This is a genomic window from Nonomuraea glycinis (assembly GCF_014646515.1).
Taxonomy (GTDB): domain Bacteria; phylum Actinomycetota; class Actinomycetes; order Streptosporangiales; family Streptosporangiaceae; genus Nonomuraea; species Nonomuraea glycinis.
Genome location: NZ_BMNK01000012.1, coordinates 167,552 through 270,872 on the forward strand (window position 1 = coordinate 167,552; position 103,321 = coordinate 270,872).

The 103,321-nt window shown below is 69.9% G+C and carries 105 protein-coding genes, 1 tRNA gene and 1 pseudogene (1 of these 107 only partly in view); 73 read left to right on the plus strand and 34 right to left on the minus strand.

The genetic code is table 11. The annotated features are described in order from the left end of the window. Both IEY87_RS30010 and IEY87_RS46795 read left to right on the plus strand, forming a co-directional pair. Positions 1-1,417, plus strand: partial view of a cation-translocating P-type ATPase gene (locus tag IEY87_RS30010; protein ID WP_189142173.1) — the final stretch only. 2,909 nt of this gene lie to the left of the window's left edge; 1,417 of the gene's 4,326 nt are visible here — the last part of the coding sequence; its start codon lies beyond the left edge, outside the window; it ends in the stop codon at positions 1,415-1,417. A 77-nt stretch (positions 1,418-1,494) separates the two neighbouring features. Beyond that, entirely contained in the window at positions 1,495-1,620 is a 126-nt protein-coding gene (locus tag IEY87_RS46795) for a hypothetical protein (RefSeq protein WP_263652251.1), read from the plus strand. A gap of 44 nt (positions 1,621-1,664) precedes the next feature. Here IEY87_RS46795 and IEY87_RS30015 read toward each other — a convergent pair whose 3' ends face one another. Then, complete coding sequence (locus tag IEY87_RS30015; RefSeq protein ID WP_189142174.1) at positions 1,665-2,801, minus strand: 2,5-dihydroxypyridine 5,6-dioxygenase NicX family protein; 1,137 nt, start codon at positions 2,799-2,801, stop codon at positions 1,665-1,667. An 87-nt stretch (positions 2,802-2,888) separates the two neighbouring features. Here IEY87_RS30015 and IEY87_RS30020 point away from each other — a divergent pair, with 87 nt between their 5' ends. The 3 genes from IEY87_RS30020 (at position 2,889) to IEY87_RS30030 (ending at position 5,875) form a co-directional block, all read left to right on the plus strand. Next, positions 2,889-4,073 (plus strand): MFS transporter, encoded by a 1,185-nt coding sequence (locus IEY87_RS30020; RefSeq protein ID WP_189142175.1) that lies wholly within the window; start codon positions 2,889-2,891, stop codon positions 4,071-4,073. A 75-nt stretch (positions 4,074-4,148) separates the two neighbouring features. Next, positions 4,149-5,279, plus strand: coding sequence for a hypothetical protein (locus tag IEY87_RS30025; protein WP_189142176.1), 1,131 nt, complete (start codon positions 4,149-4,151; stop codon positions 5,277-5,279). Positions 5,280-5,443: 164 nt separating this feature from the next. Continuing rightward, complete coding sequence (locus tag IEY87_RS30030; RefSeq protein WP_189142177.1) at positions 5,444-5,875, plus strand: hypothetical protein; 432 nt, start codon at positions 5,444-5,446, stop codon at positions 5,873-5,875. 110 nt (positions 5,876-5,985) lie between these two features. On the opposite strand, the gene IEY87_RS30035 is transcribed toward IEY87_RS30030, so the two are convergent. Then, positions 5,986-6,729, minus strand: coding sequence for an SAM-dependent methyltransferase (locus IEY87_RS30035; RefSeq protein ID WP_189142178.1), 744 nt, complete (start codon positions 6,727-6,729; stop codon positions 5,986-5,988). A 225-nt stretch (positions 6,730-6,954) separates the two neighbouring features. After that, positions 6,955-7,692, minus strand: coding sequence for a MerR family transcriptional regulator (locus IEY87_RS30040; protein WP_189142179.1), 738 nt, complete (start codon positions 7,690-7,692; stop codon positions 6,955-6,957). Between the two features lie 53 nt (positions 7,693-7,745). Between IEY87_RS30040 and IEY87_RS30045 the strand changes: the two genes are divergently transcribed. From IEY87_RS30045 to IEY87_RS30060, 4 genes are all read left to right on the plus strand, one after another. Further along, positions 7,746-8,390, plus strand: coding sequence for a hypothetical protein (locus IEY87_RS30045; RefSeq protein ID WP_189142180.1), 645 nt, complete (start codon positions 7,746-7,748; stop codon positions 8,388-8,390). Continuing rightward, positions 8,387-8,965: a TetR/AcrR family transcriptional regulator gene (locus tag IEY87_RS30050; protein WP_225277388.1), complete on the plus strand. Its 579-nt coding sequence runs from the start codon at positions 8,387-8,389 to the stop codon at positions 8,963-8,965. The genes IEY87_RS30045 and IEY87_RS30050 overlap by 4 nt, the downstream gene beginning before the upstream one ends. 162 nt (positions 8,966-9,127) lie before the next feature. Beyond that, complete coding sequence (locus tag IEY87_RS46800; RefSeq protein WP_189142181.1) at positions 9,128-10,021, plus strand: SDR family NAD(P)-dependent oxidoreductase; 894 nt, start codon at positions 9,128-9,130, stop codon at positions 10,019-10,021. Between the two features lie 144 nt (positions 10,022-10,165). Next, positions 10,166-10,438 carry a hypothetical protein gene (locus IEY87_RS30060; protein WP_189142182.1) on the plus strand — a complete coding sequence of 91 codons (273 nt, stop codon included), beginning with the start codon at positions 10,166-10,168 and terminating at the stop codon, positions 10,436-10,438. On the opposite strand, the gene tnpB is transcribed toward IEY87_RS30060, so the two are convergent. Continuing rightward, positions 10,412-11,797, minus strand: coding sequence for an IS607 family element RNA-guided endonuclease TnpB (tnpB, locus tag IEY87_RS30065; protein WP_189142183.1), 1,386 nt, complete (start codon positions 11,795-11,797; stop codon positions 10,412-10,414). The two genes, IEY87_RS30060 and tnpB, sit on opposite strands and share 27 nt — an antisense overlap. A 207-nt stretch (positions 11,798-12,004) precedes the next feature. Here tnpB and IEY87_RS30070 point away from each other — a divergent pair, with 207 nt between their 5' ends. Then, positions 12,005-12,163 (plus strand): hypothetical protein, encoded by a 159-nt coding sequence (locus tag IEY87_RS30070; RefSeq protein ID WP_189142184.1) that lies wholly within the window; start codon positions 12,005-12,007, stop codon positions 12,161-12,163. Positions 12,164-12,229: 66 nt separating this feature from the next. On the opposite strand, the gene IEY87_RS30075 is transcribed toward IEY87_RS30070, so the two are convergent. Beyond that, positions 12,230-13,219 carry an NAD(P)-dependent alcohol dehydrogenase gene (locus tag IEY87_RS30075; protein WP_189142185.1) on the minus strand — a complete coding sequence of 330 codons (990 nt, stop codon included), beginning with the start codon at positions 13,217-13,219 and terminating at the stop codon, positions 12,230-12,232. A gap of 162 nt (positions 13,220-13,381) precedes the next feature. Between IEY87_RS30075 and IEY87_RS30080 the strand changes: the two genes are divergently transcribed. Continuing rightward, complete coding sequence (locus IEY87_RS30080) at positions 13,382-14,017, plus strand: DUF2306 domain-containing protein (RefSeq protein ID WP_189142186.1); 636 nt, start codon at positions 13,382-13,384, stop codon at positions 14,015-14,017. Here the strand turns inward: IEY87_RS30080 and IEY87_RS30085 are convergent. From IEY87_RS30085 to IEY87_RS30095, 3 genes are all read right to left on the minus strand, one after another. After that, a complete protein-coding gene (locus tag IEY87_RS30085) occupies positions 13,998-14,663 on the minus strand; it encodes a response regulator (protein WP_189142187.1) in 666 nt (221 codons plus the stop codon). The genes IEY87_RS30080 and IEY87_RS30085 overlap by 20 nt on opposite strands. Further along, a complete protein-coding gene (locus tag IEY87_RS30090; RefSeq protein WP_189142188.1) occupies positions 14,660-15,793 on the minus strand; it encodes a sensor histidine kinase in 1,134 nt (377 codons plus the stop codon). The genes IEY87_RS30085 and IEY87_RS30090 overlap by 4 nt, the downstream gene beginning before the upstream one ends. A 140-nt stretch (positions 15,794-15,933) precedes the next feature. Beyond that, complete coding sequence (locus IEY87_RS30095; RefSeq protein WP_225277387.1) at positions 15,934-16,521, minus strand: TetR/AcrR family transcriptional regulator; 588 nt, start codon at positions 16,519-16,521, stop codon at positions 15,934-15,936. A 134-nt stretch (positions 16,522-16,655) separates the two neighbouring features. Between IEY87_RS30095 and IEY87_RS30100 the strand changes: the two genes are divergently transcribed. The 4 genes from IEY87_RS30100 (at position 16,656) to IEY87_RS30115 (ending at position 21,065) form a co-directional block, all read left to right on the plus strand. After that, positions 16,656-17,873, plus strand: coding sequence for a sensor histidine kinase (locus tag IEY87_RS30100; RefSeq protein WP_225277386.1), 1,218 nt, complete (start codon positions 16,656-16,658; stop codon positions 17,871-17,873). Positions 17,874-17,888: 15 nt separating this feature from the next. Continuing rightward, positions 17,889-18,515 (plus strand): response regulator, encoded by a 627-nt coding sequence (locus IEY87_RS30105; protein ID WP_225277385.1) that lies wholly within the window; start codon positions 17,889-17,891, stop codon positions 18,513-18,515. Between the two features lie 113 nt (positions 18,516-18,628). After that, a complete protein-coding gene (locus IEY87_RS30110; RefSeq protein ID WP_189142191.1) occupies positions 18,629-19,789 on the plus strand; it encodes a serine hydrolase domain-containing protein in 1,161 nt (386 codons plus the stop codon). Positions 19,790-19,907: 118 nt separating this feature from the next. Next, a complete protein-coding gene (locus tag IEY87_RS30115; protein ID WP_189142192.1) occupies positions 19,908-21,065 on the plus strand; it encodes a Fic family protein in 1,158 nt (385 codons plus the stop codon). Here IEY87_RS30115 and IEY87_RS30120 read toward each other — a convergent pair. Both IEY87_RS30120 and IEY87_RS30125 read right to left on the minus strand, forming a co-directional pair. After that, positions 21,052-21,903 carry a DUF72 domain-containing protein gene (locus tag IEY87_RS30120; RefSeq protein ID WP_189142193.1) on the minus strand — a complete coding sequence of 284 codons (852 nt, stop codon included), beginning with the start codon at positions 21,901-21,903 and terminating at the stop codon, positions 21,052-21,054. The genes IEY87_RS30115 and IEY87_RS30120 overlap by 14 nt on opposite strands. Before the next feature lie 88 nt (positions 21,904-21,991). Then, positions 21,992-22,423: a hypothetical protein gene (locus tag IEY87_RS30125; protein ID WP_189142194.1), complete on the minus strand. Its 432-nt coding sequence runs from the start codon at positions 22,421-22,423 to the stop codon at positions 21,992-21,994. A 51-nt stretch (positions 22,424-22,474) separates the two neighbouring features. Here IEY87_RS30125 and IEY87_RS30130 point away from each other — a divergent pair, with 51 nt between their 5' ends. The 10 genes from IEY87_RS30130 to rfbD all read left to right on the plus strand — a co-directional run bounded on the left by IEY87_RS30130 (position 22,475) and on the right by rfbD (position 30,472). Then, positions 22,475-22,834 (plus strand): MmcQ/YjbR family DNA-binding protein, encoded by a 360-nt coding sequence (locus tag IEY87_RS30130; protein WP_189142195.1) that lies wholly within the window; start codon positions 22,475-22,477, stop codon positions 22,832-22,834. After that, complete coding sequence (locus IEY87_RS30135) at positions 22,834-23,319, plus strand: GNAT family N-acetyltransferase (protein WP_189142196.1); 486 nt, start codon at positions 22,834-22,836, stop codon at positions 23,317-23,319. Before IEY87_RS30130 ends, IEY87_RS30135 begins: the two co-directional genes overlap by 1 nt. 158 nt (positions 23,320-23,477) lie before the next feature. Then, positions 23,478-23,855: a hypothetical protein gene (locus tag IEY87_RS30140; protein ID WP_189142197.1), complete on the plus strand. Its 378-nt coding sequence runs from the start codon at positions 23,478-23,480 to the stop codon at positions 23,853-23,855. 18 nt (positions 23,856-23,873) lie between these two features. Then, complete coding sequence (locus IEY87_RS30145) at positions 23,874-24,854, plus strand: DMT family transporter (protein ID WP_189142198.1); 981 nt, start codon at positions 23,874-23,876, stop codon at positions 24,852-24,854. Positions 24,855-24,864: 10 nt separating this feature from the next. Beyond that, complete coding sequence (locus IEY87_RS30150; RefSeq protein ID WP_189142199.1) at positions 24,865-25,497, plus strand: GntR family transcriptional regulator; 633 nt, start codon at positions 24,865-24,867, stop codon at positions 25,495-25,497. A 60-nt stretch (positions 25,498-25,557) separates the two neighbouring features. Continuing rightward, positions 25,558-25,908, plus strand: a complete 351-nt coding sequence (locus IEY87_RS30155) for a hypothetical protein (RefSeq protein ID WP_189142200.1) — start codon at positions 25,558-25,560, stop codon at positions 25,906-25,908. A 262-nt stretch (positions 25,909-26,170) separates the two neighbouring features. Next, entirely contained in the window at positions 26,171-27,616 is a 1,446-nt protein-coding gene (locus IEY87_RS30160) for a sugar transferase (RefSeq protein ID WP_189142201.1), read from the plus strand. A 2-nt stretch (positions 27,617-27,618) separates the two neighbouring features. Beyond that, positions 27,619-28,686 carry a glucose-1-phosphate thymidylyltransferase gene (locus IEY87_RS30165; protein ID WP_189142202.1) on the plus strand — a complete coding sequence of 356 codons (1,068 nt, stop codon included), beginning with the start codon at positions 27,619-27,621 and terminating at the stop codon, positions 28,684-28,686. Beyond that, positions 28,683-29,612: a dTDP-glucose 4,6-dehydratase gene (rfbB, locus tag IEY87_RS30170; protein WP_189142203.1), complete on the plus strand. Its 930-nt coding sequence runs from the start codon at positions 28,683-28,685 to the stop codon at positions 29,610-29,612. The genes IEY87_RS30165 and rfbB overlap by 4 nt, the downstream gene beginning before the upstream one ends. Continuing rightward, entirely contained in the window at positions 29,609-30,472 is an 864-nt protein-coding gene (rfbD, locus tag IEY87_RS30175; protein ID WP_189142204.1) for a dTDP-4-dehydrorhamnose reductase, read from the plus strand. The genes rfbB and rfbD overlap by 4 nt, the downstream gene beginning before the upstream one ends. On the opposite strand, the gene IEY87_RS30180 is transcribed toward rfbD, so the two are convergent. After that, on the minus strand, positions 30,454-31,032 hold the full coding sequence (locus tag IEY87_RS30180; RefSeq protein WP_189142205.1) for a dTDP-4-dehydrorhamnose 3,5-epimerase family protein: 579 nt from the start codon (positions 31,030-31,032) through the stop codon (positions 30,454-30,456). The two genes, rfbD and IEY87_RS30180, sit on opposite strands and share 19 nt — an antisense overlap. 61 nt (positions 31,033-31,093) lie before the next feature. On the opposite strand from IEY87_RS30180, the gene IEY87_RS30185 reads away from it, so the two are divergent. The 9 genes from IEY87_RS30185 to IEY87_RS30225 all read left to right on the plus strand — a co-directional run bounded on the left by IEY87_RS30185 (position 31,094) and on the right by IEY87_RS30225 (position 40,290). Beyond that, positions 31,094-32,296 (plus strand): class I SAM-dependent methyltransferase, encoded by a 1,203-nt coding sequence (locus tag IEY87_RS30185; protein ID WP_189142206.1) that lies wholly within the window; start codon positions 31,094-31,096, stop codon positions 32,294-32,296. Continuing rightward, positions 32,293-33,072, plus strand: coding sequence for a glycosyltransferase family protein (locus tag IEY87_RS30190; protein WP_189142207.1), 780 nt, complete (start codon positions 32,293-32,295; stop codon positions 33,070-33,072). Before IEY87_RS30185 ends, IEY87_RS30190 begins: the two co-directional genes overlap by 4 nt. Beyond that, positions 33,069-33,722, plus strand: coding sequence for a PIG-L deacetylase family protein (locus IEY87_RS30195; protein WP_225277384.1), 654 nt, complete (start codon positions 33,069-33,071; stop codon positions 33,720-33,722). The genes IEY87_RS30190 and IEY87_RS30195 overlap by 4 nt, the downstream gene beginning before the upstream one ends. 5 nt (positions 33,723-33,727) lie before the next feature. After that, positions 33,728-34,747, plus strand: a complete 1,020-nt coding sequence (locus tag IEY87_RS30200; protein ID WP_189142208.1) for an NAD-dependent epimerase/dehydratase family protein — start codon at positions 33,728-33,730, stop codon at positions 34,745-34,747. Further along, positions 34,744-36,030 carry a DUF4910 domain-containing protein gene (locus IEY87_RS30205; RefSeq protein ID WP_225277383.1) on the plus strand — a complete coding sequence of 429 codons (1,287 nt, stop codon included), beginning with the start codon at positions 34,744-34,746 and terminating at the stop codon, positions 36,028-36,030. The genes IEY87_RS30200 and IEY87_RS30205 overlap by 4 nt, the downstream gene beginning before the upstream one ends. Next, positions 36,011-37,006, plus strand: a complete 996-nt coding sequence (locus IEY87_RS30210) for a hypothetical protein (RefSeq protein ID WP_189142209.1) — start codon at positions 36,011-36,013, stop codon at positions 37,004-37,006. The genes IEY87_RS30205 and IEY87_RS30210 overlap by 20 nt, the downstream gene beginning before the upstream one ends. Next, positions 37,003-38,451: an oligosaccharide flippase family protein gene (locus IEY87_RS30215; protein ID WP_225277382.1), complete on the plus strand. Its 1,449-nt coding sequence runs from the start codon at positions 37,003-37,005 to the stop codon at positions 38,449-38,451. The genes IEY87_RS30210 and IEY87_RS30215 overlap by 4 nt, the downstream gene beginning before the upstream one ends. Beyond that, positions 38,438-39,313, plus strand: a complete 876-nt coding sequence (locus IEY87_RS30220) for a glycosyltransferase family 2 protein (RefSeq protein ID WP_189142210.1) — start codon at positions 38,438-38,440, stop codon at positions 39,311-39,313. Before IEY87_RS30215 ends, IEY87_RS30220 begins: the two co-directional genes overlap by 14 nt. A 71-nt stretch (positions 39,314-39,384) precedes the next feature. Further along, on the plus strand, positions 39,385-40,290 hold the full coding sequence (locus IEY87_RS30225; protein ID WP_189142211.1) for a hypothetical protein: 906 nt from the start codon (positions 39,385-39,387) through the stop codon (positions 40,288-40,290). On the opposite strand, the gene IEY87_RS30230 is transcribed toward IEY87_RS30225, so the two are convergent. Beyond that, positions 40,269-41,141, minus strand: coding sequence for a DUF6492 family protein (locus IEY87_RS30230; protein WP_189142212.1), 873 nt, complete (start codon positions 41,139-41,141; stop codon positions 40,269-40,271). The two genes, IEY87_RS30225 and IEY87_RS30230, sit on opposite strands and share 22 nt — an antisense overlap. 132 nt (positions 41,142-41,273) lie before the next feature. Here IEY87_RS30230 and IEY87_RS30235 point away from each other — a divergent pair, with 132 nt between their 5' ends. Both IEY87_RS30235 and IEY87_RS30240 read left to right on the plus strand, forming a co-directional pair. Continuing rightward, positions 41,274-41,990, plus strand: coding sequence for a hypothetical protein (locus IEY87_RS30235; protein WP_189142213.1), 717 nt, complete (start codon positions 41,274-41,276; stop codon positions 41,988-41,990). Between the two features lie 9 nt (positions 41,991-41,999). Continuing rightward, the gene (locus IEY87_RS30240) at positions 42,000-43,364 is read left to right on the plus strand and encodes an O-antigen ligase family protein (protein WP_189142214.1); all 1,365 of its coding nucleotides are present in this window, start codon (positions 42,000-42,002) and stop codon (positions 43,362-43,364) included. Here IEY87_RS30240 and IEY87_RS30245 read toward each other — a convergent pair. Further along, positions 43,313-44,209 (minus strand): hypothetical protein, encoded by an 897-nt coding sequence (locus IEY87_RS30245; RefSeq protein ID WP_189142215.1) that lies wholly within the window; start codon positions 44,207-44,209, stop codon positions 43,313-43,315. The genes IEY87_RS30240 and IEY87_RS30245 overlap by 52 nt on opposite strands. Before the next feature lie 48 nt (positions 44,210-44,257). Next, positions 44,258-44,806, minus strand: coding sequence for a dTDP-4-dehydrorhamnose 3,5-epimerase family protein (locus IEY87_RS30250; RefSeq protein WP_189142216.1), 549 nt, complete (start codon positions 44,804-44,806; stop codon positions 44,258-44,260). A 26-nt stretch (positions 44,807-44,832) separates the two neighbouring features. Between IEY87_RS30250 and IEY87_RS30255 the strand changes: the two genes are divergently transcribed. After that, positions 44,833-45,678 (plus strand): glycosyltransferase family 2 protein, encoded by an 846-nt coding sequence (locus IEY87_RS30255; RefSeq protein ID WP_225277443.1) that lies wholly within the window; start codon positions 44,833-44,835, stop codon positions 45,676-45,678. A gap of 44 nt (positions 45,679-45,722) precedes the next feature. Here the strand turns inward: IEY87_RS30255 and IEY87_RS30260 are convergent, their stop codons facing one another. The 5 genes from IEY87_RS30260 to IEY87_RS30280 form a co-directional block, all read right to left on the minus strand. After that, positions 45,723-46,919, minus strand: a complete 1,197-nt coding sequence (locus tag IEY87_RS30260; RefSeq protein WP_189142218.1) for a glycosyltransferase family 4 protein — start codon at positions 46,917-46,919, stop codon at positions 45,723-45,725. Then, positions 46,909-48,306 carry a nucleotide sugar dehydrogenase gene (locus IEY87_RS30265; protein WP_189142219.1) on the minus strand — a complete coding sequence of 466 codons (1,398 nt, stop codon included), beginning with the start codon at positions 48,304-48,306 and terminating at the stop codon, positions 46,909-46,911. The genes IEY87_RS30260 and IEY87_RS30265 overlap by 11 nt, the downstream gene beginning before the upstream one ends. A gap of 113 nt (positions 48,307-48,419) precedes the next feature. Continuing rightward, positions 48,420-49,451, minus strand: a complete 1,032-nt coding sequence (locus IEY87_RS46805; RefSeq protein WP_268241366.1) for a GNAT family N-acetyltransferase — start codon at positions 49,449-49,451, stop codon at positions 48,420-48,422. After that, on the minus strand, positions 49,448-50,359 hold the full coding sequence (locus IEY87_RS30275) for a glycosyltransferase family 2 protein (RefSeq protein WP_189142220.1): 912 nt from the start codon (positions 50,357-50,359) through the stop codon (positions 49,448-49,450). Before IEY87_RS30275 ends, IEY87_RS46805 begins: the two co-directional genes overlap by 4 nt. Further along, positions 50,359-51,021, minus strand: coding sequence for a polysaccharide deacetylase family protein (locus tag IEY87_RS30280; protein WP_189142221.1), 663 nt, complete (start codon positions 51,019-51,021; stop codon positions 50,359-50,361). The genes IEY87_RS30275 and IEY87_RS30280 overlap by 1 nt, the downstream gene beginning before the upstream one ends. A 1,317-nt stretch (positions 51,022-52,338) precedes the next feature. Between IEY87_RS30280 and IEY87_RS30285 the strand changes: the two genes are divergently transcribed. From IEY87_RS30285 to IEY87_RS30295, 3 genes are read left to right on the plus strand one after another with little or no spacing between them, the layout of a single operon-like run. Next, complete coding sequence (locus IEY87_RS30285) at positions 52,339-53,145, plus strand: helix-turn-helix domain-containing protein (protein ID WP_189142222.1); 807 nt, start codon at positions 52,339-52,341, stop codon at positions 53,143-53,145. Continuing rightward, positions 53,145-53,354, plus strand: coding sequence for a DUF397 domain-containing protein (locus IEY87_RS30290; RefSeq protein ID WP_189142223.1), 210 nt, complete (start codon positions 53,145-53,147; stop codon positions 53,352-53,354). Before IEY87_RS30285 ends, IEY87_RS30290 begins: the two co-directional genes overlap by 1 nt. A gap of 31 nt (positions 53,355-53,385) precedes the next feature. Then, a complete protein-coding gene (locus IEY87_RS30295) occupies positions 53,386-53,862 on the plus strand; it encodes a DUF397 domain-containing protein (RefSeq protein WP_225277381.1) in 477 nt (158 codons plus the stop codon). A gap of 330 nt (positions 53,863-54,192) precedes the next feature. On the opposite strand, the gene IEY87_RS30300 is transcribed toward IEY87_RS30295, so the two are convergent. The 3 genes from IEY87_RS30300 to IEY87_RS30310 form a co-directional block, all read right to left on the minus strand. Then, positions 54,193-55,107, minus strand: coding sequence for an NAD-dependent epimerase/dehydratase family protein (locus tag IEY87_RS30300; protein WP_189142224.1), 915 nt, complete (start codon positions 55,105-55,107; stop codon positions 54,193-54,195). Between the two features lie 11 nt (positions 55,108-55,118). Then, the gene (locus IEY87_RS30305; protein WP_189142225.1) at positions 55,119-56,087 is read right to left on the minus strand and encodes a hypothetical protein; all 969 of its coding nucleotides are present in this window, start codon (positions 56,085-56,087) and stop codon (positions 55,119-55,121) included. 98 nt (positions 56,088-56,185) lie between these two features. Next, positions 56,186-56,971 carry an AfsR/SARP family transcriptional regulator gene (locus IEY87_RS30310; protein WP_225277380.1) on the minus strand — a complete coding sequence of 262 codons (786 nt, stop codon included), beginning with the start codon at positions 56,969-56,971 and terminating at the stop codon, positions 56,186-56,188. 328 nt (positions 56,972-57,299) lie between these two features. Here IEY87_RS30310 and IEY87_RS30315 point away from each other — a divergent pair, with 328 nt between their 5' ends. Genes IEY87_RS30315 through IEY87_RS30355 form a run of 9 tightly spaced genes read left to right on the plus strand, consistent with a single transcriptional unit; the run spans position 57,300 to position 67,877 of the window. Continuing rightward, complete coding sequence (locus IEY87_RS30315) at positions 57,300-59,375, plus strand: Agd3-related carbohydrate deacetylase (protein ID WP_189142226.1); 2,076 nt, start codon at positions 57,300-57,302, stop codon at positions 59,373-59,375. Beyond that, the gene (gene pelF / locus IEY87_RS30320; protein ID WP_189142227.1) at positions 59,372-60,772 is read left to right on the plus strand and encodes a GT4 family glycosyltransferase PelF; all 1,401 of its coding nucleotides are present in this window, start codon (positions 59,372-59,374) and stop codon (positions 60,770-60,772) included. Before IEY87_RS30315 ends, pelF begins: the two co-directional genes overlap by 4 nt. Continuing rightward, a complete protein-coding gene (locus tag IEY87_RS30325; RefSeq protein WP_189142228.1) occupies positions 60,769-62,196 on the plus strand; it encodes a hypothetical protein in 1,428 nt (475 codons plus the stop codon). The genes pelF and IEY87_RS30325 overlap by 4 nt, the downstream gene beginning before the upstream one ends. 25 nt (positions 62,197-62,221) lie before the next feature. Beyond that, positions 62,222-62,947: a sugar phosphate nucleotidyltransferase gene (locus tag IEY87_RS30330; RefSeq protein WP_189142229.1), complete on the plus strand. Its 726-nt coding sequence runs from the start codon at positions 62,222-62,224 to the stop codon at positions 62,945-62,947. After that, a complete protein-coding gene (locus IEY87_RS30335; RefSeq protein ID WP_189142230.1) occupies positions 62,944-63,822 on the plus strand; it encodes an NAD-dependent epimerase/dehydratase family protein in 879 nt (292 codons plus the stop codon). The genes IEY87_RS30330 and IEY87_RS30335 overlap by 4 nt, the downstream gene beginning before the upstream one ends. Beyond that, a complete protein-coding gene (locus IEY87_RS30340; RefSeq protein ID WP_189142231.1) occupies positions 63,819-64,820 on the plus strand; it encodes a glycoside hydrolase family 191 protein in 1,002 nt (333 codons plus the stop codon). The genes IEY87_RS30335 and IEY87_RS30340 overlap by 4 nt, the downstream gene beginning before the upstream one ends. A 23-nt stretch (positions 64,821-64,843) precedes the next feature. Continuing rightward, entirely contained in the window at positions 64,844-66,151 is a 1,308-nt protein-coding gene (locus tag IEY87_RS30345; protein ID WP_225277379.1) for a nucleotide sugar dehydrogenase, read from the plus strand. Further along, on the plus strand, positions 66,148-67,104 hold the full coding sequence (locus IEY87_RS30350) for an NAD-dependent epimerase/dehydratase family protein (protein ID WP_189142233.1): 957 nt from the start codon (positions 66,148-66,150) through the stop codon (positions 67,102-67,104). The genes IEY87_RS30345 and IEY87_RS30350 overlap by 4 nt, the downstream gene beginning before the upstream one ends. A gap of 29 nt (positions 67,105-67,133) precedes the next feature. Then, positions 67,134-67,877: a putative glycoside hydrolase gene (locus tag IEY87_RS30355; protein ID WP_225277378.1), complete on the plus strand. Its 744-nt coding sequence runs from the start codon at positions 67,134-67,136 to the stop codon at positions 67,875-67,877. Positions 67,878-67,962: 85 nt separating this feature from the next. Here the strand turns inward: IEY87_RS30355 and IEY87_RS30360 are convergent, their stop codons facing one another. The 4 genes from IEY87_RS30360 to IEY87_RS30370 all read right to left on the minus strand — a co-directional run bounded on the left by IEY87_RS30360 (position 67,963) and on the right by IEY87_RS30370 (position 72,556). After that, positions 67,963-69,009 (minus strand): 2-oxoacid:ferredoxin oxidoreductase subunit beta, encoded by a 1,047-nt coding sequence (locus IEY87_RS30360; protein ID WP_189142234.1) that lies wholly within the window; start codon positions 69,007-69,009, stop codon positions 67,963-67,965. Then, positions 69,002-70,846 (minus strand): 2-oxoacid:acceptor oxidoreductase subunit alpha, encoded by a 1,845-nt coding sequence (locus tag IEY87_RS30365; protein WP_189142235.1) that lies wholly within the window; start codon positions 70,844-70,846, stop codon positions 69,002-69,004. The genes IEY87_RS30360 and IEY87_RS30365 overlap by 8 nt, the downstream gene beginning before the upstream one ends. Positions 70,847-70,969: 123 nt before the next feature. Beyond that, positions 70,970-71,059, minus strand: a complete 90-nt coding sequence (locus tag IEY87_RS47240; RefSeq protein ID WP_311132193.1) for a putative leader peptide — start codon at positions 71,057-71,059, stop codon at positions 70,970-70,972. 33 nt (positions 71,060-71,092) lie between these two features. Beyond that, entirely contained in the window at positions 71,093-72,556 is a 1,464-nt protein-coding gene (locus IEY87_RS30370; RefSeq protein WP_189142236.1) for a polysaccharide deacetylase family protein, read from the minus strand. Between the two features lie 87 nt (positions 72,557-72,643). On the opposite strand from IEY87_RS30370, the gene IEY87_RS30375 reads away from it, so the two are divergent. From IEY87_RS30375 to IEY87_RS30395, 5 genes are read left to right on the plus strand one after another with little or no spacing between them, the layout of a single operon-like run. Next, the gene (locus IEY87_RS30375; protein ID WP_189142237.1) at positions 72,644-73,015 is read left to right on the plus strand and encodes an NADH-quinone oxidoreductase subunit A; all 372 of its coding nucleotides are present in this window, start codon (positions 72,644-72,646) and stop codon (positions 73,013-73,015) included. A gap of 32 nt (positions 73,016-73,047) precedes the next feature. Beyond that, positions 73,048-73,560, plus strand: a complete 513-nt coding sequence (locus tag IEY87_RS30380; RefSeq protein WP_189142238.1) for an NADH-quinone oxidoreductase subunit B — start codon at positions 73,048-73,050, stop codon at positions 73,558-73,560. Further along, a complete protein-coding gene (locus IEY87_RS30385; protein ID WP_225277377.1) occupies positions 73,557-74,120 on the plus strand; it encodes an NADH-quinone oxidoreductase subunit C in 564 nt (187 codons plus the stop codon). The genes IEY87_RS30380 and IEY87_RS30385 overlap by 4 nt, the downstream gene beginning before the upstream one ends. Further along, positions 74,113-75,054, plus strand: a complete 942-nt coding sequence (nuoH, locus tag IEY87_RS30390; protein ID WP_189142239.1) for an NADH-quinone oxidoreductase subunit NuoH — start codon at positions 74,113-74,115, stop codon at positions 75,052-75,054. Before IEY87_RS30385 ends, nuoH begins: the two co-directional genes overlap by 8 nt. 59 nt (positions 75,055-75,113) lie before the next feature. Next, complete coding sequence (locus tag IEY87_RS30395) at positions 75,114-76,130, plus strand: hypothetical protein (RefSeq protein WP_189142240.1); 1,017 nt, start codon at positions 75,114-75,116, stop codon at positions 76,128-76,130. Here the strand turns inward: IEY87_RS30395 and IEY87_RS30400 are convergent. After that, a complete protein-coding gene (locus IEY87_RS30400) occupies positions 76,075-77,133 on the minus strand; it encodes an ABC-2 transporter permease (protein ID WP_225277376.1) in 1,059 nt (352 codons plus the stop codon). The two genes, IEY87_RS30395 and IEY87_RS30400, sit on opposite strands and share 56 nt — an antisense overlap. A 271-nt stretch (positions 77,134-77,404) precedes the next feature. Between IEY87_RS30400 and IEY87_RS30405 the strand changes: the two genes are divergently transcribed. The 5 genes from IEY87_RS30405 (at position 77,405) to IEY87_RS30425 (ending at position 82,887) form a co-directional block, all read left to right on the plus strand. Continuing rightward, a complete protein-coding gene (locus IEY87_RS30405; RefSeq protein ID WP_189142241.1) occupies positions 77,405-78,172 on the plus strand; it encodes an ABC transporter ATP-binding protein in 768 nt (255 codons plus the stop codon). Next, positions 78,157-79,974 (plus strand): hypothetical protein, encoded by a 1,818-nt coding sequence (locus IEY87_RS30410; protein WP_189142242.1) that lies wholly within the window; start codon positions 78,157-78,159, stop codon positions 79,972-79,974. The genes IEY87_RS30405 and IEY87_RS30410 overlap by 16 nt, the downstream gene beginning before the upstream one ends. A gap of 36 nt (positions 79,975-80,010) precedes the next feature. Then, positions 80,011-81,219, plus strand: a complete 1,209-nt coding sequence (locus tag IEY87_RS30415; RefSeq protein WP_189142243.1) for a sensor histidine kinase — start codon at positions 80,011-80,013, stop codon at positions 81,217-81,219. Then, positions 81,216-81,836 carry a response regulator gene (locus IEY87_RS30420; protein WP_189142244.1) on the plus strand — a complete coding sequence of 207 codons (621 nt, stop codon included), beginning with the start codon at positions 81,216-81,218 and terminating at the stop codon, positions 81,834-81,836. The genes IEY87_RS30415 and IEY87_RS30420 overlap by 4 nt, the downstream gene beginning before the upstream one ends. Positions 81,837-82,077: 241 nt before the next feature. After that, positions 82,078-82,887 carry a GNAT family N-acetyltransferase gene (locus IEY87_RS30425; protein ID WP_189142245.1) on the plus strand — a complete coding sequence of 270 codons (810 nt, stop codon included), beginning with the start codon at positions 82,078-82,080 and terminating at the stop codon, positions 82,885-82,887. 32 nt (positions 82,888-82,919) lie between these two features. Here IEY87_RS30425 and IEY87_RS30430 read toward each other — a convergent pair whose 3' ends face one another. Continuing rightward, complete coding sequence (locus tag IEY87_RS30430) at positions 82,920-83,630, minus strand: trimeric intracellular cation channel family protein (RefSeq protein ID WP_225277375.1); 711 nt, start codon at positions 83,628-83,630, stop codon at positions 82,920-82,922. A 142-nt stretch (positions 83,631-83,772) separates the two neighbouring features. Here IEY87_RS30430 and IEY87_RS30435 point away from each other — a divergent pair, with 142 nt between their 5' ends. After that, positions 83,773-85,035 (plus strand): amidohydrolase, encoded by a 1,263-nt coding sequence (locus tag IEY87_RS30435; RefSeq protein WP_189142246.1) that lies wholly within the window; start codon positions 83,773-83,775, stop codon positions 85,033-85,035. 88 nt (positions 85,036-85,123) lie between these two features. Here IEY87_RS30435 and IEY87_RS30440 read toward each other — a convergent pair whose 3' ends face one another. Further along, a complete protein-coding gene (locus IEY87_RS30440) occupies positions 85,124-86,326 on the minus strand; it encodes a serine/threonine-protein kinase (RefSeq protein ID WP_189142247.1) in 1,203 nt (400 codons plus the stop codon). 207 nt (positions 86,327-86,533) lie between these two features. Here IEY87_RS30440 and IEY87_RS30445 point away from each other — a divergent pair, with 207 nt between their 5' ends. The 8 genes from IEY87_RS30445 (at position 86,534) to IEY87_RS30480 (ending at position 96,211) form a co-directional block, all read left to right on the plus strand. After that, entirely contained in the window at positions 86,534-87,460 is a 927-nt protein-coding gene (locus tag IEY87_RS30445; protein WP_225277374.1) for a 4Fe-4S binding protein, read from the plus strand. Next, positions 87,457-88,086 carry an NADH-quinone oxidoreductase subunit J family protein gene (locus tag IEY87_RS30450; RefSeq protein WP_225277373.1) on the plus strand — a complete coding sequence of 210 codons (630 nt, stop codon included), beginning with the start codon at positions 87,457-87,459 and terminating at the stop codon, positions 88,084-88,086. Before IEY87_RS30445 ends, IEY87_RS30450 begins: the two co-directional genes overlap by 4 nt. After that, positions 88,086-88,523, plus strand: coding sequence for an NADH-quinone oxidoreductase subunit NuoK (nuoK, locus tag IEY87_RS30455; protein ID WP_308112957.1), 438 nt, complete (start codon positions 88,086-88,088; stop codon positions 88,521-88,523). The genes IEY87_RS30450 and nuoK overlap by 1 nt, the downstream gene beginning before the upstream one ends. Beyond that, a complete protein-coding gene (locus tag IEY87_RS30460; RefSeq protein WP_189142249.1) occupies positions 88,520-90,457 on the plus strand; it encodes an NADH-quinone oxidoreductase subunit 5 family protein in 1,938 nt (645 codons plus the stop codon). Before nuoK ends, IEY87_RS30460 begins: the two co-directional genes overlap by 4 nt. Further along, a complete protein-coding gene (locus IEY87_RS30465; RefSeq protein WP_189142250.1) occupies positions 90,454-92,109 on the plus strand; it encodes a complex I subunit 4 family protein in 1,656 nt (551 codons plus the stop codon). Before IEY87_RS30460 ends, IEY87_RS30465 begins: the two co-directional genes overlap by 4 nt. Further along, positions 92,106-93,674, plus strand: coding sequence for an NADH-quinone oxidoreductase subunit N (locus IEY87_RS30470; RefSeq protein ID WP_189142251.1), 1,569 nt, complete (start codon positions 92,106-92,108; stop codon positions 93,672-93,674). Before IEY87_RS30465 ends, IEY87_RS30470 begins: the two co-directional genes overlap by 4 nt. A 173-nt stretch (positions 93,675-93,847) precedes the next feature. Further along, positions 93,848-94,699: a zinc metalloprotease HtpX gene (gene htpX / locus IEY87_RS30475; RefSeq protein ID WP_189142252.1), complete on the plus strand. Its 852-nt coding sequence runs from the start codon at positions 93,848-93,850 to the stop codon at positions 94,697-94,699. Between the two features lie 21 nt (positions 94,700-94,720). Beyond that, entirely contained in the window at positions 94,721-96,211 is a 1,491-nt protein-coding gene (locus tag IEY87_RS30480; protein WP_189142253.1) for a hypothetical protein, read from the plus strand. Here the strand turns inward: IEY87_RS30480 and IEY87_RS30485 are convergent. The 3 genes and pseudogenes from IEY87_RS30485 to IEY87_RS30495 form a co-directional block, all read right to left on the minus strand. Continuing rightward, positions 96,186-96,650, minus strand: a complete 465-nt coding sequence (locus IEY87_RS30485) for an NUDIX hydrolase (RefSeq protein WP_225277440.1) — start codon at positions 96,648-96,650, stop codon at positions 96,186-96,188. The two genes, IEY87_RS30480 and IEY87_RS30485, sit on opposite strands and share 26 nt — an antisense overlap. A 394-nt stretch (positions 96,651-97,044) precedes the next feature. Next, positions 97,045-97,377 (minus strand): annotated as a pseudogene (locus IEY87_RS47245) (2-phosphosulfolactate phosphatase); the annotation flags it as partial. A 218-nt stretch (positions 97,378-97,595) separates the two neighbouring features. After that, positions 97,596-98,087 (minus strand): YajQ family cyclic di-GMP-binding protein, encoded by a 492-nt coding sequence (locus IEY87_RS30495; RefSeq protein ID WP_189142255.1) that lies wholly within the window; start codon positions 98,085-98,087, stop codon positions 97,596-97,598. 428 nt (positions 98,088-98,515) lie between these two features. On the opposite strand from IEY87_RS30495, the gene IEY87_RS30500 reads away from it, so the two are divergent. Then, positions 98,516-98,597, plus strand: a tRNA-Tyr gene (locus IEY87_RS30500). Between the two features lie 386 nt (positions 98,598-98,983). Further along, entirely contained in the window at positions 98,984-99,367 is a 384-nt protein-coding gene (locus IEY87_RS30505; protein ID WP_189142256.1) for a hypothetical protein, read from the plus strand. A 3-nt stretch (positions 99,368-99,370) separates the two neighbouring features. On the opposite strand, the gene IEY87_RS30510 is transcribed toward IEY87_RS30505, so the two are convergent. Then, entirely contained in the window at positions 99,371-99,778 is a 408-nt protein-coding gene (locus IEY87_RS30510) for an NUDIX domain-containing protein (protein ID WP_189142287.1), read from the minus strand. 53 nt (positions 99,779-99,831) lie between these two features. On the opposite strand from IEY87_RS30510, the gene IEY87_RS30515 reads away from it, so the two are divergent. Further along, a complete protein-coding gene (locus IEY87_RS30515; RefSeq protein WP_189142257.1) occupies positions 99,832-100,077 on the plus strand; it encodes a hypothetical protein in 246 nt (81 codons plus the stop codon). Positions 100,078-101,164: 1,087 nt separating this feature from the next. Beyond that, positions 101,165-102,568, plus strand: coding sequence for a hypothetical protein (locus IEY87_RS30520; RefSeq protein ID WP_189142258.1), 1,404 nt, complete (start codon positions 101,165-101,167; stop codon positions 102,566-102,568). Between the two features lie 57 nt (positions 102,569-102,625). Here IEY87_RS30520 and IEY87_RS30525 read toward each other — a convergent pair whose 3' ends face one another. After that, the gene (locus IEY87_RS30525) at positions 102,626-102,832 is read right to left on the minus strand and encodes a hypothetical protein (protein WP_189142259.1); all 207 of its coding nucleotides are present in this window, start codon (positions 102,830-102,832) and stop codon (positions 102,626-102,628) included. 110 nt (positions 102,833-102,942) lie between these two features. On the opposite strand from IEY87_RS30525, the gene IEY87_RS47250 reads away from it, so the two are divergent. Beyond that, positions 102,943-103,239 carry a DUF4240 domain-containing protein gene (locus tag IEY87_RS47250; protein WP_189142288.1) on the plus strand — a complete coding sequence of 99 codons (297 nt, stop codon included), beginning with the start codon at positions 102,943-102,945 and terminating at the stop codon, positions 103,237-103,239. The last annotated feature ends 82 nt before the right edge of the window (positions 103,240-103,321 follow it).

Sequence of the window (103,321 nt, forward strand, 5' to 3'; positions counted from 1 at the left end):
CGTGGCCGGCGCCGAGCGGCTCGGCATCACCCCGGAGGACGGGCTGCGCACGTGGCAGCGCGTGGACGAGCTGCCCTTCGAGCCGGCGCGCGGCTACCACGCCGTACTCGGCCGGTGGGAGTCGGGACAGCTGCTGAGCGTGAAGGGCGCTCCCGAGATCGTGCTCTCCCGGTCCACCGGCATGGTCGTGGACGGACGGCACGTCCCGCTGGACGAACGGGTCAGACGGGAGCTGGAGCAGGGGATGGAACGGCTGGCCCGGCAGGGCTACCGCGTGCTCGCCGTCGCCGAGCGGCCCGCCTCCAGCCGCGCCGACCTCGACGAGTCGCGCATCGAGAACCTGCGCTTTCTCGGGTTCCTCGGCATGGCCGACCCGGTGCGCCCGACGGCCAAGCGCAGCGTGGAGCAGCTCGTACGGGCCGGCGTACGGGTCGTCATGCTCACCGGCGACCATCCCAGCACGGCGGCGGCCATCGCCGCGGAGATCGGCGCGCTGGACGGGCTGCGGGTGATGACCGGCCCCGAGCTGGAGGCGCTAGACGACGACGCCCTGACGGAGGCGCTGGCCGAGGTGGCGGTGTTCGCCCGGGTCACGCCCGAGCACAAGGCGCGGATCGTCACCAGCTTCCGCACGGCGGGCAAGGTCGTGGCCGTCACCGGCGACGGCGCCAATGACGTGCCCGCGATCCGGCTCGCCGACGTGGGCATCGCCCTCGGCACGAACGCCGCCCCCGCCGCCAGGGCCGCCGCCGACATCGTCCTGGCGGACGACCGGATCGAGACGATCATCGACGCGATCGTCGAGGGCCGGGGCATGTGGGCCTCCGTACGCGACGCGCTGGGCATCCTGCTCGGCGGCAACATCGGCGAGATCGCCTTCACGCTCGGCTCCAGCCTCCTGACCGGCCGCAGCGCGCTGAACACCCGCCAGCTCCTGCTGGTCAACCTGCTCACCGACATGCTGCCCGCCATGGCGGTGGCCATCCGGCCGCCCAGCGCGTCCAGTCCCGAGCGCCTGCTGGCCGAGGGGCCGGAAGTCTCGCTGGGGGCCGCCCTGACGCGGGACATCTACCTGCGCGCCGTCGTCACGGCGGGCGCCGCCACCGCGGCGTGGTCGCTGGCCCGGCTGAGCGGCACGCGGGGGCGGGCGGACACGGTGGGTCTCATCGGCCTGGTGTCGGCGCAGTTGCTGCAGACGCTGGCGCTGGGCGGGCGGGACCGGGTGGTGGTGCTCGCCGCGGTGTCGTCGCTGGCCGCGCTGGTCGTGATCGTCTCGGTGCCGGGGCTCAGCCGGCTCTTCGGCTGCCGTCCGACCGGCCTCGTCGGCTGGGGCATCGGCCTGGGCTGCGCCGTGGCCGCGACCGTGGTGAGCGTGCTGGTCGAACGGCGATCCGTCACCGCCCGTTCACCGAACTGACACCCCTACCGATACCACTCCGTCACCTTTATAGCGAAATATGCTCGTAAATGCCCTTATGACCGTTAGGTAGAGAGTTGTCTGAGTTCTTCGCCTCCCTGCTCGCCAAGGCCGCCGTCATGCTGCTCGAAGCGCTGATCATGCGGTTCATCCAGAGTCTCGCCGCCTCGCTCTTCCGTCCCGCGGGCGTGCGGCTGGCCTAGCGTCCTCCAGGCGCCCGGCCGGGCTCGCCGGCCGGGCGCCACGGTCAGCGGGTCGCCGGTCCCCCGGTGTAGCGGCGGGGGAGGATCATGAGCGGGTTGTCGTCGAGGATCACGTCGGGCGGCCCGAACCGGGCGGCGACCTCGCGGATCTCCGGGTCGTCGAGCAGCAGCAGGCGGCCGTCCTCGACGAACGACTCGCCGTCCACCTGGATGGAGGGCCGGTCGATCTGGCAGTCGCAGTGCGCGAAGCCGGGGCTGGTGGTGACCGGGACGCCGTCGCGCAGGGCGTCGAGGCCGCAGTAGAAGGCTCCGGCGTGCTTCTCGCGCTCGAACTGGGTGCCGCCGGCGAGCCGGGTCTTGGGGTTGAGCCCGATCAGGGCGTGCCGGAGGTAGTAGCCGTCGGGTGAGGCGCGGCGCAGCTGCTCGGCGGCGATCCCGCCCTCGATCTTCCGCACCTGGTTCTCCTCCAGCGTGATGCGCAGGAGTTGCTCCGGCACCCCGGTGAAGGTCGAGTCCTCGATGACCAGGACGCCTTCGGTGACGGTCGGATGGAAGTTCGCGCCGCCGTACGGGAAGGGTTGCCAGTCGCCGGGCTTCAGCGGGCCCTCGTCCAGGGTGAAGGCGAAGCGCGACAGGGTCAGGTCGGTGCCCAGCGCGGAGGTCACGCGGATGCTCTGGGCCGCGTTCAGCCTGGTCAGGGCCCGATGCTTGATGGCGTAGTAGACGTCGTTGGGGAACCTGGCGCCGGTGAGCATGGCGCCGGCCGTGGCGGCCATGTGCAGCGAGGCGAAGCGCACGGGCAGCGCTCTGATCTGGTCGAAGAAGAGGGGCGCGGTGTGCACCTCGCCCCACCAGGTGGCGCTGATCACGACGTCGGCCTCGCGCACCGCGGCCGTCTCGACCTGGTGGGTCACGTCCTTGTCCCACCCCCCGGGGCTGAACGGGGCCACGGACAGCACGTGCACGTCGGCGTCGCGGTAGGCCGCCGCCGCGGCGATGGCCTGCACGACGACGGGGTCGGCCGTGTGCTCGACCAGCAGGAGCACCCGCTCGCCGGACGCGACCTGGGCGTGGTGCATCAGATTGCGCGCGCCGGGCATCAACTCGACGATCGAGTACGGGGTGGCGCCCGGCATGGAGGCGTAGGAGAAGGGCGCCGCGGCGTAAGGATTCACGATCATCGCACTCTCATCCGGTATGTGCTGGTCTGCGACTTCTACCCGTTACTTTAAGTGTTAATGCGGCTACTTTCAGCTACTGTGGTGCCTATGAGGACGCGGACGAACCTGACCCTGGCGACGCTGTTCTTCGGGGTGTTCGTGATGGGCTGCGCCGAACTGCTCGTGGTCGGCGTGCTGGACCTGATCGCCGCCGACCTGCGGGTCTCCATCGCCGCGGCCGGCACGCTGGTGACCGCCTACGCGCTGGGGATGGCGATCGGCGGGCCGATCCTGACCGCGCTGACGATCAGGATGGACAAGCGGGCCGTTCTGGTCGGCACGCTCGTCGTGTTCGCCGTGGCCAACCTGGTCCCGTTGCTGGTGCCCGACCATGGGGTGTTCGTCGCGGCGCGCGTCCTGGCGGGCGCGGTGCAGGGGCTGTTCATCGCCGTCGGGTTCGTGACGGGCATGGCGCTGGTCCCGCCGGAGCGCGCGGGCCGGGCGATCTCGGTGATCATCTCCGGCATCGCGGTGTCGGCCGCGCTGGGTGTGCCGCTGGGCACGCTGGTCGGGCAGACGGTGGGCTGGCGGGGCTCGTTCCTCGGGATCATCCTGCTCAGCGTGGTCGCGCTGGTCGCCACGGTGGCGTCGGTGCCGTCCGTGCCGCGCACCGGCGGCGGCGTCGCGGGCCAGGCCAGGTACGCCTTCGCCCCGCGGGTGCTCGCCGTGCTGCTGGTGAACGTCCTGGTGTTCGCGGCGGTGTACTCGGCGCTGACCTATATCGTGCCGTTCCTGAACGGTGTCACGGGCATCTCCGGCGCGCTGATCAGCGTGTTCCTGCTCGCCTACGGCCTGGCCAACGCGGTGGGCGCGTTCTGCGGCGGCCGGTTCGCCGACAGGAGCGCCGCGCGCACCCTCGTCGTGGCGACCGCCGGCGCCGCGGCCTGCCTGCTGGCGCTCTACCTCGCCGGCGCGGTCGCGCCGCTCGTGGCGCTGGTGATGGCGGCCTGGGGGCTGTTCGTCGGCGGCATGGTGCCCTCGCTGCAGTTCCGCGTGGTGAGCCTGGCCGGTCCGGGCGGCGCGCTGGCGTCCTCGCTGCCCGGCTCCGCGATCAACGTGGGCATCGCGGCCGGCTCGCTCGCCGGTGGCGTGGCGATCGGCGGCTCCGGCGTCTCGGCCCCGGTGGTCACCGGCCTGATCATCGCCGTGATCGCCGTGCCCACCGCCTGGGCCACCGGCTTTCTCAAGCCGCCGACGGCCCGGGCGGCGGAGCTCACTCCTTACGTCGCCTAACATCCGGAAAATGCTGGTTTGCGCACTTGTTAGAGATCTTCGTAGGGTGTGGCATCGCCTAAGATCGGAGTCCCCATGCGTGAGCCGGAGCCGACACCCGCCGATCAGTGGTCCGGGTGGGAAACAGAGCCGAAGCCCCCCGCATACTGGCCGGGACTCGGGAACGAGCAGCGGCAAGGCGGGCTGGAGATCGACCGCAAGGTCACGAAGGCCGTCGCCGGCAAGCTCGTCGGGCTGGCCACCGACGCCGACATGGACGGCACGTTCGAGAGATACGGGAACCTCGACTCCATCCCGAACCTCCACTGGCGCCTGCCGGGTGATCTCGGCCGGCTTCTCCAGGGCGCGGGCGCACTGACGCGCCTGGTCTGGAGTGACCTGCACGCCGAGGTCGGCATGGCGGGACTCCTGATCGAACGAGCCTCCGCCCGATATGACCTCGTGGAGTCCCCCCGGCTCGGCGACATCCCCCTGTCCGAGCTCGCGGCGCGCATGCCCGGGGAAGGCCCCCTGGGCCGGGTCGGCCAGCCGAGCCACCTCTACCCCAAGGGCAGCGATCCGCTCGAACTCGCCAAGGGGACCGATTACGGCGTCGGCGACATGACCGCGGCGAAAGCGGTGCACGACTTCTCCTTCAGCACCTTCTGGCTGTACGGGAATGTGCCGGCGTACTTCGATGCGATGGCCGCCTCACTGGTCGAACTGGCGAACACGCTGCCGCTCCGGGCGCAGGACCTGCGCGACGCCCCTTGGCACGGCGAGGCCGCCGACATGGCGCAGGGCGCGCTGCGGCAGATCCACGGGAACGTGACCTCTCTGGCCGCCACCGCCGGCACCCTGAGCGCGGCGGCCGAGAGGTACAAGGAGATCGTCTACTGGTGCTCCGCCAACTTCGAGAAGGCGGTGGACCCGCATCGGGGCGGCTGGGACGAGTTCTGGGATCTCGGCGGCACGGCGGACAGCCGGACCCGGAGCTTCCTCGGGGAGGCGAACAACGCGTTCACCGACATCTATCAGATGATGCCCAAGCGCATCTCGGAGGATTTGCCGGGGCTGCTCGTGAACGACGACATGACCGCCGGCCTGCGCTCGAACATCGACCGCCTGGTCGATTTCCCCGAGCTCTCCGCGGCCAACCGGGAGTGGCTGGCCGATAACAAGCCGCTGCTGCGTGCGTACGAGAAGGCGGAGCAGACGTACGGCTGACGGCCCGGTAGTCCTGCTGAAACGCGCTCGCCCGGCACGGTCGCGCCGGCGACCGTGCCGGCGGAAGTGAGCAGGCGTGGACAGTTGGTGACCTGTCAGGTGGACGGCTGACGGCCGCAGGCTTGGCGCCGGACATTCGGCAAGCCACCAAGGAGACACCTTTCATGTCGAAGTCGCTCATCACCGCCGCCGTGACCGGGGCGATGGCCTTAGGTCTCATCGCCGCGCCCGCCCAGGCGACCACCGCCGCCGCACCACTCGCGGCGTCCTCGACCGCCAACGGGTACGGGCCCGACAACACGTTCCAGTACTACGGCCCCGGCCGCGAGGGCTACTTCCTCGGCTACTGGTACAAGGAGGGCGGCGGCGGCAACAGCTACAACTTCGGCGGCCGGCTCGTCGACCACCATGCCGACCAGTACTCGGCCACCTACGTCTACTTCAGGTATTACGACAAGGGGGGCAACCGCCGCACCAAGCTCTTCAAGACCACCAAGAAGCGCACCGTCCGCGACATCGGGTTCAAGAAGGACCTGGACGTCCGGGTCTGCACCGCTTGGCACCACCGGTGCGGCGGCTGGCACGACGTGTTCTAGACCGTTCTAGACCGGCTCCGCCGAGCCGAACGTACGACCACGAGGGCGTCCAGGCTGGTCCTGGGCGCCCTCGTCCCGATCGCCCGGGCGACCAGCCCTCTCGGCGTGGGTCAGCCGGTTCGCTGGAGCAGGAGGGTGACGAAGCCCAGGATCCTCCGATAGCCGTTCAGCCACATGTCACGATGCTCCAAGGCGGCCGCGCGGGCCGCGTCGGCGTCCGGGCCGGGGTTCTCGTTGGCCCAGCGCAGGAGCGTCCCTGTCCAGGACCACTCGTAGTCATCCCATTCGGACAGGTCGCTGGTGTAGCCGTAGATCGTGTCGAAACCGGCGAATTCGGCGGCGGCGACCGTCCCCGGCAGGTCGAGGAAGTCCGACGGCTCGGCGCCCAGCCTGGTCAGCGCCTCCGGCGTCGGCTCGCGCTCCCAGAATCCGTCGCCGATCAGTGCCAGCCCGTTCGGCCTCAGGTAGCGCCGTACGTGCTCGGCAGTGGGGACCAGGCCGCCGAACGCGTGCGTCGCGCCGACGCAGACCACCAGGTCGTACTGCTCGGCCACGGGGAAGTCGGCGGCCGGCCTGTGGTGGAGCCGGATGCGCTCCCAGACCCCCTGGGCCTCCGCGTGCCCCTCGGCGGCCTTGAGCGCCTGGGCGGAGATGTCGACGCCATCGGCGGTCGCGTCCTCGTGGAGGGCCAGCGCGCGCAACGTCCAAGCCGCCTCGCCGCAGCCGAGATCGAGGATCCGCGCCCCCTCGGGCAGCCGGGCCCGGCGCAGCAGCCGGGTCACGTGCGCGCCGGAGACCGGCGCGGCGATGGGATGGTCCCGATGGGCGAGATGACTGATGACCTGGCGTTCCATTGCCCCACTCTGTCGCATCTCCCACCGGCGGGACCAGCCGTTTGATCGCCCACGACGGTGACCGCCGGCCATCCGGGCTTCGCCGGCGCCGCCGGTACGAAGGACAGCCGGACCCGGGAAATGCCGGCGCAACGGCACCGCGACAGAAGGAGGGAGTGGCGGCAGCACTATCCGCCGATCCTGGATGCCTACGAGGAGGCGGAGAAAAGTACGAGTAAGAGCGGCTCAGCGCCGCGTCATGTACGTACGAGGCGGGGCGTCGTCAGCGACGGGCACCTCCAGGGTTGTGGCGTGGGCGCCGTCGGCGTCGATGAGATGGTCTTCCACGGTGGGACCGGCAACGGCCAGGCGGTGGCGGCGCAGCCAGCCGAACAGGTCCTGGCCGGCGCGGACGACTCCCACCGAGGGCGGGACGATGGCCCGTACGACGCTGCGGGTCTGCAGCGTGAGCCGGCCGTCGGCGCGATCGGTGGTCACCGCGGCGGTGAACCGGCCCGTCGGCGGGCCGTCGAGCCAGGTCAGCAGCGTGGCCGGCGGTGTCGCGCAGAGGCCGGCCAGCGCGGCGGGGTGCGCCACGCGCAGCCGGCGGACGCGCAGGTGGCGCGGGCCGACGGTGGCCTGCTGCGGCAGGATCGACATCGGCGTGGTGAGGTGGTCCTGGGCGTGCGCGGCGGTCGCGGCCAGGGCGGCGATGTCCCGCTGGATGCCGGTCACGATCTCGGCCAGCGCCTGCCGTACCTGCGGCTCGGGGGCGTCGAGCAGATCGGCGATCTGACGCAGCGGCAGGCCGAGGCGCTGCAGGCCGCGGATGCGTTCGAGCCGGGACAGCTCGGCCACGCCGTACCAGCGGTAGCCGGTGAGGCCGTCGACCGAGGCCGGGACGAGCAGCCCGATCTTGTCGTAGTGGCGCAGGGTACGTTCGGATACGCCGACCATGCGCGCCAGTTGCCCGATCCGCCACATGGCGTCCCCTCGTGTTAACCTTGCCCCCGCGTCAGGGTTTTACCGTCACCGCCATGACCGATCCTCGTAGCCGGCTCATCGGCGTGTTGTTGCTGACCTCGCTGGTAGCCATGATGACCGCCGCGGTCATCGTGGTGCCATCGGGATTGACCCTGAATCCGGCCGACCCTGCCGCCACGCTCACCGCCGTTGCCGAGCGGACCGGCCTGCACTTGATCGAACTGGCCTTCGACGTCCTGGGCTGGCTGACCCTGACCGCCGCCGGCCTGGCCATGACCGCGCGCCCGGGTGGGCCGATGGCCGGTGGGCTGCTGGCTGCTGCCGGGCTTGCGGGTCTGCTTCATGACGCCGGGAACCTGGCACTCACCCAGTTGGCCGCCACTACCACCGCCGCCTCGGCCGCCCTGGCGGTCATGCTCACCGCCAAGTGGATGGTCAACCTGGCCGGCCTGCTGTGGGTCGCCGCCACCGTCGCGGCGGCGACCGGCAGCCCGATGTCCACCCGCCTCCGTGTCGCCGGCCTGGTCGCGGCCATCTCCGGGCTCGCCGCCGTGGTGCTCCCCTGGACGACCGGAACGGCCGGCCCGACGGCGGCGCTGGAACAGCTCGGGTACGTCCTCCACCTGCCGATCATGCTGTGGTACGGCGTTCTGGGCTGGCGGTCACTGCGAAGCGGGCGACTTAGACTGGGTCGGTGACACCCAGAGCGGAGCAGGGGCAGGCGTTGCGCGCGGACGCCGCGCGTAACCGGGCCCGGGTGTTGCAGATCGCCCGCGAGCAGTTGGCCACGGGGGACGACTCGCTGATGTTCAACAGCATCGCGCGGCTGGCGGGAGTGGGCGTCGGGACCGTCTACCGGCACTTTCCCAACCGGCAGGCGCTGCTCGAAGCCCTGATGGCGGAGCGTTTTCAGCGGCTGGTCAGCGAGGCGCAGGCCGCGGCGGCCGACGAGGACGCCCTGGCGGGCCTGCACCGCCTGCTGCGTTATGCCCTCGGGCACGTGCTGGACGGCCCCGGGCTCACGGGGGTGCTCGAAGCCGCCAGCGACGCCGACGCCCGGACGTCGGCGATGAAGACCGATTTCGATCGGGCCATCACGGAGCTGCTCGACCGTGCCCGCCAGGCGGAGGCCATCCGGCCTGATCTCGAAGCCGACGATGTCCGCCGGCTGCTCTGCGGCATCGAGCACGCGGTCCGCGTCGGCGAAGACCGGGCCAGGCACACCGAGCTCTATCTCGGCGTTCTGCTCGAAGGCCTGCGCCCGCCGCGTTGACGGCGGTCCCGTAAACCCGGAAAGTCGCCGCCGCGCGCCTCGAAACCGATCCAGGCCGTGCCGATAACCCATGCCCCGGTCAACTAAGCGGATACTCATCCGCTTATGCTACGGTCTGATTCAGAAACCGGATACCCATCCGGTACGAGGAAGGACAGAGCCATGAGCGGACGAGCTGTGGTGACGGCGGGGACCGGGGGAATCGGTCTGGAGACCGCGATGGGGCTGGCGGCGAGCGGTTACGCGGTGACCGTGGTGGGCCGTAACGCCGAGCGTGGCGCCCGCGCGGTCGAGCGGATCGACGCGGTGGGGACCGGTCCGGGGGCGCGATTCGTCCAGGCCGACCTCGCCTCGCTCAGTGCCGTACGAGCCCTCGCCGCCCAGCTCGCCGAGGAGGGGCCGCTGCAGATCCTGGTGAACAACGTCGGGGCGATGTTCACCGACCGGCAACGCACGGTGGACGACATCGAGGCGACCTTCGCCGTCAACCACCTCTCCCCGTACCTGCTGACCGAGCTGCTGCTGGACCAGCTCCGGGCGGGAGCGCCGAGCCGGATCGTCAACGTCACCTCAGGCGCGATCCGGGCCGCCAAGCGCATCTTCCAGGCCGTCGAGCCGCCGGGCGGCTACTACGGCTTCCACTGGTACGGCCGGGCCAAGCTCGCCAACCTGGCCTACACCCTGGACCTGGCCGAGCGGCTGCGGGACAGCGGCGTCTCGGTCTTCGCGGCCGACCCCGGCGGCGCTGACACCGACATGACCGACGGCAGCATGCGATCACCCGCCATCGTGTCACCCCCACTGCGGCTGCTCTGGCCCCTGGTCTGGCGGATCTTCGAACGCGCCACCTCCGGCTCCGCCGCCGTGGCCGCCCGTCCATCCCTCCGCGCCGCGACCGACGCCTCGCTCAACGGCCGAACCGGCCTGGTCATCGGCGCCAGAACCCACCCCGTAACCCCCTTCCGCTCCGCCACCGACCCCCGGACCGCCGAAGCCGTCCTCAACCTCAGCCGCAAACTGGCCCCCCTCACCCCACCCGACAAGGTGACCGTATGACCGATCGGCTCTTCGCTATTGTCGAATATGCATGATCGGACCGTATCTTCGGCGGAATATCGGCCTGTTTTCCCGGGGCGTGAATATCTTCAGTTAAGGCGATCAAAGGCCGCGTGGTCAGAGAAATCTGGCTACGGTGAAACCATGTTCTTCGAGCCCCCGTCAGAGCAGGAAGAACTCACTCGCTCACCCAGGCCCGGACTGCCTGCCTGGTACGCTCCGCCGTCGGACGAGATGGGCGGGGTGGTGGTCAGCGGTCTGGCGCTGGCCCGTACTCCGAATATCGCCGTCACCTTGCCGACGATCCAGGCGTTCGAAATCGGCTGCCTGATGAACGTGGACATCGTCATGAGGCCGCACACACTGTCCGCCGATGACTTCCAAGGCCGTTCACTGAGTTTCAAGGATTCTCAGTGATTCGCCCGGTGTGGGCGAAGGTCCTCGTCTGATCCGGACAGTGGGTGCCCGGTGCGGGGTTGACGTTTCACGGCCACCTGCCCCGCCAGGCGGGGTCTTACGGTCGGCTCCACGTCCGTTTCGGGTCTCCGGGCCACTCCCGGCGACCGTACGCTCCACCAGCGAGGCGAGATTGAGCGCTGCGTTCTCGTCGCGGTCCATCGACAGGCCGCACCCCTCACAGACATAGGTGCGCACCCGCAGCGGCAGTTTGGCTTTCACCGCACCGCAGGATGAACACGTATTGGAGGAGGGGAACCAGCGGCTCGCCACCAGCAGCCGGCCGCCGTGCCAGGCGGTCTTGTAGGCGAGCTGGCGGCGGATCTCCCCGAACCCGGCATCGGAGACGGCGCGGGCCAGCCGCCGGTTGCGGATCATCCCGGCCACGTGCAGGTCCTCGACCACGATGGTGCCGTACGTCCGGGCCAGGCTCGTAGTCAGTTTGTGGATGCCGTCGCGGCGCAGCGCCGCCACCCGATGCTCCGCCCGGTTGCGGGCCGCGTTCGCCCGCTGCCACCGCTGCGACGGCCGCTGGCCGGTGCGCCGGTCCGGGCCGTGTTTGCGAGAGACCGCTCGCGACAGACGGCGCAGCTTACGCATAGCGTTATTGAGATGCCTGGGGTTGGGGACCGGCGGGCGTCCGTCGGAGAAGACCGCCAGGGTCTTGATGCCGAGGTCCACCCCGAGCACCGCGTCCGGCCGCGTAGGTGCGGCCGGAGGTCGTTCAGTGTGCACGGTGAAGCTGACGTGCCAGCGGCCCTCCTGCCAGCGCACCGTCGCCGACGCGATCCGCGCCCCGCCTTCGGTGAGCAGGCCGGCGAGTTTGGTGATCGGCTCGTGCGTTTTGATCCGGCCCAGCATCGGCAGGATCACGTGGGTGTGGCCGTCCAGCCGGATCGTGCCGGTGGTGAAGTGCACGGACCGGGCCGCACGGCGTTTGGTCTTGAACCGGGGGAAGCCCATCTTCGGACCCTTGCGCTTACCGCTGTTGGAGTCGCGCCAGTTGGACAGGGCGTCGGCCAGGCGGGTCAGCCCGCAGGCGTAGGCTTCTTTGGAGTTGCCCGCCCACCACGGCGCCACCTCGTCCTTGACCTGGTTCCAGCGCTTGCGCAGGCTGTACATCGACCACGACAGGGCCGGGGTGAGCCGATCCTCGGGGATGCCGTAGGAGCGCTCGGCCTCCCGCTGCGCCAGATTCGCCCTCACCTGCGCCAGGCCCCAGTTGAACGCCACCCGCACCGCCCCGCAATGCGACGCCAGCACAGCACCCTGACGCGCGGTCGGGTCCAGCGCGAAACGGTAGGCCTGCACGACACGCACGACGATCCCCCTCCCCCCGTATTCGAGAGTGTGTGCGAACGACTCTACCAGCATGACCGTACACTGGGTAAGGCTTTGCACGCGCATCGTGACGATTGCGGGATGGAGCAGGCAGCGCGGGGCAGGCGCGGCGCCAAGCCGCAGGCCCCTCCAGCGCTTCGTCATGCCGTCCACCAGCGCACAGACCACCGAGCCGACCCCGGGTCTGTGGATCTGGCCCTTGCCGCCCCGGAGCCCTTCGAGCTCGGCGTGGAATGGCCCGCCGGCGGGATCGAGCTGAGCATCGTCGACCTGGAGGGCGAGGCCATCAGGTCTGCCGTCCAGCGGTCGGTCCCGTACTGGCCGGATTCCCCGCAGAGCGAGTAACGCCTGGCCGGCGCGCTGTGTCTCATTCGGAGAGTCCTGTCCTGCGGTATTCGCGCTCCGACCGGCTCAGTAGGTGATGACGACCTTTCCTGAGGAATGGCCCTCTTCCTGGTATCTGATGGCTTCCGGGATCTCCTTGAAGGGGTAGGTCCGGTCGATGACCGGGGTGACCTTGCCGTCCTCGATGAGCTCGGTCAGCAGGGCCAGGTTCTGCTTGTTCTCGGTGCAGCTGACCACGTCGGCGATGGTCATCGTCTGCGACACGAACGGCGACAGCACGACCGCCGCCATCATGTGACCGACGGGCTGGACCCATCGCCCGCCTTTCCCGCCGATGAGGACATAGGCGCCCTCACGTGTCAGCACCTGCCGGCAGGCGAGGGCCGAGTGGCTTCCGGCGATGTCCAGCATGATGTCGTAGCGCTGTCCGAGCTGGGTGAAGTCCTGCTTGGTGTAGTCGACGACCTCGTCCGCGCCGATCGATCGGACCAGGTCCACGTTGCGGCTGCCGCAGACGCCGGTGACCGTCGCGCCGAACGCCTTGGCGAGTTGTACGGCGAACGTGCCCACCCCTCCCGAAGCGCCGTCGACGAGCACCGTCTGGCCCGGCTGAATCCTTCCCTTGTCGCGCAGTGCGATCAGGGCGGTGTTGGCCGCCAGCGGCACGGCCGCCGCCTGCTCGAACGTCAGGTTGGCCGGCTTCGGCGCCAGCTCGGACTCCTTGACGCAGGCGTACTCGCCGAAGCCGTCGCGCTTGGACATCGCGTACACCTCGTCGCCGGGGCGGAACTCGGTCACGTCCTCGCCGACCTCCTCGACCTGCCCCGCCAGGTCGGCGCCCAGGACGCCGAACTTCGGCCCGCGCAGCCCGGGGCCGCCGCCGCCCATCAGTCGCGCGACGTACGGCTGTCCTCTCATGTAGTGCCAGTCGTACGGCTGGACGGAGGTGGCACGTACCCGGACCAGCACCTCGTCGCGGGCGGGGACCGGCCGGTCGAGGTCGGTGAGCTCCAGTACGTCGGGTGAGCCGTACGAGCGCAGGACGAACGCCTTCATGGCATGCTCCTCAAAGCGAGACGGGAACCATGCGATGAGCGTAAAAGTCCTGAATAAGGAGGTCATCGGCCGAAAGTACGCCTGATTGGCGGACGATCGGCCGGCTCAAGTCGGGCCGTTGCGCTGATGATTCGCCATCGACTCAGCCTTCACGATCGGGGCATGACAGACAAGATTGCGGCGGCTCGCCCCCGGGCGCAGTGGCCGGTGCCCGCCGCGCTGATCGCGCTCAGCCTCGTGCCCGTGCTCGCCGGTGGCATCCGCATGGCCGAGCTGACCGGCGGCGCGGAGATCACGCCGGACAACGCGCGGTTCTTCGCCTCGCCGGTGCCGGTGGTGCTGCACATCATCACCGTGACCCTCTACAGCGTGCTGGGGGCGTTCCAGTTCGTGCCCCGGCTGCGCCGGAGGCGGAGCTGGCATCGCGTCGCCGGGCGGGTGCTGGCTCCCTGCGGGCTGGTCGCGGCGCTCAGCGGGCTGTGGATGAGCTTCTTCTACGCCCTCCCGGAGAGTGACGGCGCGCTCGTGGCGGCCTTCCGGCTCGTGTTCGGCACGGCCATGGTGGTCGCCATCGTCCTCGGCCTGGCCGCGATCCGGCGGCGGGACTTCGCCCGGCACCGCGCCTGGATGATCCGTGGCTACGCGATCGGCCTGGGCGCGGGCACCCAGGCGCTGACCCACGCGCCCTATTTCGCGCTCGTCGGCACCCCCGACGAGTTCGCCAAGGGGCTGCTCATGGGCGCCGGCTGGGTGATCAACGTCGTCGTGGCCGAATGGATCATTCGGCGGAGTTCTTGACCCGGTTGGTCTCGTACGCCCACATGGCGATCTCGACGCGGTTGCGGGCGCCGAGCTTGGCCATCAGGCTGGCGATGTGGGTTTTGACCGTGCTGAGCGAGATGTGCAGGTCGCCGGCGATCTCGCCGTTGGTCCGCCCGCGCGCCACGGTCACCAGGATCTGCTCCTCCCGGTCGGTGAGCGCCTCGATGGGCCGCACCGGCGGTGCTGCCGGGCCGGTACGGGCGAAGGCCCCGAGCAGGCGGGCGGTGATGCTCGGGGCGATGAGCGCGTCGCCGTTGGCGGCGGCGTGGATCGCCTCGGACAGTTGCCGGGCGCCGGCGTTCTTGAGCAGGAAGCCCCGGGCACCGGCCCGCAGCGCGGCGTAGACGTACTCGTCGAGGTCGAACGTGGTGATGACGACGACGGCGAGCGGGTCGGCGACGTCCGGCCCGGCGAGGGAACGGGTGGCCGCGATCCCGTCGAGGCCGGGCATCCGGATGTCGAACAGGCACACGTCCGGGCGCAGCCGCCGCGCCAGCTCCACGGCCCGCCGCCCGTCGGCGGCCTCGCCGATGACCTCGATGTCCGGCTGGGCGTCCAGGATCATCACCAGTCCGGTGCGGACGATCTCCTGGTCGTCGGCGACGAGCACCCGGACGCTCATGTCGCCGCTCCCGCGCGGGGCAGCACGGCGGTCACGGTCCAGCCGCGATTGGGGCCGGGACCGGCCGTACAGGTGCCGCCGAGCAGGTCGGCGCGTTCCATCATGCCGATGAGGCCGTAGCCGGGCGGCCGGCGTACGAGACTGCTCTCGCCGTCGTCGCTCACCCGCAGATGCACCGAGGTGTCGTCGGCGGCGACGCGGACCTCGATGCGGGTGGCGTGCCGCGCGTGCCGCCGGGCGTTGGTGATCGACTCCTGGGCGAGGCGGTAGAGCGCGGACCCGACCGACGGGGGCAGGTCGTGGAGATCGCCGGAGATCTCCACATGGACGTCGGGGCCGGACGCGCTGTGGCTCGAGAGCTGTTCGAGATCGGCGATGCCGCGGCCGGGCTCCAGGTCGGCCGGCTGGTCCTGGCGCAGGACGCGGACCATGGCGCGCATCTCGTCCAGCGCGCGCGCCGCCTCGGCCTCGATCACGTGCAGCGCGTCGGCCGCGGCGTCCGGCCGCGCGGCCGAGGTCGCCAGGCCCGCCTGGGCCCGGATCGCCATGGCCGAGATGTGGTGGGCGACGGTGTCGTGCAGGTCGCGTGCCAGTTGCTCGCGTTCGAGCAGCTTGACCTGGTCGAGCTCGCGCAGCCGCGCCCTGGCCCGGAACCGCAGCGCCACCCCCAGCGCGATGGCCGCGGACATGACGGCGAACGCGGCGATCACGCCGGAGACGGCGAGCCGCCCGAGGAGGATCGAGAGGGACACCGAGCCGAGCATGATCGATAACCCGATCACGGCCGACCGCCCGGACCCCCATCGGAACAGCGCATACACCAAGATCAACATGTACGCCATCGTGTACATCTCGGCGGCGGCACCGCCGGTGAGCAGCGGGGCCAGGCCCGTGGCGGCGAAGATGATCACGATCATCAGCAGCGGCCTGGTGCGCCGCCACAGCACCGTGGGCACCAGCCCGATGGTGAGCGTCACCGCGACCGCCCGCCACGGCAGATCCGGCCGCACAACCGCTTCGAGCACCGCGACCGCCACGAGCACGCCGGCGAGCACCCAGTCGCGCCACACCCGCGCGGGCGGGTCGGGGGGACGGGGCTCGTTCCACACGGAGCGGATGAGCCTGCGCACCCCCTCATCGTACGAGAGCCCGCCCGCCCCTCGAAGCCCCGGAGGCGAGACGTCACGACGACTTACGAGAGCCCGCCCGTACTTCGAAGCCCCGGAGGCGAGGCGTCAAGATGGCTTGTGAGAGCTCGCCGCGCGGGGTGTCAGGAGGGTTGGGGGCGCTGGAGGCCCGCGAGGAGCAGTGCGACCATGCGGCGGGGCTCGTAGTGCGGGTCGCTGTCGCCTCCGGCGCACAGGTTGCCGATGCCGCGCATCAGCTCGTAAGCCTGGGTGCCGGGGCTGATCTCGCCGGCGTCGACCGCGGCGTCGAGCAACTGGGCGAGGACGGGCACCAGGCGGTCGAGGAAGTAGGTGTGCAGCGCGTTGTAGCCGCTGCTGTCCGATCGCAGCGCGTTGGCGAGCCCGTGCTTGGTGACCAGGAAGCCGACGAAGAGGTCCACCCACTGACGCAGTGCCGCGAACGGAGAGTCGGCGGTGGCCAGCAGGGTCGGGCCGGCCTCGGCGCAGGCCTCGACCTGGTGGCGGTAGACGGCCACCACGAGATCCGCCCGAGTCGCGAAATGTCGGTAGATCGTCCCCATCCCGACGCCGGCTCTGGCCGCGATCTCCCGGATCGGCGCGTCGACGCCGGAGGTGACGAACACCGCGGCGGCGGCGGCGAGCAGCGCCTGGCGGTTGCGCACCGCGTCGGCCCGCTTGCTCCGGACCGGCACGTGCCCGGACTGGGACACCAAGCTCTCCTTCGATCGAACATCGCTCGCCAGGCCAAGGCTACACACTGCTTCGTTCGGTGGACCGGCGGTCGTGGCGCCTCCGGTTAGGCTGGCGTCATGGTCGCCGACGGCGTCGCAGGCGGGACCCGCCCATGGTGAGCGGCGACGTCCCGCGCTGGGATCGCGCCCGGCCCGCGGTGCCCTACCTGTTCATCCTGCTGCCCTCGGTCTTCGCCCTGCTGCGCGAGTGGCGGGTGGAGCTGCTGGTTCTGGCGCTGTCGGCCGCGGCCTGGCACTGGTTCATGGTGGGCCGGCAGCCCGGCTGGGGCGAGCGGCCGTGGGCCCGGGCCGGCTACTTCGTCGGGCTGCTCGGCTTCGTCGGGGCGCTGGTCAGGATCGACGGGGTGTTCTCGGTGACCGGGGTGGGGGCGTTCATCCTGGCTTTCACCGTGCTGCCGGGATGGTGGGCGTACGCGGGGGTGGCGGCGACGGCCGCGGTGCTGGTGGTGGTGCCCGAGGGGCGGGCGCCGGGGCAGATGCTCTTCTCGTTCCTCGTCGCGACGCTGGTCGCCGCCACGGCCGGGCTGTCGGTCCGTACCATCTCCCAGCAGAACGACCAGCGCAAGGTGATGATCGAGCAGCTTCGCCGGACCAGCGCCGAGCTGGCCGCGCTCGCGGCGGAGAACGCGGACCTGCAGGCCCAGCTCCTCACCCGGGCCCGTGAGGCCGGTGTGCTGGGGGAGCGGCAGCGGATGGCGAGGGAGTTCCACGACACCGTCGCGCAGGGGTTGACCGGCATCATCACCCAGCTCGAAGCCATCGACGGCGCGGTCGGCGATCCCGTGCTCGGCGCGCGGCTGGCCACGATGCGCACGCTGGCCGGGGACAGCCTGAACGAGGCGCGCCGATCGATGCAGGCGTTACGCCCCGCTCCGCTGGCGGCGGCACAGCTGCCCGCCGCCCTGGCGGACGTCGCGGCGACCTGGTCGCGGGCGACCGGCACGCCCGCCGCCTTCGCCGTGACCGGCGACCCCCGGCCGCTGCACGTCGGGGTGGAGAGCACGTTGCTGCGCACCGCGCAGGAGGCGCTGGCCAACGCCGGCAAGCACGCCGACGCCTCCCGCGTCGGCCTCACGCTGTCGTACATGGAGGATGTCGTCGTTCTTGACGTACGGGATGACGGCCGCGGATTCGTCCCCGGGGCGACCGGGCCCTCCGACGCCGGTGGCTTCGGGCTCGTCGCGATGCGTCAGCGTGTCACCCGGCTGGCCGGCGACCTGGCGATCGAGGCCGCCCCCGGTCAGGGCACCGCGATCTCCGCCAGCATTCCGGCCATCCCGCCCGATCCGTCCGCCGAAGACCTGAGGTGAGCCATGCCCATTCGCATGATCATTGTCGATGACCATCCAGTGGTACGGGACGGGCTGCGCGGGATCTTCACCGGTGACGACGCCTTCGAGGTCGTCGGGGAGGCTGCCGACGGACCGGAGGCGCTGGTCGTGGCCCTGCGGACCGCGCCCGACGTGGTGCTCATGGACCTGCGGATGCCCAAGATGAGCGGCGCGGAGGTCATCCGCCGGCTCCGCGAGCAGACTCCCGGCATCCACATCCTGGTGCTGACCACGTTCGACGACGACGCCGACGTGCTGCCCGCGATCGACCAGGGCGCCACCGGCTATCTCCTCAAGGACACCCCGCGCGCCGACCTGCGCCGCGCCGTACAGGCGGCGGCCCGTGGCGAGACGGTGCTGTCCCCGTCCGTGACCGGCGTGCTGGCGCAGCGGTCGCGGGAGCCGGAACGGCGGACGCTGAGCCGCCGGGAGCTCGAAGTCCTCGGGCTCATCGCCCGGGGCGCGACCAATCGTGACGTGGCCGCGCGGCTGTTCATCACCGAGGCGACGGTCAAGACGCACCTGCTGCACCTGTTCGGCAAGCTCGGGGTGAAGGACCGGGCGGCCGCGGTCGCGGCGGCGTACGACATCGGCCTGCTCAAGCCGGGGGCTGACGGTTGACGGTAGTGCCAGCGGTACTCCTTCTGTTCAGGCTGCGGGATCGATCCCGGCCGGGGTCCGGCGTGATGCTTGTCAGCGTCAGAGTAAAGCCCCCCAGTCAGGGAGTGATCCCCATGTCCAAGCTCGTCGAAGCCCCCGCCCGCACCCTCCGGCGTGGCGTCCTGGCCGCGGCCGCGGTCGCCGCGATGACCGGTCTGGTCCTGGGCGGTCTGCCGGCCACCGCGTCGGCGAAGACCGACCCGGTGCAGAAGAGCCTGGACAAGCTGGTGAACAAGCACAAGTTCCCCGGCGTGATGGCTTCGGTGCGTGACGCCGACGGGAACACCACCGACTATGTCGCCGGGGTCGCGAGCCTGAAGACGAAGGCGGAAGTGCCGGTCGACGGCTACGGCCGCATCGGCAGCGCCAGCAAGATGTTCACCGCGGTGGTCCTGCTCCAGCTCGCCGGGGAGGGCAAGGTGAAGCTGGACGCGCCGGTCGAGAGGTATCTGCCCAAGCTGGTGCGCGGCAAGGGCATCGACGGCCGGAAGATCACCACGCGGCAGCTGCTGCAGCACACCGCCGGCCTGCCGAACTACACCGACCTCATCCCGGACTACCAGAAGATCCGGCACACCACCTTCTCCGAGCGCCGGCTGGTCGACATAGCCCTGGCGAAGAAGGCGTCCTTCGCGCCCGGCACGAAGTGGGCGTACAGCAACACGGGTTACATCCTGGCCGGAATGGTCGCTGAGAAGGTCACCGGACAGTCGATCTCCCGGCTGGTGGAGAAGCGGGTCATCGACAAGCTGGGCCTGGAGGAGACCTACTGGCCCGGCAAGGGCGTGGAGACCCTGCGCGACCCCCACCCCCACGGCTACCTCTCCGTCGGGCCGAAGAAGCCGCTGCTGGACTACACCAAGATGGACCCGTCCTGGGGCGGGGCCGCCGGACAGCTCGTCGCCACCCCCAGCGACCTCAACCGCTTCCTCGTCGGCCTCCAGGACGGCAAGCTGCTCAAGCCGAAGCAGTTCAAGGAGATGACCACGACGGTCAAGACCACCTTCCCGCCGACCTGGAACTGGCGGTACGGGCTGGGCTTGATCAAGATGAAGCTCAGCTGCGGCGGCACCGCGATCGGCCACGGTGGCGACATCCACGGCTACGAGACCCGCGACGCCGTCACCCCCGACGGCCGCGCGGTCACGGTCATCGTGACCTCCCTGCCGCAGTCCGAGGCCGCCGGCAACGCGGTGCTCGCCACCGTGGACAGCGCCCTGTGCGCCGACAGCTGACCCCACCGCACCCGCGGACGTGACCCCCACCGGCCACGTCCGCGACCGCCCGCCGTTCCGGGCTTCGCCGTGGCCAAGCATGTTTGACTTGATGACATGATGCTGGTGTCATCAAGTCATGCTTTATGGGACGCCGAAGTTGAGCAGTGCCGACCTCCGCGTAGTCGACGAGATCGAGCAGATCCGGCATCGACTCCGCTTGCATCTGCGTCCTCAGGAGCGGTGGACGAAGCAGTTGCGCAGAAGCCTCACCGCCAGGGCCATAGTCGGCTCCAACACGATCGAGGGTTATGCGGCGTCGGTGGAGGATGTGGAGGCGCTCATGGCCGGAGAGGCGCCTTTGGAGACCAGTGACGTCACTCGACGAGAGGTGGAGAGTTACCAGCGGGCGATGACCTATATTCAGGCGCTCTCCGACGCCGGCGGGGAGTTCCGCTACGACCTGGGGCTGCTGAACGGCCTGCACTTCATGATTCAGGAGCATCATCGCAACAAACGGCCAGGTCGCCTCAGGCAGGGACCGGTCTATGTCACCAGTCCCGATGATCCCGCCGTCGCGGCGTATACCGGGCCGGATCACAAGCTGGTGGCCGGGCTCATGAGTGAGCTGATCCAGTGGCTGAACGAAGGGGATGTGGACGTTCCCGTCCATGTCCGGGCCTCGATGGCGCACCTGAATCTCGTGAAGATCCACCCTTGGGCGGACGGGAACGGGAGGATGTCGCGGGCGCTGTCCACCTTGGTCTTCGCCAGGGAGGCCTTGCTTCCCCCGGAGTTCTCCTCCATCGAGGAGTGGCTCGGCAGGGGGCAGAACACGTACGCCTACTACCAGATCCTTGGGGAGGTGGGCGATGCCGAGTGGAGTCCTCGCCGAGGGACACACGGATGGATCACGTTCTGTCTGCGTGCTCACCACCTGCAGGCCCAGCAGGCTCAGCGCAGGGTCGAGTTGCTGAGCCGGGCATGGGCCGCGCTGACGGAAGCGGCCGTCGCCGATGGCCTTGACGAGCGGACCGTCTTCGCTCTGCTGCCCGCCTTCTGGGAGTCGCGGGTCCGGCGAACCGTCTATCAGCAGGATGCGGAGCTCAGCCCCCAGCAGGCGGTGCGCGATATCAGGGAGATGTGCCGGCTGGACTGGTTGAGCCCGCAGGGGCAGGCCCGGGGGCGCTACTACGTGGCGGGACCCGCCATGCGGCCCGTCCTCGAGTCCGTCAGGCAGTCCGCACAGCCCTATGCCGAGCCGTACGGGAGTCGTAGGAGCGTCAGAAGAGGGTGAGGGGCTCGGTGGGGAGGGGGTCCGGGAGGGGGGCGAGTTCGGGGAGGCGGGAGCGGACGTCGGCGTGGAAGCGGCGGGCGAGGGTCAGGGCATCGGCGTTGTCCGGGGTGTGGATGAAGACGGTGGGGGAGCGGCCTTCGCGAAGCCAGTCGGTGACCGTGTCGAGCCAGGGCTGCCAGCCCTCGACGGTGCGGTCGGTGGCGTCCCGGCCCAGGTAGCGGACGATCGGACGGTCGGTGAGGGCCGAGGAGCGGCGGGGGACGCGGGGCTTCTTCGTCCAGGCGTCTCGTTCGGCGTCGCTGGTCGGTGGGCTCTGGAAGAAGGCGGTGGTGTCGAACGGGACCCACTCGGCGCCGGCGGTCGTCAGGATTCTTTCGAGCAGCTGGGCCGAGCGGGGGTCGTCGAAGAAGGCGCGGTGGCGTACCTCGACGGCGTAGCTGTAGGCGCTCGGCAGCCGGCGGAGGAAGCCGGCCAGGGTGCCGAGGTCCGTCGGGGCGAAGGAGCCCGGTAGCTGGACCCAGAGGGCGTGGGCTCGGGGGCCGAGTGGCTCGATCGCTTCCAGGAAGGCGCGGAGTGGGTCATCGATGCCGGTGAGGCGGCGCTCGTGGGTGATGGGCTTGGGCAGCTTGACCACGAAGCGGAAGTCGGGGGACACCTGCTCCGCCCAGGTCTCCACCGTGCTCTTGGCGGGGGTGGCGTAGAAGGTGGTGTTGCCTTCGACCGCGTTGCACCAGGTCGCGTAGGACCGCAGGCGCTCGCCGGGAGGGAGTGGATGGGGCAGGAGGCGGCCCTGCCATGACGGGTGCGTCCACATCGCGCATCCCACGTGAAGCCGCATGGCCTCGACGCTACCGGAGGATGGTCCGTCCCAGGGTCGGAGAGAAGGTGCTGCTCGTGGGCGAGGCGGTGTTCGTACCGTGGGGCCTTTATCGCAGGTTGTTGCTGCCGTGAGGACGGTCGAACCAGGTGCCGGAGGACGGGAGGAGGAGCAGGACGATGACGATCGTCGGCAGGGGCAGGATGACGAGGAACGAACGGACGGTGAGCCCTGGGTCCAGCGCTCCCATGATCACATCAGTGCTGATCACGAGGACCTCGAAGCCCAGCACCGCCCGGCGGACCCAGCGCATCCGGCTGTCCAGGCGCCCCATCAGCCAGGCCTGTAACGCCAAGGTCGCGGTCAGGAACACCATGAGCCCGGCCAGAGGAAGGCCGCCCGAGACGTTCATGCCGAGCGCGGATGCGGTCCCCAGCCACCCGAAGATGAGCCCCACCAGCCCGAGGACGAACTGGAGCGCCATGATCACCCTGGCTGCGCGCAGCGGGGCGGGCATCCGTGTGACCTCTTCGCTGACCACAGGTTGATCATAGGCGCGGAAATGTCGGCCGGGTTTGGTACACAGGGGGGCATGGGAGTGAGCGTCGAAGAGTTCCTCGAGCTGCTGGACAGCCTGCCCGAGGTGCGGATGAGCGACGGCGGCGGCAGCTGGGTCGCGCTCAAGGTGCACGACAAGGGCTTCGGCTACCTGTGGGAGGAGACCGAGACGGTCGGGCTCAAGGCGACCATCGAGGAGCAGTTGGCGCTGGTGGCCGAGCGGCCCGAGGTGTTCGAGATCCAGTTCACCGCCGGCCGGTTCGGCTGGGTGGTGGTGCACCTCGCTCGGATCGAGATGGACGAGCTGTTCGAGCTGACGGCGGAGGCGTGGTGCCTGACCGCGCCCAAGTCCCTGGTGGCCGCATTCGAGGAGGCCCATAAAATCGGTCAGTAATGAGAAATGTACGACTACGTGCGTGGCGTGCCGACGACGCCCCCGTGGTGCTGCGGGCCTTCAGCTCGCCCGACATGAGCAGGCAGGCCGCCTGGCCGGTCGTCACGCTCAAGGACGCGGTCGGCTGGATCGCCAGCTGGGCCGAGGTGGGGCACGCGTTCGCTGTCACCCTCGGCGGCGAGGTCGTCGGCAATGTCGCGGTGACCGACATCGACGCCCACGAGAACGGCTGGGTCTCCTACTGGACGGTGCCCGAGGCCAGGGGGCGCGGCATCGCCGTGGCGGCGACCGAGGAGTTGGCCCGGTGGGCGTTCGGCGAGCGCGGCCTCTACCGGCTGGAGCTGGGTCACCGGGTCGACAACGCGGCCTCGTGCCGGGTGGCCACCAAGGCGGGCTTCCGGCCGGAGGGCGTGGAGCGGGGCAGGCTGCACTACGACGGCATCCGCTACGACGTCGAACGCCACGCCCGCCTGGCCACCGACTGACCCGCTGATCTACGACGTCGGGCGGCCCGCCCGCTTGGCCGCCGACTGACCGGCTGATCTACCGCTGTCGAGCGGCACGCCCGATGGGCCGCTGATCTACGACGTCGGGTGGCACGCGCGCCTGGCCATCGGCTGACTCGCTGATCTACCCTGCTGAGGTGGACGGCGAGAGCGCAGCCGCGGCCGCGCTGCTGGCGGCGCTGAGCCGGGCGACGGGGATTCTCGCCGAGTTACGCCATCCCTTCGCGCGCAGCCGGCCGTTCTCCTTCTTTCTCCCGCCCGCCGGGGCGCGCACCGGCACCGCGTTCGTCCTGCCGGACGGCCGGGAGCTGACCTTCGAGGTCTCCATCGCCGCCTCCGGAAACGCCTTCCACGTCGACGGTTCGGTCACGGTGGAGGGCGAGGTGCTGCTGGAGCTGCCCCGCCATCGCACGCCCGGCGTCCACGACGGGCTGGCGGTCCTGGAGGAGTACGCGGCCGAGCTGGCTCAGCCCGCCGCCCGGCTGCTCGACCAACTATTGGACGAAATCGTCTAGTTGTCAGACAATGTAGGTATGAGGAACGGACCTTTCGCGATCGTGGCCGCCGCCGTGCTGTGGGGCACGGCCGGCACCGCTGGGCTGCTCGTCTCCGCCGACTCCGTGGCACTGGCGGCGGCCAGGCTGGTCATCGGCGGGGCCGCGCTGGCGCTGTTCGCGGGCGCGGGGATCGGCCGGGTGCTCCGTCCCGGCCTGGTGCTCGCCGCGGTCGCGGTGGCGGCGTACCAACTGTGCTTTTTCGCCGCCGTGGCCCGCACGGGGGTGGCCATCGGCACGGTCGTCGCGATCGGCAGCGGCCCGGTCTTCACCGGGCTGCTCTCCTGGACGATGCACCGGCAGCGGCCGAGCGCCCGATGGGCCCTGGCCACCTCGGCGGCCGTCGCGGGATGCGTGGCGCTGATCGCCGGCGGCGGCGCTCAGGCGGGCGGGCAGCTGGTGTCCGGGGTGCTGATCGCCCTGCTCGGCGGGCTGCTGTACGCCTTCTACGCGGTCAGCGCGGCACGGGCGATCTCGGCCGGCGCGCCGTCCGGCGCGGTGATGGGCGTGCTGTTCGGCGGCGCCGCCGTCATCATGCTGCCGGTCCTGCTCTGGCAGGGCGTGGGCTGGCTCGCCGAGCCGCGCGGCCTGCTCGCCGCCCTCTACCTCGGCTTCGGCGCCACCGCCCTGTCCTACGTCCTGTACGGCAGGGGCCTGCGGTCCACCCCGGTGGCCACCGCCGCGACGCTGGCGCTGGCCGAGCCCGCGGTGGCCGCGCTGCTGGGCCTGGTGGTGCTCGGCGAGCGGCTGGCCCCGGTCTCGATCGCGGGCCTGGCCCTGCTGGCCGTGAGCCTGGTGGTCGTGGCGCTGCCGGAGCGCGGCGCCCGGCGGGCTGCCGTCGAAGCGGCGGACAGCCGGCCGCCTTCCGGCGTCGGAGTGGCGGACAGCGGGCCGCCTTCCGGCGTCGGAGCAGCGCCGAGCCGCAGTCCGCAAGGCCGCGGCCCGGCCGTGGAGCGTTAGAGTCTCAGCCGTGACGGTGCCGATCCAACCCCTGTCCGCCGTCGGCGCGCTGGCCGACGCGTTGCGCCGCAGGGTGCTCTCCGGTGAGATCGAGCCCGGCACGCCGCTGCCCGAGCAGGAGATCGCCGCGGCGTACGGCGTGGCCAGGCCGACGGTCCGCGAGGCGCTGGCCCGGCTGGTGCACGAAGGGCTGCTCAGGCGCGAGCGCAACCGCAGCGCCTACGTTCCCGAGGTGACCCTCGCCGACCTGGACGACCTCATGTACGTACGCCGCCCGCTGGAGGACCTGATGGCCCAGACGGTGGCGGGCCGGCGGGTGCCGGAGGCGGAGGCGGCGCTGGCGCGGATGGCCGCGCTGGGCGCGGACGCGCCGTGGTCGGATTCGGTGGCCGAGCACATGGCGCTGCACCAGGCGCTGATCGAGGCGGTCGGCAGCCCCCGGCTGGAGCGGCTCTACGGCTCGCTGGCCGCCGAGACCAGGCTCGGGCTGGTCCGGCTGCGCCGGGTCTACGAGGACCTGGACGTGCTGGTTCGCGAGCATCGGGAGTTGCTGGACGCCATCGCGAACGGCCCGGCGCAGGCCGCGCGGAAGGCCGTGGCGGCCCATCTCGGCCACTCCTGGGGCGGAGACACTCACCCGTAGCCTGCCCCTGTGTGCGTGAACCCTTGCGGTGCAACCCCACTACTCGCAAGAATCGCGGCCATGCACGGCAACCCGATGCCGGACTCCTACGTGTATGTCACGGAAGAGGGCGTGACCCGTCACTACGCGGACGGGAGCGTCGAGGCGCTCGCGTGGGAGGACGTCGTCGAGGTCCGGGTAGTGACCGAAGACGAGGCCGACGTCCTGTTCATTCTGCTGGACCGGGACGGCGAGGGGTGCGTGGTGCCGCGGTCGGCCACCGACGCGACCTTCCTGGCGCGCTTGCGCTATTTGCCGGATTTCGATCTGGACCGTTTGACGCTGGCGGCCGATTCGGCGCACGACGGTGTCGTGGTCGTGTGGCGCAGCCCGGATCCCCCGTCTGCCCTGCCGGACCTGGAGTACGACTAGCCGGCGAGCCCCGCCAAAACATGCCGAAATATAGCGCTAAACAGCGAGATTTCCGCAATGAACGCATCACTTTTGGATCGTTCCGTCAAGCCTTGAAAAGGGCCGATGTCGTCCGATTGTGGACAGGAAGCGAATGTTCCCCATCTCGGGACTGATCTTTACTCTTTAGTGGGGGCCGCCGCCCTTGCATGGGTTGTTGTCAACCTGTGCGATGCAAGGAACGTCATGTTAAAGCCGTGCACGGATTTAACAGGGTGGTGCTATGAGGGTGGAGTCCGCTGTCGTGCTCCTGGAGGCCGTGCCGCGTCATGCGTCGAGCATCTGGACGCGTGCGTACCTGCGCCTTCTGCTGGGCGGCGACACGGCCTGCGTGCTGCTCGCCTGTGTGTGCGTGCTCGGCGTCCGGCTGCTGTACGGGATCTACATCCCGTTGGCCGAGTTTCTCCTGGGCCTCGGCCTGGTGCTCGCCTGGCCGCTCGCGCTCATGCTCGGCGGCGCCTACCACCAGCGCGCGAACGGCGAGGGCACCGAGGAGTTCAAGGCGGTCTTCAACGGCGGGGCGGGACTGATGGCCGCCGTCGCCATCGGCGCCTATGCCACGCAGACCGCTATCGCGCGGAGTTTCGTGATGGCGATGCTGCCCCTGGCGCTCCTGGCCACCCTTTACTACCGCTACAAGATGCGTAAACGACTGCACCGCAGGAGAGCGGCCGGCGAATATCTGCGCCAGGTCATCGCGGTCGGGCACCGGGAATCGGTTCTCGACCTGGTGATGCAGTTCCGCCGCCAGCCGTACCACGGGATGCGGGTGGTGGGAGCGTGCCTGCCGCCGGACGGGATGGACGCCGACCTGGACGGGATCGAGGTCCTGGGCACCTTCGACGACGTCGCCGACGTGGTGGAGCGGACCCGCGCGGACGCCGTGGCGGTGCTGGCCTGCCCGGAGCTCGACGGGGCGGCGCTGCGCCGGCTCGCCTGGAGCCTGGAGACCGACCGGACCGACCTGTTCGTGGCTCCTGCCCTGATGGACGTGGCCGGTCCGCGCATCAGCATCCGCCCGGTGGCCGGGATGCCGTTGCTGCACGTCGAGCATCCGGAGTTCGGCGGCGTCCGGCGGTTCGTCAAGACCGTGTTCGACCGGCTGGTCGCCGTTACGGCGCTGCTCGTGCTGGCGCTGCCGCTGCTGGCGATCGTGGCGCTGATCCGGCTCACCAGCCCGGGGCCCGCGCTGTTCCGCCAGACGCGCGTCGGCAGGGAGGGGCGGCCGTTCCCGCTGGTGAAGTTCCGCACCATGGTGGTGGACGCCGAACGGCTCAAGGGGGCGCTGGCCGAGTCGAACGAGTTCGACGGCGTGCTGTTCAAGATGCGGAACGATCCACGGATCACCCGGGTGGGCGCCTACCTGCGCCGCTACTCGCTGGACGAGCTGCCCCAGCTGCTCAACGTCGTCCGCGGCGAGATGTCGCTGGTCGGCCCCCGGCCGCCGCTGCCGGAGGAGGTCGCTCAATACCGCACCGACGTGCGCCGCCGCCTGGTCGTCAAGCCCGGCATGACCGGGCTCTGGCAGGTGAGCGGCCGCTCCGACCTCACCTGGGACGAGTCCGTACGCCTCGACCTGCGGTATGTGGAGAACTGGTCGCTCATCCTCGACCTGCAGATCCTCTGGAAGACCTGGTCCGTCGTGACCCGTGGCGAAGGGGCTTACTGACGGTGAAAGCACTCGTGCTCGCCGGGGGATCGGGCACACGGCTACGACCCATCACGCACACCTCGGCCAAGCAGCTCGTCCCCGTCGCGAACAAGCCGGTGCTCTTCTACGGCCTGGAGGCGATCGCGGCCGCCGGGATCAGGGAGGCCGGCCTGGTGGTGGGGGACACGCAGGCCGAGATCGAGGCGGCGGTCGGCGACGGCTCGGCGTTCGGGCTGGAGGTGACCTACCTGCGCCAGCAGGCGCCGCTCGGGCTGGCGCACGGCGTGCTGATCGCCCGCGACTACCTCGGTGACGAGGACTTCGTCATGTATCTCGGGGACAACTTCGTGGTGGGCGGCATCGGGGACGTCGTGGCGCGCTTCACGCGGGAGCGGCCCGCCGCGCAGATCATGCTCACCAAGGTCGGCGACCCCGGCCAGTTCGGGGTCGCCGAGCTCGACGCGCAGGGCCGCGTCATCGGCCTGGAGGAGAAGCCGGCCCGGCCCAAGAGCGATCTGGCGCTGGTCGGCGTCTATCTCTTCAGCCCTGCCGTGCACGCGGCGGTGGCCGAGCTCAAGCCGTCGTGGCGGGGCGAGCTGGAGATCACCGACGCCCTGCAGTGGCTGCTGGAGGCGGGCCTGCGGGTGGAATCCTCGGTGATCACCGGCTACTGGAAGGACACCGGCAACGTGACCGACATGCTGGAGGTCAACCGGATGGTGCTGGAGCGGTTGGACACCGGCACGTTCGGGCAGGTGGACGACGCCAGCGCGCTGATCGGCCGGGTCCTGGTGGAGCCGGGCGCCGTGGTCGAGCGCTCGCGCCTGGTCGGCCCGGCGATCATCGGCGCGGGCGCGGTCATCCGCGACAGCTACATCGGCCCGTACACCTCGATCGGCGCGGACTGCGCCATCACGGGCAGCGAGATCGAATACTCCATCGTGCTGCCCAGGGCGTCCATCGCGGGCGTCGGCCGGATCGAGTCCTCTCTCATCGGTCACGACGTCGAGGTGACCCCGGCGCCGCACACTCCCAAAGCCCACCGACTCGTGCTGGGCGATCACAGCAAGGTGCAAATCAGCTCATGACGACGATTCTGGTCACTGGTGGCGCGGGCTTCATCGGCTCGCATTTCGTGCACGGCCTGCGGGACGCGGAGGTGACGGTGCTCGACAAGCTCACCTACGCCGGCAACCGGGCCAACCTCGACGGGGTGCCGCACACGTTCGTGCACGGCGACATCTGCGACCCCGACCTGTTGCGCGAGGTGGTGCCCGGACACGACCTGGTGGTCAACTTCGCGGCCGAGTCGCACGTGGACCGGTCGATCGACGGGGCGGCGGAGTTCGTGCGCACGAACGTCCTGGGCACCCAGACGTTGCTGCAGGCCTGCCTCGACGCCGGGGTGCCGAAGGTCGTCCAGGTGTCGACCGACGAGGTGTACGGCTCGATCGAAACCGGCTCCTGGAACGAGTCCGCCCCGCTCCGGCCCCGCTCGCCGTACGCGGCGGCCAAGGCCGGCGGGGATCTGATCGCGCGCTCGTACGCGATCACGTACGGCCTGGACGTGTCGATCACCCGGTGCGGCAACAACTACGGCCCCCGGCAGTATCCCGAGAAGATCATCCCGCTGTTCGTCACGCGACTGCTGCGGGGCGAGAAGGTGCCGTTGTACGGCGACGGCGGCAACACGCGTGACTGGGTCCACGTCGAGGACCATTGCGCGGGCATCCGGCTGGTGGCCGCGCAGGGCCTGCCGGGCGACGTCTACCACATCGCGGGCACCGCGGAGCTGACGAACAACGAGCTGACCGGACGCCTGCTGGAGGCGTGCGGCCGGGGCTGGGACCTGGTGGAGCAGGTCGAGGACCGTAAGGGCCACGACCGCCGTTACTCCCTCGACGACGGCAGGCTGCGCGCGCTCGGCTACGAGCCGCGGGTGAGCTTCGAGCAGGGGCTGAAGGAGACCGTCCGGTGGTACGCGGAGCACCCTGACTGGTGGGCCGGCCTATGAGGTGGCTCATCACCGGCGGCGGCATGCTGGCCGCCGACGTCAGGGCGGCGCTGACCGGCGAGCCCGTGCTCGCGCTCCGCAGGTCCGAGCTGGACCTGTGCGACGGCCGGGCGGTGCGCGACGCCGTCCTCGGCCACCGGCCCCAGGTCGTGATCAACTGTGCCGCCTGGACGGCGGTGGACGCGGCGGAGACCTGCGAGGCAGAGGCGCTGGAGATCAACGGTCACGCGGTGCGCCCGCTGGCGCAGGTGTGCCGCCGGGCAGGCGCGCGCCTGGTGCACCTGTCCACCGACTACGTCTTCGACGGCGAGAGCGGCCGGCCGTACCACGAGGACTCGCCCACCGGGCCGGTCAACGCCTACGGCCGGACCAAGCTCGCCGGGGAGCGCGCGGCTCTGGAGCAGGGCCACTACGTGGTGCGCACCGCCTGGCTGTACGGCGCGGGCGGGCCGAACTTCGTCCGCACCATGATCGAGCTGGCCGGTACGCGCCCCACCGTGGACGTGGTGGACGACCAGCGCGGCCAGCCCACCTGGTCCGCGGACCTGGCCGCCTTCCTGGTCAGGCTGGCGCGCTCCGGCCTGCCGCCGGGGGTCTATCACGGCACCAGCGCGGGGGAGACCACCTGGCACGGGCTGGCCACCGAGGTCTTTAAGCTGCTCGGCGCCGATCCCGGCCGGGTGCGCCCGGTGCCCGGTACGGCCTTCCCGCGCCCGGCCCGGCGGCCCGCCAGCGGCGTGCTGGCCTGCACCCGATGCGAGCCGATCCGCCACTGGCGCGAGGCCCTGCACGCCGCCTGGCCGACGCTGAGTGGGCTTGCGGTGGGTGGGGAGGTGGGGCGTCAGTGGGGGGTCGTGTAGAAGCGCAGGCAGGCGTCGTAGTCCGGCAGCAGCCCGGCGGCGAGGGCGGCCTGGAGGGTGGGCGCGGTGGCGTCCTTGTCGGACAGCACCGGCTCGACGTCCCCCGGCCAGGCGATGCCGAGATCCGGGTCGAGCGGGTGCACGCCGTGCTCGCGGGCCGGATTGTAGGGCCGCGAGCACAGGTAGACGACCGTGGCCCGCTCGCTGAGCGCCATGAACGCGTGCCCGAGCCCTTCGGCGATCAGCACGGCCCGGTGCGCCTGGTCGTCCAGCGGCACCGCCTCCCACCGGCCGAACGTGGGCGAGCCGGCGCGCAGGTCCACGACCACGTCCATGACGCTCCCGTACGCGCACATGACGTATTTGGCCTGGCCGGGAGGGACGTCGGCGAAGTGCACGCCGCGCAGCACCCCCCGTAGCGAGACCGAGCTGTTGACCTGCGCGAGGTCGAACCCGTGGGGCAGGTCGGCGGCCCGGAAGGCCTCGTGGAAGGCGCCACGGGGGTCGGTGTGGACGCGTGGGGTGTGACACCACGCGCCCTCGATGCCGAGGGGATCCATGCCGCGCACAGTAACGACAGAGCGTGCCGGAGCGAAATATCAACTTGTCTGGAGTGTGTGAATGACGATCTGCCGGCTGTGCGGCTCGGGCGATCTGGCCTCGGTGGTGGACCTGGGGGCCACGCCGCCCTGCGAGCGGTTCCTCACCGCGGCCGGGCTCGACGAGCCGGAGGTCGCCTACCCGCTGCATCTGCGCGTGTGCACCTCGTGCTGGCTGGCACAACTCCCGCCGCTGATCACCCCTGAGGACACCTTCACCGACTACGCCTACTTCTCCTCCTACTCCACCTCCTGGGTGGAGCACGCGCGGACGTTCGTGGCCGGGCTGCGGCTGGGGCGGGACGCGTTCGTGGTGGAGGTGGCCAGCAATGACGGCTACCTGCTGCGGCACGTCGTCGAACGGGGCGTGCGGTGCCTGGGGATCGAGCCGTCGGTGAACGTGGGCGCGGCGGCCAGGCGGCAGGGGGTGCCCACGCTGACGGCCTTCCTCACCCCGGAGACGGCCCGCGCGGTGGCGGCGGAGCACGGCAGGGCGGACCACGTGGTGGCCAACAACGTCTACGCGCACATCCCGGACGTGGTCGGCTTCACCGAGGGGCTGCGCACGCTGGTGGCCGACGACGGGTGGGTCACCATCGAGGTGCAGCACCTGCTCACGCTGATCGAGCAGAACCAGTACGACACCATCTACCACGAGCACTTCCAGTACTACACGGTCGCCTCGGCCCAGCGGGCGCTGGCCGCGGGCGGGCTGACGCTGGTGGACGTCGAGCTGCTGCCGACCCATGGCGGTTCGATCCGGCTGTGGGCGCGGCCGTCGGGCACGCCGACCCAGCGGGTGCTCGACGTGCTGGCCCTGGAGAAGGCCGCCGGGCTGCACGAGATCTCCGGCTACATCGACTTCGCGGCCCGGGTCGCCAAGGTCCGGCGGGACCTGCTCGGCTTCCTGGTCCGGGCGGCCGAACAGGGCCGCACCGTGGTGGGCTACGGGGCGCCCGGCAAGGGCAACACGCTGCTCAACCATTGCGGCGTCCGGCCCGACCTGCTCGCCTACACGGTGGACCGCAACCCGTACAAGCACGGCAGGTTCACCCCCGGCGCCCGCATCCCGGTCCTGGAGCCGGCCCGGATCGCGGCCGACCGGCCGGACTATGTCCTGGTCCTGCCCTGGAACCTGCGGGACGAGCTGATCGGCCAGCTGTCCTACGTCCATGAGTGGGGCGGCCGGCTGGTCTTCCCCATCCCTTACCTGGAGGTCGTGTGAAGGTCGTCCTCTTCTGCGGGGGCTTCGGCACGCGGATGCGCAGCGGCGCGCCCGGGGACGCGCCCAAGCCCATGCAGCTCGTCGGCCCGAGGCCGCTGATCTGGCATGTCATGCGCTACTACGCGCACTTCGGGCACAAGGAGTTCGTGCTCTGTCTCGGTTACGGCGCGCATCAGATCAAGGACTTCTTCCTCAGGTACGAGGAGACCGCGTCCAACGACTTCGTGCTGCGGGGCGGCCAGGTGGAGCTGCTGGCCAACGACATCTCCGACTGGACGATCTCGTTCGTGCACACCGGCGTGGAGGCGTCGATCGGCGAGCGGCTGCGCCGTGTCCGCGACCACCTCGACGGTGACGAGATCTTCCTGGCCAACTACGCCGACGTGCTCAGCGACGCGCCCCTGCCGGACATGATCGACCGGCTGGCCGGGGCGGACGCGGGCGGCTCCCTGATGGTGGTCCCGCCGCCCGGCACCTTCCACTGCGTCGAGGTGGCCGACGGCGGCCTGGTCGGCCAGATCACCGCGGTGGCCGAGATGCCGTTATGGGTGAACGGCGGCTACTTCGTGCTCCGCCAGGAGATCTTCGACCACATCCCCGAAGGCGGCGACCTGCTCGTGGACGGCTGCAGAGAGCTCGCCAAGCGCGGCCGGCTGCTCGCCTACCCCTACCGGGGCTACTGGCGGCCCACCGACACCGTGAACCAGCGGGTGGAGCTGGACCGCGCCTACGCGCGCGGCGAGCGGCCGTGGGCGCTGTGGGAGCCCGCCGCATGATGATCGACCTGCTGCCCAGCGGACTGAGCAGGATCGCCGCCGTGGCCGCGCACTGCGACGACCTGGCGATCGGCGCCGGCGGCACCCTGCTGACCCTGTGCACGGCCCACCCCGGCGTCCGGGTGGACGCCCTGGTGCTGTCGGGTGCCGGGTCCGAGCGTGAGGCGGAGGAACGGGCCGCGCTGGCCGCCTTCTGCCCCGGCGCGGACCTGCGCGTCACCGTGGGCAAGCTGCCCGACGGGCGGCTGCCCGCGCACTGGGACCAGGCCAAGCAGGCGGTGGAGGACCTGCGCCTGCGCTGCGTGCCCGACCTGATCCTGGCGCCGCACGCCGGCGACGCCCACCAGGACCACCGGGGGCTCGCCGAGCTGGTGCCCACGGTCTTCCGCGACCACCTCACGCTGGGCTACGAGATCGCCAAGTGGGACGGCGACCTCGGCCGCCCCAACGCCTACCAGCCGCTCGACCTGGCCATCGCCGAGCGCAAGGTCGCCCTGCTGTGGGAGCACTACCCGTCGCAGCGACGGCGTCCCTGGTTCGACCGGGAGGCGTTCCTCGGGCTCGCCAGGATCCGCGGCATCGAATGTCACGCGCGCTACGCCGAGGCCTTCTACGCCCGCAAGTTCATCATCGATCTGACTGGAGGCTGATCGACATGCGCGTTCTCCTCACCGGGCACCAGGGCTACCTGGGCTCCGTGCTGGCGCCGGTGCTCGCCGTGGCCGGACACGAGGTGATCGGCCTGGACAGCGGGCTGTTCGCCGACTGCGTGCTCGGGCCGGCGCCGGCCGATCCGCCGGGGCATCGGGTGGACCTGCGCGAGGTGCCGGCGGCCCTGCTGGAGGGGGTCGACGCGGTGGTGCATCTGGCCGCGCTGTCGAACGACCCGCTGGGCTCGCTGGCCCCCGACCTGACCTACGCCATCAACCACCACGCCTCGGTCCGGCTGGCGCGACTGGCCCGCGAGGCGGGCGTGCGCCGCTTTCTGTACGCCTCCACCTGCTCGGTGTACGGCGCGTCCGGGGGCGACGAACTGCTCGGCGAGGACGCCCCGTTACGGCCGGTGACCCCGTACGCGGTGTCCAAGGTCCGGGTGGAGGACGACCTGGTCGAGCTGGCCGACGACGACTTCTCCCCGGTGTTCCTGCGCAACGCCACCGCGTTCGGGTTCTCGCCGCGGCTGCGGGCCGACATCGTGCTGAACAACCTGGTCGGGCACGCCCACCTGACCGGCCAGGTGCGGGTGCTGTCGGACGGCACGCCGTGGCGGCCGCTGGTGCACGCGGCCGACATCGCCGACGCCTTCGCCGCCACGCTGGCCGCGCCGCGCGAGGCCGTGCACGCCAGGGCGTTCAACGTCGGCTGGGAGCAGAACAACCTGACGGTCGCCGAGATCGCCGCGCACGTCGTGGAGGCGGTGCCCGGCTCCGAGGTGGTGATCACCGGTGAGACGGGGGCGGATCCGCGGTCGTACAAGGTGGATTTCTCCCGCATCAGGGCCGCGCTGCCGGGCTTTCACGCCCGGTGGACGGTGAAGGCGGGGGCGGTCGAGCTGGCGGAGGCCTATCGGGACTACGGGCTGGGCGGGCGCGACTTCGAGCGGCGGTTCACCAGGCTGGCGCGGCTCGCCGACCTGCGCGCGGCCGGCACGGTCTCGGCGGAGCTGCGGACGTGACGGGGGAGGAGATGCACGCCCTGGTGGCGCGGCTCTACCCGCTGTGCCGCTCCATCACCGGCGACGGTGTACGGCAGACGCTGGAGATCGTCGGCGAGCACCTGCCGCTGGACGTGCACGAGGTGCCGACGGGCACGCAGGTGCTGGACTGGACCGTGCCGAGGGAGTGGAACATCCGCGACGCCTACATCAAGGACCCCTCGGGGGCCAGGGTGGTGGACTTCCGGCGGTCCAACCTGCACGTCGTGGGCTACAGCGTGCCGGTGTCGGCCACGATGACGCTCGACGAGCTGCGCCCGCACCTGCACACGCTGCCCGGCCAGCCGGACCTGGTGCCGTACCGGACGAGCTACTACGCCGAGACGTGGGGGTTCTGTCTCAGTCAGCGGGTGCTGGACGGGCTCGGCGCGGGCCCCTACGAGGTGGTGATCGACGCCACGCTCGCCGACGGGCACCTGACGTACGCCGAGCACGTGGTGCGCGGGCGGAGCGACGAGGAGGTGCTCATCTCCTGCCATGTGTGCCACCCGTCGCTGGCCAACGACAACCTCGCCGGGATCGCCGTGGCCACCGCGCTCGCCGCCCGCCTGGACTCGACCCGTCTGACCTACCGGTTCCTGTTCGCGCCCGGCACGATCGGGGCGGTCACCTGGCTGGCGCGCAACCGGGAACGCACCGGCCGGATCGTGGCCGGGCTCACGCTCGCCTGCGCCGGGGATCCGGGCGCCCTCACCTACAAGCGCAGCAGGCGCGGCGACGCCGGCATCGACAGGGTGATGGCGCACGTCCTGGCGGACCGGCCGCACACGATCGTGGACTTCTCGCCGTACGGCTACGACGAGCGGCAATATTGCTCGCCCGGCTTCGACCTGCCGGTCGGCAGCCTGACCAGGACTCCGTACGCGGGCTACCCGGAGTATCACACCTCCGGCGACGACCCGGGCTTCGTCACCCCCGGGGCGCTGGCCGGCACGCTGGAGGCGCTGGGGGAGGCGGTGACCGTGCTGGAGCGCGACGGCCGCTACCAGAACCTCAGTCCGTACGGCGAGCCGCAGCTCGGCAGGCGCGGCCTGTACGGCTCCCTCGGCGGCCGCAGCGACACCAAGCAGGCCCAGCTGGCGATGTTGTGGGTGCTGAACCAGTCCGACGGCGAGCACAGCCTGCTCGACGTCGCCGAACGGTCGGGGCTGCCCTTCGCGGCGGTGGCCGAGGCGGCCGCCGCGCTGGAGGGGGCGGGGCTGCTCAAAAGGGTGGGGAGCGCGGATGAACCTGCGGGTCGGTGACCTGGTCGAAGTGCGCGGCGAGGAGGAGATCCTGGCCACGCTGGACGAGCGGGGAGAGCTGGAGAGCCTGCCGTTCATGCCGGAGATGCTGCGCTTCTGCGGCCGGCGGATGACCGTGCACAAGGTGGCGCACAAGCTCTGCGACACGATCAGCCGCAGCGGCATGCGGCGCATGGAACGGGCCGTGCACCTGACCGGGGCACGCTGCGGCGGCGAGGCGCACGGCGGCTGTCAGACCGCGTGCTCGCTGTACTGGAAGGAGGCGTGGCTCAAGCGGGTGGACCCGGACACCCCCGAGCCGACCGCCGAGCCGGCCGCCGAGCCGGCTGCCGAGCCGATCCCGCAGCCGGCCCCCGAGCCGGAGCGCAGGCTGTTGCCGCTGCTTGAGGTCAACACCCGCAGCGGCGTCGACACCTACTCCTGCCAGGCCACCGAGCTGCTCAGGGCCGCCCCCGCCTGCCTGCCGTTCCGCGACGTCCGGCAGTACGTCACCGACGTGCGCACCGGCAACGCCGGGACGCTCCAGGTGGCGCGTACGTTCCTGGTCGGGCTGTTCAACCGCTTCCAGGACCTGAGCAAGAAGGTGCTGCCGCGCCGGCTGTGGATCAGGAAGGGGCTGCGCTGGGGGTTCGTCGAGGGCCGGGCGGGCCGCATGACGCCCACCGCCGAACTCGGCCTGAAGCCCGGCGAGCTGGTCCGGATCAAGTCCAAGGACGAGATCCTGGCCACGCTCAACGACGACCTGCTCAACCGAGGGCTGGGGTTCGAGGAGGAGATGGCCCGCTACTGCGGCCGGACGGCCCGGGTGCGGGCCCGGGTCGAGCGCTGCCTGGATGAGAAGACCGGCCTGCTGCTCAGCATGAAGAGCCCCTGCATCGTCCTCGACGACCTGGTCTGCGAGGGCGTCTACAACGCCAACTGCCCGCGCGAGTTCGTGCCGTTCTGGCGGGAGATCTGGCTGGAGCGAGTCGAGTGAGCGAAACCGGCGAGATCGAGCGCCAGGCCGGTCGGGGCCTGCGCTGGAGTCTGGTCGGCAACCTGGTGATGAAGGCGGGCTCGTTCGCGATGAGCCTGGTCCTGGCCCGGCTGCTGGTGCCCGAGGACTTCGGCGTCTTCGCGATCGCGCTCGCCGTCAGCCAGTTCGTCATCCACATCAACGACGCCGGGGTGATCGCCTCCACCGTGCAGTGGCGCGGCAAGCTGGCCGAGGTGGCGCCGACGGCCACGGTGGTGGCCGTCGCGTCCAGTTGCACGCTCTACGCCGTCTTCTGGGTGATCGCGCCGTTCTACGCGAGCATGGCCGGCAGCGAGGACGCCACCTGGGTGATCCGGATCCTGATGGCCACCAACGTGATCTACGGCCTGACCGCCGTGCGCAGCGCCGCGCTGATGCGCGGGTTCGAGCAGGACAAGCTGGCCTGGGCCAACCTCGCCGGGTTCGCGGCCAACGCCTCGATCTCCATCAGCCTGGCCGCGAGCGGCGCCGGCGCCTACAGCTTCGCCTGGGGGCAGCTCGGCGGGGCCGCGCTCACCGGCGTGCTGGTGGTCGCGCTCGCCCGGGTGCGGTTCACGGTGGGCTTCGACCGCGCGCTCGCCGCCCGGCTGCTCCGCTTCGGGCTGCCGCTCTGCGTCGGGTTCGGGGTCGAGGGGCTGCTGCTCAACGTCGACATCGTGCTCGTCGGGGACGTGCTCGGGCCCGAGCGGCTCGGCCTCTACCTGCTCGCGTTCAACATCGCCGGCTGGGTGCCCGGGATCATCGGCACCGCCATCCGCTATGTCGCGCTGCCGAGCTTCGCCCGGCTGGCCGAGGAGGGCCCCGCCGCCATCGAGGCGGGCGTGCGGCGCGCGGTCCCGCTGCTGGGCTCCATCGTGCTGCCGATCGCGGTGCTCATGGGCACGCTCGCGCCCGCGCTGGTGGGATTCCTGTACGAGCCGCACTGGCTGCCGGCGGCCCAGGTGCTGCGGTTCCTGGCCGTGGTGATGGCCGTGCGGATGCTGAACATCCTGATCACCGACATCCTGGCCGCGCTCGGTCACACGAGGGCGACGATGTGGGTGAACCTGTGCTGGGCGGTCGCGCTGGTCCCCGCCCTGCTCGTCGGGGCACGCCACGGCGGCATCCAGGGGGCGGCCCTCGCGCACGCCGTGATCGCGCTGGTGCTGGCGCTGCCGATGCTGAGCCTGGCACTGCGCCGGGCCGGCGTGCCGCCCCGGCTGTTCGCGGCCGGACTGGCCCGGCCGGTCCTGGGCGCCGCCGTCGCGGGCGTCACCATGGCGGGCCTGGCCACGGTGACCGACCAGCCGTTCGGGCAACTGTGCGTCGCCGGCGGCGGTGGGCTGCTGGTGTTCGCGCTGATCGCCGTGCCGCGTGCCGTACTCATGCGACTCCTACGTCAAGGGAGAGCCCATGCCCGACTCTGACCTCGTCTCGGTCGCTCTGCCGGTGCGTGACGGCGCGGAGCGGCTGGCGGGCGTGATCCGGTCCGTCCTGGCCCAGGACCATCCCCACCTGGAGCTGGTCATCTCCGACAACGCCTCCACCGACCGCACCGAGGAGCTCTGCCGGGACCTGGCGGCGAGCGAGCCGAGGATCGTCTACCACCGGCACCCGGAGAACATCGGGCTGCTCGGCAACTTCCGGCACGCGGCCCAGATCTCGCGCGGCGCCTTCGTCCGCTGGATCGGCGACGACGACCGGCTCGACCCGGCCTGCGTCTCCCGCGCCCTGGCCGAGTTCGCCAGGGACGAGCGGCTCATCCTCGTCACCACCGGGGTCGCCTACACCGGGCCCGACGGGGTGGCCAGGAGCGCCGCCTACGACGGCACCGGGCTGGACGCGGACGATCCGGTGACGCGCTTCGCCGAGATGCTCAGGCTGCTCAACGAGAGCCACCTGACGATCGACCCGCTCTACGGGCTGCTGCGGCGCGGGCCCGCGACCGGGATCCCCCGGCGCAACATGCTGCGCGAGGACGAGGTGTTCGCGGCCAAGCTCGCGCTCGCCGGGCCGTGGGCGCACGTGCCGGAGGTGCTCGCGCACCGCAACTGGCGGCTGGAGCGCATCTCCGGCGTGGCCCGGCGGCTCGGCGTGCCCTCCTGGCAGTCGCGCCTGGCCAACACCCTGCAGTGCCGTGAGCTGCTGACCTGGGTGCGGAACGCGGAGCTCACCGACGACCAGCGTCGCCGGGCGCGGGCGGAGGTGCTGAAGATGTACGCCAGACGGCAGCGGCGCACCGTGGCGCATCGCAGCCGCAAGCTCCTGTCCATGGTCCGCCTGCTGTAACAGGCCAGATGATCAGTGCGATTACCCCTTTGTACCGATTTCACGCTGTTACCTGACGGGGGCGGAGAATAGTGGGTTTCTGGAGGACCGTCCTCGGTCTGGCCAGGAAGAAGTTCGTCGGGCCGCCCGTCCTGGTGGCGGCGATCGTGCTCGCCCTGGCCGCGTTCTTCCTGGTGCCCAGCCGGTACGTGTCCACCGCGTCGCTGGTGCTCACCGTGCCCGCGTCCGGCGGGACGCTGGAGACCGAGCCCCGGCAGCGGCCTGGCCTGACCAACCCGCTGCTGCAGTTCAACGACGCGCTGCGGACCACGGCGGGCATCCTCATCCTGGCCACGAACACGCCCGAGGTCGCCGCCGAGATCGGGGTGACCGAGGACGGGCCCACCAGCCTGGTCATCAACGACGGCCGTACCAACCCGGACCTGCTCGGCATCAGCACCAACGGGCCGTTCGTGTACATCGAGGTGGAGAGCACCTCGCCGCAGGCGGTCCGGGAGACGATGCGCCGGGCGCAGCTGCGCGTCAAGCAGGAGCTGGCCAAGCGGCAGGTGGCGCTGAGCGCCCCGATCAGCACGCACATCGGGGTTCTCGACGTGATGCCCCCCTCCATCCCCAAGCAGCTCATCCAGGACCGGCTCGTGGCCGGGGTCGCGGGCGGCCTGCTCGGCGTGGTGGGCGGCCTCGCCGTCGCCTACCTCGTCGTACGCCTACGCCGCGCCCGGGTCGAGACCCCGGCCGAAGCAGGCGCGCCTCCGGAGGCCGGCGGCGGCGACGGCGTGCGCGAAGCCGAGGCCGGGAACGGTGTGAGCGAAGCCGGGAACGGCACCCGCCCGGCCGCGTCCCCCGTCTTCCCGATGACCGTGGCCGAGTTGGACGCCGTTCAGGACGAGGGCGACGGTTCGGTGCGGGCCGTGGACGACACCGGGCCGATCGAGGTCGTCGTGCCGCGTGAGGATCAGCTCGACTCGGCCACCTGAGCGCAGCGCCGGATCGCCGCCAGCCTCGCGTCCATCGGCGTGTTCGACTTGGCCGAGATCATCATGCCGACCGCGTCCGGCGGCAGCCGGTCGGCGAAGGCCACGGCCGTCGCCTCGTCCCACGGCTCGTGGTTGTAGCTCAGGTGGCAGATCGTGGTGTTGACCGGCGGCGACGCCTTCAGCACCTCGTCGACGAACACGCCGTACAGGATGAACTCCGAGATGTGCAGCCGCGCGTTGAAGGCGTCCATCCAGTCGCGCCCGGTGACCTCGCTGATCCGCTGCCGCATGGCCAGCACGATCGCGGGGTCCCAGAAGGTCAGCGCCGTCACGTAGTCGGGCAGCGGGAGCGGCGGCGCGGGCGGCAGTCCGAGCAGCTCGCGGGCGACCCGGTGCCACAGCACGTGCCGCCCCATGTCGGCGGTGACGCCGTCGTCCACCCGGTGCAGGCTGAGCCGCCCGTCCACGGTGAAGGACGCCGCGCTGGTGGGCCGTACCAGCACCGCGTCGGAGTCCACGACGAGCATGGTGTCGGCGTCGACCAGGTCCGCGGCGGCGATCTTGACCGTCTGCTGGAGGACCCAGCCGCGCACGGGCGGCCAGGGGCGGCGGTAGTCGACGTGCACATCGGTGCCGGGCACGCGCACATATCTGCTGGGCATCAGCTTCGAGCGGTCCCACACCCGGCAGCGCGGTCCCTCGTAGCGGGCGAACAGCTCCCGGTCGGACGGCGACACGAAGACGTGGTGGACGGTGTTCGGCGAGGTGTGCTCCAGGACGGAACGATGCAGCAGAGCGAACAGCTCGGCGTCCTGCGCGTACGTGGGGGTGACTACCGCCAGTTCGCTCATATAAGGAAATCTCCAGACGCAGCCCTCAATAAGTCCATATCGCGTTATTAGGGATGGTGTTACAGCGTTTGTGTAACGCGCCACGGGGGTTCGCCCGACAACTAGGGGGCGGCAGTCGCAGGGGGAGGGCGCGTGGATTTCTGGGGGACGATCCTTGTCCTGGTCCGGCGGTGGTACGTCGCGCTACCGGCCTTCCTGCTGGCCGTCGGCGGCGCCTACGTCGCCTACAGCACGATCCCCACGACCTACACGACCACCGCCGTCCTCCTGCTGACCGCGCCCACCAGCGGCGGCGTCGTCCCGGCGGACCCCGGCCGGCCCATCGCCCGGGTCAATCCGCTGCTGAACTTCGACCACGGGCTCGACGTGGCCGCCTCGATGCTGATCAGCGCCATGAGCACGCCGGACATGGTCGCCGAGCTGGGCACCGCAGAGGGCGATACCAAGTATTCGGTCACCAACGGCACCAACAACCTGGAGTCACTGGCGACCGGCCCGCTGGTGTTCGTCGAGGGGGAGAGCCGCAGCCCGGAGGCGGCCACGGCCATCACGCTGAAGGTCGTCGAGCGGGTCGGGCGGGAGCTGGACCTGCGCCAGCGGCAGGTGCAGGCGCCGCGCGAGACGTACATCACGATGAGCGCGGCCGTGCCGCCCACCACACCGGTGGCGCAGCAGGGCAGAAAACTCCGCTCCGCCGCCGCCGCGCTCGGCCTGGGCGTCATCGCCGCGCTGTGCGCCTCCTTCGCCGCCGAAAGCCTCCCCCGCCCGGTACGATCCCGCCGCCCACCACCCGCCCTCGCCACCACCGAGAAGCCGGCCGAGAAAGCGGCTGAGAAGGCGGAGGCGTAGGCGGTGGTCGTGCGGCTTGCAGGTGCGCCGGCGGCTGTGGGGCGGGCGGATGGGGCGACGGTGGCGGCGGTGTTCGCGGTGGCGTTGCTGATCGTGCCCGCCCGGCTGGTGCTGAAGCTGCTGCCGCTCTCCCTCACCCCCGCGAACCTGGTGAGCCTGGCCGCGGCCCTGCTGTGGCTCTGCGCGCAGCTCACCCTCACCCTGGGCGCTGCCAAGGGCGCCAATCCGGTACGGACGGCGCTGTTCGCCTACTTCACCGCCATGGTCGCCACCTTCGGCTTCTCCACCTGGGGCTACCTGGACTCCGACGAGCTCAACCTGTCCGACCACGCCTTCGTTCTGGTGGTGGCGTCCGTGGGGATCGCCCTCACCGTCTGCGACGGCGCGCGCGGGCACCGGCGGCTGGACTTCCTGCTCAAGACGCTGGTGATCGGCGGGGCGGTCGTCTCGGTGATCGGCGCGCTGCAGTTCCTGCTCTCGGTGGACGTGACCAGGTTCCTGGAGCTGCCGATCCTGCGCTACTCCGGCGAGGGCGACTCCTTCGTGCTGGAACGGGCGGATCTGCGCCGGGTGGCCGCCACCACCGGCCATCCCATCGAGTTCGGCGTGACCTGCGCGATGCTGCTCCCGCTGGCCGTGCACTTCGCCACAAAGGCGCGGCTGCGCGGCGAGCCCGCGCTGCGCTGGTGGGCGTGCACGCTGCTCATCGGGCTCGGCCTGATGTTCTCGGTGTCGCGCTCGGCGATGCTGAGTCTGCTCGCCGTCGGCGTGGTGCTGCTGGCCGGCTGGTCCGGCCGGCAGCGGCTGCGGGCGCTGCTGGTGGCCGCCGGGTTCCTGGTGCTCGTCCGGCTGACCGTGCCGGGGCTGCTGGGCGCCATCGCCGGGCTGTTCACGAACCTGTCCAACGACGAGAGCATCCAGTACAGGACGCACGACTACGCCGTCGCCGCGCAGGAGATCGGCGGGCACTTCTGGCTCGGCCGGGGGCTCGGCACCTGGTACGCCCCTAAGCACCAGATCTTCGACAACCAGTACATCCTGTCCATGGTGGAGACCGGGCTGATCGGCACCCTGGCCTACACGGCGCTGTTCGTGGTCGCCTTCTACGCGGCGCTCAGAGCCAGGCACCTGACCGCCGAGCCGGGCGCCCGCGATCTCGGGCTGACCCTCGCGGCGTGCCTGGTCGTGCCGTTGGTCGGGTCGTTCACCTTCGACCTGCTGTCGTTCGCGACGGTGACGGGGCTGTCGTTCCTGCTGATCGGGGCCGCCGGCGCGCTGCTACGCGCCGTACGGGCGGATCGGCGTGGCGGGCCGGCGGCCGATCAGCTCGCGCCCTCGCAGGGCAGCGGGCCGACGATCGAGGTGACCCGATAGTCCGCGTCGATGGTGACCAGCTCGTTGCCCGCCCAGTCGGTACGGCCGCACTCGGAGTCCACGGGTCCGTAGACCCACGACTTGTCGACGAGCTTGTTGCCGCGCACCACCTGCTCGCCGCCCGCGTTGCGCACCTGGATGCTGAACGTGCCGCCCATGACCAGGTTGTCGGTGACGACGACGTCGCGCGACTTCTCGTCCACCAGGAAGATCGGCGCGGTGATGTGCTCGGCCGCCCGCTGGTCGACGGTGTTGTGCTGGAAGAGCAGCCCGGTGCCGCCGTTGTAGGCCTGGATGCCGTCGGAGTGGTCGCCGGGGTTGGAGCAGAGCTTGACGAAGGAGTCGCGGATCCGCACGTCGTCGCCGGAGACGCGGAAGCCGTCGCTGTGCCCCTGGACCAGCACCCTGGTCGCGGTGTACTTGTCGTGGCCGATCGCGGGCAGCGGGCCGCAGGTCCCGGCGGCGCCGACCGTGCTGTCCTCGATGGAGAAGCTGAAGGACCTGTCGCCGTCGGCGTTGGTGATGTGGCCGTCGATCACGCTGTTCCTGATGGTGACGTCGTCGGCGTTGACGATCAGCGGGCCGGCGATGTGCACGCCGTCGAGCACGGCGCCACGCTCTCGCACCCGGTAGGCGACGTTCTCGGTGTTGAGCTTGAGCGAGGTGAGCTGCCGCCCCCGTGGCGCGCCCGTACAGGCGGGGGTGGGGTGGTCGGGGCAGGAGCTGCCGTCGGCGCGCACGATCTTCGGTGCGGGCGGCGGGGCGGCGGTCGGCCGGGCGGGCGCCGCCTGGCAGGCGGCGACGAGGGCGAGCGCGCTCGCGGTGACGAGGAGACGTCCGCGCATCACCGCCACCTCTCAGCCACCGAGTCACTCATTGGGTCACTCATCGGGTCACTCATTGGGCCGGCGCAGGAGGTCGGCCCACGATCCCGCCGCCAGGTCGCGGTCGCTGATCCCGGTGGGCGGCAGGGGCCACGCTACCTTCAGATCCGGGTCGTCGTAGCGGACCGCGAGATCCTCGGCGGGGTCGTGTTCGCGGTCGATGCGGTAGCAGGTGTCGGCGGGCTCGGTGAGTGCCTGGAAGCCGTGCAGCAGCCCGGGAGGCACGTAGAGGGTCACGAACGCCTCGTCGTCCAGTCGCACCGCCATCCGCCGCCCGAACGTCGCGGAGCCCGGCCTGGCGTCCACCAGCACGTCGTAGATCGCCCCCCGCGCGCAGCGCACCAGCTTCGCCTCACCCAGCCCGCCGCGCCCGTGCAGGCCGCGGACGGTGCCGCGGCGCGACCTGGACTGGCTGTCCTGGATGAACGACTCCGGCGACAGGCCCGCCTCGGCGGCCACGGCCGCGTCGAACGTCCGGGTGAACAGGCCGCGCTGGTCGCGGTGCGGCGTGGGGGCGAACAGCAGCACGCCCTCGATCTCGCCTCGCTCCACTCTCATGAATCGTCCCTCCTCCTGGCGGTGTGATGAAGTTCAAGGTCAGCGTCGTGATCCCGGCGCACAACGAGGAAGCGGTCATCGCGCGCGCCCTGGACGCGCTGCTGGCCGGGACCTCGCCCGGCGAGTTCGACGTCGTGGTGGTGGCCAACGGCTGCGCCGACCGTACGGCGAGCGCCGCGGCCCGGCCCGGGGTGCGGGTGCTGGAGACCTCGCTGCCCGGCAAGGTCAACGCGTTGCTGCTGGGCGACGCCGCCTGCCGCGCCTTCCCGCGCGTCTACCTCGACGCGGACGTACGGCTGGACGCCGCGTCGGTGCGGGCGCTGGCGGAGGCGGCGGCCCGGCCGGGGGTGCTCGCCTGCGCGCCGGTGCCCGAATGGGACCTGACGGGGGCGGGGCCGCTGGTCAGGCGGGTGCACCGGGTGCACGACCGGCTGATCGCACCGGCGCGCGCCCTGGCGGGCGTGGGGGCGTACGTGCTCACCGAGCGGGGGCACGAGCGGGCCTTCCCGCTGCCGGACGTGATCTCCGACGACGGCTGGGTGGACGGCTGTTTCGCGCCCGGAGAGCGGGCCGTGGTGCCCCGGGCCCGCACGGTGGTCCGCCCGGCCCGCACCGTCCGCGCCCACCTGGCCCGGCGGGTCCGGGTGCGGCAGGGCAACCGGCAGCTCGCCGAGCTGGGCCGGCCCGCCCGCACGCTGCGCGCGGGGGCGCTGCGCGAACTGCTCGCCCGCCGCACGGTGAGCCCGCTCGACGCCGCCTGCTACCTCGCCGTCCTGGCCGCCGACCGCGTCCTCACCCGCCTGCGCGGCGACCGAGCCCGATGGGGTACGGACACCGGCAGCCGTCACCGCGACTCCACGGCCGCGTCGTAGGTCGCGGTCAGCGGTCACCGCGATTCCATGGCCGCAGGCAGCGGTCACCGCGGCTCCACGGCCGCGTCGTAAGCCGCCAGTAGTGCTGCCTTCGAATGCTCCCAGGACAGTGGCCCGGCCACCCGCCGCCTGCCCAGCTCGCCCATCCGCCGGCGTTCGGCCGGGTCGTCCAGCAACCGGGCGATCAGCTTGGCGAACTCCGACTCGTCGTTGGCCGGCGCGTACAGGGCGGCCTCGCCCGCCGACACCCGCGCCTCGCGCAGCTCGAAGGAGACGATCGGCTTGGCCATCGCCATGTACTCCATGACCTTGTTCATCGTGGAGACGTCGTTGAGCGGGTTCAGCGGATCGGGGGACAGGCACACGTCCGCCGTCGACAGGTGGCGCATCAGGTCCTCGTCCGGGATCCTGCCGGTGAACTCGACGTCGTCGCCCAGACCCAGCTCCCGCGAAAGCGCCACCATCGCGTCGAAGGTGTCGCCGCCGCCGACGAACACCGCGTGCCAGTCGCTCCGCCCGTGCTCGTCCCGCAGCCGCGCCAGGCTGCGCAGCGCGTAGTCGACGCCGTCCTGCGGCCCCATCACGCCCAGATAGCACAGCAGGTACGGCTTGCCGCGCCGCAGCGACTCCTCGGGCGGCACCTGGTGGAAGCGTTCCACCACCGGGGCGCTGCGCACCACGAAGACCTCCTCGGCGCGCTTGCCGCCGCGTGACAGCGCGACCTTCCGGTAGCTCTCGTTGGTGGCGATCACCACGTGCGCCGCCCGGTACGTCCGCCGCTCCAGCCAGCACACGGCCCGGTAGAGCCGGTCCCGGCCCCGGTCGAAGCGCGACAGGTAGAGCTCGGGCACCAGGTCGTGCTGGTCGAAGACGAACCGGGTGCCGCCGCGCCGCATGGCCAGCGCGACCAGGAAGAACAGGTCGGGCGGGTTGCAGCCGTGCACCACGTCGAACCGGCCGAACCGGGCCGTCAGCCGCCTGGCCAGCCGGAAGGTGTGCCACAGCGCGGAGCCGTACTCGCGCAGGTAGCCGGCGGGGCCGCCGGTGGCGGCGCGCAGCGGGTAGCGGTGGATGTGGACGCCGTCGATCACCACTTCCGGCTCGGTGTCCTGCTTGGCGCCCTGGGGGCAGATGACGTGCACCTCCCAGCCGGCCGCGCGCAGGGCGGTGCTCTCCTGCCAGACGCGCCGATCGAGCGGTACGGAGAGGTTCTCGACGAGGATGAGCGCTCTACCAGCCAATGCCCACGTAGTCCCTTCTGTCGCGGTGCGTCGCGGCGCCCGGCATGCGCACGAGATCGACGATCACCTTGCCGCCGGAGCCGCCGGAGCCGCCGGAGCCGCCGGAGCCGCCGGAGCCGCCGGTGCCGTTGGTGCCGTAAGCGTCGTAAGCGCCGTTCGTGTCCTCCAGCGCCTCCAGTGCTGCCAGCACGGCCGGGTCGGTGCAGCCGACCACGCACACCTCCGCGTGGTCGAGCACCTCCTCGACGGAGTCGCCGAGGAGGTCTTCCAGGTGGGGCAGCCGCTCGGCGATGTAGGCGCGGTTGGCTCCCATCAGCCGGGACAGGGACACGTTGGCATCGTAAATGCGCAGGTCATAGCCCTTGCCGAGGAGCCGCTCGGCCAGCTCCACCATCGGGCTCTCGCGCAGGTCGTCGGTGCCCGGCTTGAACGACAGGCCGAACAGTCCGATCCTGCGCCGGCCCGGCGCGGTGACCAGGTCGAAGGCGCGCTGCAGGTGAGCCTCGTTGGCCGGCAGGACGTGCGACAGCAGCGGAACGGACACGTCGGCCATCCGGGCGGCGTACACCAGGCCGCGCAGGTCCTTAGGCAGGCAGGAGCCGCCGAAGGCGAAGCCGGGACGCAGGTAGGCAGGGCTGATGTTGAGCTTGCGATCGGCCAGGAAAACGTCCATGACCCGGTGCGAGTCGAGCCCCAGCGCCTGGCAGACCGCGCCCAGCTCATTAGCGAAGCCAATCTTCACCGCATGAAACGCGTTATCCGCATATTTCGTCATCTCGGCTACGGGGATCGGCACCCTGAACACCTCGCCGGGTAACTCCTCGTACAGCGCGGCCACCACGTCGCCGCTGGCCTCGTCCGACTCGCCGATCACCGTCTTGGGCGGCGCGAAGAAGTCGCGCACGCTGGTGCCCTCCCGCAGGAACTCCGGGTTGACCGCCACCCCGAAGTCCACCCCGGCCCGCAGCCCCGACGACCGCTCCAGGATCGGGACGAGCAGCTCGGCGCAGGTGCCGGGCAGCATGGTGCTGCGGAAGACCACCACGTGCCCCGCGCGCAGGGACCGGCCGATCTGCTCGGCGACGCGCTCCAGGTAGGTCGTCGACAGGCTGCCGTTCGGGGCCGACGGCGTGCCGACGCAGACCAGCGAGACCGCGCTCCAGGCGACCGCCTCGGCCGCCTCCGTGGTGGCCCGCAGGCTCCCGTCGCGCACCGCCCGCTCGACCAGCTCGCCGATCCGCTCCTCGACGATCGGCGCCCGGCCGGCGTTGATCATGTCCGCCTTGACCGGGTTGACGTCGACGCCCACCACCTCGTGTCCCATCGAGGCGAGACAGGCCGCCGAGACACATCCCACGTAGCCGAGCCCGAAGACGCTGATCCGCATAGCTGCCCTCCGCCGTGGACCTTGGGCAAACGGTCTGCCCCTCCGCCGTGGACCGTGGGGCAGCGATCTTCCCCCCGCCTCCAAGGGATATGTCGGGCATGTCTATTGGAACGTTACGGCTGTGTCCGAGTCCGGACATCTCGTAGGATCGCCCGTGCGTGGACCATCGCCGAAGCGGCAGCGCGGCGTACCGGATTCCGCGTCACCAGCCCCTGGCCGACCTGCGTCTGGCCGGTCTTGGCCCGGCGCTTGTACTCGTCCTCGCCCCGGCCCAGGTCGATCCGCGAGATCCCGAGAGCCGGGGCCGCCCCCACCAGTTCGCGCAGCAGGATCCAGCCCGGCGACAGCCTGGCGAACTCCGGGTCGTACACCGGGAACCACCAGTGCAGCACCCCGCCCGCGCGCAGCCCGAAGTGCGCGGCCAGCAGCCTCGGCCCGGCGTGCAGCGTCGACAGCACCCCGCCGAACGACCCGTCACGGGTGCGCCACAGGCTCTCCAGCAGCCGCGCCCGGTCGGGCTCCGCGAAGTAGTCCCGGGCGCCGGTCGCCGCGTACTGCGCCCGCTTCAGCGCGATCACCCGCGCCAGCGCCTCCGGGTCGGCCGAGTCGGCCACGAACCGCACCGCGCCGTGCTCACGCTCGGCCTTGGCCGCCCTACGCCGGGCCTGCCCCATGTTGTCCTTACCGCTCTTGGACGCCCGCCCCAGATAGCCCGCCAGCCCGCCGGTGACGTCCAAGTAGGGTGACGGCCTCCTGGAGACCACCCAAGGCTCGAAGCCGGGTGCCCGGTCCACCAGGTGATCGAACGCGTAACCGGTCGGACCACCCCGCAGCAGGTCAAGCGGCCGAAACTCACCGCCCGCCGCCACCACCGGCCCCTGAAAGTCAGCCCCCGGCCACCCAACAGGCCGCAACAACCGCCCCTCCCGGTGATACGCCACCAAGGCGACAATCCCACCGCCGCCGGTGGCGACGGCCACCTGTACGGCGCGTCCCGCCGCATGCACGGCCGCCGCGAAGCCCGGATGGAAATACGGGCTGTCCAGGGCCGGGTTGGCGGCCCGCAACGCATGCCAGGTGTCCAGCTCCGCCGCACCCAGGTCACCGAACGACACGACCCGCATCCCGCCCTCGCTTCCCGTCACTGGGGGAGCGCCGTCATGCGGCGGGACGGTCGGAGGAGCGCCGTCAGGGAGGCGCGCGAGGTGGGCCGGCCGGTCAGCGCGCGGGCCGCCTCACCTGCCAGTACGGCCAGGTAGTAGGCCGCACCCGTGACCGGGCCGTGGCGGCGCCGGTAGAGCCGGACCTTGTTGACGACCAGCAGCGCGGCCAGCATCGGGTTCACCCCGGAGTCGCCGCCGATGTGCTCGATCACCGACGCGGGCTCGTACCAGGTGCTCCATCCGAGGTCGGCGGCGCGCAGGCAGAAGTCCGTCTCCTCGCTGTAGAGCAGGTACGACTCGTCCCAGGCGCCCACCTCGCGCACCACCCGCGACGAGATCAGCAGGGCCGCCCCGGTCGCCCAGGCGTACGCCCCGGCCTCGGCGTACGCGCGCGGGTCGGTCACCAGCTCGCCCAGCGTGCCGAGCCGCCCGGCCCGGTCCCCGCCGAGCACCGCCTCGGCCACCGCCCGGCCCACGGTCGGCGCCCTGCGCAGTGACGGCTGCAGTGAGCCGTCCGGATTGACCATGTGCGGCACCGCGATCCCCCGGCCGGGCTCGTCCAGGCAGGCGAGCAGCGGCGCGACGGCTCCCGGGCGCAGCCGGCAGTCCGGGTTGAGCACGTACACAGCGGCCACGTCGTCGAGGTCGAGCGCCGCGAGCCCGGCGTTGATCGCCGCCGCGTAGCCGGCGTTCCTGCCGAGCTGGACCACCTTGACCGGCAGGTCGGCCCGGTCGGCGATGGCGGTGGAGCCGTCCTTGGAGGCGTTGTCGGCCACCACCACGTCGGCCAGCTCGACCCCGGCCGCGCCCGCAGGCAGCGAGGCCAGGCAGCCTTCGAGCACATCCGCGCTGTTGTAGGTGACGATCACCACGGCGATCCTGGGCGGCATCAGCGCACCCGCTTGTACAGGCGCATGGCGAGCTTGGCGGCCCGGCGTGGCGGTGAGGGCCCGCCCGCGAGGACGCGGGTGATCCAGCCGCTGCCCTGGTCGCGTTTCAGGCTGTTGCGCGGCTGGAGCCAGGCGTCCGGCCGGGCCCGGCCGCCGTCGCTGGTGTAGGCGCGGGTCACGCCCGCCCGCCGCAGCCGGCTCAGCACCCGCCGGTCGTAGGAGCCGAACGGGATGGCCACCCGTGACACCGGCTCGCCGGTCAGCTGGCCGAGCAGGTGGTGGGCGGCGGACAGCTCCTCGGCGGCCTGCCCGGCGTCCAGCGTGCGCCAGTCGCGGTGCGCCCAGCCGTGCGAGCCGATCCGCATCCCGGCGCGCAACAGCTCGCGAACGCCGGTGGAGTCCAGCCTGCCCGGCTCGCCGAGCAGCCCCGCCAGCACGAAGAACTCCGCCCGCAGCCCGCGCTCCACCAGCCGGGGCAGCGCGATCTCCACGTCCGAGGCGTTGCCGTCGTCGAAGGTGATCCGCACGTCGGGCCGCCCGGCCACCGCGTCCATCACCCGCTCGAACTGGGCCACGCTCACCCAGGTCCCGTCCTCGCCCGGGTCGAGCTCACGGGTTGACTCGCCGATGCCGTGCACGGTCAGGTTGGTCACCGCACGCATCCCGCCCCCTGATCAGAAAGCCGCCAGGAGTGATATCGCCGTCCGAGATGGACCGTTACAGGCGCTTGGCGTACCAGGTGGTGGTTTACCCGGTTCTGTCCAGCTCCATCAACCGCTCCGCCAGCTTCTCCAGAGTCGCAGCCCGCACGATGTGTCGGTATCCATGCACCCCAGGCTGTGGGCACGGATGGCCACAACGGCGTAGCGCGTACCACTCACACGCCCCTTGGCGCACCTCCCAGCGCTGGCCGAACCGAGCGGCAAGCGCCTCAGCCGTCAACCCCCCCGACCCGTCGCCCTCCCGCCCCGCACGCCTGGACACCTGCGTGTCCCTCTCCGTGCCCCTCATCCCCCCGCCGCGCCCCCGCCCCGACGTGCCGCAGCCGCCGGATGCATCGCCTCGAACCGCTCCCGATACAGTTCCGCGATCCGCCGTGCCGCCGTCTCAGCCGATTAAGCCGGGCACGAGGTGTAATGCCACCGCCCCGGCTCCGTAGGCGCGTCCAGCGACCGGCGAAAGAGCCACTCCCGCCCGCTCCACTCGCACCACACGTTCAGACCCACCGCCCGCATCCCCACTAGCGCGACCCCATCGCTCTCGGAGATCCGCGAGTCGACCCCACGCCCGGCCAGATGATCAGCTAGCACTCGCGCCATCCGCCCCGCCGGGCTCATGTCCCCAACACTCGAGCGCACGCCACCACGGCCATCCGCCTTCACGCCCTCCCTCCCAGCCGAGGCAGGAGCGCCCACACCACGCGCTCACCTACTGGCGTGAGATTGGTGCCCCAGCACCCGCGTGTCAGGTCATCCACCACCCACAGACCCCGCCCCGTCGTTTCGTCGGGGCCAGAGATGCGCGGCAACGGCACAGCCTCCGACGTCCCAGGGCCGACGACGGCCAGCCGCCAGTAGCGCCGCCCTCCCTCCACCGTCTGTACGAGGCTCATCCGCACCCACGCACCGCACCCGTGAACCAGCACGTTCGTCACCAGTTCGGAGGCGATGAGCTGTAGGTCATCAAGGGCCGGATGCTCGCCCATCCATCCGCGAAGCTCACGACGGGCCAGCGCGGGAAGCAGAGCACAGTCGTCCAGCTCACTGAACAACCACACCTTGACGCCTGCGTATGGGGGATTCGCGAGGGTTGCTCTCATGATCACCTCCGGTGCACATCGAGACTTGTGTCTGTGCGGTTACAAGTCCTCATCATGGCTTTCCACCTCCTCAAAGTCGTCTCGAATGTCCCTCCAAAACTTTCACAACATGTGATTGGCTTGTACGTATGGAGGTAGGGGTCAATCCGAAAGGTGTGATATGGAGAAAGAGGGGAATGCCAACGGCGAAACCGCCAATATGGAATACCGGCAACGCATGCGCCAATATCGGACAGTAAGCGGACTCACTCACGCACGCTTGGCACCTCTGATCCCATGCAGTGAAAGCCTTGTGGGAGCTGTTGAGCGAGGCACCAGACCGCCGACAGAGCCTTTTACCCGAGGGCTGGAGAGGGTGTTCGGATTAGATGGCGAGTTGCTTGAGCTGCTGCCCGCCATCCGGGATGTCAACCCGGTGTGGTTCCGCAAGTGGCCCGCCATCGAGGCCGCAGCAAGAAGCATCCGCATCTACCAACTGGCCGTGATCCCTGGCCTTCTCCAGACAGCGGACTACGCCCGCGCCGTCTTTGAAGGTGAACCCGGAGCTATGTCCGGGGAAGTAGAGAAGGCCATCAAAGCTCGCCTCCAACGTCAGATAATCCTGTCCCAAGCCAACCCCCCGAGCCTGTCCGTGATCCTTGACGAGAGTGTTCTCCTTCGCTGCATAGGCGGCCCAGAGGTAATGACGGCGCAGCTCGCCTATCTCCTCGACATGATGGCCCGCCCATACGTTACGGTGCGGATTGTCCCCCTGTCGGCGCGTAGCACGGCGGGGCTGATTGGTCCGTTCGTACTGGCATCCGACGACGGCACCAACGCGGCGTTCCTGGAAAACGCCGAGACTGGAGAGGTCATCCACCAGATTGAGGTGATGCACAAGCTGAATCAGCGATGGGAACTGCTCTCCGGCCTAGCCCAGCCGACCTACGAAACCATAAAAATCATCAAGAGGGTCATGGAGGCATAATGATCGAGAATGAGCTGGCCACGGCCGCATGGCGGAAGGCCACTGCTAGCGGAGGAACTGGCGGCGACTGCGTGGAAGTCGCTCCGCTTAGTCAGGGCCGTGTTGCCGTGCGAGACAGCAAGGATCGCAGTGGGCCTGCTCTAGTGTTCACGGCGTCCGAATGGGCTGCATTCAGCGACGGCATATCCAAGGGAGAGTTCAACTTCTAGGCCGTCAAGCTTGCGGGGGCCTGCTTACCAGGTGGGCCCCTTCGATCGGCTCGAGGGCGTAGGCGGTGCCCTCCGCCAGATCGGTCACGGTCGACCCGGTCACCTTGGCGACGACCACGTCGGTGGCCCGCTGGTAGCCGATCTCTTCCTTGAAGGGGAAGCCGAGCTAATCAGGCATAACATGGTTTTTGAGCATCTTCGCGCCATAGCGCTCAGCCCTTCCGACACGGTGACGCTACTGACATCCCAGGCCAAGTGGCGAACGAGCCGGTTCAGCGGTAATGGGGCAAGCTGCGTCGAGGTCGCCGTCCTACGTGGTCGTGACGCCGGTGTTCCCAACAAGGCTGGCGAAGAGTTCGTTGTGGCCCTTCGTGACACCAAAAACCGAGATCGTGAGCCTCAGATCTTCACCATCTCCGAGTGGGACGCTTTTCTCGCCGGCGTGGCCGAGGGTGACTTCAGCTCCGCATCCTTGATCGCTGGCCACGAAGACGTCGCAGTTGTTTGACGCGTCTCCTTGGGGAGTCGTAGGCCAGACGATCAATGTGCAGCTGGCGTTCGAGGAGCAGGCGCCATCGGCGACTACAACCCTGCGATGAAGCCTAGTTGTTCGGTTCGTTTCTTCTGGTTGGAAGCGAACCAACCCAGGTTGATTTTGTTCGGTTCGATTATTTCGAGGTGGCCGAACAAAAGCATGGGTGAACGACTACCTCAAGTCGAGGCATCGCAAGGTGTGACATCCTTGCCATCGCCGCCCTTCCAGGCGTCACGGCCGAGAGCCAGACAACCAACCCGATCGTGTCACTGGAGTTTCTGGAGCTGAACAGGGATCTGTCCTCTACGGGTGCTCGGCGTACCAGGCGATGGTTTGCCGGAGGCCGGCCTCCAGGCTGGTGGCGGGCCGCCAGCCGAGCACCCGCTCGGCCGGCCCGGGGTCGGAGAGCTGTGTACGGTCGAGGGGGCGAGCCGCCACCGCTCCGAACCTCGGCCGTACAGTGCGGTCGGCCGTTGTGTCGTTCACCAGGGTGGCGAGGAGTTCGACGGTGTCGCGGATGGACACCGGGTCCGGGGTGCCGATGTCGAGCACGTGGCCGGCCGCCGCGTTGTTCGTGCCGGCCAGGATGAATGCGTCCACCACGTCCTCGACGTACACCCAGGTCACCATCCTGGACCCGGAGGTCAGCTCCGGCTCCTGGCCGCGTAGCAGCGACAGCGTTACGTACGGCACCAGTTTGGTGGTGTCGGGCTGGCCGGGGCCGTACACCATCGCGACCCGCAGCACCGACACGGGCACCTGCCACAGGGCGTGGAACATGCGGGCGTAGCCGGTGGCGGCGGCCTTCGCGGCGGCGTACGGGGAGCTCGGTGCGAGGCCGTCACGCGGCTCCTCGACCGACCCGGCGAGCACCATGCTGCGCACCGGGGTGCCGGTGACGGCGGTCAGCAGGTTCACGGCGGCGGTGAGGTTGCCCGCGAGCGTCGGCGCGACCGTGCCCGGCTCGCGTACGCCGGTGACCTCGCTGGCCAGATGGAGGACCACCTCGGGGGAGACCCGCGCCACCAGGTCCGCGGTCGCGGCGGCGTCGCTCAGGTCGGCCACGTGCCACTGCTCGCCGTGCCTGGAAGCCTCGGGTGGGCGGCGGGTGACCGCGTGGATTTGGGCGCCGAGGGTGGACAGGCGTCTGACCAGGTGGGCGCCGATGAAACCGGTGGCTCCCGTGACCAGTACCCGTGTGTCGTGCCAGGGCGGCATCTGTCCTCCAGCTAGTCGTGTCGTTCGGGGTCGGGGATCGGGTCCCCGGTGTCGTGCCACACGTTGCCCGTGCCGCCGGTCAGCTTCGTCCGGCTGCTCAGCAGGATCGGGCAGTCGTAGGCGGAGTCGCGGCCGAAGCGGTTGCCGGTGATGTGCTGGCCGGTCAGCGGGCGGCCGAGGGGTGTGTGGTCGATGTTGATGACGCAGCCGCCGCCGTTGAGGTAATTGTTCTCGATGCGCAGGTCGTCGGCCGAGGACTGGACGGCCGCGTTCGGGTCCTCGGTGGTGGACAGGTCGATGGTGTTGTGCACCAGGTGCACGCCGCGCTGGTCGGCGAAGGCCTGGACGCCGTCGTTGTGCGTGGCGCCGCCGCCCTGGTCGGGGTCGGCGGCGAACCAGCTCAGGTCGTGGATGTAGGAGTCCTGGACGAGTGTGCCGGTGTGCGCCTTGACGCCGTCGACCGTGCCGGTGAACTCCGAGCGGTAGATCCTCGTGGCGGCGGCCCAGATGCCGTCGACGGACGGTGACGGGTGCGCCGGACGGAACTCGGAGTCCTCGATCACGGTGTCGCGGGCGTGCTCGGTGTCGAGCAGCGGGCGCACCCGGTCGGCGACGCCGCCGCGGAAGACGCAGTTCCTGAAGGTGACGCCGCGCCCCGTCACCTCGACGAAGCCGTGGAAGTCCATGCCCTCGACGATCTCGCCGTCCGTGGCGAAGGTCCGGTCCCCGGTCAGCACCGTGAGCCGGGTGCCAGGGCGCACACCCGTGCTGGTGGCGTTCGGAAAACCGGGAGGGACGGCGTTCGGATGACGGGGCAGGCCGGTGGTGGCGGTCGGCGAACCGGGCGGGAGGGTGGTGGTGAAGCCGGGCTCAAGGGCCGGGAGCGCCGTGCGCGCGGGCTCGCCGGTGCCCCGCGCGATCGTCACGGCCAGCACCAGGGCGGCGATCGCGGCCAGGACGTACCACCACGTCTTCGCCACCCCGGCATCGTGCCCTGAGAACCGCCCGACGCGCCAGGCGTCCCGCCGGCGCCTGCGGGACGCCAGAGCAAGGCGTTCCGCAGGCGGCAGGCGTTCCGTCAGCGGCAGTGCGGGCAGCTCGGCCCGCGCGGCCCGCGCGGCCCGTCCCGTCGGCCGCCACCGCGGGAGTGCACCGCTCGGTGGACGGCGGGCCGGGTGTCGGCGAGGGATGAGTCGCTGGTCAGGATGGCCACCTCCAGGCGGCGTAGCTCCGGCGAGGGCTCCAGCCCGAGGTCACGGGCCAGGATGCGCCGGCCGTCGCGGTAGACCTCCAGGGCCTCCGCCTGACGGCCGCCCCGGTACAGGGCGACCATGAGCTGACTGCGGAACCTCTCGCGCAGCGGATGCTCGCGCACCAGCACGGTGAGCTCCCCGACGAGGTCCGCGTGCCGCCGCAGTCGCAGGTCGGCGTCGATGCGGTCGGCCAGCGCGGCCAGCCGCTCCTCCTCCAGGCGGGTGGCCTGGCGGTGCAGGAACGGGATATCGCTCAGGCCGGACAGCGCGGGTCCCCGCCACAGGCGCAGGGCCTCGCGCAGCAGGTCACCGCCCTTGGGGGTGTGCCCGGCGGCGAGCGACCGGCGTCCCTGCTGGACGAGCCGGTCGAACTTCCAGGCGTCCACCGCGTCGTACGGCGCCCGCAGCAGGTAGCCGGTGGACCGGTGGATGATCTCCGCGCCCGCCCCCAGCGTCCGCCTGAGCCGGTGCAGTTGCAGGCGCAGGCGCTTGCTTCCGGCGTCGCCCGCCTCGGGCCCCCACAGGGCGTCGATCAGGACGTCGCTGCGCGCGACCGTGCCGTGGTGGCAGAGCAGCATGGCGAGCAGGCTGCGCTGCTTGATCGAGCGCACCGATAAATGATGCTCCCCGTCGGACACTTCCAGTGTTCCCAGAACACCGAACTCCATGGATGTACCCTCCCGCGCCGTTCCCGAGCGTCCCTATGTCTGGGGAGGATATTCATTCTTCTCGCCATGTGACCCCTGTCCGGGAAATCGCGGTGAAACGCAAGTGAAACGCGCTTTACGCACACTTAAGGCTGGCCGGTGGGGAGTGTGCCGGTCTTACGTGTTATTTCAGGGATAGGGCCTCGGATGGGTGATAAAGGTGGATTTAATTAGATTTGTTACTGGCCGCTCTTCGGGTCGATCGGCAATCGCGCTGGCCGGTGCGGCCACCTTGGTTCTCGGCCTCGCCGCTCCTCAGCCGGCCCTGTCGGAGTCCGACAGGGAGCACGCTTCTCCACTGAAGGCGCCGGTCGAGCGGCCGAAAGTGGACAAGCTGGGGCCGCTGCCCAAGGTCACGACGAAGGGCACCGTACGGCTCGACCGCTCGACCCGCGCCGCCACCTCCGAGCGCGCGCTGGCCGCCGCCGCCGGCGACCGGGTCGCGCTGCGGGCCCTGATCGTCGCCGTCGACGACACCGACTGGGGGGTCGCGACCTGGAAAGCGGCCCTCGACCGCGTCGGCGCGCCGTACGACGTCCTCTACAGCAAGACGCAGCCGCTCACCGCCGCCGACCTGCTCCAGGCCGACGGTACGGGCAAGTACAACGCCATCCTGCTGACCAACAACTCGCTGCTCCATTTAGACGGCTCCGACTACGTCAGCGGTTTCGACGCCGACGAATGGAACGTTCTATGGGCGTACGAGCGGGACTACAACGTTCGTCAGGTCTCGCTCTACACCGCGTACGGGACCTGGCCGGAGGACTACTGCCTGCGCGCCGGGAGCGAGGGCGGCGTGGGCGCCTCCCCGATCAGCACCGCGCTGACCTCGGCGGGCGGGGCCGTGTTCGACTATCTCAAGACCGGCGTCAACGTCCCCATCTCGCTCTCCTACCTCTACCGGAGCACGATCGCGGCGAACTGCCAGGCCGACCCGATCATCACCAGCGGCGGTGACGTCCTGGGCGTGCGCAGCACGTCCACCGACGGCCGCGAGCGCATGGCGCTGACCTTCACCTCCAACCAGTACCTGCCGCAGACCGATTTGCTCGCCTACGGGCTGTTCAGGTGGGCGAGCAGGGGACTGCACCTCGGCGAGCGGCGGCACTACCTCAACGTCGACGTGGACGACTGGTTCAACCACACCGACCACCTGTACGCCAACGGGACACTGGAGACGAACCCCGGCTACCGGATGTCCTGGGCCGACGCGGTGAGCACCTACCAGCAGCAGAACAGCTTCCGCACCGCCAACCCGCTGGCCTCCGGCTTCAAGCTCAACGTCGCCTACAACGGCGAGGGGGCGAACCCGGCCACACTCCCTCAGTGCCTGCTGCCGCTGCCACTGCCGCTGCCGGGCTTCGACGGCCTCACCGGCTACTCGCGCTGCCGGGCCTCGTCCTTCTCCTGGATCAACCACACGTTCTCGCATCCGAAGATGAACGTGCTCGACTACGCAACCAGCCGCGCCGAGATCCAGAACAACCTCACCAGGGCCACGGCGCTGGGCCTGCCGGTGGACCCGACGGTGCTCAAGACCGGGGAGTACTCGGGCCTGGGCGTTTATCACGACGATCCGAACAACGACATCGACCCGCCCACGGACCACGGCCTGGCCGCCTCGAACCCGCACCTGCTGCAGGCCGCCGAGGACCTCGGCGTGAAGTATCTGCACGGCAACATGTCGTTCGCCAGCCACCGCCCGTCGTGCTTCAACTGCGGCATCCAGCACCCGCTCAAGCCCTCGCTCATGATCGTGCCCGACTGGCCGACGAACATCGCCTACCACACGACCACGCCGGCCGAGGAGACGCTCTTCTACAACTCCTACTACGGCCCGTCGGGGTCGTTCCCCTACTGGCCGGTCAACCAGACCTACACGCAGATCCTGGGGCACGAGAGCGACGTCGCCATGGCCCACGTCATGTCGGGGTCGATCTACACCCACACCTTCCACCAGGGCAACCTGCGCAACCACGGCAGCAACAAGAGCCTGGTCTTCGACTGGCTGAACGCCGTGCTGGCCAAGTACAACGGCTACTACGGCGTACCGCTGCTCACCCCGACCTGGGGCGCGCTCGCCCAGCACGTCGAGCGCCGCACCCGGCACTTCGCCGGGCTCGGGGACGTCAACGCCGTCTACGACCGGGCGGCGGGCACGATCACCTTCACCGCGACGGCGAACGCCGCCGTCTTCGCCACCAACGCCGCGCTCCCCGGGGCGACGGCGTACGGCACCGACACCGGCGCGCACGTGGCGCTGACGGCGGGAGTGCCCGTCACGGTGCCGGCGAGCGTGCGGCCGTGAAGGTGACCCTGGTGTCCGAAGGCACCTACCCGTTCGCCATGGGCGGGGTGAGTGTGTGGATGGACCAGCTCATCAGGGGCATGCCCGACTACCGGTGGGACGTCGTGGCGATGACGGTGGACGGCGGGGAGCGCCCCGTCTGGGACCTGCCCGCCAACCTCGAACAGGTCATCTCCATCCCCCTGTGGAAGGGCGGGTACCGGCGCAGCGGCCGGCCCCCGGGAGCGGCCTTCGGCGAGGCGTACGGGCGTTTCCTCCAGATCGTGCTCACCCCCGCCGTCATGGGCGCGGGCAGCGAGGAGTTCCTGTCGGCGCTGGAGTCGCTGTACGGCTTCGCCCGCGACGGCGGCGACCTGGCCGGCGCGCTCACCGCCAACGAGTCGCTCAGCCAGCTCATGGACGCCTGGTACTGGAACAGGACCGACGGGCTCACCCTGGCCGACGCGATCACGGCGGGCGATCTGATGGGGCACATGCTGCGCCCCCTGGCCGGGCCGCCGCTGCGCACCGACCTGACCCACGTCGCGATGAACGGGCTGAGCATGCTGGTCGCGATGGCCGCCAAGTGGCGCTACGGCACGCCGATCGTGCTGTCGGAGCACGGCGTCTACCTGCGGGAGAGATACCTGCAGTACGTCAACGAGCCGGTCTCGCACGCGGTCCGGGTGCTGCTGCTCAGCTTCTTCAGGCGGCTGGCCGGAGCCTCCTACGTCGCCGCCGACCGCATCGCCCCGCACTCGACGTACAACCGGCGCTGGCAGTTGCACAACGGCGCCGACCCGGACCGCATCCGCGTCATGTACAACGGCGTGGACCCGGAGGACTTCCCCCTGGCCGAGTCGGACCCGGAGACGCCGACGCTGGTGTTCATGGGCCGGGTGGACCCGCTGAAGGACCTGCACACCCTGATCCGCGCGTTCGCGATCGTCCACGACAAGATCCCCGAAGCCAGGCTGCGCCTGTTCGGCGGCGTGCCCGCCGGCAACGAGACCTACTACGAGAGCTGCCTGGCCCTCATCGCCGAGCTGGAGCTGGGGGACAGCGCGGTGTTCGAGGGCCGGGTCTCGACGCCGGTCGACGCCTACCACGCGGGCAGCGTCGTCGCCCTCACCAGCATCTCCGAAGGCTTCCCGTACACCGTGGTCGAGGCCATGGCGTGCGGCAGGCCGGTGGTGTGCACGAACGTGGGCGGCGTCGCGGAGGCGGTCGCCGACGCCGGGTTCATCGTGCCGCCGCGCGACCACGTGGCCGTCGCCGACGCCGCCGTGCGGCTGCTGCGGGACCCCGGCCTGCGCGGACGGCTCGGCGAGATCGCCCGCGCCCGCGTTCTGGAACGTTTCACGCTGCGGCAGTCGCTCGACGACTACCGGGGCGTCTACGAGGAGCTCGCTTCGTGACGACCCTCGCTCCGAACGAGGGCGCCGCTTCCGACGGCGTCCTCGACGAGCTCATCGACCCCATGGCCGCCAGGCTGTCGCGCGCCGTGGAGCCGCTGCAGGTGGCCGCCATCCTGGAGAGCGAAGGGCTCAACGACCGGATCGCCCGCGACCGGTACGGCCACCCCGACGTCTTCTCGCTGGCCGAGGCCGCCTACTCCCGCATGACGGTCAGAAGGCGGGACCTTCCGCCGCCGCCCCCGCCCGGCCTCGTGCCGCAGCGCGCCCGCCCGCTCGCCCAGATCCTGCACGGGCTCCTGTACGGCCTGCCCGCCGTGCTTCTCCCCGCCGCCTCCGGGCTCGTGGGCACCCGGTGGCTGATGCCGGGCCTGGTGCTCACCACCGGGATCGGCTGGGTCCTCGGCAGCGCCGCCGCGCAACTGGCCTACACGCTGGTGGGACGCGGCCACCTTCGCTCGGCCGGCCGGGTGCTGCGTACCGGCCTCGTGCTCGGGGTCGGCGCCGCGATGCTGACGGCCACCGTGATCTCCATGGTCAGGGGCGGCCCGGTCTCGCTCGTCGCGCTCTGCGTGATGCAGATGGCCTTCCAGATCGCCTCCGGCATCCTGCTGTTCTACCGGTGCGAGGGCCGGCTCGCGGCGATGATGCTGCCCGCGGTGGCGGCGGGCCTGGCCTACGTCGCCGTCGGCGACAGCCGGGCCGGCCTGCTGACCGTCATCCTGGGGGCGATCTGCATCGCCGCCATCGTGACCGCCGCCGTCCTGCTGACGCTGGCCGAAGGCCAGGACGACCCGGCGTCCGAGCCGCCGCTGCGCACGCTGGTCCGCGCCCACCTGCGCGGCCTGCTGCCCGCCTTCCTCTACAGCACGCTGTGCGCGCTCTTCCTGCTCCAGGCGGAGGCGAGGTACGTCCTCGACCGGAGCGACCTGGCCATCGCCGGCGCCGGGCTGGTGCTCGGCATGGGGGTGCTGGAGTACCGGGCGCACCTGTTCGAGGACCGGGCCAGGGCGACGCTGCGCGAGGTCTTCTACCCGGCGCAGTTCATCTCGTCCGGCCGCCGGCTGGTCGCCGGCGGCCTGCTGGCCTGCGTGGCCGCGCTGGCCGCCCTGTCGGCCGCGCCGCTCGCCTTCCTGTACGCCACCCAGGCGCTGTCGGCGGAGAGCGCCGTCATGGCCGCCGCCCACGTGACCGTCGGCGGCGCCTACTTCCTGACCTTCCTGCTGGCCAACCAGGGCAAGGTCGCGCACCTGTGCGTGGCGCAGGGTCTGGCCCTGGCCGTCCACCTGGGCGCCCGGCTGCTGCTGCCCGGTGCGGAGTCCGCGCTGGCCGACGTCCTGCTCTTCCTCTGCGCGGGACTGCTCTTCCTCATCATCCTGCTCGTCCTGATGGTCACCGGCCTTCGGGACGTCCGCAGGTATCGCTGATCACGCACCATGGGAGGGATTCACCATGCATGTCGTCATACTCGCGGGTGGCAAGGGGGTCCGCCTGCGACCGTACACCTCCGCGCTGCCCAAGCCGCTGGTTCCCATCGGCGAGGAGTACGCGATCCTGGACATCATCCTGCAGCAGCTCACCCACCAGGGGTTCACCCACGCCACCCTGGCCGTGGGGCATCTGAGCCCGCTGATCAGGGCGTTCGTGGGCGACGGCTCGCGGTGGGGACTGGCGGTGGACTACACCGAGGAGGTCGCCCCGCTGTCCACGATCGGGCCGCTGTTCCCCATCAGGGACCGCCTGCCGGAGCACTTCCTGGTGATGAACGGGGACGTGCTCACCACGCTCGACTACGCGGACCTGCTGGCCCGCCACGTCTCCTCCGACGCGCCGCTGACCGTGGCCACCTCGCCCCGCGTGGTGAAGATCGACTTCGGGGTGCTGGAGGCCAGCGGCGGGCAGATCGTCGGCTTCAGGGAGAAGCCCCTGCTCAGCTACCTGGTCAGCATGGGGGTCTACGCCTTGTCGCGGGACACGATCGCGAGCTATCCAGAGGGGATGTCGTTCGGGTTCGACGAGCTGGTCCTCGACCTGCTCGCCCAGGACCGGCCGCCGGGCGTCTACGAATTCGAGGGTTACTGGCTCGACATCGGCCGCCCCGACGACTACGACGAGGCCAACGCCCGCTTCGACGAGATCAGGCCCCAGCTGCTGCCGTCGCGGGAGCCGGTGCGATGAGCACCGTGGTGCTGTTCGGGGCCACGGGCTTCCTCGGCCGCCAGGTCCGGGCCCTGCTGGCGGACGATCCCCGGGTGTCCAGGCTGCTCTGCCCCGGCAGGACGGAGCTGGACCTGCTGGCGGCCACGCCCGACGACGCGGCGCGGCTGCTCCGCGCGGCCCGCCCCACCGTGGTGCTCAACTGCGTGGGCCGGCTGTCGGGCGGCTACGACGAGCTGCTGCGCGGCAACGCGACCGCCACGGCGGTCCTCGTCGAGGCGATCGTGGCGGCCGTGCCCCAGGCCAGGTTCGTCCGGCTGGGCTCGGCCGCCGAGTACGGCCCCACCGAGCACGGCCACTCGGTGCACGAACAGGATCCGGTACGGCCCGCCGGCGCGTACGGCATCAGCCACCTGGCCGGCACCCTCCTGGTCGAGCGGGCCGCGCTGGACGGCAGGCTGGACGGGGCGTCCCTGCGGATCTTCAACCCGGTCGGTCCGGGGACCAGCGGCGAGAGCGTGCTGGGCAGGGCGGGCGGCGCGCTGAAACGGGCGGTGGCGGCCCGCGCCGCGCACATCGAGCTGGGGCCGCTCGGCGCCTACCGCGACTTCGTGGACGTGCGGGACGTGGCCGGCGCGGTGGTGCGGGCGGCGTTCGTCCCCGAGCTGACCGAGCGGATCTTCAACGTGGGCAGCGGCCGGGCCGTCACGGTGCGGCAGGCGGTCGCGATGCTGGCCGCGCGGGCCGGGTTCGGCGGCGAGGTGCGGGAGAGCGCGCCCGCCTCGGCCCGCTCCGCCGGCGTCACCTGGAGCCGGGCGGACACCGGCCGCGCCGCCCGGGTGCTGGGCTGGCAGCCGGAGTACGGCCTCGCCGACTCCATCAAGGCGATGGCATGAGCGACGGCCCCCGCCCGCGGTCGAGCCCGGCGCGTGGCTTCCTGGCGCGGTCGGGGCCCGCCGGGCGCGCGGTGCGCGGGTCTCTGGCGCGGTCGGGCCCCGCCGGGCTCGCGGCGCTCGCCGCGCTGCCGTTGCTCGGGGGGTGTACGACCGGGGCCGAGACCGGGCCGACGCCGTCGCTGCGGGAGGTCAGCTCCTTCACGTACGTGTTGCAGGGCTATCCGGGGGGCCGTCTGGACGCCGTCGCGAGGGCGCCGCACCAGCTCGCGATCGTGGACCTGTCGCGGGACGGCACCACCGGGGGCTACTTCACCGCTGAGGAGATCGGGCGGGTCAGGAGCAGCGGCAAGCTGGTGCTGGCCTACTTCGAGATCGGGTCGATCGAGGAGTTCAGGACCGAGTTCGGGCCCCTGCGGGAGCGGGACGCCGACCTGCTGCTCAACACCTGGCCGGACTGGCCCGACGAGCACTTCGTGAAGTACTGGGCGCCGCGCTGGTGGAGCCAGGTCGTCAAGCCGAGGCTCGACCAGGCGCTGCGGGCCGGCTTCGACGGGGTCTACCTCGACACGCCGCTCGCCTACGAGGAGATCGACCTGGCGCGGCTGCCGGGGGAGACCCGCGACGGCCTGGCCCGCCAGATGGTCGCCCTGATCAGCAAAATCAGCGAGTACGCGAAAAACATTCGCCCCGATTTTTACGTCGTTCCACAGAATTCCCCCGAGCTTAGGCATTTTTCGGGATATGTCGAAGCAATTGATGGCATCGGGATGGAGGAGCTGTTCTTCAGGGCCACCGACCGGCCCTGCCGGGAAAACTGGTGCCAGGAGAACCTGACCCATGCCCTGGCACTCCGGAAACTCGGCAAGGCCATACTCGCCACCGATTACGCCACCTCGCCGGAGAACACCCGAACCGCCTGCGCCCACTACCGCAAGGCCGGTATGGCGGGCAATGTCACCACGGTCGACCTCGACCGCATCAGCCCGCCCTGTCAGTAGAAAAGATGGGAAAGGAGCGAGAAATGCAGAAAACAGTAGCCGTTGTCGGTATGGGCTACGTGGGCCTGACGCTGACCGCCGCCCTGGCTCGCAAGAACCACATCGTGCACGGCGTCGACGTCAGCCCGCAGGTGGTCGAGGCGCTGTCCAGCGGCCGGATCCACGTCTTCGAGCCAGGAGTGGCCGAGACCTTCGACGACCTTCTCGGCACCAAGATCTTCATCTCCGACCAGCTTCCCGCCGAGCCGCTGGACGCCGTGATCCTGGCCGTGTCCACCCCCGTCGACCTGGCCACGGGCACGCCCGACCTGAGCAACTTGGCCGCCGCGGCCGGGGAGGTGGCCGCGCGCTGCCACCCCGGCACCCTGGTCGTCGTGCGCAGCACGGTGCCGATCGGCACGTCCCGCGAGATCGTGCTGCCGGCGCTCGCCGCCCGCTGGGAGCATCCGCGCCTGGTCATGGCGCCCGAGCGCACCATCCAGGGCCAGGCGCTGCGCGAGCTCGTCGAGCTGCCCCAGGTGATCGGCGCCCTCGACGCCGGCAGCCTGGACGCGGGCGTCGAGCTGTTCCAGGGGCTCGCCCGGCAGCTCGTGCCCGTCTCCAGCCTGGAGGCGGCCGAGATGGTCAAGCTCGCCAACAACTGCCACACCGACGCGATCTACGCCTTCGGCAACGAGCTGGCGCTCATCGCCGAGCAGCACGGGCTGGACCCGCTGGAGGTCATCAGGGCGACCAACGTCGACTACCCCCGGCCCGACCTGGCCCGGCCCGGTTACGTGGGGGGCGGCTGCCTGTCGAAGGACCCGTACCTCATGCTGGCCAGCACGCTGCCGGGACGTGAGCCGTACCTCGTGGGCCGGGCCAGGGCGCTGAACGAGCACCTGCCCGCGTACGTGGCGGGGCGGCTGGTGGAGCTGATCCGGCAGGAGTTCGGCCGTACCGAGGGGGTCAGGCTGTCGGTGCTCGGCTGGGCGTACAAGGGCTGGCCCGCCACCGACGACATGCGCGGCACCCCCATCGCGGACATGTTGCCGATCTTCATGGCGGCGGGGCTGGTGGTGCGCGGGCATGACCCGCTGGTCGCCGACGAGGTGATCCTGAAGTACGGCGGCGAGCCCGTCAGCCTGGACAAGGCCTTCGCCTGCGCCGACGCGATGATCATCATCAACGACCATCCGGACTACCGCGAGATCGAGCCGGCGGCCCGGCTGGCCGGCTCCGACGTGCGCGTGCTGTTCGACTCGTGGCGCATCCTCGACGAGGCCGCGGTGACCGCGAGCGGAGCCCGCTACGCCGGCATCGGCTACACCCCGCAGGGGGTCGCGTCATGAGGGCGCTGCTGCTGGGCGGGGCCGGGTTCATCGGGCTGCACCTGGCCCGCCGGCTGCGCGCCGACGGGCACGAGGTCACCATCTGCGATGACTTCTCCCGCGGTCGCCGGGACCCGGCGCTGGCCGCGCTCGCCGGCGAGGTCGAGGTGCGCTCGGCGGACCTCACGGACCCGGCCTCCTACCAGGCGCTGAAGCCCGGCTGGGACCAGATCTACATGCTGGCCGCGGTGGTGGGCGTGCGCAACGTCGAGTCCGGCCCGGCCCGGGTCATCAGGGTCAACACGCTGGCGCTGATGCACCTGCTCGACTGGATCGGCCCGGACGACCGGCTGTTCTTCGCCTCCACCAGCGAGGCGTACGCGGGCGGGGTGAGCGCCGGGGTGGTGCCCGTGCCGACGCCCGAGGACGTGCCGCTGATGATCGAGGACGTCGGTTCGCCCCGGTTCACGTACGCGATCAGCAAGATGCTCGGCGAGGCCGCGGTGCTGCACACCGCGCGGGCCAAGGGGTTCACGGCCGTGGTCGGCCGCTTCCACAACATCTACGGCCCGCGCATGGGCGCCGACCACGTCATCCCCGAGCTGTCGCTCCGGGCGGCCCGCGGCGAGGACCCCTTCACGCTGTACGGCGCCGAGCAGAGCAGGGCGTTCTGCCATGTCGACGACGCCACCGAGGCGATGGTCCGGCTGATGGCGACGCCGGACGCCGCCGGCCGGATCGTGCACATCGGCAACGACGCGGAGGAGACCAACATCGGCGACCTGGCCAAGCTCGTCCTGCGGATCGCGGGCGTGAGCCCCGTCATCCGCGAGCTGCCCGCGCCGGCGGGGTCGGTGGCACGCCGCTGCCCGGACCTCACCCTGCTGCGCGAGCTCACCGGCTACGAGCCGCGAGTCCCGCTGGAGGAGGGCGTCCGGCGGACCTTCGAGTGGTACCGGGAGTCGGCGGGATGACGCGGCCCGCAGCCTCGGCAGGAGGTGGGGTGGCACGGAGGGGCGGGGTGGCGCGGACCCCCGCCTCGGGAAGGGACGGGGTGACGCAGCCCATCGCGTTCTACTACGGGGCGGGGGAGCTGGATCGGCTCACCCGGTTCGACAAGGTCGTCCTGCAAGCTGACTTCTACTCCCGGCAGGAGCTCGGCCTGCTGCGCGAGCGCGGGGTGCAGACGCTCGGCTACCTGTCGCTGACCGAGGACGTGGGTCCTCGGGCGCCCTGGCAGCGCGCCGAGCGCAATCCCGACTGGGGCGGCGCGTTCGTGCACGTGGGCGATCCGCGCTGGGTGGCCCACGTCGTGGACCAGGCCACCCGGGCCATGGCCACCGGGTTTCGCGGCCTGTTCCTCGACACGCTCAACATCGAGCACAACTATCCCGAGGACCTGCCCCACCTGCTCATCCTCATCGCCGCGATCCAGGAGGAGGCCAGGCCCGCGTACCTGCTGGCCAACCGGGGCTTCGGCCTGCTGCCGGAGATCGCCGGCCTGGTGGACGGCATCCTGTTCGAGTCCTTCTCGGCCCGCTGGGTGGACGCCGGGCGGTACGAGCCCTGGCCCGACGACGTCCTGGAGGCGCACGCCGAGGTCGCCGAGCGCCTGCTCGGCCTCGACGTCGACCTGTACGCCCTCGACTACGCCGACAGCGACGAGCTGCGTGACTTCGCGCAGCGGCGGGCGCGGGAGTTCGGGATGCTCTGCTTCGTCAGCGATCGGGTGCTGTCGACGATCTGAAGCGCCGTCCGATCGGAGGTGCCACCGATCAGAGGTGCCGTGGAGCTGAGGCGCCGTCGCCCGAGGGCGGCGGCGCCCACAGGCGTCAGCCGATGCGCCAGGTGTCGCCACCCATGAGCAGGTCGCCCAGGTCGCCGCGCCCCTGCTGGGCCACGGCCTCCTCAAGCTGCTCGGCCATCAGCACGTCGTAGACCGGGCGGTCCACCTGACGGAAGATGCCGATCGGCACGTGCTGGAAGGCCGGCTCGTCCAGCCGCGACAGCGCGAAGGCCACCGACGGGTCCGGCCGGTGGGCGTCGTGCACGAGGATGCGGTCCTCGCTCACCTCCGCCCTCGGGACGACCTCGATGTCGCCATCGGCCGTCCTGACGACCGCCTTGGACGCCGACACGATCGGCTGCCCGTGCTCCAGCCGGAGCATGATGTCGTCGCGGACCTCGGGGTCCTTCATCGGCTCGAAGGCGTTGTCGTTGAAGATGTTGCAGTTCTGGTAGATCTCCACCAGCGAGGTGCCGCGGTGCGCGGTGGCCTCGCGCAGCACCGACTGCAGGTGCTTGCGGTCGGAGTCCAGCGTCCTGGCCACGAACGACGCCTCGGCGCCCAGGGCCAGCGAGATCGGGTTGAACGGCTTGTCCAGCGAGCCCATCGGGGTCGACTTGGTGATCTTGCCGACCTCGGAGGTCGGAGAGTACTGGCCCTTGGTCAGCCCGTAGATCCTGTTGTTGAACAGCAGGATGTTGAGGTTGACGTTGCGGCGCAGCGCGTGGATCAGGTGGTTGCCGCCGATGGACAGCGCGTCACCGTCACCCGTGATCACCCACACGCTCAGGTCGGGCCGGGAGGCGGCCAGACCGGTCGCGATCGCCGGCGCGCGGCCGTGGATGGAGTGGAAGCCGTAGGTGTCGAGGTAGTACGGGAACCGCGAGGAGCAGCCGATGCCCGAGACGAACACGATGTTCTCGCGCCGCAGCCCGAGCTCGGGCAGGAAGCTCTGCACCGCGGCCAGGATCGCGTAGTCGCCGCAGCCGGGGCACCAGCGGACCTCCTGGTCGGACTTGAAGTCCTTCAGGGTCTGCTTGACGTCCGTCTTGGGGATGAGGCTCAGGCCCTTCCCGTTGATGTGCTCACTCACTGTCGATCACGTCCTGAATGACTCCGGCCAGCTCCTCGGCCTTGAACGGGAGCCCGCGCACGCGGTTGTAGCTGATGATGTCGACGAGGAAGCGGCCGCGCAGCAGCAGGGCGAGCTGGCCGAGGTTGATCTCGGGCAGCAGCACCTTGTCGTAGCGCTTGAGCACCTCGCCGGTGTTGGCGGGCAGCGGGTTGAGGTGGCGCAGGTGTGCCTGGGCGACCCTGCCGCCGTCCTTCCTGATCCGCCGCACGGCGGCGGCGATCGGCCCGTACGTGGAGCCCCAGCCGAGGACGAGCACCTTCGTGTCGTCGTCGAGGTCGTCGACCTCGAGGTCGGGCACGTCGATGCCGGCGATCTTGGCCGCGCGGGTGCGGACCATCAGGTCGTGGTTGTCCGGGTCGTAGGAGATGTTGCCGGTGCCGTCGGCCTTCTCGATGCCGCCGATGCGGTGTTCGAGGCCGGCGGTGCCGGGGATGGCCCACGGGCGGGCGAGCGTCTCGGTGTCCCGCTTGTACGGCAGGAACGCGCCGTCGTCGCCGTTCGGTGCCGTCGTGTATTCCTGCGAAATATCCGGCAAATCTGCGACTTCTGGCAGGCGCCACGGCTCCGATCCGTTGGCCAGGTAACCGTCCGACAGCAGCATGACCGGGGTGCGGTATTTCACCGCGATCCGGACCGCCTCGATGGCCGCGTCGAAACAGTCGCTCGGCGACATCGCCGCCACGACCGGCACCGGCGACTCGCCGTTGCGGCCGTACAGGGCCATGAGCAGGTCGGTCTGCTCGGTCTTGGTCGGCATGCCGGTGCTCGGCCCGGCCCGCTGCACGTCCACGACGATCAGCGGCAGCTCGGTGGTGACGGCCAGGCCGACGGTCTCGGCCTTCAGCGCCACGCCGGGGCCCGAGGTGGTGGTGACGCCGAGCGCCCCGCCGAACGCCGCGCCCAGCGCCGCGCCGACGCCCGCGATCTCGTCCTCCGCCTGGAAGGTGCGGATGCCGAACTGCTTGTGCCTGGACAGCTCGTGCAGGATGTCGCTGGCCGGGGTGATCGGGTAGGAGCCCAGGAACAGCGGCAGCTTGGACTGCACGGAGGCGGCGATCAGCCCGTAGGCCAGCGCCTGGTTGCCGGAGATGTTGCGGTAGACGCCCGGGGGCAGCTTGGCGGGCTTGACCTCGTAGGAGACGGAGAAGGACTCGGTGGTTTCGCCGAAGTTCCAGCCGGACTGGAAGGCCGCGATGTTGGCCTTGGCGATCTCCGGCTTCTTGGCGAACTTTTGCTCGAGGAACTTGATCGTGTGCTCGGTCGGCCGGTGGTAGAGCCAGGAGAGCAGGCCGAGGGCGAACATGTTCTTGGAGCGCTCGGCGTCCTTCTTGGACAGGTCGAAGCCTTCGAGCGCCTTGACCGTGAGCGAGGTCAGCGGCACCGCGTGCAGCCGCCACTCGGCCAGCGAGCCGTCCTCCAGCGGGTTGGCGGCGTAGCCGACCTTCTGCAGGTTGCGCTTGGTGAACTCGTCGGTGTTGGCGATGATGTCGGCGCCGCGCGGCAGGTCCCCGATGTTGGCCTTGAGCGCCGCCGGGTTCATCGCGACGAGCACGTTGGGCGCGTCGCCGGGGGTGAGGATGTCGTGGTCGGCGAAGTGGAGCTGGAAGCTCGAAACGCCCGGCAGGGTCCCTGCGGGAGCACGGATCTCGGCGGGGAAGTTGGGCAGCGTCGACAGGTCGTTGCCGAACTCGGCGGTGCCGGCCGTGAACCGGTCGCCGGTGAGCTGCATGCCGTCGCCGGAGTCTCCGGCGAAGCGGATGATCACACGATCGAGCTGCTGAACCTGCTTGGTCACGCCTCGGTCCTCCTCGACGCGCCGGGGCGCGGTGCTTCTGGCGCGTTCTCTGTTTCCATGCTAGATCCTCGAAAGGTCACGCGTTTGCAAGCTGGTCAAAGCGGGTAAACGCGGCGGGAGAAGTCAGGGTGAAGTGGGAGAACGACGACACAGCCCTGACGCCAGCCTGCAGAGGTCCACATGCAGGCGTGCGAAGAGGACGGTTCGGGTCACGATCGCCAACTATACGTCCCCCTGCCCCATGACCTACGTCAGGGGCTCCTTGCGTACGGGCTTGATCCCTGACGTGTACAGCCGTCCGGCCCGCATCTTCGTGCCGTACAACTCTGGAACGGTGACGAAGGTGTAACCCTTCCCGCGCAGCCTTTCCACCATGTCCGGAATCGCGTCAACGGTCGCGCGATGCACGTCGTGCATGAGCACGATCGCCCCTGGGTGCGCCTGCTCCACCGCCCGGCCGGCGATCGCCGCGGCCTCGGGGTCGTGCTGGTCGTGGGTGTCGACGTCCCAGCCCACCAGAGACAGCCCCCGCTCGCGGGCGACGTTCCTGACGTCCAGGCTCACCGCCCCGTACGGCGGGCGGACCAGGGTGGGCGTCTGGCCGATCGCGGCGGACACCACGTCCTCGGTGCTCTGCAGCGAGTGGGCGATCTGGCTGGACGGCAGCGTGGACAGGTCGCGGTGCGCCCAGCTGTGGTTGCCGACCAGGTGCCCTTCCGCGCTCATCCGCCGCAGCAGCTCGGGCCGGGCCGCCGCACTGCTGCCCAACGGGAAGAACGTCGCCCGCGCGCCGTGCCGGCGCAGCGTGTCGAGCAATGCGGCGGTGTACGGCCCGGGGCCGTCGTCGAAGGTCAGCGCGACGCACTTGACCTGGCCGCAGTTCACGGTGCCGGCGCCGGCGCCGGTGCTGGAGGCGGGGGGACCAGGGCGCGGCACGGCGGGCGGCCGCTTGACCGAGACCCGCTGCGCGGTTAGGCGTACGGACTCCTGCGCGCGCCGGCCGGTCGCCGACAGCAGCGGCTCGGCCTGGACCGCCGGCACGGCCACGGCCAGCCGGCCGAGCGAGCACGGCCCGAGCTGGCAGTCGTCGAACTCCACGACCAGGTCGCCCGTGCCGTTGAAGGCCATCGAGTCGAACCGGTCCGGTTCGGGCTTGACCTGCTCCCTGTCGATCTCCGGGCCGCGCGCCTTGAGCGACGTCTTGACCAGGCGGGCGACCTCCCGCAGGGCGTCCTGGCCGGACAGCAGCCCGGTGGAGTCGGTGGCCCGGCCGCTGCGCCGGTCGTACCAGAACGTCTGGCTGCTGTTGCCCCAGTCGGCGCCGCGGAACTCGCCGGTGCGCAGCCGTACGCCGACCACGTCGCCTACGGCGGCGAGCTGCCAGTCCACGTTCAGCTCCGCGTCGGCCGTGTTCCGGGAGGACTCGCGGAAGTCCGCGAGCTGACGGCGGGCCTGTTCGCGCAGTCTGTCGTTGAGGTGCGGGGCGTCGGACAACTCCGGGTAGCCGATGTAGGCGTGCCTGGACGCCGACTCGCCGGTGGTGAGCACCTTGGGGGCCAGTCCGGCGACGGTGGCGGGGTCGACGAACTCGATCCGCGTCGGGTCGGCGGGGAGCACGTTGTGGCGCTCAGGGGAAGCGGCCGCGAGCCCGCACCCCGCGGAGGAGCAGACCAGCAGCACAATTCCTCCGAAGATTCGGAGTTTAGGCATAGATGACACCATATGGGGCAAAAAATGCTGTTTGCCGGGATTTGGGGGTATAGGGCGTTAGGCTTTGAGCGGGTTACCATGCGTTGTATGGACGGCTATTACGGGTCCTACCTGCTGGTCGCGGCGCTGCTCGCGATCGGCGTCGCCGTCGTGGCCGGGGCCATGATGGCCAACCGCCTGCTCAGGCCGTCCCGGCCCACCGCCGAGAAGCTGACCACCTACGAGTGCGGCGTCGACCCGGTGGGCGACGGCTGGGCCCAGTCGCAGGTCCGCTACTACGTCTTCACCTATCTTTACGTTATTTTCGCCGTAGACGCGGTCTTCCTCTTCCCGTGGGCCACCGTCTTCGACGCACCCGGCTACGGCGTGACGACGCTGGTGGAGATGTTCGTCTTCCTCGGCTTCATCGCCCTCGGCATCCTTTACGCCTGGCGCAAACGCGTGCTGAGCTGGACGTAGCCCTCGCCGGACATCCGCGTAAGAATGGCTGTATGGCAGCGACGGATCTTCCGATGCCCACCGTGGGGCCGATCTCCCGGCTGGCGCCCAAGCCGATGCGGTTCGTGCTCAACTGGGGGCGGCGATACTCCCTGTGGGTGTTCAACTTCGGGCTGGCCTGCTGCGCGATCGAGTTCATCGCCACGTCGATGAGCAGGCACGACTTCATCAGATTCGGGGTCATCCCGTTCGCCAACGGCCCCCGCCAGGCCGACCTGATGATCGTCTCCGGCACGGTCACCGACAAGATGGCCCCCGCCGTCAAGCGGCTCTACGAGCAGATGCCCGACCCCAAGTACGTCATCTCCTTCGGCGCCTGCTCCAACTCCGGCGGCCCCTACTGGGACTCCTACTGCGTCACCAACGGCGTCGACCAGATCATCCCCGTCGACGTCTACGTGCCCGGCTGCCCGCCCCGGCCCGAAGCCCTGCTGTACGGGATCATGAAGCTGCAGGAGAAGATCGCGGCCGAGAAGCTCGGCGACCGCTACGGGGAGCACGCGTGACCGGCTCCGACCGCCTGGGAGACCGGGACGCCTTCGGCCGCCTGGGGGACCGGGCCGAGATCAGCGACACCTTCGGCGACACCGTCGTGGACGTCGCCCCCGCCGACTGGATCGAGCTGCTCACCCTCGCCCGCGACGAGCTGGGCTACGCCTTCTTCGACTGGCTGACCGGCGTGGACGAGCCGCCGGACAGCTTCACCGTCGTGGCGCACGTCTACCGGCCCGAGAGCCGCGAGCGGCTGCTGCTGCGCACCCGGGTGCCGCACGACGACCCGCGCCTGCCCTCCGCCGTGGGCGTCTATCGGGGGGCCGACTGGCACGAGCGGGAGACGTACGAGATGTTCGGGGTGATCTTCGAGGGGCATCCCAACCTGGTGCCGTTGCTGCTGCCCGACGGGTTCGAAGGGCACCCGCTGCGCAAGGACTTCATCCTGGCCGCCCGGGTGGCCAAGCCGTGGCCCGGCGCCAAGGAGCCCGGCGAGTCCGGGCACGGCGCGCCGAGCCGCCGCAAGACGTTGCCGCCCGGCGTGCCGGCGGACTGGGGGGCCTCCGATGCTTGACGTGGTGCTGCGATTCGCCGTCATCCTGGCCATCTTCCTGGTGCTGCCGCTGATCGTCGGGCAGACCGAGCACAAGGTCATGGCGCACATGCAGTCGCGCCTCGGCCCGATGTACGCCGGCGGCTTCCACGGCTGGGCGCAGCTCATCGCCGACGGGGTGAAGTTCATGCAGAAGGAGGACGTCATCCCGGCCGCCGCCGACCGGCGCATCTTCATGATCGCGCCCGGGGTGGCGCTCGTGCCCTACCTGGTCGTGCTGATCGCCCTGCCCGTCGACGACGGCTTCGTGGGCGTCGACCTGGAGCTCGGCCTGTTCTTCGTGCTCGCGGTGATGGGCATCGGCGTGCTCGGCGCGATCATGGCCGGGTGGGCGTCGGCCAACAAATACTCCGTGCTGGGCGGCATGCGGGCCGCCGCCCAGCTCGTGTCGTACGAGCTTCCGCTGGTGCTGGCGGCCTCCTCGGTCGCGATGGCCGCAGGCACGCTGTCGCTGCCCGGCATCGTCGAGGCGTGGCAGTGGTGGTGGCTGCCCTGGCAGGCGATCGGCGGCGTGGTCTTCTTCATGGCCGGGCTGGCGGAGCTGCGCCGGCCGCCCTTCGACATGCCGATCGCCGAATCCGAGATCATCATGGGCCCGATGACGGAGTACACCGGCATGCGGTTCGCCCTGTTCATGCTCGCCGAGTACGCCGGCATCGTCGTCCTGTCCTTCCTGACCACCGTGCTCTTCCTCGGCGGCTGGCACGGACCGCTGCTGCCCGGCTGGCTGTGGACGCTGGCCAAGGTGTTCCTGCTGGCCTTCGTGGTCATCTGGGTGCGGGTGAGTTTCCCGCGCCTGCGCGAGGACCAGCTCCAGAAGCTCGCCTGGGCCGGCCTGGTGCCGCTGGCCCTCGTCCAGCTCGCACTCACCGGCGTCGTCAAGGTCCTGACCTGAAACTCCGCGCCTGTCCCGTTCGTCATAGGAGACAGGGGGTCCCCATGGGATGTGATCATGTGGACGATCAATTGATTCCGCGCGGAGGCGCCACCGCAGGCGCTCCGTGCCCGAGCACGGTCCTGTCGTGGGACGGCCACGAGCTGACCGCCGGCGACTCCGCCACCGGCGAGTCGGTGAGGGTGACGCCCGCCTCCCTCTGGCTCTACGCCTACGACTCGGGCGATGCGCCGGTGACCGGGCTCGCCGCGCGCGACGCCGACGGCCTGGTCATGCTCGACCTGCCCGGCGATTGGGATCCCTCGCAGGTGCGCGACTTCGGCACGCGGGCGGGGATCCCGGTTGTACCTGGCGGCGATGAGGTCGTACCCGGCAGCGACGAGGTCGTACCCCGCGGCGACGATCCGGGGCCGAAGCCCCGCACACTGCCCGCCGGCCGCGCGCGGCCTGAGGATCGCGCGCGGCCCGAGGATCGCGCGCTGCTCGCCGGTCGCGCGCCCGGCTGGCGGCGCCTGCACGGCCTCACCCCGCCGCGCCCACCCCGCTGGCGCACGCCGCTGATCTACGGTGTCGGGCTGGCCGGGCTGGCGCTGATGGCGTACCTCATCTCGGTGGGGGCGTGGGCCGCCTGGCGAGGGCTGACGCTGGTCGGCAGGGTGCTGATCGACATCATCGAGGTCAAGTGGTTGGTGGTCGCCTTCAGCCCGCTGCTGCTCGCCATCCGCCCGCTCCGGGCCCGGCTACGCGGGTTCAGGGCCCGCAAGGGCGCGATCGCCGGACCGCCCGGCGGCCCCAACCTGTCGATCACTTCGACCGGCGAGCTGCACATCGACCAGGGCATGGAACGCCTGCCCGACATCCAGGCGACCGGTCTGCTCCTCTACCGGTACGAGGACCTGACCGGCCTGTTCGTCACGGACGGTGAGAACCAGCCGCTGCACCACCTCCCCGGCCCATGGTCACCGGACGACCTGCACCGCTTCGCCGAACGCAACCGGCTGGGGCTGGCCGTGCACCGGATCAGCCGGGAGGAGTACCTGAGCCTCGTCCGGGCGTGCCCCCGCGCGTCGCCCTGATCGCCGCCAGGTTGGGCCAGGTCAGGAACACCGCGCAGGACACCACCGCCCACGTCGCCAGCACCAGGAACGGCAGCGGATGCTGATGGCCGCCGAAGTAGACGGCCGTGTGCTGAGCGTTGACCGACGCGCCCGGCGGCAGCCAGCGCCCGATCGCCCCGAACGGCGAGGGCAGCAGCGGCCACGACACCGCGCCGCCGGACGACGGGTTGCCGATCAGCACCATCACCCCCCAGGTGGGCACCAGCGCCCAGCGCCCGATGAGCGTGTTGAACATGGTGAAGACCATCCCTGACGTGAACATGGTCAACACCAGGATCAGCCACGACTCCACGAACGGCAGGGACAGCGCGCCGAGCAGCCAGTCGACCACCGCCGCGATCGCGAACCCGCCCAGCAGGGCGTAGACGAGGGTGAAGCCGATCCGCTCCCACGGGCGCAGCCCGGCGGCGTGCACGGTGAGCTGGGACGCACCGAGAAAGCCGATGATCACCGCGGCGAGCGAGATGTAGAACAGGGCCAGTCCGCGCGGATCACCGCGCTGCAGCGGCTTGAGATCCCGTACGGTCACCGGCACTCCCATACGCGCCCCCACCTGCGGCCCGGCCTCCTTGAGCAACTCGGCCACCGAGGCGCCCGCCGCCCCGGCCACGTTGAGCCGCGCCCGCCGCCCCTCCACCTGGATGACGCCGAACACCTGCTGCTCCTCGACCGCCTCGACCGCCGCCTCGAAGGTGGGGAAGTTCCGCAACTCCAGCGCCGTCCGCAGCGCGCTCTCCATCCCCGCCACGAACGCCGCCCGCTGCACCGGCCCACTGCTGCCCACGACCGCCAAGGGGATCTGATGCGGCGTCGGATTCGCCATCGCGTAGGTGTACGAGCCCGCGAACGTCCCCGCGCCGATGGCGACGATGAACACCAGCACGGTCGCCGGCAGGAACGGCGAGCTCCGGAACGCCGACCAGAGCTCTCGCGGTTTCCTGCGGGGCGTCAGTGTGGACATCGATCACCGTGGTCCGTCGTACCGTTCCGCACATCTGCCGCATACCCGGCAGCGCCCGGCCGGGACGCGGCCGGCCGTCAAGGAAACGTCAAGCGGCCCCCCAGGCCCGCGCCCATCCGCGAAGGACACACGCTCTTTGAAGGGACGGTGCGGTCTCTGCCGTGGTTGATGCGGATCGGCAGGCATCAACCGATCGGTTGATGCCGGAATCGACCATCTCGCTCTCCGCCCGGACGATCCGTCATCCCCGCCCTCGCGCGATTCTCAAAGCATGTCAACCCACCGGGAGCCCGCCCTCCGTACCACCGGACTCCGCAAAGCCTTCGGCGACCACCTGGCGGTCGACGACATCCACCTCACTGTTCCCGCCGGATCCTTCTACGGCCTGGTCGGCCCTAACGGCGCCGGCAAGACCACCACCCTGGCCATGGCCGTCGGCCTGCTCCGCCCCGACGCCGGCCGCGCCGAGATCTTCGGCGTGGACGTCTGGCGCGACACCGTCCAGGCCAAGGGACTGATCGGCGTGCTGCCCGACGGCAACGCCATGCCGGAACGGCTCACCGGCCGCGAGGTCCTCACCTACCTCGGCCTGCTGCGCGGCCTGCCCCCCACCGTCGTCGCCGAGCGCACCGACGAACTCCTCCAGGTCCTCGAGCTCGACTCCGCCGAGCGGACCCTGGTCATCGAATACTCCACCGGCATGCGCAAGAAGATCGGCCTGGCCGTCGCCCTCCTGCACGCGCCTCGCCTGCTCGTCCTGGACGAGCCCTTCGAGGCCGTCGACCCCGTCTCCGCGGCCACGATCAAGACCATCCTGCGCAGGTTCGCGGGCAACGGCGGCTCGGTGATCATCTCCAGCCATGTCATGGCCCTCGTCGAGCAGCTCTGCGACCACGTGGGCGTCATCTCCGACGGCCGCGTCGTAGCCGCTGGGTCGCTGGCCGACGTACGCGGCGCCGGAACCCTGGAGGATGCCTTCGTCGACCTCGTCGGCGCCCGCACCGGAGGAACGGAGGGGCTGGCATGGCTCACCTCCTGACCCCCGGCCCAGCCGCATCGGCACAGCACATGATCCGCATGCGGCTGGCGCTCATGCGCAACTCCCTGCGCGGCGACAACGCCGCCAACCTTTACATCGGCGTCTCGACCGGGCTGATCCTCGCCTTCGGAACGATCGCCGTCGCCGTCCTGTGGCCCGCCTACCTGCCCCTCACCCTGGCCGCGTGGCTCTCCGGCTGGGTCTTCGGCCCCATCTTCATCGGGGGCAGCGAGGCCCTCCGCCCCGAATACTTCTCCATGCTCCCGGCCAAGCCAGGCCGGATCGCGGTGGCACTGCTCGCCGGAGCCTTCGCGGGCCCCGCACCAGCGGTGAATCTCATCGCCCTGCTGTCCCTGCCCGTGTACGGCTGGCGCTTCGGCCCGGCCGGAGTGCTCATCGGCCTGGCAGCAGCCGTCACCACGCTCATCACCATGGTGATGATCTCCCGCGTCATCGTGGCGCTCATCGGCCTGTTCGTCAGATCCCGCGCCACCGCGGCCGCCGTCGGCATCGGGGCCGGCACCGCCATCGCTCTGTGCAGCAACGGCTGGGCACCCGTCGCAGCTCTGGGCGGCACCGACACCACCGCCTGGTCCCAGGTGGTGCTCCGCGTCCTGCCCTCCGGATGGGGTGTGGCCGCCGTCGAAGCCCCCTGGCCTCTCGCCCTCGCCATCCTCGTCGCCGGCACCGGCATGATCGTCCTCCTTCTGGCCGTCTGGGCCGGCCTGCTGTCGCGGCGGGTCGTCTCGGCCGCACGCGGCGGTGTGCCGCCCCGCCGCGGCACGCCCCGGCCCTTCCCCATCACCAGCGGTGCCCGCATCGCCGCCGCCAAGGAACTGCGCGCCTGGTGGCGCGACCTCGTCCGCATCCAGCTCCTCGCCACCGCCTTCTCCTTCGCCCTCGTCTTCCCTCTCCTGCTCGTCACCATCGACGTCTGGATCATGGTCCCCTTCACGGGACTCGTCGCGATCGTGATGGCCGCCGCGTCCTCGGCCAACCTCTACGGCTCCGACGGGACCGCCCTCTGGCTCACTCTCATGACCCCCGGGGCGGAGCGCGCCGACGTCCGCGGCCGCCAACTGGCCTGGCTCCTCATCGTCGGCCCAGCCGCGGTCGTCCTCTCCCTGGCCGGCACCCTCGTCAGCGGCGAAGCGTGGGCTTGGCCGTGGGTACTCGGCCTGCTCCCCGCTCTGCTCGGCGGCGGCGCCGGGGTCATCGTCCTGCTCGCCGTGACCTCGCTCGTCCCCGGGACCGATCCCCACAAGCGCGGCGGCAATCCCCTCAGCACCGGCGCTGACGAAACCGCCGAAACCAGCCTCGCCTGGCTCGTGCTCGTCGCCGTCCCCGCCACCGCCCTGCCTGCGGCCGGCGCCATCCTCCTCCACCCCTGGGCCGGCATCGCCACCGGTGTGCTGACCGGCGCCCTAAGTGCCTGGGGACTCGGCAAGATCGCCTACCGCAGGCTCGAGAACCACGGGATCGATCTCCTCAACCTCATGAAGCACGGCCCGGCACCCCAGGCCGACAAACCCACCACCGCCGATCTCCCCATCCAGCATCGCATCGGCGTCACGATCAGCTACGCCATCGCCTGGCTTCCCCTGTTCCCTCAGGGACTCGCGCCCATGGTCATGAAGATCCTCGGCATCGAGGATCGCGTATGGTTCCTCGCCCTCCATCTCCCGCCGATCTGGCAATGGCCCACAATCATTTTCATGATCGCCCTAGGGCTGCTCATGTACGGCTACGCCATCCTGATCCCCATCCGCCTAAGCTCGTCCTCATCGGTTACCACCAGCTGAAACCCCGTCCGTACCCGAGCGGAGGGCATGCCCCGGATGAACGACCCCTTCCCACTCTCCCCTTGGGAACGACGCTTCGAGAACGTCGTCGAGATCATCCCCTACGTCACCCTCGCCGCTTCCCTCGTCATCAGCCTGGCCTCACCCGACCAGCCCGCAGGCGGGATCCCCCGCACACTCGGGTTCACCGCCCTGGCCCTCGTCTGGAATGCCGGCGCCCGCACGCTCCTCCCCGTCGCCGTGCGCCAGCGGCGGGTCGCCATCACCGTGCACTTCGTCGGTGTCCTGGCCACCGCCGCGCTGCTGGCCTTCCACGACCCGATCTTCATCATCTACTGCATCTCCGGCTTCTTCCTCGCCGCCAACTTCGCTCCCTCCAAGTGGACCTTCGCCGCCGTCGCCGCCACCTCCTTCGTCCTGTACGGATCGACGCTCGACTGGGCACAGGCCACCATCCAGCTCATCACCTTCTACCTGGCGATCATCGTCGTGCAGACCGTCGCCATCGGCGGCGGCTCCATCGCAGGCATCAAGATCGAGGACCGGCAGCGCAAATACCGGAAAGCAGTCAGCGATCTTCAGACCGCCATGGAGGAGAACGCCAACCTCCACGCCCAGCTCCTCACCCAAGCCCACCAGGCCGGCATCCTCGACGAACGCCAGCGCATGGCACGCGAAATCCACGACACCCTCGCCCAAGGCCTCACCGGCATCATCACCCAGCTACGCGCCGCCCAACGCGTCAAGGATTCCGGCACCCACCTCCAACGGGCGCTCAACCTCGCCGAGGACAGCCTCACCGAAGCCCGCCGCTCCGTCTCCGCCCTCCAGCCTCACCAGCTCGAGGACGCCCACCTCCCCGAAGCCATGACCACCCTGGCCCGCGAGTGGACCCAGACCACCGGCGTCGACCTCCACGTCGAAGTGACCGGCGACCGCGTCCCCCTCAGCCCCGCCATCGAGGTCACCCTCTTCCGCGTCGCCCAGGAAGCCCTCGCCAACGTCGCCAAACACGCGGCCGCCACCCGAGCCGGCCTCACCCTCTCCTACACCGGCGCCGTCGTCCTTCTCGACATCCGCGACAACGGCACCGGCATCCACAACCCCAACGGCAAAGGATTCGGACTCAGCAGCATGAGACAACGCGTCCGCGGCGTCGGCGGCTCCCTCGAAATCGAGAGCACGCCCGGCGAGGGCACCGCCGTCAGCGCCACCGTCCCCGCGCTCCGTGGAGACCAACGGTGATCCGCCTTCTCATCGTGGACGACCACCCCATCGTCCGCGACGGCCTGCGCTCTGCCTTCGAAGCCGAACCCGACATCGATGTCGTCGGCGAAGCCGCCAACGGCCGCGACGGCATCGAACGCGCCGCCGCACTCGAGGTCGACATCGTCCTCATGGACCTGCGCATGCCAGAAATGGACGGCGTCAGCGCCATCACCGCCCTACGCCACTCCCACCCCCGCATCAAGACCCTCGTTCTGACCACCTTCGACGGCGACTCCGACGTCCTGCCCGCCATCGAAGCCGGCGCCACTGGCTACCTCCTCAAGGACGCCCCCACCGACGAACTCCTGCGCGCCGTCCGCGCCGCGGCCGCCGGCGAGCCGGTCCTGTCCCCGTCCGTCGCCAGCCTTCTGATGGGCCAGGTACGCAGACCTGTCAAGGCTGCCCTCACCGACCGCGAACTCCAGGTCCTCGCCCTCGTGGCCGACGGTGCCTCCAACCGTCAGGCGGCCGCCAAGCTCTTCATCAGCGAGGCCAGCATCAAGACACACCTGCTGCACATCTACGACAAACTCGGCGTCCGCGACCGCGCCGCGGCCGTCGGCGAGGGTTATCGACGAGGTCTGCTCAGCTAGTCGGCCAACAGCCCACTTCCACACAGCCACCCGCCCACCCGCTTACCCGTTTACCCGCCTACCCGCCTACCCGTGGGAACGCTGCAGGTGGCCGTGCTATGGGGGGAAGCTCAAGCGCTGCTGAGGTGGGCGCGTGAACTGGGATGTGGTGCTGGGCGGTCTGCCGCAACGCTGCTGAGGTGGGCGTGTGAACCGGGAAATGGTGTTGCGTGATCTGCTGCAGCGCTGCTGAGGTGGGCGCGTGAACCGTGACGTGGTGCTGGAGATGTTCGACCGTCAACTCCGGCGGGAGGCCCGGTCCGCCGGCGCCGGAGATCGGGTCGAGCGGACGGGCGACGTGGTGCGGCACCTCTCCACCGGTGACGGCTCCACCGGTGACGGCTGGGCCACCGTCGTCTGGTCGGACCTCGACGCCGCCACGGCGGACGCGGCGATCGCCGCGCAGGTGCGCCACTTCACCGACCTCGGCCGCGAGTTCGAATGGAAGCTGTACGCCCACGACCAGCCGGCCGACCTCGCCGACCGGCTGGCGGCGGCCGGCTTCGTGCCCGAGCCCGCGGAGACCCTCATGGTCGCCCAGGTGCCGGACCTGCCGACCGGTATCGACCTCCCCGAATCCGTCCAGCTCCGCCCGGTGACCACACCCGCGGACGTGGATCTCCTGAGGGACGTGCACGACCAGGCGTTCGGCACCGATTTCAGCGGCCTGCGAGAGAGCCTGCTCACCCAGCTCGCCGCCGACCAGCTCATCGCCGTCCTCGCCATGGCCGGCGACATCCCGGTCAGCGCCGCCCGGATGGAACTCCACGCAGGCACGGACTTCGCCAGCCTCTGGAGCGGCGGCACCGTACCGGCCTGGCGCGGCAAGGGCATCTACCGAGCCCTGGTCGCCTACCGCACCCGCATCGCCGCCGAACGCGGCTACCGCTACCTCCAGGTGGACGCCTCCGACGACAGCCGCCCCATCCTCCAACGCCTCGGCTTCCTCCCCCTGACCACAACGATCCCGTACGTATACCGCCGTTCACCGATTTTCATAGATCGTCAGTGATTCGCTGGGTGCCGGTCGCGACCGCGGCGCGTTCAACCGTGCTGGTTGCCTGGGCCGGGCTTCTTCCCGCGGCGGCGGCCGGGCAGGGGCGGGTGAGCGATCTGCCCCATGACGTCACGCGGCTTCAACTCCAGTCCCACGGGCAGGTTCCAACCTCGCCGGTAGGCAACCAGTCGCAGGAGGGTGCCCGCCAGGATGCCCAGCACGGTGCCGACCACGGTAGGCGCGCCCAGACCGGAGCACACCACCTGGACCGCGGCGACCAGAACGGCTACCGACGCGTACAGACCGTTGCCGCCGAACACTGCCGGGACGCGCTGCACCAGCAGGTCGCGGGTGGCCCCGCCACCGACGGCCGTGATGGTGCCCAGCAGGATGGCGGGCAGCCAGCCGAGCCCGGCCGCCAGTGTGCGTTGCGCCCCGGCGGCGGCCCACACGCACAGCGCGATCGCGTCCAGCACGTAGAAGACCCGGTTCCAGTCCTCTTCGGTGAACTTCAGCAGGAACGCCAGCCCGGCTCCGGCCAGCGCGATGGGGATGTACAGGGGGTTGGTCAGGGCGAGCGGCGGCCCATGCTGCAGCAGCACGTCGCGAATCAGCCCGCCGCCCAGCCCGGACACGGTTCCGATCATGATGTACCCGAACAGGTCCATCTCCCGCCTGCGCGCCACCGAACCGCCGAGCAGGGCGTTGATGAACACCCCGATGAGGTCGAGCACGGTCGTGATCGTTTCGATCCGCACAGGCAGAGCGTAGAGTGCGCTGCGGCCGCGGGCGGTGAGGCAGCAGGGGATGTTGCCGAAGCTCTTGTCATGGCGTGACCCGATCGAGCGGGTCCGTCGGAAACATCTCTGAACATCGCCATCATCTGAACGGGAGCGGCCGATGTCAGGCAGAACGACGAGCGTGAGCCGGGTGCTGACCGGGCTGGACGCGATCCGGCAGGACCTGGAGGCGTGCTACCGCGACCTGCACGCTCACCCCGAGCTTGGGCACCAGGAGCAGCGCACCTCCGCCAGGGTGGCCGACCGGCTGAGAGCCTGGGGGTATGAGGTGCATGAGCATGTCGGCGGCACCGGCGTGGTCGGCGTGCTGGCCAACGGTGCGGGACAGGCGGTGTTGTTCCGCGCCGACATGGACGCCCTGCCGATCGAGGAGCGGACCGGCCTGCCCTATGCGAGCACAGCCACCGACTGCGACGGCGGCCCGGTCGCGCACGCCTGTGGGCACGATATGCATGTGACCTGCCTGCTGGGCGCGGCACAGCTGCTCGCCCAGGCCAGGGACCTCTGGGGCGGCACCTTCATCGCGCTGTTCCAGCCTGCCGAGGAACCCGGTGACGGCGCCAAGGCCATGATCGCCGACAGGCTGACCGGCCGCGTCCCCCGACCGGACGTGTGCCTGGCCCAGCATGTGCTGCCCTATCCCGCCGGACGGGTGCTGACCAGGCCGGGCCCCGCTCTGTCCGCCGCCGACAACTACCGCGTCATCGTCCACGGGCGCTCGGCCCACGGGTCGGCGCCGGACAAGGGCGTCGATCCGGTGGTGATGGCCTCGATGCTCGTGGTCCGGCTGCAGACGGTCGTCTCCCGCGAGGTGGCCCCGCTCAGCACGGTGGTGCTCACCGTGGGCAGCATCCACGCCGGCCGCAACCCCAACAACATCCCTGATTCGGCCGAGATTCAACTCAACGTCCGCACCTATGGCGACGACACCCGCCGCCAGGTCAAGACCGCCATCACCCGCATCGCCAACGCGGAATCCGCCGCTTCGGACGCTCCTGAGCCGCCCGAGATCGACCACTTCGGCAGCTTCCCGCCCACCGTCAACGACCAGGAGACCACCGAGAAGGTCGCCGCCGCCTTCTCCGCCTTCTTCGCAGACCGGGCCGGGACGCTGGACCTGCAGACGGCCAGCGAGGATTTCAGTGAGATCCCGAAGGCGTTCGGTGCGCCGTTCACTTATTGGGGGATCGGCTGTGTGGACACCGTGGCCTACGAGGCCGCGGCGCGCCGGGGCACGCTGAGCAGCGACATCCCGGTCAACCACAACGCCGCCTTCGCGCCCGTCATCCAGCCCACCTTGGACACCGGCGTCCAGGCCGCGGTGGTCGCCGCCCTCGCCTACCTAGGTACCGAAGAGAAGTGACTGCTCGCCGCGCGATCGGCCCGAAAGCGCCCGGACGCCGTACCGCCTGCCCTGATAGCGCCGGTCGACCAACGATGAGATACCCGGGCTAATGGACGATGGCCAGCATCACGTCAGAAGCCGTAGGCCGGTCCTCAGGCCGTTTGGACAGACAGGAGCCGACGACCCCGCGAAGGTGTTGCGGCAGCGGCGATAAGTCCGGATGAAAGGTGAGCACCCGGTTGAAGATCGCAGGCATGCTGTCCTCTCCGAACACGGGCCGCCCCGTCGCGGCGAACATCATGGTCACAGCCCAGCTGAACACGTCGGCCGGGGGCCCTACCTGCTCCCCGGATAACTGCTCGGGCGACATGTAAGGCGGCGTGCCGACCATCTTGCCCGCCGTCACCGTCACCTGATCGAGCGCCCGAGCGATGCCGAAGTCGATGACCCTCGGCCCGTCGTGGCCGATGAGCACATTGCTGGGCTTGAAGTCGCGGTGCACGATCCCCGCCTTGTGGATGGCCGCCAGCGCCCCGACCGTGGACAACGCCAGCCGGGTCAGGCTGTCCTCGTCACGCGGCCCGTGCCGGCGCACCAACTGCTCAAGTGAGGGGCCTTCCACGTACTCGCTGACGATGTAGGCGAAGTGTCCCGTGATGCTCACGTCGAGCACGCGGGCTGTGGAAAACGTCGCCACTCGCCGTGCCGTGTCGACCTCCCTGGCGAACCTGTCCCGCGCGGTCTCATCGACCAGGTCATGCAGCACCTTCACGGCCACTCGGGTCCCGTTGGGCGCCATGGCGAGATAGACCACGCCTTGGCCGCCGCGGCCCAGCGGCTGGAGCACCCGATAGTGCCCGATCCATTCGGGCTCGCCCGGCCGATGGTGGGAGGAGGGGGCGGTGGTCTGGTGGTGCACATTCGGCCGAGGGCGCGGCGGGGGTGGTGGTGGTACGTGTGGACGAGGGGCGGTGATGCCGGGACGCGCCTTGGCCATCGCGGGCACGAGGATGCCCGAGTGGATCACCCCGGCGATCCAAGCGGCCACGAACATGAGGGAGACCATCGTGCTGAAGGGCTCGGGAATGTCGTTCACGTCGTCGTACGCCGAGATCGCGATGACGAAGATGCCCGTGGAGAAGGCGTAGGCGCACGCGGCGAGGAACTGCCACCCGCTCCGCAGCCAGAACGCCGCGAAACCGATCGTGAGCGGCGTCGCCAGGCCGCACGAGACGAAGGATAGGCCCGCCCACACGATGGAAGCGGCCCATGCCCCGCCACTGGGGCGGCTCGGATGGCGATACGACATGGCGAGAGACTATCGCTCAGGACTTGCACATATCGGGCGTCTCTCGTTCTTGTGGATAACTTCCCGCAGCCTGTGGATGACTGTGGAAAACCTGGGGACAACGCGCCAGCTCATTCACCTGCGCGCCTAAGTGCGCCATGATGTTGAAGTATGGGACGGATACCCGGCGTAGGGCTCGCGAAGGGGCTTAGCATCACTCTTCGCCACATGCTGCGCAAATCCGACACTCAGCAATACCCAGAGGTCAGACCCGCCCTCCCGCCGCGCAGTCGTGGCGTGATCGCCCTGGTCGAGGAGAACTGCACCTCTTGCATGCTCTGTGCCCGAGAGTGCCCCGACTGGTGCATCTACATCGACTCGCACAAGGAGACCCTCCCGGCGCCCGAAGGCGGCCGCCCGCGCCAGCGCAACGTTCTCGACCGGTTCGCCATCGACTTCGCCCTGTGCATGTATTGCGGCATCTGCATTGAGGTGTGCCCGTTCGACGCCCTCTTCTGGTCGCCTGAGTTCGAGTACGCCGAAGGTGACATCCGCAACCTTCTCCACGAGAAGGACAAGCTGGGCACCTGGGTTGCCACGGTCCCACCGCCCCCGTCCCACGACGCCGGCGCCGCGCCCCCCAAGGAACTGACCGCCGCCCCGCGCCGTCCCGCCCGCTCCGCCGACGCGCCCCCCGCCCGCACCTCAGGCAGAGCGACCACCCCGGGCGGAGCGACCACCCCGGGCGGAGCGACCACCCCGGGCGGAGCGACCACCCCTGGTAAGGACGCCGCCCCCGGCAAGGCGGCCCAGGGCGAAGCGATTCCCGCCGACGCTGGGGACATTTCCGGTACGCCCCCTCCACCCTCAGCAGCGGAGCCCGAGTTCAAAGCGGACAGTCCCCCCGAGAGCAGGGCGGCGGACTCCGACGATGAGTCACCCATGACCCAGCCCGGCGGCGCGGCGTCATCCACAGGCACGCCGTCCGGAGAGGAGTTGTCCACAGGCGAGCGGGAACCGCGACCGGACCCCGGTTCGGAGGGGCAGAATTCTGGCGCGAGACCGCCGAGGCGGCGGATGGCCGATCCACGATCCATCCGCCCGCCCGGGCGGCTCGGCCCTGATCAGCCAAGGGAGCCAAAGGAGGAGTCGTGACCGAGGCGATGCCCTCCTATCTGTCACCCACCGGGCAAGAGATCATCTTCCTGCTCCTGGGAGCGGTGGCGGTCGGATCCGCGCTGCTCGTCGTCACGACCCGGCAACTCGTCCACGCCGCCCTCTGGCTCGTGGTCACCTTCGGCGCCCTGGCCGGCTGCTACCTGGTCCTGACCGCTGAGTTCGTGGCCTGGGTGCAGGTCCTCATCTATGTGGGCGCCGTGATCGTCCTGCTGCTGTTCGGCATCATGCTCACCCGCGCGCCCATCGGCCGCTCCACCGACCTCGACAGCGGCAACAGGCCGGCCGCGGTCGTGGTGGCGCTGGCGACGGCCGCCATCCTGGTCACCGTGGTGATCGACGGCTTCCGCATGGCCTACACCCCGCTGACACCCGGCCAGGGCGGCGCGGCGGAGCTGGGAGGCAGCATCTTCAGCACCTGGGTGCTGCCGTTCGAGGCGCTCTCGGTGCTCCTGCTGGCCGCCCTGATCGGCGCCATCGTCCTCTCCCGCACCGACATAACCGGCGCCAACGGTACGAATCAGCGCGGCGACGGGCCCAACGGCCTGTCCCGTACGGACACACCCGGTGGAGGATCCCCACCCGACCAGACCGGGGGTCATTAGTGCACATCGTCTACCCGGCGGTCGTCTCCGCGCTCCTGTTCTCCATCGGCGTCTACGGCGTGCTCGCCAGGCGCAACACGATCCTGGTGCTGATGTCGGTCGAGCTGATGCTCAACGCCGTCAACCTCAACCTGGTCGCGTTCGACGTGTGGCTCGGCGACCGCCTGCACAGCGGCCAGGTGCTGACCCTGTTCGTCATCGTCATCGCGGCGGCCGAGGTGGGCGTCGGCCTGGCCATCGTGCTCGCCCTCTACCGCAACCGCAGGACAGTCGACCTCGACTACCTGCGCGACCTGGCAGAGCCCGCAGACGGGCCCACCCCGGGCAACCCCACGGTGACAGACCAGGCACAGACCCAGCGGCACACCACCGATGACCAGCCGGTGGAGCGCGACCACGGCGATGGCCGCCCAGCCGGACGAGGGGGCAAGTCGTGACGACCTTCCCGTTGCTGGCCGTACTCCTGCCCTTCCTGGCGGCCTTCGCCGGCCTCCTGCTGTCCCGCTGGCCCCGGGGGCGCGCCCGCCAGAGCAACGGACCGGCCGCCCACGTCGGCGGCACCCCCGCGGATGAGGATTCGGCTCGGGCCAACCGCCGGGCCGCCTGGATCGCGGTCGTGCCGACCGCCGCCGCGGCGGTGCTGGCTGTCTGGCTGGCCTGGGGACAAGGGTTCGCCTTCCTCGACGGCGGCGCCCGCTCGGTCCCCGTGGGCGACACCTACGGCGCGATCGACACCGGCGGCGTCCCGATCTCGCTCACGCTCCAGGCCGACGACCTCTCCGGCCTGCTCGGCGTGCTGGTGACGCTCGTGGCGCTGGCCGTGCAGATCTATTCGATCGGCTATCTGAAGGACGACCCTCGCTACCCCTCCTACAGCGCCTTCATCAGCCTGTTCACCAGCGCCATGCTCCTCGTGGTCTACGCGGGCGACCTCCTCGTCCTTTACGTGGGCTGGGAGATCATGGGCCTGTGCTCCTACCTCCTCATCGGCCACTGGTGGGAGGACCGCGGCAATTCGCGCGCCGCGGTCAAGGCGTTCCTGGTGACCCGTCTGGGTGACGTCGGCTTCCTGTTCGGCATCTTCGTGCTGGGCGGCGCCGCGGGCAGCTTCCGCATCGCCGACGTGCTGGCGAAGGTGCCCGAGATGTCCGCCGGCACGCTGGTCGCCGCGACGATGCTCCTGCTCGCGGGGGTCGCGGGCAAGAGCGCCCAGGTGCCGCTGCACACCTGGCTGCCTGACGCGATGGCGGGCCCGACCCCGATCAGCGCGCTCATCCACGCCGCGACCATGGTCGCCGCGGGCATCTTCCTCGTGGCCAGGCTCTTCCCCGCCTTCGCGGCGGCCCGGCCGACGCTCGACGTGCTCGCGGTCCTGGCCGCGCTCGGCATGCTGGGCGCCGCACTGGCCGCGCTGGCGCAGGACGACCTGAAACGCGTGCTGGCCTACTCAACGGTCAGCCAGCTCGCCTACATGGCCGGCGGTCTCGCCGCCGGGTCCGACACCGCGACGATCTTCCACCTGATCACGCACGGCGCGTTCAAGGCGCTGCTGTTCCTGTGCGCGGGTGTCGTGATCCACCACGTCGGCTCCAACCTGATGAGCCAGATGGGCGGGCTGCGCAGGGAGCTGCCGATCACGTTCGCGGCGACGACGGTCGGCTTCGCCGCCCTCATGGGCCTGCCTCCGTTCAGCGGCTTCTTCAGCAAGGACGCCGTGCTCGTGGCCATGGAAGGAGCGCTCGCCGGCGGCCTCACCGACGCCGCCGCCCTGCTCCTGTACGGTTGCGCGCTCGCGACCGTGGCCGTCACCGGCGCGTACGCCACCAGGGCCTGGCTGCGCACCTTCTTCGGCCGGACGCGGACCGTCGCGCTCCCCGAGCCCGAGCCCGGCACGGCGCACGTCATCGACACCCGCGAGGCGCCGCCGACGATGCTGGTGCCGGTCGTCCTGCTCGCGGTCCCGGCCGTGCTGCTCGGTTTCGCGGGTGGCCTCCACCTCGACGCACCCGTGGCGGTCATCAGCGTCGTCCTCGCGCTGCTCGGCGCGGCCGTGGTGTACGCCTCGTGGCGCAGCGACCCCGTGGCCGACCCGGCCCGGCTACTCGGGCCGCTGCGGCAGCCGTGTGAGCAGGCCTTCTACGTCGACCACCTCTACGCCGCCGTCATCGCCCGCCCGATCGTGGCGCTGGCCGGGCTCGTCGTCAGGACGGACGACACGGTGGTGGACGGCGCGGTGCGCGGCTCGGGCCGGTCGGCGCGCGGGCTGTCCGGGCTGCTGCGACTCGCGCAGAACGGCAACGTACAGCTCTATGTGAGCGGCCTGCTGGCCGGAGTCCTCTTGATCGTGGTGGGGGCGGTGATGTTCACATGACGAGCTGGCTTCCCGTCGCGCTCCTCGCCGTGCCGTTGCTGGGGGCCTTCCTGCTCCTGGTCGCGCCGTCGCTGCTGCGCCCGATCCTGCCGGCGTACGGGATGGTCGTCTCCGGCGTGACGCTGGCGTTGGCCGTGGCGCTGGTGGCCACGTTCGACCACGGCCAAGCGGGACGACCCCAGGCCACCGTCGACCTGCCCTGGGTCCCCGGGCTCGACCTGCGCTTCCATCTGGGCGTCGACGGGATCTCGCTGCCGCTGGTCGCGTTGACGGCGCTGCTGACGTTCCTCTGCTTCGCCTACCTGGGCTGGGGCGACGCCCGCCGTCCCGGCCAGCTGCTGCACCCCAGGCCGGGCGGGGCCAGGCCGAGGGCGCTGGTGTTCACGCTGCTGGTGCTCGAAGTGGGCATGATCGGCACGTTCCTCGCGCTCGACCTGCTGCTGTTCTTCGTGTTCTTCGAGATCGTGCTCGTGCCGATGTACTTCCTGATCGCCATCTGGGGCGGTGCGGAGCGCAGGGGCGCGGCGGTCAAGTTCATCCTCTACACGCTGCTCGGCTCGGTGGTGATGCTGCTCGGCCTGCTGCTCATCTGGGCGCAGACCGGCACCCTCGACATCGTCGCCCTCGGCCAGGCGCACGGCGCGGGCATGTCGAGGGCGGTGCAGGTGCTCGCGTTCGTGGCGGTGGGACTCGGGCTGGCGGTCAAGACCCCGATGTGGCCGCTGCACACCTGGCTGCCGGACGCGCACACGCAGGCTCCCACGGTCGGCTCCGTCCTGCTGGCCGGTGTGCTGCTGAAGATGGGCACGTACGGCTTCGCCAGGATCGCGATCCCGATCCTGCCGGAGGGGGCCGTGGCGGTGGCGCCGTGGCTGGGCGCCTTCGCCGTCGTCGGGATCATTTACGGCTCGCTGGCCTGCCTGGCGCAGCGCGACCTCAAACGGATGATCGCCTACTCGTCCGTCGGCCACATGGGCTTCGTGCTGCTGGGCTTCGCCACGCTGACGACGGTCGGGATCAACGGCGCCCTGTTCGCCAACGTCGCCCACGGCCTGATCACCGGCCTGCTGTTCTTCCTGGCCGGCGCGATCAAGGACCGCCATCACACCGCCGACATCCCGTCGCTCGGTGGCGGCCTGCTGGCCAGGCTCCCGCACCTCGGCGCGGTCCTGACGTTCGCCTCGATCGCCTCGCTCGGCCTGCCGGGGCTGGCCGGGTTCTGGGGGGAGATGCTGGCTTTGCTCGGCGCCTTCCAACCGGCCGACGTGCTGCCCCGCGCCCTGTTCCTCACCTTCATGGCCATCGGCGGTCTCGGCGCGGTCCTGACGGCGGCCTACTTCCTGGTCATGCTCTCCCGAGCCACCCACGGCGTGCCGTCCGTCCCGCTGCCGGTCTCCGCCGGCACCGGTCCGGACGATCACCCCGCCGACGCGATCGTGCGCCCGGCCGCCGACCTCGCCGCCTGGGAGACGCCTGATGAGCGGCCGGTCGCCCCCGTGGGTGCGGTGCCGGAGGCGCTCGACATCCAGCGGTACGAACTGGTCGCCTGGGTGCCGTTGATCGTGCTGATCCTGCTCTTCGGGCTCTGGCCCCAACTGCTGCTCTCGCTCACCACACCGGCCGTGCAGACTCTGCTGGGAGCACTGTCATGATCCAGCAGATCGACTACTTCGCGATCGCGGCCCCCTTGACCCTCGCCCTGGTCGCGGCACTCGTACTCCTGCTCGACGCTTTTCTGCCCGCCCGGCGCGGGGTCAAGTCGGCGCTGGGGTTCGTGACGCTCGGGGGCGTGCTGGTCGCCTTGGGGTTCGTCGTGGCGCAGGCCGCCCAGGCCGGCTCCGGGACGCTGTCCACCTTCTGCGTCCCCGCCCACCTCGCCGATGGCGGCTCGCCCGGCGAGTCGTGCTCGTTCGTGGTCGACCGGCTCACCCTGATCTTCGCCGGGTTGGCGCTGGTGGCGGCCGTCGTCGTGGTGCTGATGTCGATGACCGAGCTGGCGGAGGGCGACATTCCGGTGGGAGAGTGGCACTTCCTCCTGCTGTGCATGCTCACCGGCGCCGTGACGCTGCCCGCCTCGCGAGACCTGATCATGCTGGTGGTGGCGCTCGAGCTCGTCTCCCTGCCGGTCTTCGCGCTCACCGCGCTGAAACGCTACGACGGCCGCTCTTCGGAGGCCGCGGTCAAGCTGTTCCTGGTGTCGGTCGTGTCGACCGCCGTCATGCTCTTCGGGGTATCCCTGCTGTACGGCATCGCCGGGACCGTCTTCCTGCCACGGCTGGCGGCCGTCTTCAGCGGCGAGCTACCGGCACCGGGGTGGCCGGAGGCGTCCACGTCCATCCTCGAAGCCGATCACGGCCTGCCGGGCCTGGTCACGGTAGGGATCGTGCTCCTCGTCGCGGGATTCGCCTTCAAGATCGCGGCAGTCCCCTTCCACGCTTGGGCGGCGGACGTCTACCAGGGCGCCCCCATCCCGGTCGCGGCCCTGCTCTCGGTGATCTCGAAGGCGGCCGGGTTCGCGGGCCTGATCCTCGTCCTGGTCCTCGCGCTGCCCGGCCAGTCGGCCACCTGGATCCCGATCATCGCGATCATCTCGGCTCTCACCATGACGGTGGGAAACCTGCTGGCGATGCGTCAGCGATCCGCCGTACGCCTGCTCGCGTGGTCGTCCGTCGCCCAGTCGGGCTACATCCTCGCCCCGCTCGCGGTGGCGTTCCGGCCCGGCGCGAACGCGGCGTCCACGGCGGTCGGGGCCACCGTGGCCTACCTGGTGATCTACGCCGCCATGAACCTGGGCGCGTTCGCCGTCGTCATGCTCGTGTCGCGGACCGCGTCACGCAATGAGCTGGACGATTACCGGGGGCTGGTGTTCAGGAGCCCGGCGGCCGGGCTGGCGCTGGCGTTCTGCCTGATCTGCCTGGCCGGGCTCCCGCCTGGGCTGGCCGGGCTGTTCGCCAAGATCGTGGTCTTCCGGGAGATCGTCGACGGCGGCGCCGGCTGGCTGGCGGTGGTCATGGCGGTCAACACCGTGATCGGGCTCTACTACTACGTCGTCTGGACGGCGCGGCTCTTCACCCCCGAGCGGGCGGTGGCTCCGGCAGCGCGCCGTCCGTTCCCCGCGCTCTGGGTGGCCATCGGGATCGCGGTGGCGGTGGCGGTCCTGTTCTCGGTCGCGCCGCAACCGGTGCTCGACATGACGTTCTTATCGGCCACGTACTGATTCATCCGTCCCGCACCGACGTGAAGGCCGCGGGGCGATGCCGCCCTACGCGCCCAGATGCCAGGGAGACAGCTGTGACCAGGGAGTCTGCCCCCGGCCGGGCACCCCCGGGAACGTTGAGGCAGTGCATCGTCGTTGTACCAGGTGAAGCCGGACCATGAGAGGGGGGAACCTTGCACCACAACGGCCTGCGCACCGCGGTCCTGCTGGGGGGCCTGTCAGCGCTGATCATCGCGGCCGGCGCATGGCTGGGCGGCGGCATGGGCATGCAGCTCGCGTTCGTACTCGCCCTGGTGACCAACGGCGTCGCCTACTTCTTCTGCGACCGGATCGCGCTGTCGGCCATGCGTGCGAGGCAGGTCAGCGAGGTGGAGCAGCCCACCCTCTACCGGATCGTCCGCGAGCTCTCCACCGAGGCCCGGCAGCCGATGCCACGGCTCTACATCTCGCCCACCGTGCAGCCGAACGCGTTCGCCACCGGCCGCAGCCCGCGTAAGGCCGCCGTCTGTGTCACCTACGGCCTGACCCAGCTCCTCGACGAGTCCGAGCTGCGTGGCGTGATCGGGCACGAGCTGTCCCACGTGTACAACCGCGACATCCTGATCTCGTCCATCGCCGGCGCGCTGGCCACGATGATCACCTGGGTGAGCTACGTGGCGGTCTTCTTCGGCGGTTCCGACGACGACGAGGGCCCGGGATTCCTCGGGGCGGTGCTCATGATGCTGCTCGGCCCGGTGGCCGCAGGCATGATCCAGATGGCCGTCTCACGCAGCCGGGAGTTCCAGGCCGACGAGTCCGGGGCCCGGCTGACGGGCGACCCGCTCGCGCTCGCCTCCGCCCTGCGCAAGATCGAGATGGGCGCCCGCAGGCTGCCGCTCCCGGAGAACAGCCGTCTGACCTCGGCCTCCCACCTGATGATCGCCAACCCGTTCAGCGGCATCGGCCTGGGCCGCCTGTTCTCCACGCACCCGGCCACCGCCGAGCGCGTGGCCAGGCTGGAGCGCATGGCCGGCTACCGGCGCTGAGTCGTGCGAAAGAATCAGCTCATGGGGAGATCTCCGCGACTGAGCGCAGCCGAGCGGAAGGTGTGGGACGCCTTCCCCACGGGCCGGACGGTGGAGCTGGCCCCCTTCGCCCCGAGCGGCAACAGTCCCGCAGGCGCCAACGCCCCGTCGGACGGACACGCTTGGGGCCCTGAGCGCACCGTCCGAGCCCAGGTGATCACCTCACTGTTACTCGGCGCCCGTGACGTCGCCGCCGGCTCCGCTCCGGCCGTACGGCTCACCGGCGCCAGGATCACCGGGCCGCTCGAGATCGTCGGCGGCACCGTCGAGCACGATCTCTCGCTCAGCGGCTGCCACCTGGACGAGCCCATCCGGCTCACCGGCACCACCGCCCGGACCGTGCGGCTGACCGACTGCCGCTTACCCGGCCTGACCGGGGGCGGCATGCGGGTGGCAGGCCACCTCAGCCTGTCGGGCTCGTACGTCACGGGTGCGGTACGGGTGCCCCGCGCCCAGTTCGAGAGTGGCCTCTGGCTCGGCGGCACCAAGATCGTTGCTGGCGAGGACGACGATCACGCGTTTTACGCCGATGCCATGGTGGTCGACTCAGGCATGTACCTACGCAACGGCGACATCACCGGCGGCATCCGGATGTACGGTGCCCGGCTCAACGGCGAGTTCTCGCTGGAGAACGCCAAGCTCCGCAATCCCGGCAAACAAGCGCTCATTGCCGACGGCTTGGTCGTCGAGGACTCGATGCGCTGCACCGGCGACTTCCTGGCCCAAGGCTGCGTACGACTGCGCGGCGCACGGATCGGCCTGCTCGCGATCAGAGGCGCCATCCGCAGCCCCGACACGCCGTACGCGCTGCATGCCAGTCACATGGAGGTCCGCGAGCTCTACCTCAAACCGGCCGAGCCGATCGACGGCGTGGTCACGCTCGCGCACTCCACCGTGAACACCCTGGAGGACAACCCCGCCACCTGGCCGGACAAACTCCGCCTGAACGGCCTGACGTACGAACGCCTGCGTGGCAGCGGAGTGTCCCGCAGGATCGAATGGGTCGGCCGGGACCCGGAGGGCTTCAGACCGCAGCCGTACGAGCAACTGGCCGCTTGGTACCGCCGTGACGGCAATGACGCGCTGGCACGCCGTGCCCAACTCGCCAAACTCCGCGGCCGACGCCACACCGAAGGAACGGGTGCCCGGTTCTGGGGCCGCCTGCTGGAGTTCACGGTCGGCTACGGCTATCGCCCCTGGCTGGCGGCGGTCTGGTTCGCGGCGCTGCTCCTGGTCGGCACGGTGGCCTTCGGCCTGAACCCACCCCGTCCGCTGAAACCCGACGAGAGCCCGGTCTTCGACTCCTTCGCCTACAGCTTCGACCTGCTGCTGCCGCTGTCCACGTTCGGCCAGCGCGACCTGTTCGACCCGGCGGGCTGGACGCAGGGACTCGCGTACGGACTGATCATCTCAGGCTGGATCCTGGCCACCGCGCTCATCGCGGGCGCTACCCGAGTCCTTCGCCCGTCCTGACCCTGCGGAGGATCGCCGCCAGATCCTCCGGAAAGACGATCTCCTCGGTGGCTTCGATCTCCTCGGCGCTCCACCACCGATGCCCGAGCGTGGTCTCCTTCTCAAGCTGCTCCATGTGCTCGAACGAGACCTCCACCTGGCCCACCCGGACCGCGAAGTAGGCCTGATCCTGCGTGATGGCGTACTGGGCGAAACTGAACTCGATCGTGCCCGTCCCGTACGGTCCCGTGAACTCCTCCGCCGTCACCCGGATCCCCACCTCCTCGAACAGCTCGCGCGCGGCGGCCTGCTGCAGCGTCTCCGCACCCTCCATGGCGCCGCCGATGGTGAACCAGAACGGCTCGTCGGGGCGTACCGGATCGAAACCGTTGAGCAGGAGCACCCGGCCCTGATCGTCGACGGGCAGCGCACGCGCCGTGAAGCGGCGCAGAGGGATCATCGTCACGATCGACCAGCTTACGTATCCCCTCCGACAGCCGGGCTGGGCCGCGAAGGCATCGCGTGTGGACGTAGGACCATGAGCGAGCCTTCCAAGGTCGCCACCATGGCAAAGGGGAACCGGTCGACTTCAAGACAGAGTGCGACGTCATCAGGGTGGACTCCTTGACGTACCCCCTGCGCCAGCTCGGCGGCGGCGCGCGACTCGGCAGCGCGGCGGAGGAACTCGGCAGCATCCGTCCCAGCGTCGCTGACTCTCCGAGCGATGTATTGAGCACACGCCAGATCTTCATCGGCCTGTCCATCCTCGCCAGTGACCACGAACGTGACACTGTCACTCTCGCGCGTCCGCAAAAGCCGAGCCGTTGCCTCCGCCACCACGAAGCTGCGCACAGCACCAGCGGCGCCTCCTTGACCGCAAGAGCGCCGACCGTCCCTGCCGTGGTCTTCTGCACCACGGTCCGTCCGTCAAGGTCAACAGAGCGCAGCAGGCCCGGCGAGTTGACAAGGTCGAACCCGGGCGCGGGCGGACCGTCCTTGAGCGCCACCCAATCCGGGTGGAGGACCTTGAGCGCCAGGGCTTCGTCCAGCGACTCAGCAAGAACGATCTTTTTCGCCCCTTGGGCGAAGGCCCAGGCAGCCACGGTGAAAGCACGCATGACGTCGACTACGACCGCCACGGACGGGGCTTCGACCAGATCAGCGATACCGAGAAAACGAGCTTCCATCCTGGTAATAATCGCGCACGTCCTACCAAAAGCATCCAGTCAGTGATGCGCATCACGCGGAGCGCAGCGCCTCCGGTTGCCTGCGTCGCGAAAGCAGTCCGCAACGACACGCCTGCTCGATCGCCACACCAGGTGACCCGCGCACGGCCTCTGCGGACAAGCCGCCCCAAGATCGGAGCGCGATGACCGCGCAGGTCACGGTCTCGCGCGCCGCTCCATTACCTGTAGTTCACGAACTGCAGGGCGATGTCCAGATCTTTGCCCTTAAGGAGGGTGATGACGTCTTGTAGGTCGTCCTTCTTCTTGGAGCTCACCCGCAGCTCCTCGCCCTGAATCTGCGCCTTGATCCCCTTGGGGCCTTCGTCGCGGATGAGCTTGGAAAGCTTCTTGGCATGCTCCTGGTCGATGCCCTCCTTGAGGGAGACCAGCAGGCGGTACTCCCGGCCGGACAGCTTCGGCTCGTCGGCGTCGAGAACCTTCAGGGAGAGGCCGCGCTTGATCACCTTCTCCTTGAACACGTCGAGTACGGCGTTCGCGCGCTCCTCGCTGTTGGCCTTGATCTCGATGTTCTCCTGCCCGGACCAGCTGATGGCCGCCCCGGTGCCCTTGAAGTCGAAGCGGTGCCCGATCTCCTTGACCGTCTGGTTGAGCGCGTTATCGACCTCCTGGCGGTCGATCTTGCTGACGATGTCGAAAGACGAATCGGCCAAAGCGCACTTCCTCTCCGCTGCGTGAGCGTTCGTCGGTGTCTGTCGTTGATCGCGCCCGGCGAAAGCGGACCCAGCGGATGAGCCTAGCCAGCATCGGGCCGACTTGCAGGATCCGCCTCCCGGGGCCTCCCGCCCGCCCCGAAAAGCCACCCACCCAGGGGCTGGGTCCGAGACAGGCTCATGTACGGATACGCGCGCCGGCTGCTCTGCTGTGGTGGCGCCGGTGAGAGGTCGCTGGGGGCTTGCGGTGCGGGGATTTGCCGGGAGGTGGCCTTGGCCGGCCGATCCCTGTTCCGACATGCGGAGGCTTGTAGGGGCGGGGGTATCGGGGGAGCGGGTAGGCGGGATCCGGCGCGGGACAAACCGGTGTCACGTAGACCGCAGAAGTCCGCTATTCTTCTGTCTGTCGCCGCGAGAGCGGAAGACACGGCAGGTTGCCCGAGTGGCCAAAGGGAGCGGTCTGTAAAACCGTCGGCTCAGCCTACGCAAGTTCGAACCTTGCACCTGCCACACCAGCTAGAAGAGGCCCTTCACCAGCGGAAACGCGGTGAGGGGCCTTTCTTGTTGATCGCCCCCGAGTACCCGTGATTCCCCTTGGTTCCCCGTCGTTCGTGGCACGCTTGTGGCACGGGCGGCGGGGGCAGAAGACAGCGGGAACATGGCGGCGGGGTGCCGGTGGTCGGTGGGATGTGGTGTGCGGCGGCCGGCCCGGTACGGCGATGCCCCGCGCGGGCCGCCGCGCGTGACCGGCCTCCAGGCCGCAGCGCGCGCGGGATGGCCTGGCGCGGGGCGTACGGCGGCGCGGCGCGCCGCCGCTTGATCTACACAATGGCAATTCGGCAAGCTCCGCTCTGTCTCCACGAACTCCCGAGCTGTCCTCGTGCCAGGATGACCACATGGACTACGGGGTGCCTCCGCTGGACGAAGGACTCTCGCTCCTCGTCGGTCGCGAGGTTTCAGCAGTCTGTTTTGTACGGGACTACGTTGAGCTGCATTTCGATGGTGCGATCCTTCGAGCCCTCGCCAACCCGTTCGGTTTGTACGGATGCTGGAGCTGGCGTTTCCCGCACGGCAATGCACCTGTTGTCATGCGCCACTACATCGGTCGCGTGATTGACGACTACGAGCTGGTGCCGACTAGGTTTCTGGCAGTTGACTCCGGCGAGCACCGGTTCGCGATCCCGCTGGGCGAAGATTCCCGTGTCGGTCCTGAGGCCGCACATCTCGTCATCCCCGAGGATGCCGCAGACGGTGGGCAGCACGGCATGTGGATCTGGTGACCGCTACGCCCCGAGCAAGTGCTCTCCATCGTGCTGTCGCACCGCTGGTGCATGGTCGTTCTGCATGGCGTCGAGCACCCGGATGGCGAACGCCTCGGATGCCATCTCTCGAACCTCGTCGGCGGTGACCCAGCGGAAGGCGCGAGTCTCGTCCGTCTCCGTGAGTCGTCCTGCCACAACCTTGCAGCGGAAGACCAGGGCCACGATGCCGCGCGTCATGTTCTTGTAGACACCAGTCAGGACAACCGGCTCGACCTGGAGACCGGTCTCTTCCTTGACCTCCCGGAGCAAGCCGGTAGTGATGTCTTCGGCAAGTTCCAGCACGCCCCCAGGCGCTTCCCAGTGCCCGTTGTCTCGCCGCTGCGTTCCGCCCACGGGGCAGATGTTCGAGCAGATCGAGTTCACCGACATCACGGTGACTCCGTACCTGAACGAGAAGACCAGGCGGCTGGCCTAGTGACCCGATGTACGTGCGGACGCTGGCGTTCGATCGGCTTGTCCAGGCAGCGAGCTACGTGCATATGGGCGATCCTTCGCAGGCTGCCACCGTTGCCTTGGAAGCGGTCGGGCTGGCCGGCTCGCTCAAGTCAGAGCGCTATCTGCGGTACATCCGAGATCTTCAAGTAGACCTGGCGCAGTACGCGAGCGATGTCCAGGTGGCTGAGTTCAATGCCGTGGTAGCCGCCAAATACGGGCGGGAGAAAGATTAGAAAGCCATCTCCGCTGCCGTCGAATCCTACCCAAGAAGTGAGTGAGCAGTATGAATCAAGTTGTCGATCGCCGCGTCGACGTACTGCAATGGATCGATGGCGTGAGGGGTTAGTGATGATGAACGCCTTTGGAGCCTTTGCACCTCTAGTGAGCCGGCTTCAAGCACACATTCGACACCGAGCAGTTCGTAAGCAGTAGAAGCGTCGATGGCTTCTGTGCTGCACCAGCGCGCGAACACATCTAGTGGTGACATTCCGGCTATTGCGAGCCGAGCGGACCAGCGGGCAGCGTCAAACTCCTTAGGGCCCAACAGGGCCGAGGCGTCGAACATGATCAATGTGCCGTCGGGCCGGCGGGCCAGGTTCGCAAACGACAAATCCCCATGCAAGGGCGCAGGTCTGTCGCTTCTATAGTGGAACTCTGCTGCGGTGTGCCACGCTTGAGGCGCGGCTCGTCCGGTTGCACGCAGCGCCGACGCGCAAGCTTCCCAGCGAGGCAGAATAGTGTCCCCAAGAGGCCGCAGGACGTCGGTTATCGATGCAGCTGACTCGTGCATTGCATCTCCCCACCCAGCAAGTACGTCAGTCACTGACAGACATTCTTGAGAGGTCAAAGCGATGGGAGCATGCTCTATGTACTCCATGAGAATCCAACTGCAACTGTTCGTAGTTCCCGATTCTAGTCGTGGAACGGAGACTCCACGCCTGCCCCATTCCTTGAGAAGCGGTCCTTCTCCTCTGGGCTGGTCGCCGTACACCTTCAAGACCGCGCCGGAGTCGACCCGATGTAGAGCGGGCACGCCGCAATGTTCAAAGCGCAGCAAGAGGCGAGGTTTGTCGTCTCTCACGAGCAAGTCAACGAAGCCACCGAGTCCTAGGTGCGAGATGAGGTGGGGAAGGGACGCAGCAGCGCGTTTGATCTGGGCTTCTGCCTGCGGATCTTGTCGGCCGACGCGAGTGATTTGCTCGTGCAGGCACCTGGTAAGCCAGCTTGGTGAGGTCACACCGAATGCTATCCCGGAGAAGCTTGTGCGTAGGGAATCACTTCCATCTACGCTGGTTCTAACACAGCAGCCGGGAGGGCGGCGTGGAGCAGGAGGTTGAGCGCGTGGGCAGCCTGCGTAAGTGGACAAAGACTGTGTCCTTATGGCTCGCGGCAACGTTTTTGGCCGTAGGAGGGCCACTACTGCTCGCCTGGTTAGCCATCGCTCGTGAGCCATCACAATGGCATTGGAACGATTGGGTGAATCAGCTCACGCAGATTGCTACCGGGATCACTTTCTTTGCCTTGGCATGGTTCATCGGACGTAAGAGTGAGGAGCGTTCCAAGGCTATGGCGAACGCTGAGCTGATCACGTCAATGGGAGCTCTCTCGACGAGCAGCGCCCGCGCTTACGCAGGAAACGACGCACAGGCGCTGAGGATTGCAGCGGATGCTCGTGCGGCCCTCCAGCATTACCCCCGTGCCCGATACCAGGAGCAGCACCGATTGACGACAAAAGTCGTCGACTCATACAGTGATCTCATTTTCGGGACGTTCAGCCGTGCGGATGGGCTTCCTCGTTCGATATGGACAGGCTTGATCGGAGGAGCGGTCGACGTCATCGCCGACGCGCAACAGCTGGCCGACACGGCCGGCCGTCGACGTGGCGCTCAGAAGCGCCAACTGCTGGACATGGCAGAGCACATCCGATTCGCGATCAATATCGGAGAAGAAATCCGTAAACCCGATGAGGTGCCGACTCAAACCCGGGCGAACACATCGCGGGATCTCGAAGAGGTGTGGCGGAAGGAGCGTGCAGGAACGTCAGAGTCGCTGTCGCGAATTTCGCAGCTGGAGGTGCTCTATCGACGCGAGTTGACGGTCGTGCATAACTGGAATGTGCTCAAGGAGAACGCTGAAAAGATAAAGTGCTCCGCTGTATTGCACGATGTTGCCGCCACGGACGAGTGGTTCTCTCCATGGTTTGTGTGCCGTCCTGGCAACGGGCTCCTTGAGCCTGTGAATGTAGTGGGGGATTCACTTGGGAACGAGATAGCTCGGTTCGATAAAATAGCCGATGTGCCGGAGTTGCCCGTCCACCCCTGCCCGCTGAAGCATTCTGAGATTCCACTCGGGATGCGTGAGAGTACGATTGCGAACCACTGCAGGATACTCGAAACGACGGCCACGAGGACCATTTGCGTATTGACGTACAAGGTCAAATGTTGGGATCGGACTTCGCGACGGATAGTTCTCGACGGAAACCATCGATTGGCTGCCGCACGGCGGCTTGACGACTCGTCTGAGGTGCAGCGGCAGCCTATACGCGTCCTGGAATTTCTCATCGAGGAGCACGAGCGTCTCGATTCGACGATGCAAGCCCCCGAGATCTATAAGGACTGGGAGTGGCGTGGCTTCACACCGGATGTACATGTGATCCGAGCATTTGGGCAGCCCTTCACGCCACAGTCAGGCCCCCGGCGCACTCCCTCCGACGGGCCGATCTAAGCCGTTGGAAATCTTCTCCTGCAAATCCTATGTGCTGAACTAGGCGTGGGCCACGGCTTAAAAAGCTTGCCACTTCCTGGGTGCATCGTGATCGCGTAGAGAGATCATGCGATTACGAAACTCCTGCGCTATGGCAGCGTCTTCGTCGACGTTCTGCATGAGCCAGGTCGTCATCTTCAGCTCGTTGATGTCTCGGAGCACGGAATAGCCTTCCCAGGCCAGAACGTCGAATCCGTAGTGCTCGGCGAACTGAATGCCGATCATGACTCGTGACGACTTCTGGCTGATCCTCGCGGAAGGCACTCCGCCCACCGGCCCCGACGATGACTGCGACGAATTGACCTCAAGGCTCAGTCGATTCCCCCCCGCCGGAGATCGTCGCATTCGACCGTCACCTCACTGATCTTCGCCGCGCCGCACATCGGATCGACCTCTGGGGAGCCGCCTACCTGATCAACGCCGGTTTCTCCGACGACGGCTTCGAGTATTTCCGTTGCTGGCTGGTGGGCCAGAGGCGTGAGGTCTACGAAGCAGCGCTCGATGATCCAGATTCCCTTGCAGGATACGGGCCGGTTCGCAGTTGCATACTCGACGGTTCCGACGAATGCGAGTGCGAGGGCTTCATGTACACCCCCAACAGGGCTTACGAGGGCATCATGGGACACGCCTGATGGCGCAGGGGAGTATCCGTGAGGTGCCTAGCAGATTCCGGACAGTCGACTACATAAGCTGACAGAAGTCTGGAAGAGGTAG

Coding starts and splice junctions, on each gene's coding strand:
- IEY87_RS30015 (WP_189142174.1), bottom strand. CDS start 2,801: ATGATCGTGAATCCTTACGCCGCGGCGCCCTTCTCCTACGCCTCCATG.
- IEY87_RS30020 (WP_189142175.1), top strand. CDS start 2,889: ATGAGGACGCGGACGAACCTGACCCTGGCGACGCTGTTCTTCGGGGTG.
- IEY87_RS30025 (WP_189142176.1), top strand. CDS start 4,149: ATGCGTGAGCCGGAGCCGACACCCGCCGATCAGTGGTCCGGGTGGGAA.
- IEY87_RS30030 (WP_189142177.1), top strand. CDS start 5,444: ATGTCGAAGTCGCTCATCACCGCCGCCGTGACCGGGGCGATGGCCTTA.
- IEY87_RS30035 (WP_189142178.1), bottom strand. CDS start 6,729: ATGGAACGCCAGGTCATCAGTCATCTCGCCCATCGGGACCATCCCATC.
- IEY87_RS30040 (WP_189142179.1), bottom strand. CDS start 7,692: ATGTGGCGGATCGGGCAACTGGCGCGCATGGTCGGCGTATCCGAACGT.
- IEY87_RS30045 (WP_189142180.1), top strand. CDS start 7,746: ATGACCGATCCTCGTAGCCGGCTCATCGGCGTGTTGTTGCTGACCTCG.
- IEY87_RS46800 (WP_189142181.1), top strand. CDS start 9,128: ATGAGCGGACGAGCTGTGGTGACGGCGGGGACCGGGGGAATCGGTCTG.
- IEY87_RS30060 (WP_189142182.1), top strand. CDS start 10,166: ATGTTCTTCGAGCCCCCGTCAGAGCAGGAAGAACTCACTCGCTCACCC.
- IEY87_RS30075 (WP_189142185.1), bottom strand. CDS start 13,219: ATGAAGGCGTTCGTCCTGCGCTCGTACGGCTCACCCGACGTACTGGAG.
- IEY87_RS30080 (WP_189142186.1), top strand. CDS start 13,382: ATGACAGACAAGATTGCGGCGGCTCGCCCCCGGGCGCAGTGGCCGGTG.
- IEY87_RS30085 (WP_189142187.1), bottom strand. CDS start 14,663: ATGAGCGTCCGGGTGCTCGTCGCCGACGACCAGGAGATCGTCCGCACC.
- IEY87_RS30100 (WP_225277386.1), top strand. CDS start 16,656: ATGGTGAGCGGCGACGTCCCGCGCTGGGATCGCGCCCGGCCCGCGGTG.
- IEY87_RS30105 (WP_225277385.1), top strand. CDS start 17,889: ATGATCATTGTCGATGACCATCCAGTGGTACGGGACGGGCTGCGCGGG.
- IEY87_RS30110 (WP_189142191.1), top strand. CDS start 18,629: ATGTCCAAGCTCGTCGAAGCCCCCGCCCGCACCCTCCGGCGTGGCGTC.
- IEY87_RS30115 (WP_189142192.1), top strand. CDS start 19,908: ATGCTTTATGGGACGCCGAAGTTGAGCAGTGCCGACCTCCGCGTAGTC.
- IEY87_RS30120 (WP_189142193.1), bottom strand. CDS start 21,903: ATGCGGCTTCACGTGGGATGCGCGATGTGGACGCACCCGTCATGGCAG.
- IEY87_RS30130 (WP_189142195.1), top strand. CDS start 22,475: ATGGGAGTGAGCGTCGAAGAGTTCCTCGAGCTGCTGGACAGCCTGCCC.
- IEY87_RS30135 (WP_189142196.1), top strand. CDS start 22,834: ATGAGAAATGTACGACTACGTGCGTGGCGTGCCGACGACGCCCCCGTG.
- IEY87_RS30145 (WP_189142198.1), top strand. CDS start 23,874: ATGAGGAACGGACCTTTCGCGATCGTGGCCGCCGCCGTGCTGTGGGGC.
- IEY87_RS30155 (WP_189142200.1), top strand. CDS start 25,558: ATGCACGGCAACCCGATGCCGGACTCCTACGTGTATGTCACGGAAGAG.
- IEY87_RS30160 (WP_189142201.1), top strand. CDS start 26,171: ATGAGGGTGGAGTCCGCTGTCGTGCTCCTGGAGGCCGTGCCGCGTCAT.
- rfbB (WP_189142203.1), top strand. CDS start 28,683: ATGACGACGATTCTGGTCACTGGTGGCGCGGGCTTCATCGGCTCGCAT.
- rfbD (WP_189142204.1), top strand. CDS start 29,609: ATGAGGTGGCTCATCACCGGCGGCGGCATGCTGGCCGCCGACGTCAGG.
- IEY87_RS30180 (WP_189142205.1), bottom strand. CDS start 31,032: ATGGATCCCCTCGGCATCGAGGGCGCGTGGTGTCACACCCCACGCGTC.
- IEY87_RS30185 (WP_189142206.1), top strand. CDS start 31,094: ATGACGATCTGCCGGCTGTGCGGCTCGGGCGATCTGGCCTCGGTGGTG.
- IEY87_RS30195 (WP_225277384.1), top strand. CDS start 33,069: ATGATGATCGACCTGCTGCCCAGCGGACTGAGCAGGATCGCCGCCGTG.
- IEY87_RS30200 (WP_189142208.1), top strand. CDS start 33,728: ATGCGCGTTCTCCTCACCGGGCACCAGGGCTACCTGGGCTCCGTGCTG.
- IEY87_RS30210 (WP_189142209.1), top strand. CDS start 36,011: ATGAACCTGCGGGTCGGTGACCTGGTCGAAGTGCGCGGCGAGGAGGAG.
- IEY87_RS30220 (WP_189142210.1), top strand. CDS start 38,438: ATGCCCGACTCTGACCTCGTCTCGGTCGCTCTGCCGGTGCGTGACGGC.
- IEY87_RS30230 (WP_189142212.1), bottom strand. CDS start 41,141: ATGAGCGAACTGGCGGTAGTCACCCCCACGTACGCGCAGGACGCCGAG.
- IEY87_RS30245 (WP_189142215.1), bottom strand. CDS start 44,209: ATGCGCGGACGTCTCCTCGTCACCGCGAGCGCGCTCGCCCTCGTCGCC.
- IEY87_RS30250 (WP_189142216.1), bottom strand. CDS start 44,806: ATGAGAGTGGAGCGAGGCGAGATCGAGGGCGTGCTGCTGTTCGCCCCC.
- IEY87_RS30255 (WP_225277443.1), top strand. CDS start 44,833: ATGAAGTTCAAGGTCAGCGTCGTGATCCCGGCGCACAACGAGGAAGCG.
- IEY87_RS30265 (WP_189142219.1), bottom strand. CDS start 48,306: ATGCGGATCAGCGTCTTCGGGCTCGGCTACGTGGGATGTGTCTCGGCG.
- IEY87_RS30275 (WP_189142220.1), bottom strand. CDS start 50,359: ATGCCGCCCAGGATCGCCGTGGTGATCGTCACCTACAACAGCGCGGAT.
- IEY87_RS30280 (WP_189142221.1), bottom strand. CDS start 51,021: ATGCGTGCGGTGACCAACCTGACCGTGCACGGCATCGGCGAGTCAACC.
- IEY87_RS30285 (WP_189142222.1), top strand. CDS start 52,339: ATGGAGAAAGAGGGGAATGCCAACGGCGAAACCGCCAATATGGAATAC.
- IEY87_RS30290 (WP_189142223.1), top strand. CDS start 53,145: ATGATCGAGAATGAGCTGGCCACGGCCGCATGGCGGAAGGCCACTGCT.
- IEY87_RS30300 (WP_189142224.1), bottom strand. CDS start 55,107: ATGCCGCCCTGGCACGACACACGGGTACTGGTCACGGGAGCCACCGGT.
- IEY87_RS30330 (WP_189142229.1), top strand. CDS start 62,222: ATGCATGTCGTCATACTCGCGGGTGGCAAGGGGGTCCGCCTGCGACCG.
- IEY87_RS30335 (WP_189142230.1), top strand. CDS start 62,944: ATGAGCACCGTGGTGCTGTTCGGGGCCACGGGCTTCCTCGGCCGCCAG.
- IEY87_RS30340 (WP_189142231.1), top strand. CDS start 63,819: ATGAGCGACGGCCCCCGCCCGCGGTCGAGCCCGGCGCGTGGCTTCCTG.
- IEY87_RS30345 (WP_225277379.1), top strand. CDS start 64,844: ATGCAGAAAACAGTAGCCGTTGTCGGTATGGGCTACGTGGGCCTGACG.
- IEY87_RS30350 (WP_189142233.1), top strand. CDS start 66,148: ATGAGGGCGCTGCTGCTGGGCGGGGCCGGGTTCATCGGGCTGCACCTG.
- IEY87_RS30370 (WP_189142236.1), bottom strand. CDS start 72,556: ATGCCTAAACTCCGAATCTTCGGAGGAATTGTGCTGCTGGTCTGCTCC.
- IEY87_RS30375 (WP_189142237.1), top strand. CDS start 72,644: ATGGACGGCTATTACGGGTCCTACCTGCTGGTCGCGGCGCTGCTCGCG.
- IEY87_RS30380 (WP_189142238.1), top strand. CDS start 73,048: ATGGCAGCGACGGATCTTCCGATGCCCACCGTGGGGCCGATCTCCCGG.
- nuoH (WP_189142239.1), top strand. CDS start 74,113: ATGCTTGACGTGGTGCTGCGATTCGCCGTCATCCTGGCCATCTTCCTG.
- IEY87_RS30400 (WP_225277376.1), bottom strand. CDS start 77,133: ATGTCCACACTGACGCCCCGCAGGAAACCGCGAGAGCTCTGGTCGGCG.
- IEY87_RS30405 (WP_189142241.1), top strand. CDS start 77,405: ATGTCAACCCACCGGGAGCCCGCCCTCCGTACCACCGGACTCCGCAAA.
- IEY87_RS30410 (WP_189142242.1), top strand. CDS start 78,157: ATGGCTCACCTCCTGACCCCCGGCCCAGCCGCATCGGCACAGCACATG.
- IEY87_RS30415 (WP_189142243.1), top strand. CDS start 80,011: ATGAACGACCCCTTCCCACTCTCCCCTTGGGAACGACGCTTCGAGAAC.
- IEY87_RS30435 (WP_189142246.1), top strand. CDS start 83,773: ATGTCAGGCAGAACGACGAGCGTGAGCCGGGTGCTGACCGGGCTGGAC.
- IEY87_RS30440 (WP_189142247.1), bottom strand. CDS start 86,326: ATGTCGTATCGCCATCCGAGCCGCCCCAGTGGCGGGGCATGGGCCGCT.
- IEY87_RS30445 (WP_225277374.1), top strand. CDS start 86,534: ATGCTGCGCAAATCCGACACTCAGCAATACCCAGAGGTCAGACCCGCC.
- IEY87_RS30465 (WP_189142250.1), top strand. CDS start 90,454: ATGACGAGCTGGCTTCCCGTCGCGCTCCTCGCCGTGCCGTTGCTGGGG.
- IEY87_RS30470 (WP_189142251.1), top strand. CDS start 92,106: ATGATCCAGCAGATCGACTACTTCGCGATCGCGGCCCCCTTGACCCTC.
- IEY87_RS30480 (WP_189142253.1), top strand. CDS start 94,721: ATGGGGAGATCTCCGCGACTGAGCGCAGCCGAGCGGAAGGTGTGGGAC.
- IEY87_RS30485 (WP_225277440.1), bottom strand. CDS start 96,650: ATGATCCCTCTGCGCCGCTTCACGGCGCGTGCGCTGCCCGTCGACGAT.
- IEY87_RS30505 (WP_189142256.1), top strand. CDS start 98,984: ATGGACTACGGGGTGCCTCCGCTGGACGAAGGACTCTCGCTCCTCGTC.
- IEY87_RS30510 (WP_189142287.1), bottom strand. CDS start 99,778: ATGTCGGTGAACTCGATCTGCTCGAACATCTGCCCCGTGGGCGGAACG.
- IEY87_RS30515 (WP_189142257.1), top strand. CDS start 99,832: ATGTACGTGCGGACGCTGGCGTTCGATCGGCTTGTCCAGGCAGCGAGC.
- IEY87_RS30525 (WP_189142259.1), bottom strand. CDS start 102,832: ATGATCGGCATTCAGTTCGCCGAGCACTACGGATTCGACGTTCTGGCC.